At 54.1% G+C, this 110851-nt stretch carries 122 protein-coding genes (2 of these 122 cut by a window edge); 35 read left to right on the top strand and 87 right to left on the bottom strand.

Going from position 1 to position 110851, the window contains the following annotated elements:
• Nucleotides 1-925, bottom strand: the 5' portion of a protein-coding gene (gene dprA, locus ACIP6T_RS22340) for a DNA-protecting protein DprA (RefSeq protein ID WP_400458998.1). It extends 200 nt beyond the left edge of the window; only the first 925 of its 1125 coding nucleotides appear in the window; it begins with the start codon at nt 923-925; its stop codon lies beyond the left edge, outside the window.
• 115 nt (nt 926-1040) lie between these two features.
• Between dprA and def the strand changes: the two genes are divergently transcribed.
• From def to mscL, 5 genes are all read left to right on the top strand, one after another.
• Nucleotides 1041-1553 carry a peptide deformylase gene (gene def, locus ACIP6T_RS22335; protein ID WP_008104717.1) on the top strand — a complete coding sequence of 171 codons (513 nt, stop codon included), beginning with the start codon at nt 1041-1043 and terminating at the stop codon, nt 1551-1553.
• A 21-nt stretch (nt 1554-1574) separates the two neighbouring features.
• Complete coding sequence (fmt, locus tag ACIP6T_RS22330) at nt 1575-2519, top strand: methionyl-tRNA formyltransferase (RefSeq protein WP_400458995.1); 945 nt, start codon at nt 1575-1577, stop codon at nt 2517-2519.
• Nucleotides 2520-2564: 45 nt separating this feature from the next.
• Complete coding sequence (rsmB, locus tag ACIP6T_RS22325; RefSeq protein ID WP_400458992.1) at nt 2565-3851, top strand: 16S rRNA (cytosine(967)-C(5))-methyltransferase RsmB; 1287 nt, start codon at nt 2565-2567, stop codon at nt 3849-3851.
• A 31-nt stretch (nt 3852-3882) separates the two neighbouring features.
• Nucleotides 3883-5259: a Trk system potassium transporter TrkA gene (trkA, locus tag ACIP6T_RS22320; RefSeq protein WP_097095839.1), complete on the top strand. Its 1377-nt coding sequence runs from the start codon at nt 3883-3885 to the stop codon at nt 5257-5259.
• Between the two features lie 111 nt (nt 5260-5370).
• Complete coding sequence (gene mscL, locus ACIP6T_RS22315; protein WP_097095838.1) at nt 5371-5784, top strand: large-conductance mechanosensitive channel protein MscL; 414 nt, start codon at nt 5371-5373, stop codon at nt 5782-5784.
• Between the two features lie 36 nt (nt 5785-5820).
• Here the strand turns inward: mscL and ACIP6T_RS22310 are convergent, their stop codons facing one another.
• The 42 genes from ACIP6T_RS22310 to fkpA form a co-directional block, all read right to left on the bottom strand.
• Nucleotides 5821-6018: an alternative ribosome-rescue factor A gene (locus ACIP6T_RS22310; protein WP_097095837.1), complete on the bottom strand. Its 198-nt coding sequence runs from the start codon at nt 6016-6018 to the stop codon at nt 5821-5823.
• Nucleotides 6019-6068: 50 nt separating this feature from the next.
• Nucleotides 6069-6506 (bottom strand): Zn(2+)-responsive transcriptional regulator, encoded by a 438-nt coding sequence (zntR, locus tag ACIP6T_RS22305; protein ID WP_097095836.1) that lies wholly within the window; start codon nt 6504-6506, stop codon nt 6069-6071.
• Nucleotide 6507: 1 nt separating this feature from the next.
• Nucleotides 6508-6897 (bottom strand): DUF1992 domain-containing protein, encoded by a 390-nt coding sequence (locus ACIP6T_RS22300; protein WP_400458987.1) that lies wholly within the window; start codon nt 6895-6897, stop codon nt 6508-6510.
• 113 nt (nt 6898-7010) lie between these two features.
• Entirely contained in the window at nt 7011-7397 is a 387-nt protein-coding gene (gene rplQ, locus ACIP6T_RS22295; protein ID WP_008104728.1) for a 50S ribosomal protein L17, read from the bottom strand.
• A gap of 40 nt (nt 7398-7437) precedes the next feature.
• Nucleotides 7438-8427 (bottom strand): DNA-directed RNA polymerase subunit alpha, encoded by a 990-nt coding sequence (locus ACIP6T_RS22290; RefSeq protein ID WP_007891688.1) that lies wholly within the window; start codon nt 8425-8427, stop codon nt 7438-7440.
• Nucleotides 8428-8452: 25 nt separating this feature from the next.
• Nucleotides 8453-9073 carry a 30S ribosomal protein S4 gene (gene rpsD / locus ACIP6T_RS22285; RefSeq protein WP_007891687.1) on the bottom strand — a complete coding sequence of 207 codons (621 nt, stop codon included), beginning with the start codon at nt 9071-9073 and terminating at the stop codon, nt 8453-8455.
• 31 nt (nt 9074-9104) lie between these two features.
• Complete coding sequence (rpsK, locus tag ACIP6T_RS22280; RefSeq protein WP_004160563.1) at nt 9105-9494, bottom strand: 30S ribosomal protein S11; 390 nt, start codon at nt 9492-9494, stop codon at nt 9105-9107.
• A gap of 16 nt (nt 9495-9510) precedes the next feature.
• Nucleotides 9511-9867 (bottom strand): 30S ribosomal protein S13, encoded by a 357-nt coding sequence (rpsM, locus tag ACIP6T_RS22275; protein ID WP_034830736.1) that lies wholly within the window; start codon nt 9865-9867, stop codon nt 9511-9513.
• Between the two features lie 146 nt (nt 9868-10013).
• Nucleotides 10014-10130: a 50S ribosomal protein L36 gene (rpmJ, locus tag ACIP6T_RS22270; protein ID WP_004160566.1), complete on the bottom strand. Its 117-nt coding sequence runs from the start codon at nt 10128-10130 to the stop codon at nt 10014-10016.
• Nucleotides 10131-10162: 32 nt separating this feature from the next.
• Nucleotides 10163-11494 carry a preprotein translocase subunit SecY gene (gene secY / locus ACIP6T_RS22265; protein ID WP_007891686.1) on the bottom strand — a complete coding sequence of 444 codons (1332 nt, stop codon included), beginning with the start codon at nt 11492-11494 and terminating at the stop codon, nt 10163-10165.
• A gap of 7 nt (nt 11495-11501) precedes the next feature.
• Nucleotides 11502-11936, bottom strand: coding sequence for a 50S ribosomal protein L15 (gene rplO, locus ACIP6T_RS22260; protein ID WP_097095834.1), 435 nt, complete (start codon nt 11934-11936; stop codon nt 11502-11504).
• A 3-nt stretch (nt 11937-11939) separates the two neighbouring features.
• Complete coding sequence (gene rpmD / locus ACIP6T_RS22255) at nt 11940-12119, bottom strand: 50S ribosomal protein L30 (protein ID WP_021186404.1); 180 nt, start codon at nt 12117-12119, stop codon at nt 11940-11942.
• Nucleotides 12120-12124: 5 nt separating this feature from the next.
• Nucleotides 12125-12625 (bottom strand): 30S ribosomal protein S5, encoded by a 501-nt coding sequence (gene rpsE / locus ACIP6T_RS22250; RefSeq protein WP_007891679.1) that lies wholly within the window; start codon nt 12623-12625, stop codon nt 12125-12127.
• 14 nt (nt 12626-12639) lie between these two features.
• Nucleotides 12640-12993: a 50S ribosomal protein L18 gene (gene rplR, locus ACIP6T_RS22245; RefSeq protein ID WP_007891678.1), complete on the bottom strand. Its 354-nt coding sequence runs from the start codon at nt 12991-12993 to the stop codon at nt 12640-12642.
• A gap of 9 nt (nt 12994-13002) precedes the next feature.
• Nucleotides 13003-13536 carry a 50S ribosomal protein L6 gene (gene rplF, locus ACIP6T_RS22240; RefSeq protein WP_008104735.1) on the bottom strand — a complete coding sequence of 178 codons (534 nt, stop codon included), beginning with the start codon at nt 13534-13536 and terminating at the stop codon, nt 13003-13005.
• Between the two features lie 12 nt (nt 13537-13548).
• Nucleotides 13549-13941, bottom strand: coding sequence for a 30S ribosomal protein S8 (rpsH, locus tag ACIP6T_RS22235; protein WP_007891668.1), 393 nt, complete (start codon nt 13939-13941; stop codon nt 13549-13551).
• 32 nt (nt 13942-13973) lie between these two features.
• Nucleotides 13974-14279 (bottom strand): 30S ribosomal protein S14, encoded by a 306-nt coding sequence (gene rpsN, locus ACIP6T_RS22230; protein WP_007891666.1) that lies wholly within the window; start codon nt 14277-14279, stop codon nt 13974-13976.
• A gap of 14 nt (nt 14280-14293) precedes the next feature.
• Nucleotides 14294-14833 carry a 50S ribosomal protein L5 gene (gene rplE / locus ACIP6T_RS22225; protein ID WP_097095833.1) on the bottom strand — a complete coding sequence of 180 codons (540 nt, stop codon included), beginning with the start codon at nt 14831-14833 and terminating at the stop codon, nt 14294-14296.
• 14 nt (nt 14834-14847) lie between these two features.
• Entirely contained in the window at nt 14848-15162 is a 315-nt protein-coding gene (gene rplX / locus ACIP6T_RS22220) for a 50S ribosomal protein L24 (protein WP_097095832.1), read from the bottom strand.
• A 10-nt stretch (nt 15163-15172) separates the two neighbouring features.
• Nucleotides 15173-15544 carry a 50S ribosomal protein L14 gene (rplN, locus tag ACIP6T_RS22215; RefSeq protein ID WP_006120590.1) on the bottom strand — a complete coding sequence of 124 codons (372 nt, stop codon included), beginning with the start codon at nt 15542-15544 and terminating at the stop codon, nt 15173-15175.
• Between the two features lie 169 nt (nt 15545-15713).
• Nucleotides 15714-15968, bottom strand: a complete 255-nt coding sequence (gene rpsQ, locus ACIP6T_RS22210; protein WP_007891663.1) for a 30S ribosomal protein S17 — start codon at nt 15966-15968, stop codon at nt 15714-15716.
• Nucleotides 15968-16156 carry a 50S ribosomal protein L29 gene (rpmC, locus tag ACIP6T_RS22205; RefSeq protein ID WP_084938330.1) on the bottom strand — a complete coding sequence of 63 codons (189 nt, stop codon included), beginning with the start codon at nt 16154-16156 and terminating at the stop codon, nt 15968-15970. Before rpmC ends, rpsQ begins: the two co-directional genes overlap by 1 nt.
• Entirely contained in the window at nt 16156-16566 is a 411-nt protein-coding gene (gene rplP / locus ACIP6T_RS22200) for a 50S ribosomal protein L16 (protein WP_002438716.1), read from the bottom strand. Before rplP ends, rpmC begins: the two co-directional genes overlap by 1 nt.
• Before the next feature lie 12 nt (nt 16567-16578).
• Complete coding sequence (gene rpsC, locus ACIP6T_RS22195) at nt 16579-17277, bottom strand: 30S ribosomal protein S3 (RefSeq protein WP_007891660.1); 699 nt, start codon at nt 17275-17277, stop codon at nt 16579-16581.
• Between the two features lie 17 nt (nt 17278-17294).
• A complete protein-coding gene (gene rplV / locus ACIP6T_RS22190) occupies nt 17295-17627 on the bottom strand; it encodes a 50S ribosomal protein L22 (RefSeq protein ID WP_007891659.1) in 333 nt (110 codons plus the stop codon).
• 13 nt (nt 17628-17640) lie between these two features.
• Nucleotides 17641-17919, bottom strand: coding sequence for a 30S ribosomal protein S19 (gene rpsS, locus ACIP6T_RS22185; RefSeq protein ID WP_001138115.1), 279 nt, complete (start codon nt 17917-17919; stop codon nt 17641-17643).
• Nucleotides 17920-17935: 16 nt separating this feature from the next.
• Complete coding sequence (gene rplB, locus ACIP6T_RS22180; protein ID WP_007891654.1) at nt 17936-18757, bottom strand: 50S ribosomal protein L2; 822 nt, start codon at nt 18755-18757, stop codon at nt 17936-17938.
• Nucleotides 18758-18774: 17 nt separating this feature from the next.
• Nucleotides 18775-19077 (bottom strand): 50S ribosomal protein L23, encoded by a 303-nt coding sequence (gene rplW / locus ACIP6T_RS22175; protein WP_007891652.1) that lies wholly within the window; start codon nt 19075-19077, stop codon nt 18775-18777.
• Nucleotides 19074-19679, bottom strand: coding sequence for a 50S ribosomal protein L4 (rplD, locus tag ACIP6T_RS22170; RefSeq protein ID WP_007891650.1), 606 nt, complete (start codon nt 19677-19679; stop codon nt 19074-19076). Before rplD ends, rplW begins: the two co-directional genes overlap by 4 nt.
• Nucleotides 19680-19689: 10 nt before the next feature.
• Nucleotides 19690-20316 (bottom strand): 50S ribosomal protein L3, encoded by a 627-nt coding sequence (rplC, locus tag ACIP6T_RS22165; RefSeq protein ID WP_097095831.1) that lies wholly within the window; start codon nt 20314-20316, stop codon nt 19690-19692.
• Nucleotides 20317-20348: 32 nt separating this feature from the next.
• Complete coding sequence (gene rpsJ, locus ACIP6T_RS22160) at nt 20349-20660, bottom strand: 30S ribosomal protein S10 (protein WP_006120582.1); 312 nt, start codon at nt 20658-20660, stop codon at nt 20349-20351.
• Nucleotides 20661-20981: 321 nt separating this feature from the next.
• Nucleotides 20982-21464, bottom strand: coding sequence for a bacterioferritin (bfr, locus tag ACIP6T_RS22155; protein WP_097095830.1), 483 nt, complete (start codon nt 21462-21464; stop codon nt 20982-20984).
• Between the two features lie 93 nt (nt 21465-21557).
• Nucleotides 21558-21752 carry a bacterioferritin-associated ferredoxin gene (bfd, locus tag ACIP6T_RS22150; RefSeq protein WP_097095829.1) on the bottom strand — a complete coding sequence of 65 codons (195 nt, stop codon included), beginning with the start codon at nt 21750-21752 and terminating at the stop codon, nt 21558-21560.
• Between the two features lie 177 nt (nt 21753-21929).
• The gene (tuf, locus tag ACIP6T_RS22145; RefSeq protein ID WP_097095828.1) at nt 21930-23114 is read right to left on the bottom strand and encodes an elongation factor Tu; all 1185 of its coding nucleotides are present in this window, start codon (nt 23112-23114) and stop codon (nt 21930-21932) included.
• Nucleotides 23115-23182: 68 nt separating this feature from the next.
• Complete coding sequence (fusA, locus tag ACIP6T_RS22140; RefSeq protein WP_097095827.1) at nt 23183-25297, bottom strand: elongation factor G; 2115 nt, start codon at nt 25295-25297, stop codon at nt 23183-23185.
• Nucleotides 25298-25390: 93 nt separating this feature from the next.
• Nucleotides 25391-25861, bottom strand: a complete 471-nt coding sequence (gene rpsG, locus ACIP6T_RS22135) for a 30S ribosomal protein S7 (RefSeq protein WP_007886246.1) — start codon at nt 25859-25861, stop codon at nt 25391-25393.
• Between the two features lie 96 nt (nt 25862-25957).
• Nucleotides 25958-26332, bottom strand: coding sequence for a 30S ribosomal protein S12 (rpsL, locus tag ACIP6T_RS22130; protein WP_006120575.1), 375 nt, complete (start codon nt 26330-26332; stop codon nt 25958-25960).
• Between the two features lie 126 nt (nt 26333-26458).
• The gene (gene tusB / locus ACIP6T_RS22125) at nt 26459-26746 is read right to left on the bottom strand and encodes a sulfurtransferase complex subunit TusB (RefSeq protein WP_097095826.1); all 288 of its coding nucleotides are present in this window, start codon (nt 26744-26746) and stop codon (nt 26459-26461) included.
• A gap of 9 nt (nt 26747-26755) precedes the next feature.
• Nucleotides 26756-27115: a sulfurtransferase complex subunit TusC gene (gene tusC, locus ACIP6T_RS22120; protein ID WP_400458957.1), complete on the bottom strand. Its 360-nt coding sequence runs from the start codon at nt 27113-27115 to the stop codon at nt 26756-26758.
• On the bottom strand, nt 27115-27501 hold the full coding sequence (gene tusD, locus ACIP6T_RS22115; protein WP_345827962.1) for a sulfurtransferase complex subunit TusD: 387 nt from the start codon (nt 27499-27501) through the stop codon (nt 27115-27117). The genes tusC and tusD overlap by 1 nt, the downstream gene beginning before the upstream one ends.
• A complete protein-coding gene (locus tag ACIP6T_RS22110) occupies nt 27501-28223 on the bottom strand; it encodes a transcriptional regulator (RefSeq protein WP_097095823.1) in 723 nt (240 codons plus the stop codon). Before ACIP6T_RS22110 ends, tusD begins: the two co-directional genes overlap by 1 nt.
• Before the next feature lie 176 nt (nt 28224-28399).
• Nucleotides 28400-29233, bottom strand: coding sequence for an FKBP-type peptidyl-prolyl cis-trans isomerase (fkpA, locus tag ACIP6T_RS22105; RefSeq protein WP_097095822.1), 834 nt, complete (start codon nt 29231-29233; stop codon nt 28400-28402).
• A 280-nt stretch (nt 29234-29513) separates the two neighbouring features.
• Between fkpA and ACIP6T_RS22100 the strand changes: the two genes are divergently transcribed.
• A complete protein-coding gene (locus ACIP6T_RS22100; protein ID WP_097095821.1) occupies nt 29514-29732 on the top strand; it encodes a protein SlyX in 219 nt (72 codons plus the stop codon).
• A gap of 45 nt (nt 29733-29777) precedes the next feature.
• Here ACIP6T_RS22100 and slyD read toward each other — a convergent pair whose 3' ends face one another.
• The 4 genes from slyD to kefG all read right to left on the bottom strand — a co-directional run bounded on the left by slyD (nt 29778) and on the right by kefG (nt 33116).
• The gene (slyD, locus tag ACIP6T_RS22095; RefSeq protein ID WP_049851962.1) at nt 29778-30332 is read right to left on the bottom strand and encodes a peptidylprolyl isomerase; all 555 of its coding nucleotides are present in this window, start codon (nt 30330-30332) and stop codon (nt 29778-29780) included.
• Nucleotides 30333-30522: 190 nt separating this feature from the next.
• Entirely contained in the window at nt 30523-30717 is a 195-nt protein-coding gene (locus ACIP6T_RS22090; protein ID WP_007892203.1) for a YheV family putative zinc ribbon protein, read from the bottom strand.
• A gap of 45 nt (nt 30718-30762) precedes the next feature.
• Nucleotides 30763-32565 (bottom strand): glutathione-regulated potassium-efflux system protein KefB, encoded by a 1803-nt coding sequence (gene kefB / locus ACIP6T_RS22085; protein ID WP_097095820.1) that lies wholly within the window; start codon nt 32563-32565, stop codon nt 30763-30765.
• Nucleotides 32565-33116 (bottom strand): glutathione-regulated potassium-efflux system ancillary protein KefG, encoded by a 552-nt coding sequence (gene kefG, locus ACIP6T_RS22080; protein WP_097095819.1) that lies wholly within the window; start codon nt 33114-33116, stop codon nt 32565-32567. Before kefG ends, kefB begins: the two co-directional genes overlap by 1 nt.
• A 114-nt stretch (nt 33117-33230) precedes the next feature.
• On the opposite strand from kefG, the gene ACIP6T_RS22075 reads away from it, so the two are divergent.
• Nucleotides 33231-35135 (top strand): ABC transporter ATP-binding protein, encoded by a 1905-nt coding sequence (locus tag ACIP6T_RS22075; RefSeq protein ID WP_400458949.1) that lies wholly within the window; start codon nt 33231-33233, stop codon nt 35133-35135.
• Nucleotides 35136-35266: 131 nt separating this feature from the next.
• Here ACIP6T_RS22075 and tauD read toward each other — a convergent pair whose 3' ends face one another.
• Genes tauD through tauA form a run of 4 tightly spaced genes read right to left on the bottom strand, consistent with a single transcriptional unit; the run spans nt 35267 to nt 38685 of the window.
• Nucleotides 35267-36106, bottom strand: coding sequence for a taurine dioxygenase (gene tauD / locus ACIP6T_RS22070; RefSeq protein WP_400458946.1), 840 nt, complete (start codon nt 36104-36106; stop codon nt 35267-35269).
• On the bottom strand, nt 36103-36930 hold the full coding sequence (tauC, locus tag ACIP6T_RS22065) for a taurine ABC transporter permease TauC (RefSeq protein ID WP_097095816.1): 828 nt from the start codon (nt 36928-36930) through the stop codon (nt 36103-36105). Before tauC ends, tauD begins: the two co-directional genes overlap by 4 nt.
• A complete protein-coding gene (gene tauB / locus ACIP6T_RS22060) occupies nt 36927-37694 on the bottom strand; it encodes a taurine ABC transporter ATP-binding subunit (RefSeq protein ID WP_097095815.1) in 768 nt (255 codons plus the stop codon). Before tauB ends, tauC begins: the two co-directional genes overlap by 4 nt.
• A 10-nt stretch (nt 37695-37704) precedes the next feature.
• Complete coding sequence (tauA, locus tag ACIP6T_RS22055) at nt 37705-38685, bottom strand: taurine ABC transporter substrate-binding protein (RefSeq protein WP_097095814.1); 981 nt, start codon at nt 38683-38685, stop codon at nt 37705-37707.
• Between the two features lie 235 nt (nt 38686-38920).
• Here tauA and ACIP6T_RS22050 point away from each other — a divergent pair, with 235 nt between their 5' ends.
• Nucleotides 38921-39901: a LacI family DNA-binding transcriptional regulator gene (locus ACIP6T_RS22050; protein WP_345827949.1), complete on the top strand. Its 981-nt coding sequence runs from the start codon at nt 38921-38923 to the stop codon at nt 39899-39901.
• A gap of 1 nt (nt 39902) precedes the next feature.
• Here ACIP6T_RS22050 and ACIP6T_RS22045 read toward each other — a convergent pair whose 3' ends face one another.
• Entirely contained in the window at nt 39903-40505 is a 603-nt protein-coding gene (locus ACIP6T_RS22045) for a LysE family translocator (RefSeq protein ID WP_345827947.1), read from the bottom strand.
• A gap of 60 nt (nt 40506-40565) precedes the next feature.
• On the opposite strand from ACIP6T_RS22045, the gene ACIP6T_RS22040 reads away from it, so the two are divergent.
• The 3 genes from ACIP6T_RS22040 to ACIP6T_RS22030 all read left to right on the top strand — a co-directional run bounded on the left by ACIP6T_RS22040 (nt 40566) and on the right by ACIP6T_RS22030 (nt 42734).
• A complete protein-coding gene (locus tag ACIP6T_RS22040) occupies nt 40566-41588 on the top strand; it encodes a hydrolase (protein ID WP_345827946.1) in 1023 nt (340 codons plus the stop codon).
• Nucleotides 41585-41803: a YheU family protein gene (locus tag ACIP6T_RS22035; RefSeq protein ID WP_097095810.1), complete on the top strand. Its 219-nt coding sequence runs from the start codon at nt 41585-41587 to the stop codon at nt 41801-41803. The genes ACIP6T_RS22040 and ACIP6T_RS22035 overlap by 4 nt, the downstream gene beginning before the upstream one ends.
• A 61-nt stretch (nt 41804-41864) precedes the next feature.
• Nucleotides 41865-42734: a phosphoribulokinase gene (locus tag ACIP6T_RS22030; protein WP_097095809.1), complete on the top strand. Its 870-nt coding sequence runs from the start codon at nt 41865-41867 to the stop codon at nt 42732-42734.
• Nucleotides 42735-42814: 80 nt separating this feature from the next.
• Here ACIP6T_RS22030 and ACIP6T_RS22025 read toward each other — a convergent pair whose 3' ends face one another.
• Nucleotides 42815-43219, bottom strand: coding sequence for an OsmC family protein (locus tag ACIP6T_RS22025; protein ID WP_097095808.1), 405 nt, complete (start codon nt 43217-43219; stop codon nt 42815-42817).
• Between the two features lie 304 nt (nt 43220-43523).
• Between ACIP6T_RS22025 and crp the strand changes: the two genes are divergently transcribed.
• Both crp and ACIP6T_RS22015 read left to right on the top strand, forming a co-directional pair.
• Nucleotides 43524-44156 (top strand): cAMP-activated global transcriptional regulator CRP, encoded by a 633-nt coding sequence (crp, locus tag ACIP6T_RS22020; protein ID WP_003852956.1) that lies wholly within the window; start codon nt 43524-43526, stop codon nt 44154-44156.
• A gap of 58 nt (nt 44157-44214) precedes the next feature.
• Nucleotides 44215-46293, top strand: coding sequence for a YccS/YhfK family putative transporter (locus ACIP6T_RS22015; RefSeq protein WP_400458938.1), 2079 nt, complete (start codon nt 44215-44217; stop codon nt 46291-46293).
• Here the strand turns inward: ACIP6T_RS22015 and ACIP6T_RS22010 are convergent.
• The 5 genes from ACIP6T_RS22010 to ppiA all read right to left on the bottom strand — a co-directional run bounded on the left by ACIP6T_RS22010 (nt 46290) and on the right by ppiA (nt 49639).
• Entirely contained in the window at nt 46290-47510 is a 1221-nt protein-coding gene (locus tag ACIP6T_RS22010) for an aspartate aminotransferase family protein (RefSeq protein ID WP_097095806.1), read from the bottom strand. The two genes, ACIP6T_RS22015 and ACIP6T_RS22010, sit on opposite strands and share 4 nt — an antisense overlap.
• Nucleotides 47511-47597: 87 nt before the next feature.
• A complete protein-coding gene (locus ACIP6T_RS22005) occupies nt 47598-48173 on the bottom strand; it encodes an aminodeoxychorismate synthase component II (RefSeq protein ID WP_097095805.1) in 576 nt (191 codons plus the stop codon).
• 41 nt (nt 48174-48214) lie between these two features.
• Nucleotides 48215-48808: a putative adenosine monophosphate-protein transferase Fic gene (locus ACIP6T_RS22000; protein WP_400458934.1), complete on the bottom strand. Its 594-nt coding sequence runs from the start codon at nt 48806-48808 to the stop codon at nt 48215-48217.
• Nucleotides 48798-48968, bottom strand: coding sequence for a YhfG family protein (locus ACIP6T_RS21995; RefSeq protein WP_400458931.1), 171 nt, complete (start codon nt 48966-48968; stop codon nt 48798-48800). The genes ACIP6T_RS22000 and ACIP6T_RS21995 overlap by 11 nt, the downstream gene beginning before the upstream one ends.
• 98 nt (nt 48969-49066) lie before the next feature.
• Nucleotides 49067-49639, bottom strand: coding sequence for a peptidylprolyl isomerase A (gene ppiA / locus ACIP6T_RS21990; protein WP_097095802.1), 573 nt, complete (start codon nt 49637-49639; stop codon nt 49067-49069).
• Nucleotides 49640-49901: 262 nt separating this feature from the next.
• Between ppiA and tsgA the strand changes: the two genes are divergently transcribed.
• The gene (gene tsgA, locus ACIP6T_RS21985) at nt 49902-51080 is read left to right on the top strand and encodes an MFS transporter TsgA (protein ID WP_097095801.1); all 1179 of its coding nucleotides are present in this window, start codon (nt 49902-49904) and stop codon (nt 51078-51080) included.
• Between the two features lie 33 nt (nt 51081-51113).
• On the opposite strand, the gene ACIP6T_RS21980 is transcribed toward tsgA, so the two are convergent.
• The gene (locus tag ACIP6T_RS21980; RefSeq protein WP_400458927.1) at nt 51114-52397 is read right to left on the bottom strand and encodes a cytosine deaminase; all 1284 of its coding nucleotides are present in this window, start codon (nt 52395-52397) and stop codon (nt 51114-51116) included.
• A 287-nt stretch (nt 52398-52684) separates the two neighbouring features.
• Between ACIP6T_RS21980 and nirB the strand changes: the two genes are divergently transcribed.
• From nirB to cysG, 4 genes are read left to right on the top strand one after another with little or no spacing between them, the layout of a single operon-like run.
• Entirely contained in the window at nt 52685-55225 is a 2541-nt protein-coding gene (nirB, locus tag ACIP6T_RS21975) for a nitrite reductase large subunit NirB (protein WP_400458924.1), read from the top strand.
• Complete coding sequence (gene nirD / locus ACIP6T_RS21970) at nt 55222-55548, top strand: nitrite reductase small subunit NirD (protein ID WP_400458921.1); 327 nt, start codon at nt 55222-55224, stop codon at nt 55546-55548. The genes nirB and nirD overlap by 4 nt, the downstream gene beginning before the upstream one ends.
• 30 nt (nt 55549-55578) lie before the next feature.
• Nucleotides 55579-56382 (top strand): nitrite transporter NirC, encoded by an 804-nt coding sequence (gene nirC / locus ACIP6T_RS21965; RefSeq protein WP_345827933.1) that lies wholly within the window; start codon nt 55579-55581, stop codon nt 56380-56382.
• A gap of 43 nt (nt 56383-56425) precedes the next feature.
• Nucleotides 56426-57790 carry a siroheme synthase CysG gene (gene cysG, locus ACIP6T_RS21960; protein ID WP_400458918.1) on the top strand — a complete coding sequence of 455 codons (1365 nt, stop codon included), beginning with the start codon at nt 56426-56428 and terminating at the stop codon, nt 57788-57790.
• Between the two features lie 73 nt (nt 57791-57863).
• On the opposite strand, the gene trpS is transcribed toward cysG, so the two are convergent.
• The 12 genes from trpS to pilM form a co-directional block, all read right to left on the bottom strand.
• Nucleotides 57864-58868 (bottom strand): tryptophan--tRNA ligase, encoded by a 1005-nt coding sequence (trpS, locus tag ACIP6T_RS21955; protein WP_097095796.1) that lies wholly within the window; start codon nt 58866-58868, stop codon nt 57864-57866.
• Nucleotides 58869-58883: 15 nt separating this feature from the next.
• Nucleotides 58884-59561, bottom strand: coding sequence for a phosphoglycolate phosphatase (locus ACIP6T_RS21950; protein ID WP_097095795.1), 678 nt, complete (start codon nt 59559-59561; stop codon nt 58884-58886).
• Nucleotides 59545-60228 carry a ribulose-phosphate 3-epimerase gene (gene rpe / locus ACIP6T_RS21945; protein WP_097095794.1) on the bottom strand — a complete coding sequence of 228 codons (684 nt, stop codon included), beginning with the start codon at nt 60226-60228 and terminating at the stop codon, nt 59545-59547. Before rpe ends, ACIP6T_RS21950 begins: the two co-directional genes overlap by 17 nt.
• Before the next feature lie 65 nt (nt 60229-60293).
• Complete coding sequence (gene dam / locus ACIP6T_RS21940) at nt 60294-61106, bottom strand: adenine-specific DNA-methyltransferase (protein ID WP_097095793.1); 813 nt, start codon at nt 61104-61106, stop codon at nt 60294-60296.
• A 96-nt stretch (nt 61107-61202) separates the two neighbouring features.
• Nucleotides 61203-62240, bottom strand: a complete 1038-nt coding sequence (locus ACIP6T_RS21935) for an SPOR domain-containing protein (protein ID WP_097095792.1) — start codon at nt 62238-62240, stop codon at nt 61203-61205.
• Nucleotides 62241-62304: 64 nt separating this feature from the next.
• The gene (aroB, locus tag ACIP6T_RS21930; protein ID WP_400458915.1) at nt 62305-63393 is read right to left on the bottom strand and encodes a 3-dehydroquinate synthase; all 1089 of its coding nucleotides are present in this window, start codon (nt 63391-63393) and stop codon (nt 62305-62307) included.
• A gap of 39 nt (nt 63394-63432) precedes the next feature.
• Nucleotides 63433-63954: a shikimate kinase AroK gene (aroK, locus tag ACIP6T_RS21925; RefSeq protein WP_008107887.1), complete on the bottom strand. Its 522-nt coding sequence runs from the start codon at nt 63952-63954 to the stop codon at nt 63433-63435.
• A gap of 481 nt (nt 63955-64435) precedes the next feature.
• Complete coding sequence (hofQ, locus tag ACIP6T_RS21920; RefSeq protein WP_097095790.1) at nt 64436-65695, bottom strand: DNA uptake porin HofQ; 1260 nt, start codon at nt 65693-65695, stop codon at nt 64436-64438.
• On the bottom strand, nt 65637-66002 hold the full coding sequence (locus ACIP6T_RS21915; RefSeq protein ID WP_400458912.1) for a HofP DNA utilization family protein: 366 nt from the start codon (nt 66000-66002) through the stop codon (nt 65637-65639). The genes hofQ and ACIP6T_RS21915 overlap by 59 nt, the downstream gene beginning before the upstream one ends.
• Before the next feature lie 4 nt (nt 66003-66006).
• Nucleotides 66007-66501, bottom strand: a complete 495-nt coding sequence (locus tag ACIP6T_RS21910) for a hypothetical protein (protein ID WP_097095788.1) — start codon at nt 66499-66501, stop codon at nt 66007-66009.
• Nucleotides 66494-67039: a PilN domain-containing protein gene (locus ACIP6T_RS21905; RefSeq protein ID WP_400458910.1), complete on the bottom strand. Its 546-nt coding sequence runs from the start codon at nt 67037-67039 to the stop codon at nt 66494-66496. The genes ACIP6T_RS21910 and ACIP6T_RS21905 overlap by 8 nt, the downstream gene beginning before the upstream one ends.
• Nucleotides 67036-67845: a type IV pilus biogenesis protein PilM gene (gene pilM / locus ACIP6T_RS21900; protein ID WP_400458908.1), complete on the bottom strand. Its 810-nt coding sequence runs from the start codon at nt 67843-67845 to the stop codon at nt 67036-67038. Before pilM ends, ACIP6T_RS21905 begins: the two co-directional genes overlap by 4 nt.
• Nucleotides 67846-67994: 149 nt before the next feature.
• On the opposite strand from pilM, the gene mrcA reads away from it, so the two are divergent.
• The gene (gene mrcA / locus ACIP6T_RS21895) at nt 67995-70541 is read left to right on the top strand and encodes a peptidoglycan glycosyltransferase/peptidoglycan DD-transpeptidase MrcA (RefSeq protein ID WP_097095786.1); all 2547 of its coding nucleotides are present in this window, start codon (nt 67995-67997) and stop codon (nt 70539-70541) included.
• 51 nt (nt 70542-70592) lie between these two features.
• On the opposite strand, the gene nudE is transcribed toward mrcA, so the two are convergent.
• Nucleotides 70593-71159: an ADP compounds hydrolase NudE gene (gene nudE, locus ACIP6T_RS21890; RefSeq protein WP_345827925.1), complete on the bottom strand. Its 567-nt coding sequence runs from the start codon at nt 71157-71159 to the stop codon at nt 70593-70595.
• 397 nt (nt 71160-71556) lie between these two features.
• Here nudE and ACIP6T_RS21885 point away from each other — a divergent pair, with 397 nt between their 5' ends.
• The 5 genes from ACIP6T_RS21885 to pckA all read left to right on the top strand — a co-directional run bounded on the left by ACIP6T_RS21885 (nt 71557) and on the right by pckA (nt 77626).
• Complete coding sequence (locus ACIP6T_RS21885; protein ID WP_097095784.1) at nt 71557-73698, top strand: intracellular growth attenuator family protein; 2142 nt, start codon at nt 71557-71559, stop codon at nt 73696-73698.
• A gap of 53 nt (nt 73699-73751) precedes the next feature.
• Nucleotides 73752-74420 carry a GMP/IMP nucleotidase gene (yrfG, locus tag ACIP6T_RS21880; RefSeq protein WP_345827924.1) on the top strand — a complete coding sequence of 223 codons (669 nt, stop codon included), beginning with the start codon at nt 73752-73754 and terminating at the stop codon, nt 74418-74420.
• Nucleotides 74421-74433: 13 nt separating this feature from the next.
• Nucleotides 74434-74835, top strand: coding sequence for a ribosome-associated heat shock protein Hsp15 (hslR, locus tag ACIP6T_RS21875; protein ID WP_097095782.1), 402 nt, complete (start codon nt 74434-74436; stop codon nt 74833-74835).
• A gap of 24 nt (nt 74836-74859) precedes the next feature.
• Nucleotides 74860-75732, top strand: a complete 873-nt coding sequence (gene hslO, locus ACIP6T_RS21870) for an Hsp33 family molecular chaperone HslO (protein ID WP_097095781.1) — start codon at nt 74860-74862, stop codon at nt 75730-75732.
• A 274-nt stretch (nt 75733-76006) separates the two neighbouring features.
• Nucleotides 76007-77626: a phosphoenolpyruvate carboxykinase (ATP) gene (gene pckA / locus ACIP6T_RS21865; RefSeq protein WP_097095780.1), complete on the top strand. Its 1620-nt coding sequence runs from the start codon at nt 76007-76009 to the stop codon at nt 77624-77626.
• Between the two features lie 71 nt (nt 77627-77697).
• Here pckA and envZ read toward each other — a convergent pair whose 3' ends face one another.
• Together envZ and ompR are read right to left on the bottom strand one after the other, a co-directional pair.
• Nucleotides 77698-79062 carry a two-component system sensor histidine kinase EnvZ gene (envZ, locus tag ACIP6T_RS21860; RefSeq protein WP_097095779.1) on the bottom strand — a complete coding sequence of 455 codons (1365 nt, stop codon included), beginning with the start codon at nt 79060-79062 and terminating at the stop codon, nt 77698-77700.
• Nucleotides 79059-79778 carry a two-component system response regulator OmpR gene (gene ompR / locus ACIP6T_RS21855; protein ID WP_001157751.1) on the bottom strand — a complete coding sequence of 240 codons (720 nt, stop codon included), beginning with the start codon at nt 79776-79778 and terminating at the stop codon, nt 79059-79061. Before ompR ends, envZ begins: the two co-directional genes overlap by 4 nt.
• Nucleotides 79779-80290: 512 nt before the next feature.
• On the opposite strand from ompR, the gene yjbE reads away from it, so the two are divergent.
• Nucleotides 80291-80533 (top strand): exopolysaccharide production protein YjbE, encoded by a 243-nt coding sequence (gene yjbE / locus ACIP6T_RS21850; protein WP_400458888.1) that lies wholly within the window; start codon nt 80291-80293, stop codon nt 80531-80533.
• A 56-nt stretch (nt 80534-80589) separates the two neighbouring features.
• On the opposite strand, the gene greB is transcribed toward yjbE, so the two are convergent.
• Nucleotides 80590-81078, bottom strand: a complete 489-nt coding sequence (gene greB / locus ACIP6T_RS21845; RefSeq protein ID WP_097097636.1) for a transcription elongation factor GreB — start codon at nt 81076-81078, stop codon at nt 80590-80592.
• 193 nt (nt 81079-81271) lie between these two features.
• On the opposite strand from greB, the gene ACIP6T_RS21840 reads away from it, so the two are divergent.
• Nucleotides 81272-83596, top strand: coding sequence for a Tex family protein (locus ACIP6T_RS21840; RefSeq protein ID WP_400459015.1), 2325 nt, complete (start codon nt 81272-81274; stop codon nt 83594-83596).
• A gap of 127 nt (nt 83597-83723) precedes the next feature.
• Nucleotides 83724-85451 carry an alpha-amylase family glycosyl hydrolase gene (locus ACIP6T_RS21835; protein ID WP_400458886.1) on the top strand — a complete coding sequence of 576 codons (1728 nt, stop codon included), beginning with the start codon at nt 83724-83726 and terminating at the stop codon, nt 85449-85451.
• On the opposite strand, the gene bioH is transcribed toward ACIP6T_RS21835, so the two are convergent.
• The gene (gene bioH, locus ACIP6T_RS21830; RefSeq protein WP_400458884.1) at nt 85390-86163 is read right to left on the bottom strand and encodes a pimeloyl-ACP methyl ester esterase BioH; all 774 of its coding nucleotides are present in this window, start codon (nt 86161-86163) and stop codon (nt 85390-85392) included. The genes ACIP6T_RS21835 and bioH overlap by 62 nt on opposite strands.
• A gap of 35 nt (nt 86164-86198) precedes the next feature.
• Here bioH and gntX point away from each other — a divergent pair, with 35 nt between their 5' ends.
• Together gntX and nfuA are read left to right on the top strand one after the other, a co-directional pair.
• Nucleotides 86199-86876, top strand: coding sequence for a DNA utilization protein GntX (gntX, locus tag ACIP6T_RS21825; protein WP_400458882.1), 678 nt, complete (start codon nt 86199-86201; stop codon nt 86874-86876).
• 58 nt (nt 86877-86934) lie between these two features.
• Nucleotides 86935-87510: a Fe-S biogenesis protein NfuA gene (gene nfuA, locus ACIP6T_RS21820; protein ID WP_007892316.1), complete on the top strand. Its 576-nt coding sequence runs from the start codon at nt 86935-86937 to the stop codon at nt 87508-87510.
• A gap of 38 nt (nt 87511-87548) precedes the next feature.
• Here nfuA and malQ read toward each other — a convergent pair whose 3' ends face one another.
• The 5 genes from malQ to glpE all read right to left on the bottom strand — a co-directional run bounded on the left by malQ (nt 87549) and on the right by glpE (nt 94268).
• A complete protein-coding gene (gene malQ / locus ACIP6T_RS21815; RefSeq protein ID WP_400458880.1) occupies nt 87549-89606 on the bottom strand; it encodes a 4-alpha-glucanotransferase in 2058 nt (685 codons plus the stop codon).
• An 82-nt stretch (nt 89607-89688) separates the two neighbouring features.
• Nucleotides 89689-92094 (bottom strand): maltodextrin phosphorylase, encoded by a 2406-nt coding sequence (malP, locus tag ACIP6T_RS21810; protein ID WP_400458878.1) that lies wholly within the window; start codon nt 92092-92094, stop codon nt 89689-89691.
• Nucleotides 92095-92277: 183 nt separating this feature from the next.
• Nucleotides 92278-93036, bottom strand: coding sequence for a DeoR/GlpR family transcriptional regulator (locus ACIP6T_RS21805; protein ID WP_008107931.1), 759 nt, complete (start codon nt 93034-93036; stop codon nt 92278-92280).
• Between the two features lie 42 nt (nt 93037-93078).
• Entirely contained in the window at nt 93079-93903 is an 825-nt protein-coding gene (gene glpG, locus ACIP6T_RS21800; protein ID WP_345829944.1) for a rhomboid family intramembrane serine protease GlpG, read from the bottom strand.
• A 38-nt stretch (nt 93904-93941) separates the two neighbouring features.
• A complete protein-coding gene (gene glpE, locus ACIP6T_RS21795) occupies nt 93942-94268 on the bottom strand; it encodes a thiosulfate sulfurtransferase GlpE (protein ID WP_097095771.1) in 327 nt (108 codons plus the stop codon).
• Between the two features lie 360 nt (nt 94269-94628).
• Here glpE and glpD point away from each other — a divergent pair, with 360 nt between their 5' ends.
• Nucleotides 94629-96137: a glycerol-3-phosphate dehydrogenase gene (gene glpD / locus ACIP6T_RS21790; protein WP_097095770.1), complete on the top strand. Its 1509-nt coding sequence runs from the start codon at nt 94629-94631 to the stop codon at nt 96135-96137.
• Nucleotides 96138-96270: 133 nt separating this feature from the next.
• On the opposite strand, the gene iolE is transcribed toward glpD, so the two are convergent.
• The 3 genes from iolE to iolD all read right to left on the bottom strand — a co-directional run bounded on the left by iolE (nt 96271) and on the right by iolD (nt 100253).
• Nucleotides 96271-97167 carry a myo-inosose-2 dehydratase gene (gene iolE, locus ACIP6T_RS21785; protein WP_097095768.1) on the bottom strand — a complete coding sequence of 299 codons (897 nt, stop codon included), beginning with the start codon at nt 97165-97167 and terminating at the stop codon, nt 96271-96273.
• A gap of 65 nt (nt 97168-97232) precedes the next feature.
• On the bottom strand, nt 97233-98246 hold the full coding sequence (locus ACIP6T_RS21780) for a Gfo/Idh/MocA family protein (RefSeq protein ID WP_097095767.1): 1014 nt from the start codon (nt 98244-98246) through the stop codon (nt 97233-97235).
• 72 nt (nt 98247-98318) lie between these two features.
• Complete coding sequence (iolD, locus tag ACIP6T_RS21775; RefSeq protein WP_097095766.1) at nt 98319-100253, bottom strand: 3D-(3,5/4)-trihydroxycyclohexane-1,2-dione acylhydrolase (decyclizing); 1935 nt, start codon at nt 100251-100253, stop codon at nt 98319-98321.
• Between the two features lie 548 nt (nt 100254-100801).
• On the opposite strand from iolD, the gene iolC reads away from it, so the two are divergent.
• Complete coding sequence (gene iolC / locus ACIP6T_RS21770) at nt 100802-102715, top strand: 5-dehydro-2-deoxygluconokinase (protein WP_400458874.1); 1914 nt, start codon at nt 100802-100804, stop codon at nt 102713-102715.
• Nucleotides 102716-103049: 334 nt separating this feature from the next.
• A complete protein-coding gene (locus ACIP6T_RS21765) occupies nt 103050-103895 on the top strand; it encodes a MurR/RpiR family transcriptional regulator (protein ID WP_097095764.1) in 846 nt (281 codons plus the stop codon).
• Between the two features lie 93 nt (nt 103896-103988).
• On the opposite strand, the gene iolB is transcribed toward ACIP6T_RS21765, so the two are convergent.
• Together iolB and ACIP6T_RS21755 are read right to left on the bottom strand one after the other, a co-directional pair.
• A complete protein-coding gene (gene iolB, locus ACIP6T_RS21760) occupies nt 103989-104804 on the bottom strand; it encodes a 5-deoxy-glucuronate isomerase (RefSeq protein WP_400458872.1) in 816 nt (271 codons plus the stop codon).
• Nucleotides 104805-104828: 24 nt separating this feature from the next.
• Nucleotides 104829-106334 carry a CoA-acylating methylmalonate-semialdehyde dehydrogenase gene (locus tag ACIP6T_RS21755; protein ID WP_097095762.1) on the bottom strand — a complete coding sequence of 502 codons (1506 nt, stop codon included), beginning with the start codon at nt 106332-106334 and terminating at the stop codon, nt 104829-104831.
• A gap of 424 nt (nt 106335-106758) precedes the next feature.
• Here ACIP6T_RS21755 and ACIP6T_RS21750 point away from each other — a divergent pair, with 424 nt between their 5' ends.
• On the top strand, nt 106759-107574 hold the full coding sequence (locus ACIP6T_RS21750; RefSeq protein ID WP_400458870.1) for a TIM barrel protein: 816 nt from the start codon (nt 106759-106761) through the stop codon (nt 107572-107574).
• 151 nt (nt 107575-107725) lie between these two features.
• On the opposite strand, the gene ACIP6T_RS21745 is transcribed toward ACIP6T_RS21750, so the two are convergent.
• Complete coding sequence (locus tag ACIP6T_RS21745; protein WP_400458868.1) at nt 107726-108949, bottom strand: MFS transporter; 1224 nt, start codon at nt 108947-108949, stop codon at nt 107726-107728.
• Between the two features lie 228 nt (nt 108950-109177).
• Between ACIP6T_RS21745 and ACIP6T_RS21740 the strand changes: the two genes are divergently transcribed.
• Both ACIP6T_RS21740 and ACIP6T_RS21735 read left to right on the top strand, forming a co-directional pair.
• Nucleotides 109178-109891: an ABC transporter ATP-binding protein gene (locus ACIP6T_RS21740; RefSeq protein ID WP_400458866.1), complete on the top strand. Its 714-nt coding sequence runs from the start codon at nt 109178-109180 to the stop codon at nt 109889-109891.
• Nucleotides 109869-110851, top strand: the 5' portion of a protein-coding gene (locus tag ACIP6T_RS21735) for an extracellular solute-binding protein (RefSeq protein WP_176519146.1). The gene runs 4 nt beyond the window's last position; only the first 983 of its 987 coding nucleotides appear in the window; the start codon lies at nt 109869-109871; its stop codon lies off the right edge, out of view. Before ACIP6T_RS21740 ends, ACIP6T_RS21735 begins: the two co-directional genes overlap by 23 nt.

Raw genomic sequence — 110851 nt, 5'->3', positions numbered from 1 at the left:
GCAATGGAACATCGTCACTGTCTTGTGAATATATTGTTTCTGAAGTGCTATCGGGCAACCATTGCAGCGTTGAATGTAAGTCCTCAAGAATATTGTTGGGGTGCGCCACCAGGAGCGCCCCTTGCTGGATAAGCCAGTGTGTTCCTTCGCTACCCGGATTGCCAAGCGAACCGGGTAACGCATAAACGTTACGATTTTGTTCCAAAGCATAGCGTGCTGTAACTAACGAACCGCTTTTCAGCGAGGCCTCTATCACCAACACCCCCAAGCTCAAACCACTGATGATACGATTACGTCGAGGAAAGTTGACCGCATGCGGGGCCATATCAAGTGGGAATTCAGAAATCAATGCGCCGCCACTGCTAATGATTTCTCGCGCCAGCGATTGATGGCTTTTAGGGTAGATATGTTGCAGACCACTCCCCAGCACCGCCACGGTTTTGCCCTGTGCTTCTAACGCAGCTCGATGCGCCACGCCATCAATGCCGCGAGCTAAACCACTGGTAATAGTTAATCCACTTAGCGCCAATTGCTGAGTAAACCAGCTTCCCCATTGTTTGCCATAATGGGTGCAATGACGGCTCCCTACCACGCCCAGTTGCGGTGTTTGCAGAGCATTCACACTTCCGGCGACATACAGTAATGATGGACGTCGGCTGATTTCCGTTAACGCCGAAGGATAATCTTCATCTATGCAGGCAACTAAATGATGCTCTTCATGCTCTAGCCATAAATACGTTCTTTCTAATTGGCGCGGACATATCTCCCTAAACTGTTGCCGCTGTATTTCGCTCAATCCATGATCTGACAAGAGACCATCATCAACAGGGGCACTATCCTGCAGCGCCAAGGCTAAATGTCTGACAAGCTGGCTGCTTAATCCTTTGACATTCGCCAACCTGAGCATCCATTCAATTTTCTCCATGCCAAACTCCCTGTCAGCCGCGCTATCATGCGGTGCAATGCTGTCAATCGGGCATCAAAAAGTCTACAATATGAGGCAGTAATCTTTTCTTTAACGCATACAGATCTGGATATTTATGTCAGTTTTGCAGGTATTACATTTCCCTGATGATCGCCTTCGCAAAATCGCTGCGCCGGTGGCTACCGTAAACGCAGACGTTCAGCGTATTGTCGACGACATGTTCGAAACCATGTACGCCGAAGAAGGTATTGGCTTAGCGGCTACTCAGGTTGATATTCATCAGCGCATCATTGTGATTGATGTTTCTGAAAATCGTGACGAGCGTTTGGTACTCATCAACCCGGAATTGCTAGAGAAAAGCGGTGAAACCGGGATTGAAGAAGGCTGCCTTTCTATCCCTGAGCAACGAGCGTTTGTACCGCGGGCTGAATGGGTCAAAGTGCGTGCGCAGGATCGCGATGGTAAAAGCTTTGAGCTTGAAACCGATGGCCTGCTGGCGATTTGTATCCAGCATGAAATCGATCATCTTGATGGCAAACTCTTCATTGATTATCTGTCGCCACTTAAACGTCAGCGTATTAAACAGAAACTGGAAAAGTTGGCCCGCCTTAACGCACGCGAAGATTAAGCGCGAATAGAAGGTTAAACTGTGTCTGCACCGCTCAAAATTATCTTTGCCGGTACACCTGACTTCGCAGCGCGTCATCTTGACGCGCTGCTTGCTTCTGAGCATCAGGTTATTGGTGTCTTTACCCAGCCCGATCGTCCTGCCGGACGCGGAAATAAACTCACACCGAGTCCAGTAAAAGTGCTGGCACAGGCGCATGATGTGCCAGTGTATCAACCGAAATCCTTGAAGCCTGAAGAGAATCAGCAGCTGGTTGCCGCTCTGCAGGCCGACATTATGGTGGTTGTCGCATATGGTTTGATCCTGCCGAAAGCAGTGCTGACAATGCCGCGCCTGGGTTGTATTAATGTGCACGGTTCGCTTTTGCCGCGCTGGCGCGGTGCCGCCCCGATTCAACGTTCACTTTGGGCTGGGGACAACGAAACCGGTGTGACCATCATGCAAATGGATGTTGGCCTCGATACCGGTGACATGCTGCATAAGCTTTCTTGTCCAATTACCGCGGAAGACACGAGCGCTTCACTCTATGAAAAGCTGGCACAGCTCGGTCCACAGGGCATGCTGTTAACGCTGGATTTGCTGGCAAGTGGTCAGGCTCAGCCTGAAGTGCAAGATGAAGCGCTAGTCTCTTACGCGGAAAAGCTGAGCAAAGAGGAGGCGCGCCTCGATTGGTCGCTTTCTGCTGTGCAGTTGGAACGTTGTATCCGTGCCTTCAATCCATGGCCAATGAGCTACTTCATGGTGGATGAACAGCCGGTAAAGGTGTGGCAGGCGAGCGTTTTGCCGCATCAAAATAAACAACCGGGTGAGATATTGTATGCCGATAAACAGGGTATTCAGATTGCGACAGCCGATGGCGTGCTCAATCTACTGTCACTCCAACCTGCCGGTAAAAAAGCCATGTCCGCACAGGACCTGCTAAATTCGCGCCGTGAATGGTTCACTCCTGGAACTGTTTTGGCCTGATCCTCCAAGCCCGGTTAAACCGGGCTTTTTGTTTGATAAATGAAAATGAAAAAGACAATCAACCTGCGTAGCCTAGCCGCGCAACTCATCGAACGCGTTGTGGATAAAGGCGAATCGCTTAGCGCTGTTTTGCCTGGTGCGCAAAAAACGTTATCCGATAAAGATGGCGCACTGCTGCAAGAGCTGTGCTTCGGCGTGATGCGCACATTGCCACAGCTGGAAGCCTTGATTGGTAAATTGATGGAGCGCACCTTAACCGGTAAACAGCGTGTGTTGCATTATTTGCTGATGGTGGGGCTTTATCAGTTGCTCTACACCCGCGTACCTGCGCATGCGGCTCTGGCAGAAACCGTTGCGGGTGCTGAAGCTCTTAAGCGCGCAAATTTGAAAGGTCTACTCAATGGCGTACTACGCCAGTTCCAGCGCCAGCAGGAAACACTGCTAGCCGAAGTCGATCAAGGCACACAACGTTACTGGCATCCCGGCTGGTTATTGAAACGTCTGCAGGCGGCATGGCCAGAACAGTGGCAGCACATTGTTGAAGCAAACAATCAGAGGCCGCCGATGTGGCTACGCGTCAATCGCCAGCATCACGATCGCAATGCCTGGCTGGCGTTACTGCAGGCAGAAGAGAAAGTGGCTTTCGCGGGCGACGCATCCGATGCCTTGCGTCTTGAGTTTCCCGCTCCAGTTAGCCATCTGCCAGGTTTCGAACAAGGCTGGGTGACGGTGCAGGATCTCTCGGCACAACGTTGCGCGCTGCTGCTTGAGCCTAAGGATGGTGAATCCATTCTCGATCTCTGCGCCGCGCCAGGGGGCAAAACCACACATATTCTTGAAATTGCCCCGCAGGCAAAAGTATTAGCCGTCGATATTGATCAGCAACGTTTGCTCCGCGTGCATGAAAATCTGCAACGCTTGGGTATGCAGGCCGAGGTGCGCCAGGGGGACGGGCGTACACCAGCAGAGTGGTGTGGCGACAGGCAGTTTGATCGCATCTTGCTGGATGCACCTTGCTCAGCCACTGGCGTTATTCGCCGCCATCCAGACATCAAGTGGTTGCGACGCGATCGAGATATTTCTGAGCTGGCGAATTTGCAGCGTGAAATTCTCGAGGCCGTTTGGCCACGCCTGAAGTCCGGCGGCACAATGATTTACGCCACTTGTTCAATCCTGCCTGAAGAGAACCATCAGCAAATCAGTGCCTTTTTAGCGGCACACGGTGATGCCGTAGCAGAGGCAATCCCACAAGGACAAATCAATGGCTGGCAGGTATTCCCAACCGTCGATGGCGGTGACGGCTTCTTCTACGCTAAGCTGATGAAAAAATAGTGCGGCACACTCTGACAAGAGCATCTAAGCCATGAAAATCATTATCCTCGGCGCCGGTCAGGTCGGCGGAACTCTCGCAGAAAATCTGGTGGGGGAAAACAACGATATTACGGTAGTTGATAGCGATGCGGCCCGACTGCGACTGCTGCAAGACAAATTTGACCTGCGCGTTGTACATGGCCATGGTTCACACCCACGAATCCTGCGCGAAGCGGGTGCCGAAGATGCCGACATGTTGGTGGCGGTAACCAACTCCGACGAAACCAATATGGTGGCTTGCCAGATTGCCTATTCACTTTTTAATACGCCAAACCGCATCGCGCGGATCCGTGCGGCAGAATATTTACGCGATGCTGAGAAATTGTTTGTGCCTGAAGCAGTACCCATTGATCATCTGATTTCTCCGGAACAGTTGGTTATTGATAATATCTATCGTCTTATCCAGTATCCAGGCGCGCTTCAGGTAGTCAATTTTGCCGAAGGCAAAGTGAGTCTTGCGGTAGTAAAAGCTTATTACGGTGGCCCGCTGGTAGGAAACCCTTTATCTATCATGCGTGAGCATATGCCACATATTGATACTCGTGTTGCCGCCATTTTCCGCCAGGATCGTCCGATTCGCCCGCAAGGTTCCACTATCGTAGAGGCCGGCGATGAGGTGTTCTTTATTGCAGCGAGTCAGCATATTCGCGCGGTAATGAGCGAGATGCAGCGCCTGGAAAAACCTTATAAACGCATCATGCTGGTTGGTGGCGGCAATATCGGCTTTGGCCTGGCGCAGCGTCTGGAAAAACAATATAGCGTGAAGTTAATTGAGCGCAATCAACAACGCGCGGCAGAACTGGCTGAACGTCTACACGATACCATTGTTTTTTATGGCGATGCTTCGGATCAGGAACTGCTGGCCGAAGAGCATGTTGATCAGGTCGATCTCTTCATTGCCGTTACCAATGATGATGAAGCCAACATTATGTCAGCAATGCTGGCTAAGAAAATGGGGGCTAAAAAAGTAATGGTGCTGATCCAGCGCCGCGCCTATGTAGATCTGGTGCAAGGAAGCGTGATCGACATTGCGATCTCTCCACAACAAGCCACTATCTCCGCTTTATTGAGCCATGTTCGTAAAGCCGATATTGTCGGCGTCTCATCACTACGTCGCGGCATTGCTGAAGCTATCGAAGCCATCGCACACGGCGATGAAACCACTTCGCGCGTGGTTGGACGGTTAATAGAAGATATTAAGCTACCACCCGGAACGATAATTGGTGCCGTTGTCCGCGGTGATGAAGTCATCATTGCAAATGATAATGTGCGTGTAGAACAAGGCGACCATGTAATTATGTTCCTGACAGATAAGAAATTTGTCCCGGATGTTGAGCGTCTTTTCCAGCCGAGTCCTTTCTTCCTCTAAATACTGCGGGTTCTGGCCCGCAGCCAAAAATTACGCTTAATCCGTTGTTATAATGGCAATTGCGCGAAGGTTTGTTAGACTTTAGCAATTGGCCAAGGCAAGGAGATAACAATGAGTTTATTCAAAGAGTTTCGTGATTTTGCAATGCGCGGGAACGTAGTAGATCTGGCTGTCGGTGTGATCATTGGTGCCGCTTTCGGCAAGATTGTATCCTCATTAGTCGCTAACATCATTATGCCACCCCTTGGCTTGCTGATTGGCGGCGTCGATTTCAAACAGTTTAAATGGGTATTAAAACCTGCAGAAGGTGATATCCCGGCAGTGGTTATGGAGTACGGTAATTTTATTCAGACCGTTTTTGATTTTGTGATTGTTGCCTTTGCCATCTTCCTGGCAATTAAAGTAATGAATAAGCTGTATCAGAAAAAAGAAGTTGAAAAGGCTGCACCAAAGCCAACGAATGAAGAGTTACTGCTTACTGAAATTCGCGATCTGTTAAAGCAAAATAATCAAGAAAAATTATGATAAAAAGCCGCCTGAATTAGGCGGCTTTTTTGATTGTTAGCAGAAGGCCAGTGATAAACTTTTCTGCTTATCACTGGCCTCCCAGTTACGCCCTTTTGCGTGTTTGTCTTTTCGTTGATAGCTGCCCTTTCCTTTCTCATTCTTTTCAATACGCTGACGAAACAGCGGATCATGTAGCAGTGCTTCAAGTGCATTATCCTTGATTTTACCTTTTTGATGCTGATAGCGGCTCATCTTGTCCTCCGATTAGTAACGGCGCAACTATATTCCTTTCATTACAAAACTCAATCCTTGCTGCAACAAATTTCAGGATGAGGCTCTTCACCCTTTTCCAGGGCTTCCAGAATTGAACAGCAAGCGCTGCTATGCAAATCACCGCAGCAAGTTTCGGCTAAACGGTGCAACGATCGTTGGATCGTCTGCAATTCTGCGATCATGCCATTCACTTCGTCCAAACGCTTCGCAACAATGGCTTTTGATTCCTGGCAGGTATGATGTTCCGGATCGATACGGATCGACAAAAGACCGCGGATTGAATCCAGACTAAATCCGAGTTGACGTCCATAGCGAATAAAACGCAGGCGTTGTAAATCGTCCTCGTTGTAAAGACGAAAGCCACCTTCGGTACGTACCTCGTGATTCATCATCTGCTGTTTTTCATAAAAGCGGATGGTATCGGGCGTAACATCCGCCATTTTTGCCAGCTGGCCGATCCGATACATGCTATTCCTCCTGCTGCAAACGTTGATGAATAACGTCGCTATATTCACCGTGCAGGAAGTCGGTACTGATTCCAGCCTGGTGAAGTTTTATTTTAAGCAGCGTTAAACGTTTCGATAATTCCCGCGCTTTTTCATTATCTGGATTTAATTCTCGATCTGGATTTAATTCTCGCAACAAATCATGAAGTGCTAATGCTTCGCGACGCATCTCCAGTTCCGGTGGCAAATAGCCGGAGTTTTTCAACAGGCGATGAGCAGTGCGTAGTTCTACCGGCACTCCGCTATCATCCTCTAAATGTAAAGGTGCACCCTCTCCGGGCAGATTGCTCAGCTCACCTTTTTCCTGAGCCTCGCGGATGTGCTGCTCAACAAGTTGATCGATTAGCCACATAAGTGAGCTCCAGACGGTGATATCTGCCAACAGCATAACGAAAGAGGAGGAAATGGAAAGGAATTACGGACAATAAAAAACCCGCCGAAGCGGGTCTTTTACGTTACTGCAAATTACTCTGCAGTAGCTTCTGCTTGAGCTTCTGGACGATCAACCAGCTCGATGTAAGCCATCGGAGCGTTGTCACCAGCACGGAAGCCACACTTCAAAATGCGAGTGTAACCACCGGCACGGCTCGCGAAACGCGGGCCCAGCTCGTTAAACAGTTTTGCCACGATCTCGTTATCACGAGTGCGGGCGAATGCCAGACGACGATTAGCTACGCTGTCGGTCTTGGCAAGAGTAATCAGCGGCTCAACTACGCGGCGCAGCTCTTTGGCTTTCGGCAGAGTCGTCTTAATGATCTCATGACGAACCAGAGAACCAGCCATGTTGCGGAACATAGCCTGACGATGGCTGCTGTTGCGGTTCAGTTGACGACCACTCTTACGATGGCGCATGACCTTATCCTTCTCAGTGAAACCTTAACCTGTGATCCGGTTATTCATCAGCAATGCTTGCCGGTGGCCAGTTTTCCAGGCGCATGCCCAGAGACAAACCACGTGAAGCAAGCACATCTTTAATCTCGGTAAGAGATTTTTTACCCAGGTTAGGCGTTTTAAGCAGCTCAACCTCGGTACGCTGTACCAGATCACCGATGTAGTGGATAGCTTCTGCCTTAAGGCAGTTAGCAGAGCGGACAGTCAATTCCAGATCGTCAACAGGGCGCAGCAGGATCGGATCGAATTCTGGTTTCTCTTCTTTCACTTCCGGCTGACGTACATCACGTAAGTCAACGAAAGCTTCAAGTTGTTCTGCCAGGATGGTCGCCGCACGACGAATCGCCTCTTCAGGATCGATTGTGCCATTGGTTTCCATTTCGATGACCAGCTTGTCCAGGTCGGTACGCTGTTCTACACGCGCTGCTTCAACATTGTAGGCAATACGGTCTACAGGGCTGTAGCAAGCGTCAACCAACAGACGGCCGATTGGGCGCTCATCTTCTTCCGAATGAATTCGGGCAGAAGCCGGCACATAACCACGACCACGCTGAACTTTGATACGCATGCTAATAGATGCGTTTTCATCGGTCAGATGGCAGATCACATGCTGCGGCTTGACGATTTCAACATCACCGTCGTGGGTGATGTCGGCTGCAGTCACAGGGCCAATGCCAGATTTATTCAGAGTAAGGATAACTTCATCTTTGCCCTGAACTCTTACCGCCAACCCTTTCAGGTTAAGCAGGATTTCCAGGATATCTTCCTGTACGCCCTCTTTGGTGGAGTACTCATGAAGCACACCATCAATCTCAACCTCGGTCACCGCGCAACCCGGCATGGAAGAAAGCAGAATACGGCGCAGTGCGTTACCAAGAGTATGGCCAAAGCCACGCTCTAACGGCTCAAGGGTCACCTTGGCGTGCGTCGAACTCACTTGCTCGATATCTACCAGGCGCGGTTTTAGAAACTCTGTCACAGAACCCTGCATTGTGTCCTCTCTTTGGTACTAAGCTTTACTTAGAGTAAAGCTCGACGATCAGGTGTTCGTTAATGTCCGCAGACAGATCGGTACGTTCAGGAATACGCTTGAACACACCTTCCATCTTAGTAGCATCAACTTCCAGCCAGGTTGGCTTTTCACGCTGCTCAGCCAGCTCCAGAGCGGCCTTCACGCGAGATTGCTGTTTGGCTTTCTCACGGATGCTTACGACATCATTCGGAGATACCTGATAAGAAGCGATGTTAACAACGCGGCCGTTCACCAGGATAGATTTATGGCTAACCAGCTGGCGTGCTTCTGCACGAGTGGCGCCAAAGCCCATACGGTAAACTACGTTATCCAGACGGCCTTCCAGCAGAGCCAGCAGGTTTTCACCTGTGTTGCCTTTCAGACGTGCTGCTTCTTTATAGTAGTTGCGGAACTGACGCTCCAGCACGCCGTACATACGACGAACTTTTTGCTTTTCACGCAACTGGCCGCCGTAGTCAGACAGACGCGGTTTACGCGCACCATGCTGACCAGGTGGTTGTTCAATTTTGCACTTGGTATCGATCGCGCGAACGCCAGACTTAAGGAATAAGTCGGTACCCTCACGACGGCTCAGCTTGAGCTTAGGACCCAAATATCTTGCCATTTTCTTTCTCCAACTAACCTAAAAACGGGCGTTAAACGCGACGTTTTTTCGGCGGACGACAACCGTTGTGAGGGATTGGAGTCACATCAGTAATATTAGTGATGCGGAAACCAGCAGCGTTCAGAGCACGAATTGTTGATTCGCGGCCTGGACCTGGACCCTTAACCATAACTTCCAGATTCTTAATACCGTAATCTTTCACTGCTTCTGCACAGCGCTCTGCAGCTACCTGGGCAGCAAACGGAGTAGATTTACGTGAACCGCGGAAACCGGAACCACCGGCGGTTGCCCAACCCAGTGCGTTACCCTGACGATCAGTAATGGTAACGATGGTGTTGTTAAAAGATGCATGGACATGAGCCACGCCATCTGAGACTTGTTTTCTTACACGCTTACGTGCACGAACTGGTGCCTTTGCCATTATTTACTCACCCCGATTATTTCTTGATCGGTTTACGCGGACCCTTACGGGTACGTGCATTGGTCTTAGTACGCTGACCGCGAACTGGCAGACCACGACGATGGCGTAAACCACGATAGCAACCAAGGTCCATCAGACGCTTGATGCTCAGGGTGATTTCACGGCGCAGATCACCTTCAACAACGAATTTACCAACTGCTTCACGCAGCTGTTCAATTTGTTCTTCAGACAGCTCTCTGATCTTAACATTTTCAGCGATACCCGTTGAAGCGCAGATGGCTTTAGAACGGGTCTTACCGATACCGAAGATCGAAGTTAATGCGATCACGGTATGTTTTTGATCAGGAATGTTAATGCCTGCTATACGGGCCACTATGCACTCCTATAATTAAACAAATGCGTCCCATGCTGAAAAGCCCGTTTTCAGGATACTCAAATGGTAACGCATCGACATACAAAAGATTGGCTGGCTAATCTAGCCAGCTCAACCCGACTTTGCAAGAAAAATATGTGACAATATCAGCCTTGGCGCTGTTTATGCTTTGGCTCGGCGCTGCAAATCACACGTACGACACCGTCGCGGCGAATGATTTTGCAGTTACGACATAATTTCTTGACGGAAGCACGAACTTTCATTTTTACTCTCCGTAACTTCTCAAGCACCCGAATTAACGGCCGTAGCCCTTCAGGTTAGCTTTCTTCAATGCAGACTCGTACTGACTCGACATCATCAGAGTTTGCACTTGAGCCATAAAGTCCATGATGACGACCACTACAATGAGCAGTGATGTACCGCCAAAGTAGAATGGAACTTTCATAGCATCACGCATGAACTCCGGGATCAGGCAGATAAACGTAATATACAGTGCGCCGATTAAGGTCAGACGTGTCATTACTTTATCGATATACTTCGCCGTTTGCTCTCCCGGACGAATTCCCGGTACGAATGCACCAGACTTCTTCAGGTTATCTGCTGTTTCACGTGGGTTGAATACCAACGCCGTATAGAAGAAACAGAAGAAGATGATTGCAGTCGCATAGAGTAGCACATAAAGCGGCTGTCCTGGTTGCAAATACAGCGAAATTGTTGTCAGCCAGTTCCAACCGGTTCCGCCCCCAAACCATGATGCTATGGTCGCTGGGAACAGAATAATGCTGGAAGCAAAAATAGCTGGGATTACGCCCGCCATGTTCACTTTCAACGGTAAATGTGTGCTCTGTGCAGCATATACACGACGACCTTGCTGACGTTTAGCGTAGTTGACCACAATGCGGCGCTGGCCACGCTCTACGAAAATAACAAAGAACGTCACTGCAAATACTAGAACTGCAACCAACAGCAACAGAAGGAAGTGCAGGTCACCTTGCCGCGCTTGCTCGATGGTATGGCCAATGGCCGGCGGGAGACCCGCAACGATACCAGCGAAGATAATGATCGAGATACCGTTGCCGATACCTCGTTCAGTAATCTGTTCACCCAGCCACATCAGGAACATCGTCCCGGTAACCAGACTTACAACAGCGGTAAAATAGAATGCAAAACCTGGATTCATTACCAGCCCTTGCATTCCAGGCATATTCGGTAGACCGGTAGCAATACCGATCGACTGGAATACAGCCAGAACCAGTGTGCCATAGCGAGTGTACTGGCTAATCTTACGACGACCAGCTTCACCCTCTTTCTTAATCTCAGCTAACGCCGGATGAACCACCGTTAACAGCTGGATAATAATAGAGGCCGAAATGTACGGCATAATACCCAGCGCGAAGATTGAGGCTCGACTGAGAGCACCACCAGAGAACATGTTAAACATTTCAATGATGGTGCCACGCTGTTGCTCAAGCAGTTTGGCAAGTACAGTGGCATCGATACCGGGGATTGGAATAAAAGAGCCAATGCGGAAGACAATGAGTGCACCGATTACAAACAACAGTCTGCGCTTCAGTTCACCAAAGCCACCTTTGGCACTTTGAAAATCTAATCCCGGTTGCTTTGCCATCTGCTACTTATTCCTCGATTTTACCGCCAGCAGCTTCGATTGCAGCACGAGCACCTTTGGTGACACGCAGACCGCGAACCGTTACCGGTGCAGAAACTTCACCAGAGAGAATCACTTTCGCGAATTCAATCTGAACACCGATAATATTGGCCGCTTTCAGCGTATTCAGGTCAACAATACCGCCTTCAACTTTCGCCAGATCAGACAGACGAACTTCTGTGGTGATCATTGCTTTGCGAGAGGTGAAACCGAATTTCGGCAGACGACGATACAGAGGCATCTGACCACCCTCGAAACCGCGACGTACGCCACCGCCAGAACGAGAGTTCTGACCTTTGTGACCACGACCACCAGTTTTACCGAGGCCAGAACCGATACCACGACCCAGACGCTTAGTAGCGTGTTTAGACCCTTCGGCCGGAGACAGAGTGTTTAAACGCATCTCTTACTCCTCCACTTTCAGCATGTAGGAAATCGCGTTAACCATACCGCGTACTGCAGGCGTGTCTTCACGCTCTACGGTGTGGCCAATGCGACGCAGACCCAAGCCAACCAGAGTCGCTTTGTGCTTAGGCAGGCGGCCGATTGAACTGCGGGTTTGTGTAATTTTAATTGTCTTAGCCATCGTGATTACCCCAGAATTTCTTCAACGGATTTACCACGCTTGGCAGCGACCATTTCCGGAGAATTCATATTGCCCAGGCCATCGATAGTTGCACGAACCACGTTAATCGGGTTAGTAGAACCATACGCTTTAGCCAGAACGTTATGTACTCCAGCGACTTCTAAAACGGCGCGCATTGCACCGCCGGCGATGATACCGGTACCTTCAGAAGCCGGCTGCATGAACACACGAGAACCCGTGTGAGCACCTTTAACAGGGTGCTGCAGGGTGCCGTGAGTCAGCGCGACGTTAATCATATTGCGACGGGCTTTCTCCATCGCTTTCTGGATCGCTGCTGGAACTTCACGCGCTTTACCGTAACCAAAACCAACGCGGCCGTTACCATCACCCACTACAGTCAGTGCGGTGAAGGAGAAAATACGACCACCTTTTACAGTTTTAGATACACGGTTTACCGCGATCAGTTTTTCCTGCAGTTCGCCAGCTTGTTTCTCGATGTTTGACATCTTAGACCTCTACCTTAGAACTGAAGGCCAGCTTCACGGGCAGCATCTGCCAGTGCCTGGACACGACCATGATATTGGAACCCGGAACGGTCGAAAGAGACATTTTTGATGCCTTTCTCAACAGCGCGCTCAGCCAGAGCTTTACCTACAGCTGCAGCGGCGTCTTTGTTACCGGTATACTTCAGTTGTTCGGCAATAGCTTTTTCTACAGTAGAAGCAGCAACCAGAACTTCGGAACCGTTCGGGGCGATCACCTGTGCGTAGATATGACGCGGGGTACGATGTACCACCAGGCGAGTAGCACCCAGCTCTTTGAGCTTGCGACGTGCACGGGTCGCACGACGGATACGAGCAGATTTCTTATCCATAGTGTTACCTTACTTCTTCTTAGCCTCTTTGGTACGCACGACTTCGTCGGCGTAACGAACACCCTTGCCTTTGTAAGGCTCAGGACGACGGTAGGCGCGCAGATCAGCTGCAACCTGACCAATCAGCTGTTTATCAGCGCCTTTCAGCACGATCTCAGTCTGAGTTGGACATTCAGCAGTGATGCCGGCCGGCAGTGCATGGTCAACAGGGTGAGAGAAGCCCAGGGCCAAGCTCACAGAGTTGCCTTTAACAGCTGCACGATAACCAACACCAACCAGTTGCAGCTTCTTGGTGAAGCCTTCGGTAACACCGATAACCATGCCGTTCAGCAGCGCACGAGCAGTACCTGCTTGTGCCCAACCATCCGCATAACCTTCGCGTGGAGCGAAAGTCAGGGCGTTGTCTGCATGCTTAACTTCTACAGCACTGTTGATAGTACGAGTCAGCTCGCCGTTTTTGCCTTTGATCGAAACTTCCTGACCGCTGAGTTTTACCTCTACGCCCGCAGGAACAACGACAGGTGCTTTTGCAACACGAGACATTTTATCCTCCGATTACGCTACGTAGCAGATAATTTCGCCACCAAGACCAGCTTGGCGCGCTGCACGATCAGTCATGACACCTTTAGAGGTAGAGATTACAGCGATGCCCAGACCAGCCATTACTTTTGGCAGCTCATCTTTTTTCTTATAGATGCGCAGACCTGGACGGCTAACACGCTGAATGCTCTCAACCACAGCCTTGCCCTGGAAATATTTAAGTGTTACTTCCAGCTCAGACTTGATGTCGCCTTCGATTTTAAAATCTTCAATATAGCCTTCTTCCTTCAGCACGTTGGCAATTGCCACTTTCAGCTTGGAGGAAGGCATAGAGACCGCAACTTTGTTCGCGGCCTGACCGTTACGGATACGGGTCAGCATATCCGCGATCGGATCTTGCATGCTCATCTGTGTTACTCCCGTGATTCAAATGGTGACAATTACCAGCTAGCCTTTTTAAGACCCGGGATTTCACCGCGCATTGCGGCTTCACGGACCTTGATACGGCTCAACCCAAACTTCCGCAGGAAACCGTGCGGACGACCTGTCTGACGGCAGCGGTTACGCTGACGTGAAGGGCTGGAATCACGCGGCAGACTCTGCAGCTTGAGAACGGCATCCCAACGGTCTTCGTCGGACGCGTTCACATCAGAAATGATCGCTTTCAGTTCAACACGCTTAGCGAAGAACTTGTCTGCTAATTTCACACGCTTAACTTCGCGTGCTTTCATAGATTGCTTAGCCATTAAGTAACCCTACCTTACTTGCGGAACGGGAAGTCAAAGGCAGCCAGCAGAGCACGGCCTTCATCATCAGATTTCGCAGTAGTGGTAATGGTAATATCCAAACCACGAACGCGATCGACTTTGTCATAATCGATTTCTGGGAAGATGATCTGCTCACGAACGCCCATGCTGTAGTTACCACGACCGTCGAAAGACTTCGCAGATAAACCACGGAAGTCACGGATACGAGGTACAGCAACAGTGATCAGACGCTCAAAGAACTCCCACATGCGCTCGCCGCGCAGAGTTACTTTACAGCCGATCGGATAGCCCTGACGGATTTTGAAGCCTGCAACTGATTTGCGTGCTTTGGTGATCAGCGGTTTTTGACCGGAGATTGCTGCCAGGTCTGCTGCTGCGTTATCCAGCAGTTTCTTGTCAGCGATCGCTTCACCAACACCCATGTTCAGGGTGATCTTCTCGACCCGAGGGACTTGCATGACAGAATTGTAGCCGAACTCTGTCATGAGTTTCTGGACTACTTCGTCTTTGTAGTAATCATGCAGTTTCGCCATCGTACTACTCCAAATTACTTGATAGTTTCGCTATTAGACTTGAAGAAACGGACTTTTTTGCCGTCTTCGAATCTAAAGCCTACACGGTCAGCCTTGCCGGTTGCCGCATTGAAGAGTGCAACGTTAGAAACCTGAATAGCAGCTTCTTTTTCAACGATGCCGCCTGGTTGGTTCAGGGCCGGGACCGGCTTCTGATGTTTCTTAACCAGGTTGATACCTTCAACGATGACCTTACCAGAAGTCAGGACATTCTTTACTTTACCGCGTTTACCTTTGTCTTTGCCGGTAAGCACGATAACTTCGTCGTTACGACGGATTTTCGCTGCCATTGCTCGCTCCTTAGAGTACTTCTGGTGCCAGAGAGATAATTTTCATGAACTTTTCAGTACGAAGTTCACGAGTTACCGGCCCAAAAATACGCGTACCGATAGGTTGCTCGCTGTTATTGTTTAAAATAACGCATGCATTACCATCGAAGCGAATGACAGAACCGTCCGGGCGACGAACACCCTTCCTGGTGCGCACCACTACCGCTTTCAGGACATCACCTTTTTTCACCTTGCCACGAGGAATTGCTTCCTTGATGGTCACTTTGATGATATCGCCGACGCCTGCGTAGCGACGGTGCGAGCCACCCAGAACCTTGATACACATTACGCGACGTGCACCGGAGTTGTCGGCGACGTTCAGCATAGTCTGTTCTTGGATCATTTTAGTGCTCCGCTAATGTCAACTACTACTTCGGGACCCAAACCTCAGGTCGTTAAAAAGCCCCATAATTGAGGGCGCGGCATTATAACACCGGTTCTCGCACATGGGTAGAAAAAATGAACGGCTCAGACGAGCCGTTCATTTTATTTTTTAGAGGAAGCGGATTCTATTACAGAACCGCTTTCTCTACAACGCGAACCAGCGTCCAAGACTTAGTCTTAGACAGCGGACGAGTTTCGCGGATTTCTACCACGTCACCAATACCGCATTCGTTGTTCTCGTCATGGATGTGCAGCTTAGTCGTACGCTTGATGAATTTACCGTAGATCGGGTGTTTCACGACACGTTCGATAGCAACAACTGCAGATTTCTGCATTTTGTCACTAATAACACGACCCTGCAGAGTACGGATTTTATCGGTCATTACGCCGCCTTCTCAGTCAGTAAAGTCTTAACACGTGCAACATTACGGCGCACTTGCTTCAACAGATGGGTCTGCTGAAGTTGGCCGGATGCTGCTTGCATGCGCAGGTTAAACTGCTCACGCAGCAGGTTAAGTAGCTCAGTGTTCAGCTCTTCAACGCTTTTTTCACGCAGCTCATTTGCTTTCATTACATCACCGTCTTAGTAACAAAGGTGGTTTTGATAGGCAGTTTTGCTGCTGCCAGCTTGAAGGCTTCACGGGCCAGCTCTTCCGGAACGCCGTCCATTTCATACAGGACTTTACCCGGTTGAATGAGGGCAACCCAATACTCCACGTTACCCTTACCTTTACCCATACGCACTTCCAGCGGCTTCTCGGTAATTGGTTTGTCCGGGAATACACGGATCCAAATTTTACCTTGACGCTTAACTGCACGGGTCATAGCACGACGTGCTGCTTCGATCTGACGAGCAGTCAGACGACCACGGCCAACAGCTTTCAGACCGAAAGTACCGAAGCTGACATCCGTACCTTGCGCCAGACCACGGTTGCGGCCTTTGTGCACTTTACGGAATTTCGTACGCTTTGGTTGTAACATCAGCGACTCTCCTTACTTACGGCCTTTACGCTGCTGCTTTTTAGGTTGAGCAGCCGGTTCCGGTTGTTCAACAGCAGCCATACCACCCAGGATCTCGCCTTTGAAGATCCATACCTTAACGCCGATTACACCATAAGTGGTGTGCGCTTCAGAGGTGTTGTAGTCAATGTCTGCACGCAGTGTGTGCAACGGTACGCGACCTTCACGGTACCATTCGGTACGTGCGATCTCGGCACCGCCCAAACGGCCGCTGACTTCAACTTTAATACCCTTCGCGCCCAGACGCATTGCGTTCTGTACAGCACGCTTCATAGCACGACGGAACATCACACGACGCTCCAGCTGTGAAGTGATGCTATCAGCAACCAATTTAGCGTCCAGTTCCGGCTTACGGACTTCGGCGATATTGATCTGTGCAGGAACGCCAGCGATTTTCGCGACGACCGTACGCAGTTTTTCTACGTCTTCACCTTTCTTACCGATAACGATACCCGGGCGAGCAGTGTGAATAGTCACACGGATGCTCTTAGCCGGACGCTCGATAACGATACGAGATACAGACGCTTTAGACAGTTCCTTAGTCAGGAACTGACGGACTTTAAAATCGCTGTCCAGGTTGTCAGCGAATTCTTTGGTGTTCGCAAACCAGGTAGAGTTCCATGGTTTTACAATACCCAGGCGAATACCATTAGGATGTACTTTCTGACCCATTGCTAGTCTCCAGAGTCTCAGCGATCGGACACAACCACAGTAATGTGGCTGGTGCGCTTCAGGATGCGATCTGCACGACCTTTCGCACGCGGCATAATGCGCTTCATGCTTGGGCCTTCGTCTACGAAGATTTTCGCGACTTTCAGATCGTCGATATCAGCGCCATCGTTGTGTTCGGCGTTCGCAATGGCAGATTCCAGGACTTTCTTAACCAACACAGCAGCTTTCTTGTTGGTGTAGGTCAGAATATCCAGAGCCTGCGACACTTTCTTACCGCGAATCAGGTCTGCCACCAGGCGAACCTTCTGAGCAGAAGAACGAGCATGGCGATGTTGAGCAATAGTTTCCATCTCTTCCTCCTACTTATTTCTTCTTGGCTTTCTTATCTGCAGCATGGCCGCGATAAGTACGTGTCGGTGCAAATTCACCCAGTTTGTGGCCGACCATTTCGTCGGAAACAAAGACAGGAACGTGCTGACGACCATTATGGACAGCGATGGTCAAACCGATCATGTTAGGGAAGATCGTTGAACGACGGGACCAAGTGCGCAGGGGCTTCTTGTCACCGCTTTCCACCGCTTTCTCTACCTTCTTCAGCAAGTGCAGGTCAATAAAAGGACCTTTCTTGAGAGAACGTGGCATGGCTTATCCTCTAAAATTATTTGCTACGGCGACGTACGATAAATTTATCAGTACGCTTGTTGCTACGGGTCTTCTTACCTTTGGTCTGAACGCCCCACGGAGTTACCGGGTGCTTACCAAAGTTACGACCTTCACCACCACCGTGCGGGTGATCGACTGGGTTCATCGCAGTACCGCGAACGGTAGGACGAACACCACGCCAACGGGTTGCACCAGCTTTACCCAGTACGCGCAGCATGTGCTCAGAGTTGCCGACTTCGCCGAGAGTTGCACGACATTCGGATTCAACTTTGCGCATTTCGCCTGAACGCAGACGCAGGGTAACGTAGGAACCTTCACGCGCAACGATCTGCACGTAAGTACCGGCTGAGCGAGCAATCTGACCGCCTTTGCCTGGTTTCATTTCTACGTTATGAACGGTAGAACCCACCGGGATGTTACGCATCGGCAGGGTATTACCTGCTTTAATCGCAGCATCAACGCCAGATTGAATCTGATCGCCGGCTTTCAGGCCTTTAGGGGCCAGGATGTAACGGCGCTCGCCATCTTTGTACAGAACCAGTGCGATGTTCGCAGAACGGTTCGGATCGTACTCAAGACGCTCAACAACTGCTGGGATACCATCTTTGTTGCGTTTGAAGTCAACAATACGGTAAGCCTGCTTGTGACCACCACCGATATGACGGGTAGTGATACGACCATTGTTGTTACGACCACCGGATTTGCTGTTTTTTTCTACCAGCGGGGCAAATGGTTTGCCCTTGTGCAGCTCTGGGTTCACCACTTTAACTACGTGACGACGACCCGGAGATGTCGGTTTACATTTAACAACTGCCATTGTCTTTCTCCTCCGACTTACTCAGCGCCGCCGACGAAGTCCAGATTCTGGCCTTCCTTCAGGGTGACGTAAGCTTTTTTCCAGTCGCTACGACGACCGATACGCTGTCCGTGACGCTTAACTTTCCCTTTAACGACCAGGGTGTTTACGTCTTTAACTTCTACTTCGAACAGTTTCTCAACAGCAGCAACGATCTCTGCTTTGGTCGCGTCTTTAGCAACTTTGAGAACGATGGTATTGGTTTTTTCCATCGCAGTAGATGCTTTTTCTGATACGTGCGGTGCACGCACTACTTTCAGCAGACGTTCTTCACGGATCATGCCAGCATCTCCTCAACTTGCTTAACTGCTTCCGCAGTCATAACGACTTTGTCGAAGGCGATCAGGCTAACTGGGTCGATGCCCGCTGCATCACGCACGTCAACCTTGTACAGGTTACGCGCAGCCAGGAACAGATTCTCATCCAGTTCACCGGTGATGATCAGCACATCTTGCAGCGCCATGTCTTTCAGTTTCTGTACCAGCAGCTTAGTTTTAGGCGCTTCTACAGAGAACGTCTCGACAACGATCAGACGGTCCTGACGTACCAGCTCGGACAGAATGCTTTTCAGCGCGCCGCGGTACATCTTTTTATTAACTTTTTGACTGTGGTCCTGCGGACGCGCAGCGAAGGTCACGCCACCTGAACGCCAGATCGGGCTCTTAACAGAACCTGAACGCGCACGGCCGGTACCCTTCTGGCGCCAAGGCTTTTTGCCTGAACCAGTTACTTCAGCACGAGTTTTCTGCGCACGAGTACCCTGACGAGCACCTGCGGCATAAGCAACAACAACCTGGTGAACCAGCGCTTCGTTGAAATCACGACCGAAGGTAGTTTCGGAAACAGTCAGCGCGCTCTGCGCGTCTTTCAGTACTAATTCCATTGCTATCCCCTTACGCCTTCACAGCTGGTTTAACAATCAGATCGCACCCAGTTGCACCCGGGACGCCACCTTTGACCAGCAGCAGGTTGCGCTCAGCGTCAACACGTACTACTTCCAGGCTCTGAACGGTTACGCGCTCATTACCCAGCTGACCAGCCATTTTCTTGCCTTTGAACACTTTGCCCGGAGTCTGGTTCTGACCGATAGAACCCGGAACGCGGTGTGACAAGGAGTTACCGTGTGTAGCGTCCTGGGTACGGAAGTTCCAGCGCTTAACGGTACCTGCGAAACCTTTACCTTTAGAGGTACCGGTAACGTCTACTTTTTTAACGTCAGCGAAAATTTCAACACTGATGCTCTGGCCAACAGAGAACTCTTCACCTTCGGTGCGGAATTCCCACAGACCACGGCCAGCGTCAACGCCAGCTTTAGCAAAATGACCTGCTTCAGGCTTGCTCACACGGCTTGCTTTTTTAGCACCGGTGGTAACCTGGATAGCTTGGTAACCATCGTTGTCCAGGCCTTTGACCTGAGTAACGCGGTTTGCTTCAACTTCGATAACGGTTACTGGGATTGAAACGCCATCTTCAGTGAAGATGCGGGTCATACCCACTTTTTTACCGACTAAACCAATCATTGTATCAACCTCTCAATCGCTCGATGACCTGATTAACCCAGGCTGATCTGCACGTCAACACCGGCAGCCAGATCCAGACGCATCAGAGCATCAACGGTTTTTTCAGTTGGCTCAACGATGTCTACCAGACGCTTGTGAGTGCGGATTTCGTACTGATCACGCGCGTCTTTGTTAACGTGCGGAGAGATCAGAACGGTAAAACGCTCTTTGCGGGTTGGCAGCGGGATCGGACCACGTACCTGCGCACCAGTGCGCTTGGCAGTCTCAACGATTTCCGCGGTTGATTGATCGATCAGGCGATGATCAAACGCTTTAAGACGGATACGGATTCTTTGGTTCGACATGAGACCAAGGCTCCAAACATTTTATAAACGAAAAGAATTACTACCCGCATCCATTACGATTGATGGAGGAGTGTAATCGTTCAGCATATAACTCCACAATTGGGAGTATTGTCAGGCGATACATAGACAGCTATCCCCTGCGATTCTGCTCGAATCGCGCCGCACCAATATCGGCAGGCCCGCGCATTATACGTAAATCAGCTTAGGAAGCAACCCGTGTTGTGTTTTTAACCACATCATTCTCGTTTTGAAGGCGAAAAAACCCGCGACAATCGTTTTAATTGCCGCGGGCTGGCGAGACATAGCTTGTTCAACATAAGTCTAATGTTCGTTTTGTTCTTTTAGTTGAGACTGAAGATAGTTTTGCAAACCGATTTTTTGCACTAGCTCGAGTTCCGTTTCCAGCCAATCGATGTGCCCTTCCTCCTCCGTGAGAATCTCAATCATCATGTCCCGGCTGACATAATCATGAACTTTGTCCGCATATGCTATTGCTTCGCGCAAATCCTTTGCGCCTTCAAGTTCTAATGCTAAGTCAGACTGCAGCATTTCCGGGACATCTTCACCAATGCGTAATCGCCCGAGATCTTGCAAGTTAGGAATGCCTTCCAGAAATAAGATGCGTTCGATGTACTTGTCGGCATGCTTCATTTCATCGATTGACTCGTGATACTCAACATCGTTGAGGCGTGTTAAACCCCAGTTCTTAAACATACGCGCATGAAGGAAGTACTGATTAATTGCAACCAGCTCATTCCCCAGCAATTTATTGAGATAACTTATGATTCTACCGTCGCCCTTCATTTTGCTTCCTCCGCTTCCAACTACATAAATCGTAGATGCGGATAGAGGGAAGTCAAAAAAACTCGACAGTTATTGTGGTTATTGCCAGGTGTGTCAGGCTATCTCTTTATACGGTGGTACGTTTTGCAGTTCATCTTCCATAATTTCCCGAGCAAAGCGCACACATTTTCCACACTGCTTACCAATCGGCACTAATTGGCGGAGCTGCTGCATGGATTTAGGTTGATAGCGGCGAACCACTTCGCGGAGGGTTTTATCACTCACGGCATTACACAAGCAGACGTACATTTACTGCGGACTCCCGTACAATTTATGATCAAATTGTAAATGAGAATTGTTTTTATTTCAAACCTGCCTTTTATGTGGATTTAGTCATAACTCAAATTTCAGGTAAAAAAAAAGAGCACCTAAGTGCTCTCTTTTGTGCCGCGGAGGCTACCTTAGCAGCCTCCGACATTAACGCAATTAAGCGATAATTGTAGCAACAACACCCGCACCAACAGTACGGCCGCCTTCACGGATAGCGAAGCGCAAGCCTTCATCCATCGCGATTGGGTGGATCAGCTCAACGGTCATCTGAACGTTGTCGCCTGGCATTACCATCTCAACGCCTTCTGGCAGCTCAACGTTGCCGGTCACGTCAGTGGTACGGAAGTAGAACTGTGGACGATAGCCTTTGAAGAACGGAGTATGACGGCCGCCTTCATCTTTAGACAGAACGTACACTTCTGAAGTGAACTTGGTATGCGGCTTGATGGTAGCCGGCTTAGCCAGAACCTGGCCACGCTGGATGTCTTCACGCTTGATACCACGCAGCAGAACGCCGCAGTTCTCGCCTGCCTGACCCTGGTCCAGCAGTTTACGGAACATTTCAACGCCGGTACAAGTAGACTTAACAGTCGCCTTGATACCAACGATTTCAACTTCGTCGCCTACTTTAACGATACCGCGCTCAACACGACCGGTAACAACGGTACCACGGCCAGAGATTGAGAATACGTCTTCGATTGGCAGCAGGAACGGCAGGTCGATTGCACGTACTGGCTCTGGGATGTAAGTATCCAGATGCTCAGCCAGCTCAATGATCTTAGCTTCCCACTCAGCGTCGCCTTCCAGCGCTTTCAGAGCAGAACCACGAACGATTGGAGTGTCGTCGCCTGGGAAGTCATATGCTGACAGCAGGTCACGTACTTCCATTTCAACCAGTTCCAGCAGCTCTTCGTCATCAACCATGTCGCACTTGTTCAGGAACACGATGATGTAAGGAACGCCAACCTGACGACCCAGCAGGATGTGCTCACGGGTCTGAGGCATAGGGCCGTCAGTCGCAGCAACAACCAGGATTGCGCCATCCATCTGCGCAGCGCCAGTGATCATGTTTTTCACATAGTCGGCGTGGCCTGGGCAGTCAACGTGCGCATAGTGGCGAGTCGGGGTTTCATATTCAACGTGAGAAGTGTTGATGGTGATACCACGAGCTTTCTCTTCTGGCGCCTTATCGATTTCATCGAATTTGCTTGCCTTACCACCGTAGGTTTTAGCCAGAACGGTAGTGATTGCTGCAGTCAGGGTGGTTTTACCGTGGTCGACGTGACCGATGGTGCCCACGTTTACGTGCAGTTTGTTACGCTGAAATTGCTCTTTCGCCATGGCGATAATTCCTTACGTTGTGCCTTCATGATTCATGAAGGCATCAGTTAACATTTTTAAACCGTAGCTTATTTGCTACGAGCTTCAATAACGGCCTGAGCGACGTTGTTCGGCGCATCATCGTACTTCAGGAACTCCATGGAGTAAGAAGCACGGCCTTTGGTCAGAGAACGCAGCTGGGTTGCATATCCGAACATTTCAGACAGCGGAACTTCAGCATGGATCTGAACGCCAGTAGCGTTAGATTCCTGTCCTTTGAGCATACCACGACGACGGCTAAGGTCACCGATAACGTCACCGGTGTTCTCTTCCGGAGTCTCTACTTCAACCTTCATGATTGGCTCAAGCAGAACAGGCTGCGCTTTCTTAAAGCCATCTTTAAAGGCCAAAGAAGCGGCCAGTTTAAACGCCAGCTCAGAGGAGTCGACATCATGGTATGAACCGAAGTGCAGACGAACACCCAGATCAACTACCGGATAACCAGCCAGTGGACCTGATTTCAGCTGCTCCTGGATACCTTTATCAACCGCAGGGATGTATTCAGTTGGAATCACACCGCCCTTGATATCGTTGACAAATTCGTAACCTTTCGGGTTCACACCTGGTTCCAGCGGGTACATGTCGATAACAACATGACCGTACTGACCACGACCACCAGACTGCTTGGCGTGTTTACCTTCGATATCGGTAACTTTAGTACGAATCGCTTCGCGATAAGCTACCTGAGGTTTACCGACGTTCGCTTCAACGTTGAATTCACGCTTCATGCGGTCAACGATGATGTCGAGGTGCAGCTCACCCATACCGGCGATGATGGTCTGGTTAGATTCTTCATCAGTCCATACGCGGAATGATGGATCTTCTTTAGCCAGACGGCCCAGAGCAAGACCCATTTTTTCCTGGTCAGCTTTGGTTTTTGGCTCAACAGCGATAGAGATTACTGGCTCAGGGAATTCCATGCGCTCAAGAATGATGACGTTGTCTGGATCACACAGGGTGTCACCAGTGGTCACGTCTTTCAAGCCGATCGCTGCGGCGATATCGCCCGCACGAACTTCTTTGATCTCTTCACGTTTGTTGGCGTGCATCTGTACGATACGGCCCAGACGTTCGCGGTTTGACTTAACCGGGTTGAACACGGTGTCACCAGTGTTAACCACACCAGAGTAAACGCGGAAGAAGGTCAGGTTACCTACAAACGGGTCGGTAGCGATTTTAAACGCCAGTGCAGCAAACGGCTCATTGTCATCAGAGTGACGTTCAGCCGGAGTGTCTTTACCGTCGTCCAGCATACCGTTAATCGCGGTAACGTCAGTCGGTGCTGGCAGGTATTCAACAACCGCATCCAGCATCGCCTGAACACCTTTGTTCTTAAATGCAGAACCACAGGTTACCAGGATGATTTCGTTGTTCAGCACGCGCTTACGCAGAGAAGTTTTGATCTCTTCTTCAGTCAGCTCTTCGCCACCAAAGAATTTATCCATCAACTCATCAGAGCCTTCAGCTGCAGCTTCAACCAGTTTTGCACGCCATTCTTCGGCCAGTTCCTGCATATCCGCTGGGATATCTTCGTAAACGAAGGTGACGCCCTGATCGGCATCGTTCCAGTTGATCGCTTTCATTTTCACCAGGTCAACAACACCGGTGAATTTCTCTTCTGCGCCGATAGCCAGCTGAAGTGGAACTGGGTTTGCACCCAAGCGATCCTTCATCTGACCAACAACTTTCAGGAAGTTAGCACCCATGCGGTCCATTTTGTTAACGAACGCAATGCGTGGAACTTTATATTTGTTAGCCTGGCGCCATACGGTCTCAGACTGTGGCTGAACGCCACCAACTGCACAGTAAACCATTACTGCGCCATCAAGCACACGCATAGAACGCTCAACTTCGATGGTGAAGTCAACGTGTCCCGGGGTGTCGATGATGTTTACGTGGTGTGGTTCAAACTGCTTAGCCATACCAGACCAGTAACAGGTAGTCGCAGCAGAGGTAATGGTAATACCACGTTCCTGCTCCTGCTCCATCCAGTCCATGGTTGCTGCGCCGTCATGAACTTCACCGATTTTGTGGTTTACACCGGTGTAGAACAGAACGCGTTCGGTAGTTGTAGTCTTACCGGCGTCGATGTGCGCACTGATACCGATGTTACGGTAGCGCTCAATGGGTGTTTTACGAGCCATTTGATTCCTCTGTTTCTTAGACGTTCTAAGTTAAAAAAGCCCAGCAGGTGAGTCACTGGGACGCCCGCTGGGTTAATAACAACTACGTTGCTGTTACCAGCGGTAGTGTGCGAACGCCTTGTTGGCTTCTGCCATGCGGTGAACGTCTTCACGTTTCTTAACTGCAGTACCTTTGTTTTCTGCAGCATCAGAAAGTTCGTTCGCCAGGCGGAGAGCCATAGATTTATCACCGCGTTTACGAGCAGCTTCTACGATCCAACGCATTGCCAGGGCATTACGACGAACCGGACGGACTTCAACTGGAACCTGGTAGGTAGAACCACCAACGCGACGTGACTTAACTTCGACAGTCGGACGCACGTTTTCGAGAGCAACCTCGAACGCTTCCAGGCCATCTTTACCAGCGCGTTGAGCCAGGGTATCAAGCGCGGTATAGACGATAGATTCAGCAGTAGATTTTTTACCATCTACCATCAGGATATTTACAAATTTAGCCAGCAGCTCTGATCCGAACTTAGGATCCGGCAGAATTTTACGCTGACCAATGACGCGACGACGTGGCATGGAAATACTCCGTTGTTAATTCAGGATTGTCCAAAACTCTACGAGTTTAGTTTGACATTTAAGTTAAAACGTTTGGCCTTACTTAACGGAGAACCATTAAGCCTTTGGCTTCTTCACGCCGTATTTGGAGCGTGACTGCTTACGGTCTTTAACACCTGAGCAGTCCAGCGCGCCACGAACGGTGTGGTAACGCACACCTGGCAAGTCTTTAACACGACCGCCACGGATCAGGATCACGGAGTGCTCCTGCAGGTTATGACCTTCACCGCCGATATAGGAGGTAACTTCAAAACCGTTAGTCAAACGCACACGGCAAACTTTACGCAGTGCTGAGTTTGGTTTTTTAGGGGTGGTGGTGTACACACGAGTACAAACACCACGTTTCTGCGGGCAAGCTTCCAGCGCAGGCACGTTGCTCTTTGCAACTTTGCGTACGCGTGGTTTGCGAACCAGCTGGTTAACTGTTGCCATTAAATAGCTCCTGGGATTTAGCTTTTTGCTTCGTAAACACGTAATAAATCGCCTCGTATTACTACGAGGAGGCAGAATTTTAGGGCTGTGTCAAAAGGGTGTCAAGAAATAACCAGGTTTTCGCTCTTACCAGGCCACTTGTTGTTGATGCTTCGCTGTCAAGGCAACGAAACCAGTATAGTCCAAACGTGCTACTTTGGTCGAAATTTGCTCAACCAGGCCGCGCGCCACCACATCTTCTTCTAACACCCACAGCATGGCCGGCGTGGCATTGAGCTTGACTAACATCTGGCTGCCTGCAAGAGCCGCAGTCACGCCATCCTGTAATAAAAGCAGATCGTCACCTTCCTGTAATAGCAGCAGCAGGCTATCAATGTCGCATTGCCAGGGAGATTGCAGCAGCGTGAAGAGCATAATTGGTTCTCAGAATCGAATAATACGATGATAAGTAGCAAGCTTCGCGCGAAGCGCTGCGGCGTCCAGCACGTCAGCGGCCAGCACGCGCTCCGCAGTCAGACTTTGTCCACGCGCCTGCAGCGAATCAGCACAAACATAACACTGGTCAATATCGTACAGCGCCAGTACGCCAAAAGTGGCGATATAGTTGCGCGCCAGTATCTGCTCGGGCTGCTGACCAGGATTCAGTTGCATTACCCCATCACCGATAAAGAATAGGCCGATGTCTTCACTTAACGCACCTGTGGCCAAAACAGCATCAAGCCCTTCCCTGCCGGCGCTACTGCCGTGCGGAGCCTGAGTAAAGAGAAAAGCGACACGGTTCATCAGAATTGCACCAGCCGATCGCAGCGAAGCGCGGCTTCCGCCAGGGCACCCAAACCGCTCAGTTCAAATCCCGGCTGCAAATTACTGCCCGGCAGTTGCAGGCGCGTCGCCTCCTGCGCATCGGTTACACCACGGCGCAGCGCGGCCGCTACGCAGATATTCAGTGCGGTACCCCTTTCACTACTCAGCTGCTGCCATTCACGCACCATATCGACCTCATCGCTGGCTGGTGCACTCAACTGGTTGGCGTTCAACACGCCTTCGCGATAGAAGAACACGCTCTCAAGCTGATGCCCAGCCTGCACCAGCGCACGTGCAAACAGCAACGCACTGCTGGCATGCTGGGTGCCGTAGGCAGGTCCGGTAACCAGCAAGGTGTAGCGCATTAGCGATCCTGCCCCTGAAAATCACCGCTTTTGAACTGGCGGATATAGAGGTAAACCGTATGCTTTGAGATATTGAGGCGATCGGCAACTTGGTTAATCGCATCTTTAATATCGAAGATGCCCTTTTCATACATATTGAGCACGATCTGGCGATTCTTCGCATTGTTAGAGACGTTACGGTCAGCGCTCACTTCTTCAATCGCGAACTCTAGCGTTTGCATGACCAGGTCTTCTACCGAGCTGGCAAAATTAACGTTGGAATCAACCTGCTGCATTTCCGGTGGCATAAAGGTCGACATAATCTGCGAGAACGGCACGTCAAGGTTCATGTTGATACACAGCAGGCCAATCACGCGCTGTTGACGATTACGAATTGCAATGGTGACCGATTTCATCAGCACGCCGCTTTTCGCGCGTGTGAAGTAGGCTCTGGAAACATTGCTGTCTGCGCCATGCATATCGTGCAGCATACGCAGTGCCAAATCGGTAATCGGCGAGCCCACCTTGCGACCGGTGTGTTCACCGTTAGCGATGCGCACGGCTGAACATTTCAAATCTTCCAGAGAATGCAGCACGATTTCACAGTGCGAGCCAATCAGCATCGCAAGGCCATCAACAACGGCTTCGTAAGATTTGAGGATATCGAAATCGGCTTGCTCGAACGGACGCTGCTCCAGTAAATCGAAGTCAGTCAGTTCACCGGGATTGAATGGATTAGACATCGAAGACATTACCCTAAATGGCTGGAGCCTGTCTCGACAGCTTTGGGGCAGACTCATATGGTGATAGTTATGCAGGCGCTAGTCTGGCAAATGTCGCCCGCTTATGCCACACCTTTACTGTGCCTCTTCCAAATAAAAGACGCCGCCCGGAGGCGGCGTCATACAGCAAGTGCAAATTACTGCGCTTTCTGATCGGCTGCGACCGGAGCCTGCGCTTTCTCGTCGGCTTTCGGCGCCGGTTTGATGTCGAGCAGCTCAACATCGAACACCAGCGTGGAGTTTGCCGGAATACCCGGAACGCCATTTTTGCCATAAGCCAGATTCGGTGGGATCACCAGCTTGATCTTGCCGCCTTTCTTCACGTGCTTCAGACCTTCGGTCCAGCCGGGAATCACACCATCCAGACGGAACGACAGCGGTTCGCCACGGGTATAAGAGTTATCGAACTCAGTACCGTCAATCAGCGTACCCTTGTAGTTTACTACGACAGTGTCGCTGTCTTTTGGCGCGTTACCGGTACCTTCTTTCTCTACCTGATACAGCAGGCCAGATTCGGTTTTCTTCACGCCTTTTTCTTTGGCAAATTTATCTGCGTAAGCTGAACCCTTATCTGCGTTCTCTTTCGCATCTTTTTCCATCTTCTCTTGAGCGGCGCCTTTTACGCGACCCTCAAAGGCCTGCAGGGTTTGCTCGATCTCTTGATCAGAGAGTTTGCTTTTGCCACCAAATGCGTCCTGAACACCTGCGATCAACTGATCTTTATCCAGCTTGATGCCCAGTTTCTCTTGTTCCTTCAGAGAGTTGTCCATGTAGCGACCAAGGGAAGCGCCCAGCGCGTAAGCTGACTGCTGGTCTTCATTTTTGAAAGCAGCATTTTTTGGTGCTTGCGGCGCGGCCTGTGCAGCATCTGCTGCTGGAGCTGCGGCAGTTTCTGCTGCCATAGCCAGCGGTGCATTCAGCGCGACAGCCATGGTGGTAGCTAACAATGTGACTTTAAACAGTGATTTCATCCTTTCTCCAAAACCGAAGCCTCTCACCTCGGGAATCATTGCGGACTGAGGCCCACACTATAACTTTACGTGGCAGCGGCGAACACTCCCACAATGTAATTACCCGGTCAACCTCCGACCTTTTTTGCTTCAGGAAGTTTCATCAGAGATATAGGCGCTATGCGGCTTTTCAATGCAGTATGCCACTTAAAGGTAAAATATCAGGTGATTCTGAAGCCAAAGGCCGTAGAATCACGCCCGAAACAGCTTAACGCGTCGTACCGGCAGATGAGGAAAGATCATGCAATCAATAGAATGGGAACAACGCCTCGAGGCGCTGGAAAGCAAACTGGCTTTTCAGGAATACACCATCGATCAGCTCAATCAGACCGTGGTTCAGCATGAGCTGGAGATGATAAGACTGCGCGAGCAGGTTCGTCTGTTAGTGGACAAGGTGAAGGATAGCGCACCGTCGATGATTGCGTCGCAATCAGAAGAAACACCCCCGCCGCATTATTAAAAAAGAAAGGCCACCTAAAGGTGGCCTCGCAAAGCGTTACACTGATTAGTGGCTGCAGCCGCAACCGCCAGTGCCACAGCCGCCCTGGCCGTGATCGTGACCATGATCGTGGTCGTGATCATGATGATGACCATCCGCACCATGCACGTGGCCGTGCGCCAGCTCTTCTTCGGTTGCTGCGCGAATCGCGACAACTTCCACATTGAAGTTCAGATTTTGACCAGCCAGCATGTGGTTACCATCAACCACAACGTGCTCATCTTCAACTTCGGTGATTTCAACCGGTACTGGGCCCTGATCGGTTTCTGCCAGGAAGCGCATGCCCACCTGCAGTTCGTCAACGCCCATAAACACGTCTTTTGGTACGCGCTGTACGAGGTTGTCATCGTACTGACCGTAAGCGTCATTTGCCGGGATATGCACGTCAAACTTATCGCCTACATCATGATTTTCCAGCGCTTTTTCCAGACCAGAAATCAGGGAACCATGACCGTGCAGATAGTCCAACGGTGCACTCACCGGTGACTCGTCAACCAACACACCGTCTTCGGTACGAACCTGATACGCCAGGCTCACCACCAGGTCTTTTGCTACTTTCATGATATCTCCTAACCGTTGAGAACTAAGATCCCGTCCCATTGGTCAATTTTGCGTGCAATAACCAACCAGAAAGGTTCAAGACTGAGGATGCCAATTGTGTCGTGACATACTGCTCAGCGTTAATGGCGCCGATTGTAGCGGAATTCAATCCCGCTGTAAGTTCAAGCTTAAAAAAAGCTGAGCCAATGCGCTACTCAGGATGAAAAATGCCGATCACTTGCTCATTGCTGCGAACCTGATCGCGCACTTGCTTATCGGCTTCACGCATCTGATGGCCGCACTCGACGCACTCCACCACATCAACATTGTTTTCACGCCACAATGCTAACGTGTCTTTCTCCTGGCAGTGCGGGCAAACCGCACCGGCAATAAATTGTTTACGCATACTGTTTCCTGCCGTCGTTAAGGAACGGATAAATTAAGTATAGATCTACTCGTCATCCCAGCCGTCAAACTGGCGTTTTTCGTGCTGCATTTCGCGCTGGAAAATATCCTCTAACTCACGTCGGGCTTCACGCACACGCGAAACCTGCGCGCTGTCATCGTGGCTCGGCACCAGTTCGCGCAGCATACGCATATCCAGACGGCGGAAATGTTGCTGCGCGCGCTGCGCCTGATGCGGATGCATCCCTAGCGAAATCAACGTCTTGCGCCCCAGCTCAAGCGCACTGGAGAAAGTCTCACGCGAGAACAGCGTAACCCCTGCCTGCAGCAGTTCGTGTGCTTCAACACGACCACGCGCGCGCGCCAGAATTTCCAGCTGCGGAAAATGCTGCTGGCACAGGTGTACGATGGACATCGAATCTTCCGGATCGTTACAAGTAATGACGATGGATTGTGCATTCTCCGCGCCAGCTGCACGCAGCATCTCCAGCTCGGTGGCATCACCATAGTAAACCTTATAGCCATATTTACGCATCAGGCTCACCGCAGAGATATCGCGCTCCAGCACCGTAATGCGTTTGTTGTTAGCCATCAACAAACGACCCACTACCTGACCAAAACGCCCAAAGCCAACCACAATCACCTGTGGCTGATCGTCCTCAACAAAATGCTTCTCGGCATTCTCATCGGGCTCGTTAAAGCGGTGCGCGAGTAAACGATCTATGGCGTTCATCAGCAGCGGTGTGGTCATCATGGAGAGCGTTACCGTCACCAGCAGCAGCGGCATTTGGTCGCCGCTAAACATCTTCGCTGAAGATGCCGCAGAGAACAGCACAAAGGCAAACTCGCCGCCCTGGCTTAACACGCCGGCAAACTGTTGACGCTCTGAGCTGCGCAAGCCATAAATGCGCGCGAGCACATACAGCACCAGCGTTTTCACCGCGACCAGAATCACCACGCCCAGCAGAATTTCAACGATGTGGGTATAAAGCACGCCAAGGTTGAGCGCCATGCCTACTGAGATAAAGAACAGCCCCAGCAGCAGCCCTTTGAACGGTTCGATGGCGACTTCCAACTCGTGACGATATTCACTTTCCGCTAACAGAATACCCGCGATGAAGGTACCCAGCGCCATCGACAGGCCGAGCGCGTCCATAAACAGCGCCGATCCCAGTACCAGCAACAGCGACGCTGCGGTAAACACTTCACGCACGCCGGATGCCGCAATAAAACGCAGGATGGGACGCAACAGATAGCGACCACCAATCAGCATTCCGGCAAACGCCAGCACCTTCATGCCCACTTTCAGCCAGTCAACGTGACCGCTGTCGCCGCCTGCGAGCAGCGGCACCAACGCTAAAGCCGGAATCACCGCTAAATCCTGGAACAGCAGCACCGAGAAGCCGAGCTGACCAGATTCACTGCGGTTCATGCCTTTGTCACGCATCAGCTGTAGCGCCATGGCTGTCGATGACATGGCCAGACCAATCCCGCCAATCACTGCCGCCTGCCAGCTAAAGTCGGTGAGCCACAATAATCCCCCCAGAATCGCCGCCGAGATCAGCACCTGTGCTGCACCCACGCCAAATATTGAACGGCGCAGCGACCAGAGTTTCGAGGGATTCAGCTCAAGGCCGATAATGAACATCAGGAACACCACGCCGAGTTCGGAGAAGTGCAAAATCTCCTCAACGTCGCTGATGAAACCCAGGCCCCACGGACCGATGGCAATCCCCGCCAGCAGATAGCCCAACACCGCACCAATGCCGAGACGCGCCGCAATCGGCACGATCAGCACGGCCGCAACCAGATAGATCACGCCGGCCGTGAGTAACGTTTCGCCTTCCATCACACCCCTCCTTGCGGCAGCGGTGAAGCCAGCCAGTCGCCATATGCCCGCGCGAAATTACGCATCACTTCTGGCGTTTGGCGTCGCGCCCAGTAAATCACCATCGGCGTCATCCAGTGCATACGGCACATCTGCGCCGTCAGCTCAAAGGGACGCATAATGTCACTCATCGGATAACGATTCAGACCGCTATGATGATAAGCCGCTTCCGGTTCGCCAGTGGTCACCACGCTGCGCCAGTATTTGCCCTCCAGCGCATTGCCATCCGGGCCGCTGGCAAAACCGCGCGACAGCACGCGATCCAGCCACTCCTTCAGCAGCGCCGGGCAGCTGTAGGTATAAAGTGGATGTTGGAAGACGATGATTTGATGCTCGCGCAGCAGCTGCTGCTCATAGTGAATATCAATAAAAAAATCCGGATAGTGGGCGTATAAATCGTGCACCGTGACGTGGTCCAGTTCCATAGCCGACTGCAGCAAAACCCGATTAGCAATCGAATCCTGTGATTCCGGATGGGCGTAAAGCAGCAAAATTTTGGGTGGCTGCGACATCGTTCCCCTCCAAAGCGTCGTCACGGCACAGGAATTCCGCTACCATGCTCGACGCAACAAACATTATCGAATTATGTTGCCGACAAATTAACATATTCTGACGATACGGCGCTTATGATTGTCTTTTCAGCACTACAAATTCGCCGCGGCACCAACGTGCTGCTGGATAACGCAACGGCCACCATCAACCCTGGGCAGAAAGTCGGCCTGGTGGGCAAAAACGGCTGCGGCAAATCGACGCTGCTGTCGTTGCTTAAGGGCGAAATCAGCAGCGATGCCGGCAACGCCACGTTCCCCAGCAACTGGGCGCTGGCGTGGGTCAACCAGGAAACCCCGGCGCTGAGCAAACCCGCGCTGGATTATGTTATCGATGGCGACCGCGAATATCGTCAGCTTGAATCTGAATTGGCCGATGCCAATGCGCGCAACGATGGCAACGCTATCGCGCTGCTGCACGGCAGGCTCGATGCCATTCAGGCGTGGAGCATACCTGCTCGCGCCTCCAGCTTGTTGCACGGTTTGGGCTTTAGCCAGGAACAATTAATGCGGCCGGTGAGCGATTTTTCCGGTGGCTGGCGTATGCGCCTCAACCTTGCCCAGGCGCTGGTGTGCCGTTCCGATCTGCTGCTGCTGGATGAACCGACTAACCACCTCGATCTCGATGCCGTAATCTGGCTGGAACGCTGGCTGAAAAGCTATGAAGGCACGTTAGTGCTGATTTCGCACGACCGCGACTTCCTCGATCCGGTGGTGGATAAGATCATTCACATCGAACAGCAGACGATGTTCGAATACACCGGTAACTACAGCTCGTTCGAGCGTCAGCGCGGCGCCAAACTGGCGCAACAGCAGGCGCTGTTCCAGAGCCAGCAGGAAAAAGTGGCGCACCTGCAGAAGTATATCGACCGCTTCCGCGCTCAGGCGACCAAAGCTAAGCAGGCGCAGAGCCGTATTAAAATGCTCGAGCGCATGGAGCTGATTGCGCCCGCGCACGTCGACAACCCGTTTAGCTTCAGCTTCCGCGCGCCGGAAAGTTTGCCGAATCCGTTGCTGAAAATGGAAAGAGTCACCGCCGGTTATGGCGAGCGTATCATTCTTGACGCCATCAAACTCAACCTGGTGCCAGGTTCACGCATTGGCCTGCTGGGCCGTAACGGCGCGGGTAAATCGACGCTAATTAAACTGTTAGCGGGCCAATTAGAAGCGCTGGATGGCAAAGTTGGCCTGGCGAAAGGTATCAAGCTTGGCTACTTCGCTCAGCATCAGCTGGAGTATCTGCGTGCCGATGAATCACCGCTGCAACATTTGTCCCGCATTGCGCCGAAAGTGCTCGAACAACAGCTGCGCGACTATCTGGGCGGCTTCGGCTTCCAGGGCGATAAAGTCAGCGAATTCACTGAACGTTTTTCCGGCGGTGAGAAAGCGCGTCTGGTGCTGGCCCTGATTGTCTGGCAGCGTCCGAACCTGCTGCTGCTCGATGAACCGACCAACCACCTCGATCTCGATATGCGTCAGGCACTGACCGAAGCGCTGATTGATTTTGAAGGCGCGCTGGTGGTGGTATCGCACGATCGTCATCTGCTGCGCGCCACCACCGACGATCTTTATCTGGTGCATGACGGCAAGGTCGATGTGTTTGAGGGCGATCTGGAAGATTATCAGCAGTGGCTGAGCGATGTGCAGAAGCAGCAGGCACAACAGGATGCCGCGCCGAAGCAGGATAACGGCAATAGCGCGCAATCCCGTAAAGATCAGAAGCGCCGCGACGCTGAACTGCGCGCACAAACCCAGCCGCTGCGTAAAGAGATCGAAAAGCTTGAGAAGCAGATGGCGAAGTGGCAGAGCCAGTTGAGCGATGCTGAAGCGCAATTGGCCGACAGCGCGATTTACGATCAGAGCCGCAAAGCCGATTTGAATGTGGCATTGCAGCGTCAGGCAGAAAGTAAGGCCGCGCTGGAAGAGGTCGAAATGGCATGGCTCGATGCGCAGGAACAGCTGGAGCAGATGCTGGCACAGTGATGTACGACGCCCTCACCCCAGCCCTCTCCCGCAAGCGGTAGAGGGAGCCGATCGAGCATAAATTCAATACAGAGCACCACCTAAACATTCCCTCTCCCGCCTGCGGGAGAGGGTTAGGGTGAGGGCCAGCCTTAAACCGGCTTATCCCCCAACACCGTCGCGCGATGCATCACCCGCCGCGCTGGATAATAATCCGCGTTCGCATAATGTTGCGTTACGCGGTTATCCCAGATCGCCACATCATTCTCCTGCCAGCGCCAGCGCACCTGAAACTCAGGCTTAGCGGTGTGCCAGAACAGGAAGTTGAGAATCGCCTCGCTCTCTTTTTCGCTCAGTCCCAGCAAACGCGTAGTAAAACCTTCGTTCACAAACAGCGCTTTGCGTCCGCTGACCGGATGCGTGCGAATCACCGGATGCTGCACCGGCGGATTTTTCGCCACCGCCTGCTGCCAGCGCTGGTGCTCCTCTTCCGTTTTGCGGTATTTGTACTCCTGGAACGACTTTTTAAAATCGTGTTCCGCCTGTAATCCACTTAACAGCTGCTTAAACGGCTCAGACAGCGCTTCATACGCCGCAATCCCGCTAGACCACAAGGTGTCACCGCCGCTTGCTGGCAGCAGCTTCGAAGCCAGAATGGCAATTGCCGGCGGCGTTTCAATAAAGGTGACATCGGTGTGCCAGTTGTCGTTATCCGGCGGGTTGTCCTGATGCGTATCCAGCACAATGATCTCTTCCACACCCTCGGCATGTGGATAAACCGGATGGATATGCAGATCGCCAAAGCGAATCGCCAACGCACGTTGCTGCTCAGGGGTAATCACCTGATTACGCAAGAAAAGCACCTGATGGCGCAGCAGGCCGTGATAAAGCTGCTCAAACTGGGCATCACTCAGCGGACGACTGAGATCGACATCGCTGACCTGCGCCCCGATATACGGGCCCAGAGCGGTAAAAGTAAGACGTTCGTTCATTGCTGTTCTCCATTCCAGGGCGTCAGGCGGCGCTGCAACGCGCGCAGACCCAGTTCTAAGCCAAAGGCAATCAGGGCAATTACGGCGATACCGGCCAGCACCACATCGGTGGCGAGAAACTCACCGGCCGACTGCACCATAAAGCCGAGCCCGCGCGTAGCGGCAATCAGTTCGGCCGCGACCAGCGTTGACCAACCTACGCCGAGACCAATCCGCAAGCCGGTGAGGATTTCCGGCAGCGCGCCGGGCAGAATCACAAAACGCAGCAGCTGCCAGCGCGAGGCACCCAGCGCCTGCGCAGCGCGAATTCGCACCTGCTGCGCATTCTTCACTCCCGCCAACGTCGATAACGTCACCGGGGCGAAAATCGCCAGATAAATCAGTAAAATTTTTGAGGTTTCGCCGATGCCGAACCAAATCACCATCAGCGGTAAATAGGCCAGCGGTGGCACCGGACGATAAAGCTCAATGAGCGGATCCAGCAGGCCGCGAATCGAGGGGCTCAAACCCATCGCAATACCAACCGGAATGCCAATCAGCGCGGCAAAGAATAGCGCCACCAGCATACGCGCCAGGCTGGCACCTAAGTGCTGCCAAAGCGTAGCGTCCATAAAGCCTTGCGGGCTGGCAATCAATATCAGTTTTTGCAGCACCACCTGCGGCGGCGGTAAAAACAGCGGCGCAATTAAACCGAGCGCCGTGATGCCCCACCACAGCAACAGCAGCACGCCTACGCTCAACAAACTGAGAGAGAACTGGCGGGAAAATGGCCAGCGCAGTCCGCGACGACGCGTTTGGGTTTTCTCATCAATCACCGCACTCATAGGAACGCCTCGCGCTGGGAAAAGACCTGGTTCAACACATATTCCCGACGTTCGATAAACGCCGGGTCGGATTTAATAGCGCGGCACGGTTCCCCGGCGGCGAAGCGCTGGCCAAAATCGAGCTTCAGGCGTTCCACTACGCGGCCCGGGCCGGGTGACAGCAGAACTAATTCACTGGCAAGGAACACCGCTTCTTCGATGTCATGGGTGATCAACAGAATCTGCTTGCCGGTATCACGCCACAGCGTCAGCAGCAGGGTTTGCATCTGTTCACGGGTAAACGCATCCAGCGCGCCAAACGGCTCATCTAACAGCAGCAGCTGAGGATCAGCCGCCAGCGCACGCGCAATGCCCACGCGCTGACGTTGACCCCCAGAGAGCTGCCAGATAAAACGCTTCTCTGCACCTTCAAGTCCTACTTTGCGGATTAAACGGCGTGCAATGTTATGGCGCTCCGCCTTCGCCATCCCCGCCAGTTGCAAGCCGAACGCAACGTTATCAATCACGTTACGCCACGGCAGCAAACCTTCATTTTGAAACACCACGCCGCGCTCGGCGCCCGGCCCTTGCACCGCTTTGCCATCCAGCGTAATGCTGCCGGATTCAAGCGGCAGAAAGCCGGCGATGAGATTCAGCAGCGTGGTTTTGCCACAGCCGGAGGGGCCCAGCACCACCAGCAGATCGCGGCTGCCCAGCTGCAGATTAATATCCTGCAGCGCGGGTTGACCGGCGTAACGCGCATTGAGATGGGTGATGTTGAGCATACGGCCTCCGTTATTTCGCTAAGGGTGCAACGAATCGCGTGGTGACGAAGCTGCTGTAATCGCTGTCGGCCTCAGGTACTTTGCCCTGCTCTTTCAGGAAGTTTGCGGTATCAACAATCGCTTTGTTTACCGGCTTACCGAGCTGCTCGACCTGCTGTTGCGCAGTCAGGTACGTGTTGCCTTTTACCAGCACCGGCACATCCCCTTCAGGAACGCCGCTCAGGCGCGCCAGCTTGCTCAAATTGTCTGGCTGCTTCAGCCATTGGTCCGGATTCGCGATGTAAGCCTGCTGCGCTTCAACGGCGCTGCGCGCAAAGGCGGTGACGATTTCCGGATGCTGCTGCGCGAAATCTTTACGCACTACCCAGACGTCCAGCGTTGGTGCGCCCCATTTGCCCACCTGCGAAGAGTCGGTCAGAACATTGCCATCTTTCTCCAGCTCATTTACCGCCGGAGACCACACGTAGGCGCCATCAATGTCACCGCGTTTCCAGGCGGCAATAATCGCCGGTGGCTGCAGATTCACTAACGTCACCTGCGAAGGCTTGATGCCCCAATGTTTCAGCGCGGCGAGGAAACTGTAATGGGTGGTAGAGATGAAGGGTACGGCGATGCGCTTGCCGATCAGATCTTTGGGATCCTTGATGGTTTTCTTCACCACCAGCGCTTCGGAGTTACCGAGCTGGGAGGCCAGCAGGAAAGCTTCAATCGGCAGTTTTTGCGTGGCGGCGACAGCCAGCGGGCTGGAGCCGATATTACCGATTTGAACGTCGCCCGACGCCAGCGCACGCAGCACGCTGGCACCGCTATCGAATTTACGCCAGTCAACCGTCGCGCCGCTCTCTTTGGCGAAGGTGTTATCTGCCTGTGCCACTTTGGCCGGTTCAGCCGACGTTTGATACGCCACGGTGACGTTGACCGCCTGCGCCTGGAACGCCATCAGGGCCAAAGCCGCAGCCACCGCCGTTATTGTTTTTTTCGTTGCCATCATCACTCACCCCAATGTGTTTTTGTGAGGGCAGTTTCTCCAGCGACAGTAGTTTCATAAAGGAATTAAAAATTATCCCTAATGACGATCCGTTCTTAGATCAACATCGGGCAAGCCTATGCAAAAAGCGCAAATACAAAGAACAGGCGAAATGATAAATATGTCACGCGCTCACATTAGGACTGTGATATTGATAGACTTCTCATTTTTCCTCATCTCCTACAAACGGTCCTAATCCATGTCGATTGAGAAAGTCGCGCACTTAGCGGGTGTGTCAAAAGCCACGGTTTCACGGGTTTTGAACCACAATCCCGGCGTGCGTCCGGATACGCGCGCCAAAGTGCTCGCGGCCATCGACATTTGTGATTACCAGCCAAATTTACTGGCGCGACAGTTACGCACTGCTCAAAGCCATATGCTGCTGGTACTGATTCCCGACATTACCAATCCGTTCTGCTCCCGCGTGGTTCAGGGCATTGAGGCCGAAGCCGAAGCGCAGGGCTATCACATCCTGCTGTGCAACTCCGGATCGCAGCTGCGGCGCGAAGCGGCCTACATTGCGCTGCTGACCGGTAAAGTGGTGGATGGCGTGATCACCATGGATGCGGCGGCGTGCCTGCAAGAGCTGAAAGAGCTGATTGGCGATGCTCCCTGGGTGCAGTGTGCCGAATACGATCCCTCAATCGCGGCATCCAGCGTGGCGATTGATAATAAAGAAGCCGCATTCGAAACCGTGTGTTACCTGGCGAGCAAAGGCCGCGGGCGTATTGCGCTGGTGAACTGCGATATGCGCTACCTCTATTCACATCAGCGTGAAGAGGGCTATCGCAATGCACTGGAAAAACTGGACCTTAATTGGGGCAGCGTGGCCTATGCGGAAAACGTTTCGTGCGACGCGGGCAGCGCGGCGTTGCGCGAACTGCTAACGCTGCCTGAGCGCCCTGATGCGGTGTTTGCGGTTTCGGATGTGCTGGCGGTTGGCGTGATTCATGCGGCTTTGGAAGCGGGTTTGCGCGTGCCAGAAGACTTAGCGGTGGTGGGATTTGATGGCATCAACTTTACCAGCAGTCTGAATCCGCCGCTGACGACCATCGAGCAGCCGATGAATCGCATGGGCGCGCGTAGCGTACAACTGTTATTGAATCGGATTCGCCAGCCAAACTCGCCGGTGGTGCATGAGGTGTTACCCTGGAAGCGCGTCGAGCGCGCTTCCAGTTAACTCAGCGCCAGATCAGCAACACGCAGGCGGCGGTAAGCAAGCCCATTGCCAGATTGAAGATTTTCCATGCGCGCGGGCTGCGCAGCAGACGTCCAATCAGCGAACCAAAGCCCATCCAAATCACGCCAGAGACCACGTTTACCATCGCCATGCCGATGCTAATCGCCACCACTGAATGAAGATATTGGCTACCAGCAAGGCTAAAGCTGGCAACCGCACCCAGCGCCATCAGCCAGGCTTTCGGATTGATCAACTGCAACAAGCCGCCTTGCCAGAACGGCATCTGCTTCACATTGACGTCATCGGTTTCCAGCTTTTCATATTCAGCGGTGGCGATTTTCCACGCCAGCCACAGCAGATAGAGGCTACCGGCAATCTTCAGGATCAGATGTAGTGAGGGATAAAGCAGGATAAGACTGCCGATGCCAAATGCCACCATCAGCAACATGACTTGCATGCCAATCATGATACCAATGAGCAGCGGTATGGTGCGCAGGAAGCCAAAATTAGCACCAGAGGCGGTAAGTAACATATTATTGGGCCCGGGCGTGATGGCTGCGACCCAAAGAAAACCTAACATTGATAAAAAAAGACTCAGTTCCATGTATATTCGGGTGCTCCTCACCCAGTAAAGCGAACAACCCATCGAAGCTATCAGCGACTTATGCATCAGACAAGCCTTTACCCAAGCTATTTTGATCGCCCCAGCGGCGAGCGCTTTAAACCACTGCGCGGATTCACTAACGCGCATCTGCAAACGCTGCTGCCGCGCATTTTACGCCGCCGCGTTACCCTACGCCCGCACTGGCAGCGTCTTGACCTGCCCGACGGTGATTTTGTTGATTTAGCGTGGAGCGAAGATCCGGCGCAGGCACGTCACAAGCCGCGCATGGTGATGTTTCACGGTTTGGAAGGCAGTTTCCGCAGCCCTTATGCGCATGGCTTGATGCAGGCGTGCCAGGCGCGTGGTTGGCTGGCGGTGGTCATGCACTTTCGCGGCTGTAGCGGCGAGCCGAATCGCCTGGAGCGCATCTATCACTCCGGTGAAACCGAGGACGCCACCTATTTCCTGCACTGGCTGCGGCGTGAATGGGGAACCGTACCGACCGCTGCGGTTGGCGTTTCGCTGGGCGGTAACATGCTGGCTTGCCTGCTGGGCATGCAAGGTAATGATGTGCCCATCGATGCTGCCATCGCCATTTCGGCACCGCTGGCGTTGGAGCCATGCAGCACCAAGCTGGATGTCGGCTTTTCACGTTTCTATCAACACTATTTACTGACGCAGCTGAAAAAGAACGCCACGCGCAAATTACATGCCTGGCCCGGCACGCTGCCGGTCGATCTCAGTCAGCTGCGCGCTTTTCGCCGTCTGCGTGAATTTGATGATGCAATAACCGCTCGCGCGCACGGTTTTGTTGATGCCAACGACTATTATCAACGTGCCAGCGCCATGCCGCTGCTGACCGGCGTACGCAAACCGCTGCTGATCATCCATGCACAAGACGATCCTTTTATGACCGATGCTGTGATCCCGCGCCCTGAGCAGCTGTCAGCCTCCATTCAATATCAACTGACGCAGCAAGGCGGCCACGTAGGTTTTGTGGGTGGCACCTTACTCAAACCGAAAATGTGGCTAGAACAGCGCGTGCCCGACTGGCTCTCAACTTATCTGGATGTGCAATTGTGATTATTCCGTGGCAAGAACTAGAAGCAGAAACGCTGGAAAACCTGATTGAAACTTTCGTGCTGCGCGAAGGCACCGATTACGGCGAGCAGGAACGAAGCCTGATGCAAAAAGTGGCCGACGTGCGCCGACAGCTGGAGCGCGGAGACGTGGTGCTGGTATGGTCGGAGCTGCATGAATCCATCAACATCATGCCGAAGGGTGAATTTCGCGGCTGATGCACCCAGCGGCAATTCGTGGTAACAATGCTCATCGCCGGACTTCACAGGGAGCTCTGTTATGTCAGCCAGGCATCCAATTATTGCCGTCACCGGTTCCAGCGGCGCCGGAACCACTACCACCAGCCTCGCCTTCCGCAAGATTTTCCAGCAGCTGAATCTGCATGCGGCGGAAGTCGAAGGCGACAGTTTCCATCGCTACACGCGTCCAGAAATGGACATGGCGATCCGTAAGGCGCGCGACCTTGGTCGCCATATTAGCTATTTCGGCCCGGAAGCGAATGACTTCGGCCTGTTAGAGCAGACATTCAAACACTACGGTAAAACCGGGCTGGGCGAATCGCGTAAATATCTGCATACCTATGATGAAGCGGTACCGTGGAATCAGGTTCCGGGCACCTTCACGCCGTGGCAACCGCTGCCGGAAAACACCGATGTGTTGTTCTATGAAGGCCTGCACGGCGGCGTTGTCACGCAGCAGCAGAATGTGGCAGAACATGTTGATCTGTTGGTTGGCGTGGTGCCGATTGTTAATCTCGAGTGGATTCAGAAGCTGGTGCGCGACACCGGCGAGCGCGGCCATTCACGCGAAGCGGTAATGGATTCAGTGGTGCGTTCGATGGAGGATTACATTAACTTCATCACGCCACAGTTCTCGCGCACGCACATTAACTTCCAGCGCGTGCCGACCGTCGATACCTCAAATCCGTTTGCCGCACGGGAAATCCCGTCATTGGATGAGAGCTTCGTGGTGATCCATTTCCGTGGCTTAGAAGGGATTGCGTTCCCCTATCTGCTGGCGATGATTCAGGGATCGTTTATCTCCCACATTAATACGCTGGTGGTACCCGGCGGGAAAATGGGATTAGCAATGGAGCTGATTATGCTGCCGCTGGTGCAACGACTGATTGAAGGGAAGCGGATTGAATAAGAGTGATAGGTCGCCATTAATGGCGACACTACGAAATGAGCGCGTTTTGTAGGGTGCGCATTAATGCGCACCTGGAAGCATTAACGTTCGATCACTTCATAGCTATGGGTGATTTCCACGCCTTTGCCCAGCATGATCGCCACCGAGCAATATTTTTCCGCTGACAAATCAACCGCGCGGGAAACCGCCTTATCACTCAACGCTTTGCCGCTGACAATAAAATGCAGGTTGATGTGGGTAAAAATACGCGGTGCTTCTTCGCGGCGTTCAGAGGTGAGTTTCACTTCGCAATCGGCCACATCGCTGCGCCCTTTTTGCAGAATCGAGACCACATCAATGGCGCTGCAACCCCCTGCTGCCATTAACACCATCTCCATTGGACTTGGCGCTTTATCACCGGAATTCCCGTCCATTAACACCTGATGTCCGGATGAGGATTCTCCGAGAAAGGTAAGACCTTCCACCCATTTCACTCGTGCCTGCATGATTCTTTCTCCTGAAGCGGCGGTTTTGCCGCCAGAGTACGCTTTCACCTGATAAACAGCAATCCAGACTATTCCCCCGTTTGCTGAAGCGAGACAACACAAGACAGCTCGCAAAAGCTGTGCTACAAACAGTGCTGAAAATATTTTCGTCGTTACAGACGAAGGCGGGAAGAATCAAAAGCGTAGCTTAAGAATGACCCGGAATAATTTTTCCATTACTGGAAACGCTCGACGATTAAACCGCCTGACAGGGAAAAAATGCCCCCTGTATTTTGGGCACGATTACAACAGAGGATAATAGCGAATGGTTCTCGGCAAACCGCAAACAGACCCTACACTCGAATGGTTCCTGTCCCATTGCCATATTCACAAATATCCGTCCAAAAGCACGCTCATCCATCAGGGTGAGAAAGCGGAAACGCTGTACTACATCGTGAAAGGTTCCGTAGCGGTACTGATTAAAGATGAAGAAGGCAAAGAGATGATTCTCTCCTACCTCAATCAGGGAGATTTCATTGGCGAACTCGGTCTTTTCGAAGAAGGCCAGGAACGTAGTGCCTGGGTGCGTGCGAAGTCTGCCTGTGAAGTGGCTGAAATTTCCTACAAAAAATTCCGTCAGCTGATTCAGGTAAACCCGGATATTTTAATGCGACTTTCGTCGCAAATGGCGCGTCGTCTGCAAGTGACATCAGAGAAAGTGGGCAACCTTGCTTTCCTTGACGTAACAGGACGTATCGCGCAAACGCTGCTTAATCTGGCTAAACAGCCAGATGCGATGACTCACCCAGACGGCATGCAAATTAAAATCACCCGTCAGGAAATTGGTCAGATCGTGGGCTGCTCACGCGAAACCGTGGGTCGTATCCTGAAAATGCTGGAAGATCAGAATCTGATCTCTGCACACGGTAAAACCATCGTCGTCTACGGCACCCGCTAATTTCTTCTCACCCACGGCGTGATGGCAACATCGCGCCGTTTCTATTTGCGATGAGCTGATGTGGCGCCGAATCATCTATCATCCTGAAGTTAACTATGCACTGCGGCAAACGCTGGTGCTGTGCCTGCCTGTGGCTCTCGGCTGGCTGTTTGGCGATCTGCAAAAAGGTCTGCTGTTCTCGTTAGTGCCTGCCTGCTGCAATATGGCGGGTCTGGATACGCCGCACAAACGCTTTTTCAAACGCTTGATTGTGGGTGGTTCGCTGTTTGCCACCGGCAGCTTCCTGATGCAAATTTTGACCGCTTACCAGATTCCGCTGCCGTTGATCCTGCTGGCGCTGCCGCTGCTGATCGGCGTGACCGGCGAAATCGGCCCGCTGCATGCACGCCTGCTGCCCGCCACCTTAATCGCTGCTATCTTTACGCTCAGCCTGGTTGGGCGCATGCCGATATGGGTGCCGCCGCTGCTCTATATTGGCGGTACGCTGTGGTACGGCTTGTTCAACTGGTTCTGGTTCTGGCTGTGGAAAGAGCAGCCGATGCGTGAATCGCTCAGCCTGCTGTTTCGCGAGCTGGCGGATTATTGCGATGCCAAATACACCTTACTGACACAGCTGACCGATCCGGAAAAAGCGTTACCGCCGCTGCTGGCGCGCCAGCAAAAAGCGGTCGATCTCATCACTACCTGTTACCAGCAAATGCATATGCTGTCGGCCAGCCGCGATAACAGTCACAAGCGCCTGACGCGCGCCTTCCAGGTGGCGCTGGATTTGCAAGAACACATCTCGGTCAGCCTGCATCAGCCCGAAGAGGTACAGAAACTGGTGGAGGAGAGCCACGCTGAAGCGGTGATCCGCTGGAACGCCAAAATCATCTCCGCACGTTTGCGCGTGCTGGCTGATGCAATTCTCTATCATCAGCTGCCGGATCGTTTTCACATGGAGAAACAGCTGGGTGCGCTGGAGAAAATTGCCCGTCAGCATCCGGATAACCCGGTTGGCAACTTCTGCCTCTATCACTTCAGCCGCATCGCCCGCGTATTGCGCACGCAGAAGCCGCTTTACACGCGCGATCTCATGGCCGATCGTCAGCGTCGCTTACCGCTATTGCCAGCGTTGCGCAGCTATTTATCATTCAAATCTACCGCGTTACGCACCGCGGCCCGCTTCGCCGTAATGCTGATGTTTGGTAGCGCGCTGGCGTTGTTCTTCAACATTCCTAAACCTTACTGGATTCTGATGACCATCATGTTCGTCAGCCAGAACGGCTACAGCGCCACGCGCGTGCGTATTCAGCACCGTGCGCTGGGCACCTTTGCCGGTTTGCTGATTGCCGCCGCCTCGCTGCGGCTGGCGGTGCCGGAGTCGATCACTCTGCTATTTATGCTGGGCATCACGCTGGCGAGCTATCTGATCACGCGGAAATATTACGGCTGGTCGATGATTGGCTTCACCGTCACCGCGGTGTATTCACTGCAGCTGCTATCGCTCAACGGCGCGCAATTCTTGTTGCCGCGCATGATGGACACGCTAATGGGCTGTTTGATTGCTTTCGCCGGTATGATTTGGCTATGGCCACAGTGGCAAAGCGGGCTGCTGCGTAAAAATGCGCACGATGCGCTGGAAGCTTATCAGGACGCACTGCGCTTGCTGCTCGGACCGGAACAGGCGCCGGAGAAGCTGGCTTATCAGCGCATAAAGGTCAATCAGGCGCACAATGCGCTGTTCAACTCCCTGAACCAGGCATCGAGCGAGCCCGGCTTCAACCTGCAATATTTGCAAGATATGCGCATGTGGGTGACGCACAGCCAGTTTATCGTTGAGCACATCAACGCCATGACGATTCTCGCGCGCGAGCACACCATGTTGACGTCGAAGCTGGCGGAACGGTATCTGCAATCCTGTGAAATCGCGCTGCAGCGCTGTCAGCAGCGGCTGGCGTATGACGGGCCGGGCAACGACAGCAATATTCTGGAAGCGCCGGAGAATCTTAACGAAGGGCCGGTAACGATTGTCGAACAGCACGTGAAGCGGATTTTGCAGCACCTTAACGTCATGCACACTATCTCTTCACTGGCGTGGAGCCAGCGACCGCATCATGGCCGCTGGCTCAAGGTGTTACGCCCGAAAGCGGATTAAGCAGCCAGCACCTTTTCAATCGCCGTAGCGAAACGCGTCATGCCTTCGGCGATGTCGGTTGGCTCAATCACCAGCGACGGCACAAATCGAATCACATCGCTGCCGGCGGTGAGAATCATCAGCCCTTCCGCTGCGGAAGCATTGAGGATGTCGCGCGCCTTGCTGGCGAACTGCGGCTGCAGCGCGGCACCTATCAGCAGACCTTTGCCACGAATCTCGCTGAAGATAGCGAATTTACTGTTGATGGCCTGCAGCGCTTCCACAAACTGCTGGCGGCGCGCTTCCACACCTTCCAGCACTTCCGGAGTATTGATGATATCCAGCGCGGTTTCCGCAATCGCACAGGCCAGCGGATTGCCGCCATATGTGGTGCCGTGCACGCCCGGCGCCATCACTGCCGCAATGTCATTGGTGGTCAACATCGCGCTTACCGGGAATCCGCCGCCCAGCGCTTTCGCGGTGGTCAGGATATCGGGCTTGATGCCGTAATGCTCGTAGCTGAACAGCTTACCGCTGCGGCCCATGCCGCTCTGTACTTCATCTAATACCAGCAGCGCATTATGTTCGTCGCACAACGCACGCAGGCCCTGCATAAATTCCTGCGTAGCCGGAACTACGCCGCCTTCGCCCTGAATCGGTTCTACCACAATGGCGCAGGTGTGATCGTCAATCACCGCTTTTACCGCGTCGAGATCGTTGAACGGCACATGCACGATGTCAGCCGGTTTTGGCCCGAAGCCATCGGAATATTTCGGCTGCCCGCCAACCGACACGGTAAATAGCGTGCGGCCATGGAACGCATTGTGGAAAGCGATAATTTTGCTTTTGAATGGGCTGTGTTTTTTGCAGGCATAATAGCGCGCCAGCTTGAAGGCCGCTTCGTTGGCTTCTGCGCCGGAGTTACCGAAAAACACGCGGTCGGCAAAGGTAGCAGCGATCAGTTTACTCGCCAGACGCAGCGCCGGTTCGTTAGTGAACACGTTGCTGGTGTGCCACAGCGTTTCGCCCTGGGTTTTCAGCGTCTCCACCAGCGCCGGATGACAATGGCCCAATGCCGTCACCGCAATACCGCCTGAGAAATCGATATACTCTTTGCCCTGCTGATCCCACACTCGGCTGCCCTTGCCTTTAACCGGCACAAACTGCGCAGGTGCATAAACAGGCAAAATTACGTTATCGAACGTTTCCCGGGTTACCGCTAGTTTTTCCGCTGCCATTGACGACCTCATCGGGTTATTTGTTGAGCTGATGTGAAATTATAATCACAAAATATGCATAAAAAATCACACCATGGCAAATATAAGTTACGCGCTGAGGAAATTAGCCAGCAGCTGGTGACCTTGTTCACTGAGGATGCTTTCCGGGTGAAACTGCACGCCTTCCAGCGGCAAAGTGCGATGGCGGAAGCCCATGATCTCATCCGGTTCGCCGTCGCGCAGGCTCCACGCGGTAATTTCAAAGTCTGCAGGCAGCGTATCGCGCGCCACAATCAGCGAATGATAGCGCGTCACGGTCAGCGGATTATTCAGGTTGCGAAACACGCCTTGATTGCTGTGCTGAATGCGCGAGGTTTTACCGTGCATCACCTGCCGCGCGCGTACCACCTGCGCGCCATATGCCTGAGCGATCGCCTGATGCCCAAGGCAAACCCCCAGAATCGGCACACGTCCGGCGAAGTGACGAATAGCGGCAAGCGAGATGCCAGATTGATCCGGCGTACACGGACCCGGCGAAATCACCAGATGCGTCAGCGGCAACGCTTCAATCTCTTGCAGCGTAATGGCATCGTTGCGCACCACGCGCACATCAGCGCCCAATTCGCAGAAGTATTGGTAGAGATTCCAGGTGAAGGAGTCGTAGTTATCGATTAGCAGTAGCATAGCGCCCTCAGGCCAGTAAAAGCGGCGCTATTCTACCCATTTTAGCTAATCGGGCTCACCACTTTCGCAAACTGCGCGGTAAGCGGAGCCAGATCGCCGGCGACGCCCGCCGAGATCGCCGCGCGCCATTCATCGCGCTCGAGCGTGTCCCACGCCAGCTGATAACCGGCGTGCAGCGCCAGCTGTTCGAAGAAGATACGCTGCGCGCGTCCATTGCCAGCGCGGAACGGATGCAGGACGAAAATCTCACAGTAGTAGTGCGCAATCCGTGCCGCAAAGGTTTCCACTGCCAGGTCGGCCAAACCGCGCTCCTCTTCCAACGCCTGCATCAGCGTATTGCCCTCTTTCTCGATATATTCGCAGTGGCAATAGGGCGTTTCATCACGCCAGATATCGATAGTGCGCAGCTCTCCCGCCCAGCTATAAAGATCCTGAAATAGCGTGCGATGAATATGGCACAACCGCGGCAAGCCGATGCTGCGCGGACCCAGTTCTAACGTCGCCAGGCGCGCGCTGCTGAAGGCCAGTTCGGCTTTACGCAGCTGCGCTTCATCGTGAATGTCGAGGCGATTCTTGAGAACGTTGTCGTTTTGCCACAGATAGGGATCGCGCACCGCCAGGCTGTTATCCGCCATATTGCCTCCTCAGCGACGCAAGTCGTTCTTCGGCATGTTCCGCAACGATCAAGGATTCAGTAGATGTGTATCCGGCCAGACGACAACTGGCTTGATAGCTCGCAGCGCGCTGCTGCTGCCACAAGGTGGCTTTTTGTTTCTCGGTGAGTTTGCTGGTCATAGCGCCTCCGGCTGGCAATGAGCCCTAAGTATAAGCAGCAATTTTTTGCTTTGCCGGAGGGGCAATAACGCGCCCAACAAAAATGGCGCGTTTCGCGATTAAGGCAGGACTTTGGCGGAAAGGATAACAATCGGTTTTGATGGCACATTTTGGTACGGCCCCACATCTTTGGTCGGTACCTGAGCAATCTTATCAATCACATCCTGGCCTTTCACAACTTTACCAAACACTGCATAACCGAAATCACGCTGACCGTGATCGAGGAAGGCGTTATCTGCCACGTTGAGGAAGAACTGGCTGGTGGCGCTATCTTTATCTGCGGTACGCGCCATCGAAATGGTGCCACGCAGATTACGCAAGCCGTTGTCGGCCTCGTTTTTGATTGGCGCAACAGTTTGCTTTTGCTGCATATCCGCCGTAAATCCGCCGCCCTGAATCATAAAGCCAGGAATAACGCGGTGGAAAATGGTGTTGTTGTAGAAACCGTTGTTGACGTAATCAACGAAGTTTTTCACCGAAACCGGGGCTTTCTGGTTGTTCAGTTCGAGTTCGATATTGCCCGCAGAGGTGGTGAGCAGCACATGTGTATCCCCTTTTGCTGCCAGCGCGGCAGAAGATACGGAAGAGAGCGCTAACAGGGCAACTGCCGCTGTCAAAGTACGTTTAAGCATGAAAGATTCCTTACCATGGAGAGCTAGCTCAAAAACGAGATTGATTGTAAAGAGCAAGTAATCCAAGAGCCAGCGTTTTACCGATATTTACGTGGATGTTGCGATTGTCATACTTTTGCCGCCACGCAATCATTTTCGTGATTAAAATCACACTATTAGTGAAATATCCCCAGCTTGTTTCACTCGTTGTTTATTAAGATCACAGTTGCACTTACAATTCATGACACTTTTTGCCAATCTCGGCGCTTCACAGGTTCAGAACATGACAAACCGTAATCGGCTCGGCCTTACCTGGATTAGCTATTTCTCCTATGCGCTTACTGGCGCACTGGTGATTGTTACCGGTATGGTGCTGGACAATATCGCACAGTATTTCCAGCGTCCTATCTCAGAAATGAGTAACACCTTTACCTTCCTTAATGCGGGCATTTTGGTGTCAGTGTTCCTGAATGCCTGGCTGATGGTCATTGTGCCGCTGAAGCGCCAGCTGATCTTTGGCTTTGTATTGATGATTCTTGCCGTCGCCGGCCTGATGACCAGCCACGATCTCACCGTGTTCTCACTGTGCATGTTCGTGCTCGGCGTGGTCAGCGGCATCACTATGTCGATCGGGACCTTCCTGATCACCCATCTTTATGATGGTCGTCAACGCGGCGCACGTCTGCTGTTTACCGATTCGTTCTTCAGCATGGCGGGCACCATTTTCCCGATCATCGCGGGTATCCTGCTGGCGCGCGCGCTGCCATGGTATTGGGTTTATGCCTGCATCGGCGTGATTTATCTCGCGATTTTTGTACTGACGCTGTGCATTGAGTTCCCGGTATTGAAGAGCGAAGCCGCTAAGCCCGGCGTGGAGAAAGAGAAGTGGGGCGTCGGCGTGCTGTTCCTGTCGATTGCAGCACTGTGCTACATCCTCGGCCAGCTCGGCTTCATCTCGTGGGTGCCAGAATACGCCACCAAATCGATGGGCATGGACATTGCCGCTGCTGGTCAACTGGTGGGTAATTTCTGGACCGCCTATATGGTTGGCATGTGGGTCTTCAGCTTCGTGCTGCGCTTCTTCGATCTGCAGCGCATCCTGATGGTGCTCGCGGCACTGGCAACCGGTTTGATGTACTGGTTCGTCACGTCCAACGATGCCAGCATGCTGCACTGGATCATCATGACGCTGGGCTTCAGCTCAAGCGCGATTTACACCACCATCATCACGCTGGGCTCGCTGCAAACCAAGGTCTCTTCACCGAAGCTGGTGAACTTCATCCTGACCTGCGGCACCGTCGGCACCATGCTGACATTTGTGGTAACCGGCCCCATCGTGGCAAAAGGTGGCGCGCATGCGGCACTCTCAACCGCCAACGGTTTGTACGCCGTGGTATTTGTGATGTGTGTTCTGCTGGGCTTTGTGACTAAACATCGCCAGCACGGCCATGTTACCCACTAAGTTCGACGGGCGGAGTTCGCTCCGCCCTGCTCTTCAGCGCTTAAACGTCACCGCCTCTTTCTCTGCTAAATAGATCTCACTGCTGGCTGGCTGCGTCGCTGCCACCACCATCCCTTTGCGCAGCGAATAACGCACCGGCACCTGTCGCCGGACCGCATCAAATCCACTCTCTGCCGGCAGAATAATCAAACTGGCATCGTTGCCCGGTTGAATACCGTAATTTGCCAGCTGCAGGGTTTTGGCGCTGTTCGCGGTAATCAGCTGCAATCCGTTATCGATCTGCTCGTAACCCATAAGCTGACAGACGTGCAGTCCCATATGCAGCACCTGTAGCATGCTGGCGGTACCAAGCGGATACCAGGGATCGAACACGTCATCGTGCCCAAAACAGACGTTGATATGGGCCTCCAGCAGCTCTTTCACCCGCGTGATGCCGCGACGCTTGGGATAGCTATCAAAGCGCCCTTGCAGATGGATATTTACCAGCGGATTGGCGATGAAGTTGATGTTGGAAAGCTTAAGCAGGCGAAACAGGCGCGATGTATAGGCATTGTTGTAAGAGTGCATCGCCGTGGTGTGGCTGGCGGTGACGCGTTCGCCGTTGCCATCGCGATGCGCCAGCGCCGCCACGGTTTCGACAAAGCGCGACTGCTCATCGTCGATCTCATCGCAGTGCACATCCACCAGCCGATCGTAACGATTGGCCAAAGCAAAAGCTTTATGCAGCGACTCAACGCCGTATTCGCGGGTGAATTCGAAGTGCGGAATGGCACCTACCACATCTGCCCCCATGCGTAGCGCCTCTTCTAACAGCGCTTCACCATTGGGATAAGAGAGAATGCCTTCCTGCGGAAACGCCACAATCTGGATATCGATCCACGGTGCCATCTCTGCTTTCACTTCCAGCATCGCTTTTAACGCGGTTAGCGTGGGATCGGAAACATCAACGTGGGTGCGCACGTGCTGAATACCGTTGGCGATTTGCCACTTCAGCGTTTGCTGCGCGCGCTGTTTCACATCTTCATGGCTGAGCAGTGCTTTACGCTCAGCCCAGCGTTCAATGCCCTCAAACAGCGTGCCGGATTGATTCCAGGCTGGTTCGCCAGCGGTTTGCGTGGTATCGAGGTGAATGTGCGGTTCGATAAACGGCGCGCTGGCTAGCCCGCCTTCCGCATCCAGCGCATCAGCCTGCTCAACCGTGTGTGGCGGCTGCGATCGAAGGTGCGCAATCTTGCCGTTGTCGATTTCGATCTGCCACAAGCCTTGCTGCCCTGCTACGCGCAGGTTGTTGATCCACTTCAGTGATGGATTTGCCATGCCGTTCTCCGCTAAAACACAAAATCTAAAGCTAGCATGAAAACCAATGTCACCGCGGGCACATTCCGTAGCGGCGCCATTTATTGCGCGATGAATCGCGCCGTGAGGAAATGTGCGGCGAAGAAAATGATTGGGTAATTATCAACCAAATAAGCCACTTAACTAATTCGTTCAAAATCAGTTACATACCTCAAAATAGGTATATAAGGGCGCGCTTGATGCATATCAATAAGCGCCAAAAGCGCCGCGCTAAGGTAGGCGCAGATACCGCAATTTTTGAGGCAAGCATGAGCAAGCACAGTGTCGTTATCATTGGCAACGGCATGGTCGGCCACCGCTTTATAGAAGAACTTATCGACAAAGATGAATCGAATCAGTTTGCGATAACCGTTTTCTGTGAAGAGCCCCGGGTCGCCTATGATCGCGTCCACCTTTCCGCCTATTTCTCCCATCACACCGCTGAAGAACTCTCGCTGGTGCGCGAAGGTTACTATCAGAAGCATCAGGTAAATGTATTACTCGGCGAACGCGCCATTACCATTAACCGCGACGAAAAACTGATTCACTCGAATACCGGGCGCGCAGTGCATTACGACACGCTGATTTTCGCCACCGGTTCCTATCCATGGATTCCGCCCATCAAAGGCGCGGAAGGCAGCGACTGTTTCGTCTATCGCACCATTGAAGATCTTAACGCCATTGAAGCCTGTTCACGCCGCAGCAAACGCGGCGCGGTGATTGGTGGCGGACTGCTGGGGCTCGAAGCGGCGGGCGCGCTGAAAAATCTTGGCATTGAAACCCACGTGATTGAGTTTGCACCGGTGCTGATGGCGGAACAGCTCGATCCCCAGGGCGGCGAACAGCTGCGACGCAAAATCGAGCAGATGGGCGTAGGCGTCCACACCGACAAAAACACGCAGCAGATTGTCCATCATGCCACAGGTGGCAAAACGCTGGAGTTTGCCGACGGCAGCGCGCTGGATGTCGATTTCATCGTCTTCTCCACCGGTATTCGCCCGCAGGATAAGCTGGCCAAACAGTGCGGCTTAACACTGGGCGAGCGCGGCGGCATCGCCATTGACGATCGCTGTCAGACCAGCGATCCGGCGATTTATGCGATCGGTGAATGTGCCGCGTGGCAGAACCGTATTTACGGCTTAGTCGCGCCGGGCTACAAGATGGCGCAGGTTGCCAGCGATGCCGTGGTTGGCCGCGACAACCTGTTTGCCGGTGCAGACATGAGCGCCAAGCTGAAACTGCTGGGCGTGGATGTCGGTGGCATTGGTGACGCGCATGGCCGCACGCCGGGTGCGCGCAGCTACCTGTGGCTCGACGAGCAGAAAAACATCTATAAGCGCCTGATTGTCAGCGAGGATAACCGCACATTACTGGGCGCGGTATTGGTGGGAGATACCAGCGATTACGGCAATCTGTTGCAGCTGGCGCTGAATAACATCCCGCTACCGGAAAATCCGGAAGGGCTGATCCTACCGGCAGGCAGCGGCGATAAACCGGTAATGGGCGTTGATTCGCTGCCGGATAGCGCGCAAATCTGCTCCTGCTTTGACGTGAGTAAAGGCGATATCGTCAAAGCCGTGCAGGGTGGTTGCCATACCGTAGCGGCGCTGAAAGCCGAAACGCGCGCGGGTACCGGCTGCGGCGGCTGTATTCCACTGATTACGCAGGTGCTGAACGGTGAATTGAGCCGTCAGGGCATTGACGTTAACAATCATCTGTGTGAGCACTTCCCCTACTCGCGTCAGGAGCTGTATCACCTGATTCGCGTGGAAGAAATCACATCGTTTGACGCGCTGCTGGCCAAATATGGTCAGGGCTACGGCTGCGAAGTGTGTAAGCCCACCGTGGGTTCGCTGCTGGCCTCCTGCTGGAACGAGTACGTGCTGAAGCCGCAGCTGGCACCGCTGCAGGACAGCAACGATCTGTTCCTCGGCAATATCCAGAAAGATGGGACTTACTCGGTGATCCCACGCTCGGCCGGAGGCGAAATTACCCCGGAAGGGTTGATGGCGATTGGCACCGTGGCGCGTCAGTACAATCTCTACACCAAAATCACCGGCTCGCAGCGTATTGGCCTGTTTGGCGCGCAGCGTGACGATCTGCCTGCTATCTGGACGCAGCTGATCGCGGCCGGTTTTGAAACCGGACAGGCGTATGCCAAAGCGCTGCGCATGGCGAAAACCTGTGTGGGCAGCGTCTGGTGCCGCTTTGGCGTTGGCGACAGCCTTGGCTTCGGTATTGAGCTGGAAAACCGCTACAAAGGCATTCGTACCCCGCACAAGATGAAATTTGGCGTCTCCGGCTGCACGCGCGAGTGCGCGGAAGCACAGGGTAAAGATGTCGGCATCATCGCCACCGAGAAAGGCTGGAACCTGTATGTGTGCGGTAATGGCGGCATGAAACCTCGTCATGCCGATCTGCTGGCTGCCGATCTCGATCGCGACACGCTGCTGAGCTATCTCGATCGTTTCATGATGTTCTACATCCGCACCGGCGACCGCCTGCAACGCACTTCGCTGTGGCTGGAAAGCATGGATGGCGGCATCGATTACCTGCGCAGCGTCATTGTTGGCGACAAGCTCGGCCTGAATGCGCAGCTGGAGAGCGAACTGGCACGTCTGCGTGGCGAAGTGATCTGCGAATGGACAGCAACGGTGCAAGATCCTCAGCAGCAGGCTCACTTCAACACCTTTATCAACAGCGACCAGCGCGATCCGCTGGTGCAGCATATTAACCAACGCGAGCAGCATCGTCCGGCACGTCCCGACGAGCGCATTGCGGTCACTCTGATTGAGGAGATTGACGCATGAGCCAGTGGCATTCCGTGTGTGAATTCAAGCAAATCCTGCCTGCGACCGGTGTGTGTGCGCTGGTCAACGGCCAGCAGATTGCTATCTTCCGTCCACGTGACGATGAACAGCTCTACGCATTGAGCAATATCGATCCTTTCGCCCAGGCCAGCGTGTTATCACGCGGCCTGATTGCTGAGCACCAGCAAGCGCTGTGGGTGGCTAGCCCGCTGAAAAAGCAGCGCTTCCGCCTAAGTGATGGCTTCTGCCTGGAAGACGAAGCACGTTCGGTGGCGAGCTATCCGGTGCGAGTCAGCAAAGGCCGGGTTGAGATTTGTGCCTGACCGCATTCCTTTACTTAATGAGACGTCACTATGTTTACTGACACCCTGAATAAATGTGCCGCCAATGCGGCACGCATTGTGCGTACCGCGCAGCACAGCCCGCTGGCCTTCTGGATCGGCTCGGCGATGGCTGGTGCTTACGTTGGTTTGGCCATCATCCTGATTTTCACCTTGGGCAATCTGGTCGATCCGGCTTACCGTCCGCTGCTGATGGGCGCCACCTTCGGGATCGCGTTGACGCTGGTGATCATCGCCGGTTCCGAGCTGTTCACCGGTCATACCCTGTTCCTGACCATTGGCGTGAAAGCCGGCACCATCAAGCAAGGCCAGATGTGGTGTGTACTGCCGCAAACCTGGCTGGGGAATTTAATCGGCTCCGTGCTGGTCGCACTGATCTATTACTATGCGGCAGGCCCATTGCTCCCCAATGCTGGCTCGCTAATTCATAGCGCCGCGCTGGCGAAAACCACGCAGCCAGCCATGGCGCTGTTCTTCAAGGGCGCACTGTGTAACTGGCTGGTATGTCTGGCAATCTGGATGGCACTACGCACCGAAGGCACGGCGAAGTTCATCGCGATCTGGTGGTGTTTGCTGGCGTTTATCGCTTCCGGCTATGAGCACTCCGTAGCCAATATGACGGTCTTTGCACTGTCATGGTTTGGTCAGCATAATGCGGACCTCACTTTGAGCGGCATCGGCCACAATTTGCTGTGGGTAACGCTGGGCAACATGTTCTCCGGCATGGTGCTGATGGGTCTCGGTTATTGGTATGCCACCCCGCTGGCGCAGCGTCCACAGGCCGAAGCGCAAGCCACGCCGCTCAAAGCGGTATAACCATTTTCAGCCCGCCCCGTGCGGGCTTTTTTTAGGATGAGCTATGGACTACTTTCCGCTGTTTTGCCGCCTGCAGGGCAAACGCTGTTTGCTGGTAGGAGCGGGAGATGTAGCAGAACGCAAAGCGCGTTTGCTGCTGGATGCCGGTGCCGATCTGCACGTTGGCGCGCTGGATTTCTCCCCCGCGTTTCAGCAGTGGGCACAGCAGGGAAAGGTGACCTTATTAACCGGCGCGTTTGATGATAGCTGGCTGGACTCGTGCTGGCTGGTGATTGCCGCCACCAATGATGATGCGGTCAATCAGCAGGTGACTTTCGCAGCCGAGCAGCGTCGCATCTTCTGCAATCTGGTGGATGCGCCGCAGGAAGCCAGCGCGATCATGCCATCGATTGTCGATCGCTCACCGCTGATGATTGCCGTTTCGTCCGGCGGCCGCGCGCCGGTGCTGGCACGTTTGCTTCGGGAGAAGCTCGAAGCGATGCTGCCACAGCATCTCGGAGAGCTGGCGTCCCTGGCCGGTTCGTTGCGTGGCCGTGTGAAGCGCACCTTTGCCAGCATGGCGCAGCGCCGCGCGTTCTGGGAACGCTTCTTCGTGAGCGATCGTCTGGCACAAACCCTGGCGAATGGCGATCGCCCACGTGCTGATGCCATCGTCGATAACTTGTTCGATGCCCCGCTGTCGCAGCAGGGTGAAGTGGTGCTGGTTGGCGCCGGGCCGGGTGATGCCGGATTGCTCACGTTGAAAGGTTTGCAGCATATTCAGCAGGCCGATGTCGTGGTGTATGACCGCTTGGTTTCAGAACCGATTCTCAATCTGATACGTCGCGATGCTGAGCGCATCTTTGTCGGCAAACAGGCCGGTCATCACTGCGTACCCCAAGCGCAAATCAACCAGGTTTTACTCGAACAGGCGCAAAGCGGCAAACGCGTAGTACGCCTTAAAGGCGGCGATCCCTTTATCTTTGGGCGCGGTGGTGAAGAGCTGCAGTTGCTGGCACAACACCATATTCCGTTTAGCGTGGTGCCGGGCATCACGGCCGCATCGGGCTGTGCTGCCTACAGCGGCATTCCGCTTACGCATCGCGACCATGCGCAGAGCGTACGATTCGTGACGGGCCATTTACAGCAGCATGGCGAGATTGAATGGCGCAAACTGGCGGCGGAGCAGCAAACGCTGGTGTTCTATATGGGGCTGGCGCAAGCGCCGGAAATCCAACAGCAGCTGTTGCAGCACGGCATGGATGCCGCTATGCCGGTGGCGATCGTACAGAACGGCACCACGCCGCAGCAACGCGTGGAAACCGCAACGCTGGCAGAGCTGGCGACGTTGGCGCAGCAGTTTGAAAGTCCAGCGCTGATTATTGTCGGTCGCGTAGTGGCGCTGCGGCCTCAATTACGCTGGTTCTGAACCACCAGGCCATCGCACAAATAAAAACGGCGGATCATGATGATCCGCCGTCGCGTTCTCGCCGGCAAACCGCTTAGGGTTGTGCGACAAAACCTACCGCTTCGTACACTTTCTTCAGCGTTTCCTGCGCATGCGCGCGGGCTTTCGCTGCGCCATCGCGCATCACCTGATTCAGCAGCGCTTCGTCGTTACGGAAACGATGATAGCGCTCCTGCAAGTCGGTCAGCATGCCTGAAACGGCATCCGCGACCGCGCCTTTCAGATGGCCATACATTTTGCCTTCAAACTCCTGTTCCAGCTCGGCAATGGTTTTGCCGGTTACGCCCGCCAGAATATCCAGCAGGTTAGAAACACCGGCCTTCTCTTTGACGTCGTAGCGCACCACTGGCGGCTCAGCAGAGTCTGTTACCGCGCGCTTGATCTTCTTCACCACCGCGGTGGTGTCTTCCAGCAGACCAATCACGTTATTACGGTTGTCGTCTGACTTAGACATTTTCTTGGTCGGTTCAAGCAGCGACATGACGCGCGCGCCTGATTTCGGAATGAACGGCTCCGGCACTTTGAACACATCGCCGTACAGCGCATTGAAACGCTGCGCGATATCGCGGCTCAGTTCCAGATGCTGCTTCTGATCTTCGCCCACCGGCACCTGATTGGTTTGATACAGCAGAATGTCAGCTGCCATCAGCACCGGATAATCAAACAGGCCCGCGGTGATGTTTTCCGAGTAACGCGCTGATTTATCTTTGAACTGCGTCATGCGGCTCAGCTCGCCGAAGTAGGTGTAACAGTTCAGTACCCAACTCAGCTGCGCATGTTCAGGCACGTGCGACTGAACGAAGATGGTGCTTTTCGCCGGATCGATGCCGCAGGCAAGGTACAACGCCAGCGTATCCAGCGTGGCTTTACGCAGCGCAACCGGATCCTGGCGGACGGTGATGGCGTGCAGATCGACGATGCAGTAAATGCAGTGGAAATCATCCTGCATCTGCACCCACTGACGCAGCGCACCCATATAGTTGCCAATGGTCAGTTCACCGGAAGGCTGGGCGCCGCTGAAAACGATGGGTTTGCTCATGTTATGTCCTGATAATCACAGCCCGATAGCGGGCAAAAGTTCGTCAAAAGAGTCGAGAGTTAAATCGGGATGGCTGGTCGCAATTGGCTCACCGTAGTTGTAGCCAAAAGTCATACCGATGTTCGGTACGCCTGCCGCCTGGGCTGCGAGAATATCATTGCGCGAATCGCCGACAAACAGCAATTGTCCGGGAAGCACGCCAAAATGGCCGAGCACAAGGAAAATGGCCGCTGGATGCGGCTTTTTCACAATCACATCATCGCCGCCAATAATCTGGGTAAAGTAGTCAGCAATGCCGAGCGACTTCAACAATGGCGCGACAAACGGCGTAGGTTTGTTGGTGACTATGGCCAGCGGCAGGCCTTTTGCCTGCAGCGCCGCCAGCGTCTCTTTCACCCGCGGGAACAGGGTGCTGCCCGCTTCCACCGTTTCGGCATAGTACTTATCGAACAGCGCACGCGCATCGCGCTGCTCTTCAGCATGCGGTTCGCGACCCAACGCCCAGGTCAGCGCGCGGGTCATCATCACATCCGCGCCGTTGCCAATCCAGGTTGATGCTAACGCCACACCCGGCGGCGGCAGTTGCAGATCGCCCAGCGCGTGATCGATCGCCTGCGCCAAACCCGGTGCGCTATCCACCAGCGTTCCGTCGAGATCGAACGCCAGCGCGCGGATATCAGTGAAATGAGCCATTAACTTTCTCCAGTTCGCCACGCATTTCATCGATCACTTTTTTGTAATCCGGGTGACCAAAGATCGCGGAACCGGCAACAAACATATCGGCACCGGCGGCAGCAATCTGGCCGATGTTGTCGATCTTCACGCCGCCATCCACTTCCAGGCGAATGTTGTAGCCGCTTTGATCGATCAGGCGACGCGCTTCGCGCAGTTTGTCGAGCGTGCCGGGAATAAAGGATTGCCCACCAAAGCCCGGATTCACCGACATCAGCAGAATGATATCCAGCTTATCCATAACATAGTCGAGGTAGTCGAGCGGTGTAGCAGGATTAAATACCAAGCCGGCTTTGCAACCGTGCTCTTTGATCAGCTGCAGCGTGCGGTCAACATGCTCGCTGGCTTCCGGATGGAAAGTAATGAAGGTGGCGCCAGCTTTCGCGAATTCCGGGATCAATGCATCCACCGGCTTTACCATCAGATGCACATCAATAGGTGCAGTGATACCGTAATCGCGCAGCGCTTTCAGCACCATCGGCCCCATCGTCAGATTGGGAACGTAGTGGTTATCCATCACATCGAAATGGACGACATCGCCACCTGCCGCCAGCGCTTTGGCTGTGTCTTCACCTAAACGCGCGAAGTCAGCAGACAGAATTGAAGGGGCCAGTAAAAATTGTTTCATCCGATTCTCCCAATTTTGTGCGCCAGCCGGAGCTGGCGTAATGCCTTGGTCGCGGACGAAACAGGCTAGCGGAAAAGCGCTAGCAGTTCGTCGACCTGTGTGCGACCACTTATGCTTCGGCTGATGGAACGCCGGGCTTTAACTACGTGTAAATCCGCATTCTGGTACCACTCACGCGTGAGCACCGTATCGTGATTAGAAATCAGCACCGGTATGCGGTTTTGTTGCGCCAGCTTATTGGCCAGTTCCGCCAGATGTTGCTGCTCACGCAGGCTAAAACTGTTGGTGTGGTAAGCGGTAAAATTCGCTGTCGCCGACAGCGGCGCGTACGGCGGGTCACAATAAACCACCGAGCCCGCTGGGGCGTTAGTCAGAGTAACATCGTACGATTCACAGACAAAGGTCGCTTTTTGCGCCCGTTCGGCAAACCACAGCAGTTCAGCTTCCGGGAAATACGGCTTACGGTAGCGGCCAAAAGGCACATTAAACTCACCGCGCAGATTGTAACGGCAAAGACCATTGTATCCGTGGCGATTGAGATAGAGGAACAGCACGGCGCGCTGATATTCATCTTTGCTGGCATTGAATGCGATGCGCTGCGCGTAGTAAGTTTCCGCCGTATTACCTTCGGCATTGAAAAGCTGGCGCGCGTCTTCAATGAACGCCGCAGTACGCGTTTTGACGATGTTATAGAGATTGATGAGATCGCCGTTGATGTCCGCCAGGTGATAGCGGTCATAATCGGTGTTGAGGAATACTGAACCAGCGCCGACAAAGGGTTCGATTAAACAATCACCTTGTGGCAAATGACGACGGATGTCATCAAGGAGCGGGTATTTCCCTCCGGCCCATTTCAGAAAAGCGCGATTTTTTTTCATGCTGTCGTGGTTATTACATCTTAATGATTGGCTGTGGTGAAACCGACAGCAGCTCTGCGCTTTAAACGGGGCCGCACCTGCGCGGCCCCACATCAATTACTGACTTTCTTTTTTCACCTGGCTAAGCGGTTTGACCCACGGATTCGCGGCACGCACTTCTGCTGGCAGCGATGCCACCGCGCGTTTCGCATCGGCTGGCGTAGCGTAAGCTCCGCTCACCAGCACATACCAGGGTTCACCGTTGCGCGTAGTTTTATACACGTGATAACCGCTCAGGTTTTGTTTTCTCGCCCAGGCATTCAGGCTCTCTTCTTTCGACGCACCGCTCAGCTGCAGCGTGTAATTGCCGCCCGACGGCAGCGATTTGCTGGCGCTGCTGCTTGCAGGCGCAGCATTGCGCGCCGGCGTAGTGTGCGTCTTGCTCTCTTTTACCGGTGCGGGTTTGGTCGCGGCCGGTGCTTTGTGCGTATTGCTGGCAGCGTGCGTCTCACGTGCGCCATTGCTGGTGTTACGCGACGGCGTTTCCGCATGCATCACCGGCGGCGTCATCGCTTTACCATTGCCGCTTACCGTTGCCGGTGCCGTTGGCAGCGAGCTATTGCCCTGTGCACCTTGGGCTGCGGCATCAACAGAACCTTGCTGATTATTCAGCGCCGTATTCAGATCGCCCGGGAGGGTGACACGCTGTTGATTTGCTGGAGTATCCACGGGTGCAGCCTGAGTCGGCGTTGAAGAGACCGATGGCATAGAGATGGACTGGGAATCATTGCCCGCTGGTGCAGCCGTTCCCGCCGTGTTTTGCGGTGCGCTGCCTTCAGCAGAAGGTGTGGCGTTTTGCTGACCGCTCATGGACGTCGAACCTGAGAGATCGATGTTCTTTTCGCTGCCACTGGCAGAAGGTGCTGCGCCGCTATTGGCGTTATTCGTCGCGGGTTTCTTCTCATCCGGACCGGTCAATGCCGAACCGATACCCAGCACCACCAACAGCAGAACCAGAATACCAATGCCCATCATCATATGCTGACGAGAAACCGGCACTTTAACTTTCGGCGCAGAAGACGATTTACGTGGCCGCGTTGGACGGCGGTCACTGGCGTCAGGTTTTAACTCGTCTTCCGGTTTGAACTCATCCATTTAGCCTCCTCCGTAAAACGACGCGCTTCCCACACGCCGCATCACCACTCATCACTTCTAATAATCAGGGTTTCTGGCAATCATTAATTGCTGCCAGCACCATATCATGTGCAACACCGGCACGCACTTCAGAGCGGCCAATAGCGAGAGGCAGCACCAAACGCAACTCGCCAGCCAACACTTTTTTATCGCGCATCATGTGTGGCAGATAATCTTCCGCTGCCATGCTTGCCGGACCGTGCACCGGCAAACCGGCACGCAGCAACAGCGCGATGATGCGATCGGTATCGGCAGAGGTGAACTGCCCTAAACGTTCAGCGGTGCGCGCAGCCATCACCATGCCAGCCGACACGGCTTCGCCGTGTAGCCAGTTGCCGTAGCCCATGTGCGCTTCAATCGCATGACCAAAAGTATGGCCCAGATTAAGCAGTGCGCGTACGCCGGTTTCACGCTCATCCGCCGCAACCACTTCAGCTTTTAACTCGCAGCAGCGGCGGATGCAGTACGCCATGGCTTTTTCATCCAGCGCCAGCAGAGCATCAAGATTATGCTCCAGCCATTGGAAGAATTCGCCATCAAGAATAATGCCGTATTTGATCACTTCTGCCAGACCGGACGCTAATTCGCGCGGCGGCAGCGTGGCCAGACAATGCGTATCCACCACGACAGAGGCGGGCTGATAGAACGCCCCAATCATGTTTTTGCCGAGTGGATGGTTGACCGCGGTTTTGCCACCGACGGAGGAATCAACCTGAGACAGCAACGTGGTCGGCACCTGAATAAAGCGCACGCCACGCTGATAGCTGGCTGCAGCAAATCCGGTTAAGTCACCAATCACTCCACCACCGAGTGCAATCAACGTGGTATCTCGTCCATGCGGCTTTTTAAGCAGCGCGGTGAATACCTCGTCCATGACCGCCAGCGTTTTGTACTGCTCACCATCAGGCAAAATGACCTGATCTACCTTTACGCCGGCATTGCTAAGGAGCGCTGACAGAGGTTCGAGATAGATCGGCGCCAGTGTCTGGTTTGTCACCAGCATGGCATTGTCGCCTGCTTTGAGCGGCCAAAAAGAAGCCGGATCGTTAAACAGTCCGGCAGCGATGGTGATGGGGTAACTGCGATCCCCGAGTGAGACAATGATCTTCTCCATGATGACCGATACCTATTGCTGAGCCCTCAGGGCGCTGGATTAGTTCTTTTCCAGCATGTTGATGATCTGATTGGCCACCACTTTTGCACTCTGATCGTCAGTGCGAATAGTGACATCAGCGATCTCTTCATAAAGCGGATTACGTTCACCTGCCAGCGCTTCCAGTACTTCGCGCGGCGGTGATTCAACCTGCAACAGCGGACGCTTTTTATCACGCTGGGTACGAGCAAGCTGCTTTTCGATGGTGGTTTCAAGGTACACGACCACACCGCGGGCGGAGAGACGATTACGGGTCTCGCGGGATTTGACTGAGCCGCCACCTGTCGCCAGGACAATGCCCTGCTTCTCGGTCAGCTCATTAATGATCTTTTCTTCACGATCGCGGAAGCCTTCTTCGCCTTCCACATCAAATACCCAGCCTACATCCGCTCCGGTGCGTCGCTCAATTTCCTGATCGGAATCGAAAAATTCCATATTGAGTTGCTGAGCCAACTGACGACCAATAGTGCTTTTGCCGGCACCCATCGGCCCAACCAGAAAGATATTGCGTTTCTCTGCCATTTTATCGGTATTACTAAGAATTCGTTGATGATACCCCGCGTTCAGCATAGCTGGCGGGACAGGAACTGAGACCTCATGAGCGTTAACAAGAGTCAGACGGAAAATTATCTCAACACTCATGGCCGTTTGGCAACCGAATAAATTGCCCCCGGCGACCTCTTAACAGGACCGGTCTGTGGTTCGCGAGACGGTAACGCACCTCCGCTAATCCATCCTATTTCACGCTACAGGTCCGCTGGCTGGGGTCATTCACCCTAATCACTTACCTGGGTAAGCACTGTGAATTCACTCATTTAACGACTTCCTGCAACGCGAATTATTTTGGAGATATTTCTTTTGACGCCAGTATCGCTTGTGACCGACGTCATTCGGAAGGTTATTCTGCCGCGTTCCGTTACACCGTTTTGAAAATCGCTAAACCTTGTAAGCTAATTCCTGCCCTGCGTCAACGCAGTTGGCCTCACAGAACGAATTTTCCGCTTTATCCGGCGGAAAGCGCTGCTTCCCTGACCAGTCTGGGGGTAATAAAGATAACCAGCTCCTTTTTTTTCTGTTCGTCGGTCTGATGGCTGAACAAATTTCCCAGTAGCGGTAGCTCGCCCAGCCAGGGGACGCGTTTTGCACTCTGCGTACGCTGCTGCTGGAAAATACCGCCGAGCGCTAAGGTTTCGCCATCACGCAGCGTTACCTGGGTTTCAATCTCCTGCTTATCGATGCTGAGCACCTGATTATCGCCAATATTCACGCTGCGCCCGGGTAAATTCTGGCTCAGTTTTAATTTGAGCTGTATTCGACCGTTACCCAGCACCACGGGCGTCACCTCCATGCCCAGCACCGCCTCTTTAAATTCGATCGCCGTTGCCCCGCTGTTGCCAGACTTCACCTCATAAGGGATTTCCGTACCTTGTTTGATCGTGGCGGTTTGTTGATGGGCGGTAAATAGCCGCGGGCTGGCGATAATTTCGATTTGGTTCTCCTGCTCTAGCGCGCTTAACTCCAGGTTTAACAGTTCACCACTAACCTGACCAAGCGTGACGCCGGCACGAAGCGCCGGATTACCCACCGCCAATGGAATATCCAACAGCGGATTTCTTAGCGCCTGAGTGACAACATCTGCCGGAGAAGTGCCCCAGTTAACGCCGAGTTCACGCAGATGTTCTTCGTTGATGGTGACGATATGCGCGGCAAGTTCCACCTGCTCCAGCGGTAAATCCAACGCTTTTATCCACCGCTCGGTCTCACGTAGCGCTTGTGCAGTATCGCGCAGCAGCAAACTATTGGTGCGACTGTCCACGGTGACGCTGCCGCGCGCTGTCATCAGCGAGGGCTCAGCCTGCAGGCTGCGGTAAATATCGCTGGCGCTGGCGTAATGCAGCGTCACGCTTTGCTGCTCCAACGGGGTTTGTTGCTGTTTCTCTTCACGCTCGGCCTGTGCCTGCTGTATCTGCAGCTGTTGCCAGCTTTCCGGGTAGACCAGCAGCACGCCTTCTTCCTGCACGACGGTGAGTTTTGCCATCTGCGTCACTAATGCCAGCGCGCGTTGCCAATCAACGTTATCTAACCGCAGCGATAACCGGCCCTCAACGCCCGGCGCAATGAGCAAGTTAATCTCCTGATAATCCGCTAGCGCCTGCAAAATGCGCTCAACCGGCGCATCGTCAAATACCAGACTTAAGCGATCGTCACTGGCGCGCAGCGGCGCGCTTAGGCACAGCAACATCAGTACCATCATCCATTTCATAAAAACCTCCTTTTATTACCCATGTTATTTGCTGAGGTGGACAGCGTTGGACGGCACTTAACACCAGCGTGTGTGCCGTTAGCTGCAGCACTCGCCAGGGCGGCAGCGGAAAAGGCTGGTTCTCAATGAGCCGATGGCTTTTACCTTGCGGTGAAATCAGCCATGCCACGTAGTGCGGCGGCACGCCAACAATGCCTTGCAGGCGCCAGCCTTCCGGTGCACTGGCCGGCGCCTGGCATAGGTTCTCGGTCAGCGGCTGAAAGGGATCGCGTGCCAGCGCCAGAGAGGTACATAGCAGTAACAGCAAGCCGCTACTCCGCATCGTCACTCTCCAGCCAAAACTGCGTGTTCAATACGCCTTGCTCTGCTTGCAGCTGAAAACGTTGCGGCACGGGTAAAGAGGTGCTGGCTAACTCGCTAAACAGCGGCAAAAATTGCGGCCAGATCAGTCGCAGCTGAAGCTGCTGTGGCTGGCTGTCCGGCTGCCAGGCTTCCAGCTGCTTACCGCGTGCAGCCACGATTTTTTCCAGAGTTTGCGGTGCTTCGCTGCCCGTTACGGGTTGTTGCAGCGCAACTATCTCCGCCTCTAAGGCAGCAATGCTGGGGAGAGAAGTCAGTTTTTGCTGTCGCTGTTGCTGCTGTTGTTCCATCTGCTCAATCTTTCGCTCTTGTGCCTCACGCATTAGCTGCTGCGGACGAAGCAGCACGAGCCACGCCAGCGCGAAGAGCAGCAGTGACGGCAACATCGCCCCGGCAATGCGCCACGGTAGCGTCAGCGTCAGCCAACGCTGCAGGAGATCATTCATCTGCCAACTCCTGCAAGCGTGCATGCAGAGCAAAACGGTAGTCGCCGCTGACCTGCCGTTGCACACCGCCCTGCCTCACACTGGAAAAAAGCGGCTGCGTCATTAGCTGGTGGCGAAAGTCACTCACGGCCGCCATGCTCTGCGCCTGACCTTCCAGCATGAGTTGCCCTTGTCGACGTTCGAGTCGGTTCAGCCACAAGGTTTCAGGCATCAATTCCGGCAGCTGCTGCCAGAAACCTTGCCAGCGCCGATGCTGGGCCTGTCGTTGCTGCTCGGCGCGCTGCGTCTGCAGCAATGATTCACGCTGTTGAAGCAGGGATTGCTGCTTTTCCAGCTGTTGTTGCAGCGCGTTAAGGATAAAAGTGATATCCATCAGCTGCTCCAACTGCTGCTGTCGCGTAGCGAACCCGCGCCACCACAGCATTAGCAGCATGAACAAGGTCAACATTAAGGTGAGCGTCAGCAGCGTTATGCTCTGTTTTCGCTGGCGCTGCTGCTGATGCAGGCGCCAGGGCAGTAAATTGACCGCCAGCATCATGAATCCTCCGGTCGCAGAGCCAAACCCAGCGCGACGGTAAAATCACCTTCCTGCGCAGGTAAAGGTGGTTGGAGATAGTGCAGCAGCGTCAACGGCTGACAGCGCTGAACCTGCGCTTCCGGCAAGACGGCTGTTGATGTGCAAAATACGGTTTCCATCTGCGGGAACGTTTCATGCAATAGCGCAAACGTGAGGGGTTCAGTGGCTGCGCCAGACGAGGTGCTTTCACCGGCGAGCGTCCATAACCAGTGATCGCTGAGCGGATGAATCAGCAGCTGGTTATGTCGCAAAGGCATGCGCATGGCGATTTGCGTGAGCGCCAAACTGCTCAACTCGAATACGTCTGGTTTCAGGCCCGCCTGCTGCAAGGGAGCCAGCCATTGCGCGATCACTTCGCGCCGTGCGGCGGTGACACACAGCTGCGAGGCTTTACCCGGCAAACGGTAATCCAGCGACAGCGAAGCGGGCTCGACAGGAAACAGACGTTGCGCGGAAGCCGCTACATAGCGACTCAGCGCAGGCTCACGTAGCGAGGTTTCAGGCAGCGGCAAGGTGCGTTGCAATACCAGCTGCGGCGGCAGGCCAACGCGCAGTGAGTAACGCTTCGGCAGATGGCGCTGCCAGCGCCCTAACATATCCAGTAACGCAGGCGTGGTTTGCAGCACGCCGTTTCTTAACGTATCTTGCGGCAGCGTTTGTTGCCACCAATGTCGCAACTGCCAACCGTGACGTCGGCGTTCAATGCCAAGGGCACAGATTTGCCCGTTTTGGATGTCCAGTCCGATTTGCCAGCGCTGAAAAGCCATGTGCGCGATCTCCTTATCGTTGAAGGTAATGAGCTCCAATACCCGGGCAACTTCAAGTCTGACGGGTATATCAAAGCGTCAGGCTTGTCTTTATACTACCGCGCGGTTGCTTATAAACTGCTCAAACGACAACAGATGGGAATTCTCAGGTGAAGTTCGTAAAGTATTTATTGATCCTTGCAGTGTGTTGCATTTTGCTGGGAGCCGGCACGGTTTATGGTTTGTACAAATACATAGAGCCGCAGCTGCCCGATGTGAACACATTGAAAGATGTGCGCCTGCAAACCCCTATGCAGGTTTACAGCGCAGATGGCGAACTGATCGCCCAGTATGGTGAGAAGCGTCGTGTCCCGCTGACGCTGCAGCAGATGCCGCCTGAACTCATCAAAGCGTTTATTGCCACCGAAGATAGCCGTTTTTACGAGCATCATGGTGTTGATCCGGTGGGCATCTTTCGTGCAGCCAGTATCGCGCTGATGTCCGGCCATGCTTCGCAGGGTGCAAGTACCATTACCCAGCAGTTGGCGCGTAACTTCTTCCTCAGTCCGGAACGCACTTTGATGCGTAAGATTAAGGAAGCGTTCCTGGCCATTCGCATCGAACAGCTGCTAAGCAAAGATGAAATTCTTGAGTTGTACCTCAACAAGATCTATCTCGGCTATCGCGCTTATGGCGTTGGCGCTGCAGCGCAGGTCTATTTTGGCAAATCGATTGATCAGCTGTCGCTGAGCGAAATGGCGGTGATTGCCGGATTGCCAAAGGCACCGTCGACTTTCAACCCGCTTTATTCTCACGCGCGTGCGCTTTCACGTCGTAATGTGGTGCTGGCGCGTATGCTGGATCAAAACTACATCACCCAGCAACAGTATGACGAAGCCCGCAACACGCCGTTGACGGCCAGCTATCACGGCCCGGAAATCGCGTTCTCAGCACCTTACTTGAGTGAAATGGTGCGCCAGGAGATGGTGAAGCGCTACGGTGATGGCGCGTATGAAGATGGCTATAAGGTTTATACCACCGTCACCCGTCGTCTGCAGGAAGCCGCGCAGCAGGCCGTGCGTAACAATGTGCTGGCATATGACATGCGCCACGGCTATCGCGGTCCGACCAATGTGCTGTGGAAACCAGGCGAAGCCAGTTGGGATAGAACCCGAATTCTTAAGGCCCTGAAAGATCTTCCTACTTACGGTCCACTCAACGCAGCCGTGATTACCAGTGCTAATGCCGAAGAAGCCACTGCAACGTTGAAAGATGGCAGCAGTGTTTCCATAGGAATGGCGGGCGTGCGATGGGCGCGTGCTTACAAATCGGATACGCTTCAGGGACCCACACCGCGCAGCCTGACGCAGGTGCTGCAAGCGGGCCAGCAGATTTGGGTACGCAAGGTAGACAATGCCTGGTGGCTGGCTCAGGTGCCGGTGGTGAACTCCGCTCTGGTTTCGCTCAATCCAGAAGATGGTGCTGTTCGCGCGTTAGTCGGTGGCTTCGACTTCAACCAGAGCATGTTCAACCGTGCCACACAAGCGCTGCGTCAGGTCGGTTCCAATATTAAACCGTTCCTGTATACCGCAGCGATGGATCGCGGTTTAACGCTGGCTTCCATTTTGAATGACGTGCCGATTTCCCGCTGGGATGCCGGTGCAGGTGCCGACTGGCGTCCGAAAAACTCACCGCCGACTTACGCTGGTCCGATTCGTTTGCGTCAGGGCCTGGGCGAGTCGAAAAACGTGGTGATGGTGCGTGCGATGCGTGCGATGGGCGTTGATTACGCGGCAGAGTATCTGCAGCGTTTCGGCTTCCCGGCGCAGAACATCGTGCATACCGAATCGTTAGCGTTAGGCGCGGCGTCGTTCACACCAATGCAGGTAGTGCGCGGCTACGCCGTAATGGCTAACGGCGGCTTCCTGGTCGATCCGTACTTCATCACTAAGATTGAGAATGAACAAGGCGGCGTGATCTTCGAAGAGAAACCCAAAATTGCCTGCCCGCAGTGCAATTTGCCGGTGATCTATGGCGACACGAAAAAGTCTGTCGCACTGAATGAAGAGAGCATAGAGAATGTTGCCACCTCCGATCAGTCGCAGAACCAGACCGTGCCGCAGCCAGAACTTGAGCAGGTGCCTGCGCAACCGCAATCGGGTGGCGATCAGCAATATGCACCGCACGTCATTAATACGCCACTGTCGTTCCTGATCAAGAGCGCGCTGAACAGTAATATCTTTGGTGAACCCGGCTGGATGGGAACGGGCTGGCGCGCGGGCCGCGACCTGAAACGTAATGATATCGGAGGTAAAACCGGTACCACTAATAGCTCGAAAGATGCGTGGTTCTCCGGTTACGGCCCGGGTGTTGTCACGTCGGTGTGGATTGGCTTTGATGATTCGCGCGCACTGGGTCGTTCAACCATGTCAGGTGCGATTCCGGATCAAATCTCCGGCTACGAAGGTGGCGCGAAGAGTGCGCAACCCGCGTGGGACGATTATATGAAATCAGCGCTGGAAGGCGTACCGGTGCAACCGCTGACTCCGCCAGATGGCGTGGTCACTGTTAATATTGATCGCAGTACCGGCAAACTGGCCAATGGCGGTAACTCGCGCCAGGAGTATTTCATCAACGGTACGCAGCCAACGGAATATTCGGTTCATGATGTCGGCACTACCATCATGGACAATGGCCAAAGCCACGAACTGTTCTGATCAAAAAAGCCGGCAAATCTGCCGGCTTTTTTTTTAGACGAGACTGCAATGTTAATAGCTTAAGCGGCCCTGCTTCACCAGCCACTCACGCACCATAAACAGAGCGCTGACATTACGTGCTTCGCGGAAGTCGGGTTCTTCCAACAGTGCCAGCAGATTCTTCAACGGCCAGCGATAGACAATCAACGGTTCCGGCTCATCGCCCTCCAGCTTCTCTTCGTACAAGCCTTCCGCCACCACAATATTCATTTTGCTGGAGAAGTAAGACGGCGCCATGGTCAGCTTGCCCAGCGCTTCCAGCTTAGTGGCACCGAATCCCGCCTCTTCTTTCAATTCACGATCGGCAGCCTCAAATGCGCTCTCGCCGGGATCGATCAGCCCTTTTGGAAAACCCAGTTCGTAGCTTTCCAGGCCTACCGCGTATTCCTGAATCAGGATCACGTCATCACCGATAATTGGCACAATCATCACTGCTTCACGATCGGAAGGCTTCATACGCTCATAGACACGGCGCTCGCCATTGCTGAAAGCGAGGTCGACCGCTTCAATAGTGAATAAGCGGGAGCGGGCAACCGCTTCCACATTGAGGATGTCAGGTTTTTTCATGGGGGTTTTCATATCAGCCTCAAACTTAGCACAACCCTGTGAAACGTGATGACGCCAGCATACCTAAGCCCGAACCATTGTGCGACTCACCGTGTAGGTAAACTATGGTGACACATATCCACTTACTGCTACTAACAACTTCTTGTTATCTATGAAGTTAAAAATTCACAATAAGTCAACGGTGTTTTGTTAAATTCAGAAAATACCGATTTTTAATTGAGTCGCAGCTCGTTAACATCCCGTTAAGGAATAATCTAACAAACTATAATTAAATGATTTTGCGCGTTATTTTATCTGACTTTTCCCTTGTCAGAATGACATCTGCTCGCCAAAATTGACTTGTATTGATGGATTCATCGGGAGTACATCGTAAACGTGAAGGCAGTTTTTTGGCTGGATTGAGCAAAGCATGAGCACTTACATTGTCATTCTGGCTGTCATGCTCGCCTGTTCGTTACTTGCAGGTATCGGCTACTGGTACGCTATGCGGCATCGTCCGCCGTTGGCGAAACCGCTGCCGTTTATCAGTCCTCCAAATCGCAAACTCACCGATGAAGAACGCAGCGCGGTAGAAAAGTACATCGCGCTACTGGCAAAACAGCATGACCAGCAGAGTTCACGATCCGCAAAGAAGCCGCGTGAATCCGAAGCGTTGACGCTCACCGCGCAGAGCAATAATGTTTATCCCGTCACCCGCGCGATTACACGCTATGGCCTCTCCACCGACGATCCGCAGAAATGGCGCTACTATCTCGATGAAGTAGAAGTGCATTTGCCGCCGCTGTGGGAGCAGTACATCGCGGATGAAAACTACGTTGAACTGATTCGCACGCAAACCCTGCCGCTGGTGATTTCGCTTAATGGCCATTCGCTGGTGAATTACGCGATTGAACAACCGGCGCTGCCCCCGCTGGTGCGCCCTATATCAACCAACGCTTCAATTCGTAAAGAAGAGAGCGAAAACGTTGAACTGCTGCAGGTGCGCAAAGAGACCGCCGAAGAGTATCAGCTATCTCGCGCAGACGGCACGCGCGAAGCGGTAGCGATCTGTTTCGCTTTCCTGCTGTTCTTCCTTAGCCTGGTGCTGCCCGGCAGCTTAATGGTGTGGATTGCGGTGCTCGGCTGCCTGATGATCGCCGTCAGCCTGTGGTTTCTCTACCGCTTCCCGGGTGCGAAAGGCCTGCGCGACGTGCACTGTCTGCGCGGTGCGCCAAAGCGCTGGGGCTTGTTCGGGGAATCAAACCAGGAGCAGAGCAATATCTCCCTCGGCATTATCGATCTCATCTACCCCGCGCACTGGCAGCCTTATGTGGCGCATGATTTAGGCCAGACCACCGATGTGGAGATGTACCTTAATCGTCAGGTGGTGCGTCAGGGGCGTTTCCTGTCACTGCAGGACGAAGTGCGTAACTTCCCGGTACAGCGCTGGCGTAAAAATCTGGTGCTGGCGTGCGGTTCGCTGCTGGTGCTGGTAATGCTCTTCACCTGGATTCCCCTCAGCATGCCGCTCAAACTCAGCTTTGCATGGGTGAAAGGCACTGAAAGCATTGAGGTCAACAGCGTAGACAAACTCAATGCCCTGCCCTTACACATTGGTGACAGCCTGAAAGTCGGCGGTACCGGCATGTGTTCGGTGCCAGGTAACTATCAAAGCAACCGCAGCTACGCTTACATGCCGTTCGACTGCTCAGCCATTTACTGGAACAACGCGCCTGCGCTGCCCCTGCCGCAGTCCGATATTATCGATAAAGCAGCGGCGCTGCTTGATACCACCACGCGACAGCTGCATCCGGAAACCAATACCGATCCAAAACTTAATCCGCAGCTAGCCTCGGCGATTCAAAAATCCGGCATGATTCTGCTGGATGATTTCTCCGATCTCGTACTGAAAACGCAAGAGCTGTGCAGCCAGCAACAGGATTGCGTACGCCTGAAAAATGCGCTGGTGAACCTCGGTAATGCCAAAGATTGGGATTCGCTGATTCACCGCGCAGATTCCGGCAAACTTAATGGCATGAACGTGCTGCTGCGCCCGGTAAGTGCGGAAGCGCTGGAAAACCTGGTCAACACCGCGACGTCAACCTTCTTCTCGCGTGAAACGCGTCGCGCTGCGGAAAATCTCAATAGCCCGCCGCCGGGTGGCTTCCTGATTATCAGTGATGAAGGCCGCCAGATGGTGACGCAGCCGCAGCCATCAGTATCGCTGTTTGATCTTGACGCCCCCTCGCAGTGGCGCGAGCTACAGCGCATGTCGGAAATGCTGCTGCATACGCCTTTCGCCGCCAGCGGCATCATCACCAGCATTACCACCGATGCTAACGGCACGCGCCATATCGCACTGCATAATGAGCCGGATGCCATGGCGCAATGGCGCTATTTAGGCACCGCGTTGCTGATGCTGGTGCTGATTGCCAGCGCGGTCATCAACGGCTTGCTGGCGCTGCGTCGCATTCATCGTAATCGTCTGCGTATGGCCGAAATCCAGCAGTATTACGACAAGTGCTTCAACCACAATCTGAACACGATGCAGAGCGTGCGCTCGCTGTTCTGAGCCCTCCCCTTCTGTGCTACCCTGTCGCCCACTTTTTTGCGGCGAGAACGAAAATGCAGGTTACGCTTAACTGGTCAGAGATTGATACCGTGCTGCTGGATATGGACGGCACGCTACTCGATCTCGCTTTCGATCGTCACTTCTGGCTGGAACACGTTCCTGAAACGCTGAGCCGTGAGCGCGCTATCACGCTGAGCGAAGCGCATCAGCTTATTCAGCAGAAGTATCAGGCCGTGGTGCATACGCTAAACTGGTATTGTCTCGATTACTGGTCGCAGGAGCTGGCGCTGGATATTCGTGCCATGACGTTGGAAAAGCGCCAGCGCGCGGCGATGCGTGAAGATACCCTGCCGCTGCTGCAGGCGCTGCGCGCCGCCGGCAAACGCACCATTTTGTTAACCAATGCGCATCCTTATAATCTTGATGTGAAGCTGGAGCAGACCGGATTAGCTGCCCACCTTGATTTATTACTTTCTACCCATACCTTTGGATATCCGAAAGAGGATCCGCGTCTCTGGCAGGCCGTCCAGCAGCACACCGCGTTTGATAGTTCGCGCACGCTATTCATTGATGACAGCGAAGCGATTCTGGATGCGGCGACAAGCTGGGGCATTCGCTGGTGCTTAGGCGTCAGCAATCCGGATTCCGGTCGGCCCGATCAATCTTTCCAGCGTCATCCGGCGGTACGAGATTATCGTCAACTGTGTGAGACGCTGCGTTAAAGCAGGAGCCGCAATGAAAGAAAAAATCAGCGAAGGCGTCCGCCTCGACAAATGGCTGTGGGCCGCACGCTTCTACAAAACGCGTGCGCTGGCGCGCGAAATGGTGGAAGGCGGCAAAGTGCATTACAACGGTCAGCGCAGCAAGCCCAGCAAATTAGTGGAGCTAAACGCCGAGTTGACGCTGCGCCAGGGCAATGACGAACGCACCGTGGTGATCACCGCGGTCACCGATCAACGTCGTCCTGCAACTGAAGCGCAAACGCTGTATGCCGAAACCGACGCCAGTATCGAAAAGCGTGAGAAAACCGCACTAGCGCGCAAGATGAATGCGTTAACCATGCCGCACCCCGATCGCCGCCCGGATAAGAAAGAGCGCCGCGATCTGATGAAGTTTAAATTGTCGGGCGATAAATAACGCGCCCCCAACGTGAGAAACACTATGTCTGCAAACGATCAACTGCACCGTTACCTGTTCGAAAATGTCGCCGTGCGCGGCGAGCTGGTTAACGTGACGGAAACCTGGCGTGAAATGATCAAAAATCACGACTACGTCGAGCCGGTAAAAACCTTGCTGGGCGAACTGCTGGTGGCCACCAGCTTGCTAACCGCTACGCTGAAGTTTGATGGCGATATCACCGTGCAGTTGCAGGGCGATGGCCCGCTGACGCTGGCAGTGATCAACGGTAACAACCGCCAGGAGCTGCGTGGCGTGGCGCAGGTGAAAGAAGATGCCGAGATCGCACCTCATAGCAGCCTAAAAGAGATGGTGGGTAACGGCTATCTGGTGATCACGATTTCACCAGAGAAAGGTGAACGTTATCAAGGCGTGGTGGGTCTGGAAGCGGATACCCTGGCAGGCTGCCTGGAAGATTACTTCATGCGTTCAGAACAGCTGCCAACCCGCCTGTTTATCCGCACCAGCGAAAAAGGCGCAGCGGGCATTTTGCTGCAGGTACTGCCTGCGCAAGAACCAAGCCTGGATGATTTCAATCACCTCGCCACGTTGACCGAAACCGTAAAAAGCGAAGAACTGATTGAGTTGCCTGCCACCGACGTACTGTGGCGCCTGTATCATCAGGAAGAAGCCACGGTGTTTGATCCATCACCAGTAAGCTTCAAATGCACTTGCTCACGCGAGCGCTGCGGCGAGGTGCTGAATACGCTGCCGGTTGAAGAAGTGGACGAAATCCTCGCAGAAGATGGCAAAATCGACATGCACTGCGACTACTGTGGTTCGCACTATGTTTACGATGCGGTAGATATTGCTGCCATTCGTAACGCGCCAACCAACAATAGCGATCAAGTGCATTAATTACCTGCCGGGCGGTTTATCCGCCCGCATTTCCTTCTGAACGTATCCCTATCATTTATCACGGTTATTAGCTAAATAACGCTGACTTTAATTACATAAGTGGCAGATTTCTCTACTTGTCACGTTCCAGCTCGCATTTCTGACTATCTTCTCTTTTCCGCTGTGCTCATAAGAGTACACTGCGCGCGATCTGCCCTGCGCGGCTATGCGCGGCAGGAGGCAGAATCCCCCATAAAAATACGCAGTAACAGATACCGATTAAAGGAGCAGTCACATGCGCGTTAACGGCCTGACATCGCAAGACCTCGCCTCTATGGGCATCAGCGGCACCACCGAAGTGGTGTACAACCCTGATTTCGACACCCTGTTTCAGGAAGAAACTCGCCCAGAGCTGGAAGGTTATGCGCGAGGCATTCTGACGCAGAGCGGCGCGATTGCCGTGGATACCGGCATCTTCACCGGTCGCTCGCCCAAAGATAAATACATCGTACGGGACGACACCACGCGCGACACGCTGTGGTGGAACGATGTCGGCAACGGCAAAAATGATAACCAGCCGCTGTCACAGGAAACCTGGCAGGCGCTGAAAGATCGCTGCACGCAGCAGCTTTCCGGCAAACGTCTGTTTGTGGTTGATGCGTTCTGCGGTGCCAACCCCGACACGCGTCTCAGCGTGCGCTTCGTAATGGAAGTCGCATGGCAGGCGCACTTCGTCAAAAACATGTTTATTCGTCCGAGCGAAGCAGAACTGGCAGACTTCAAGCCGGATTTCGTGGTGATGAACGCCGCGCAGTGCACCAATCCGGACTGGCAGGCGCAGGGTCTGCACTCCGAAAACTTCGTTGCCTTCAACCTGACCGAGCGCATGCAGCTGATTGGTGGCACCTGGTACGGCGGCGAGATGAAGAAAGGTCTGTTCGCTATCATGAACTACCTGCTGCCGCTGAAGGGCATCGCGTCGATGCACTGTTCGGCGAACGTCGGCAAAGCGGGCGACGTGGCGGTATTCTTTGGCCTGTCCGGCACCGGCAAAACCACGTTGTCGACCGATCCGGATCGCCAGCTGATTGGCGATGACGAACACGGTTGGGATGACGATGGCGTGTTCAACTTTGAAGGTGGCTGCTACGCCAAAACCATCAATCTTTCTGAGCAGGCGGAGCCGGAAATCTATCGCGCCATCCGTCGTGATGCTCTGCTGGAAAACGTGGTGGTACGCGCCGATGGCAGCGTTGATTATGCCGACGGCAGCAAGACCGAAAATACCCGCGTCTCCTACCCAATTGAGCATATCGAGAATATCGTGCAGCCGGTTTCAAAAGCGGGCCATGCGAAGCGGGTGATTTTCCTCACCGCCGATGCTTTTGGCGTGCTGCCGCCGGTTTCACGCTTAACGCCGGAGCAGACGCAATATCACTTCCTTTCGGGCTTTACCGCCAAACTGGCCGGCACCGAGCGCGGCGTAACGCAGCCGACGCCCACCTTCTCCGCCTGCTTCGGCGCGGCCTTCCTGACGCTGCATCCCACACAATATTCCGATGTGCTGGTAAAGCGTATGGAAGCGGCCGGTGCGCAGGCCTATCTGGTAAATACCGGCTGGAACGGCAGCGGCAAGCGTATCTCGCTGAAAGACACGCGCGCCATCATCAACGCGATTCTGGCCGGTGAGCTGGATGATGTTGAGACCGAAACGCTGCCGGTGTTCAACCTGCAGATGCCGAAAAGTTTACCGCAGGTGGAGAGTGCCATTCTCGATCCGCGCCGCAGCTGGCCGACAGAAGCCGCCTGGCAACAAGCCGCGCAGGATCTGGCGCAGCGCTTTATCACTAACTTTGAGAAGTACACGGATAACGAGGCGGGGAAAGCGCTGGTGCAGGCGGGTCCGCAGCTGTGATGTGAAACCCAGGTGGGCATAAATGCCCACCTACAAACCCACCGTAGGGGCGCATTCATGCGCACCTGGCATCAGACACTATGATTAATACTCACCACCGCAGTACTGCCGCTGCCTTCGGGGATCGGCAACCACGCGCGAATACGTAATCCACCGCGATCGCTTTCACCAATCTCCAGCGAACCGTCGTGCGCATCAATAATACGCTGCACAATTGCCAGACCGAGGCCGGTGCCGCTGGTGCTGCGTGCGCTATCGCCGCGCACAAACGGCTGGAACAGATGCTGTAGCTGATCCGGCTTAATGCCCGGACCATCATCTTCCACCTGGAACCACGCGCGGTTCAGCTCTTTGCCGCTGCTAACCTTAATCCAACCGTTACCGTAACGCGCCGCATTGACCACCAGATTCGCCAGCGCGCGCTTAATCGACAGCGGGTTAATATCCAGCATTAAATCTTCGGACATCACCGCGTTCTCAATTTCACGCTCGTAGCCGCTCTCTGCCGCAACCACTTCACCCAGCACGCTGTTCAGGTCGGCACGTTCGGTCTGCATCTCTTGCCCGGTGCGCAGATAATCGATGAACTGCTCGATGATAGCGTTGCACTCTTCGATATCTTTGTTGATCGACTCCGCCAGATAACCATCCTGCTCACCCATCATTTCGGTGGCAAGGCGGATACGCGTCAGCGGCGTACGCAAGTCATGACTGACACCAGCCATCAGCAAGGTACGGTCGTCGGCCAACTGCTTCACGCCGGCCGCCATTTGGTTAAACGCACGCGTCACCGAACGCACTTCAGATGCGCCATACTCGCGCAGCGGTGGTGGAATAATGCCTTTCCCCACCTGCAACGCCGCATGTTCTAAATCGACCAGGGGTCGGTTTTGGATGCGGATAAACAGCCAGGCTCCGCCTATCGCCAGCAGCATAATCGCCAGCGTGTAGCGAAACAGCGGTGAGAAGTCGCCCTGATGGATTTCAGTGAGCGGTACGCGCACCCAGATATCCGGCGACAGCCAGGTTTTCAGCCACACCACCGGCGAGTTCTTATTCACTTCAACGCGCACATCGGTGGGGCCACCCAGCTGTTGGCCCATCTGTTCACTGAGGAATTCGTAATGCTGCGCCCAGCGCAAACCGCTCTCTTCCGCCGCCGCGTTGGTATACAACGAGATGCCCAGCTCACGATAAATTTCGCGTCGGAAAGCCGGGGGCACTTCCAACTGAGTTCCATCTTCCAGCTGCAGCCGATCGGTCATCAACATACGCACTTCGTACGCGAGAACCTTATTGAACTGCTGCAAACTGGGAAGAATGGCGAAATTGAGCACCACCAGATAGGTCGTTACCAGGCTGACGAACAGCAAGGTAACGATCAATAACAAGGTGCGGGCAAACGAACTGCGGGGTGAGAAGCGCAATCGCCTCATGCTTTGCTGCCGTCCGGAACGAATACGTAGCCAAGACCCCAAACGGTCTGGATATAGCGTGGATGCGCCGGATCTTCTTCCACCATACGACGCAGACGAGAAATCTGCACATCGATGGAGCGTTCCATCGCACTGTATTCGCGACCGCGCGCCAGATTCATCAGCTTATCGCGTGATAACGGCTCACGTGGATGGCTCACCAGCGCTTTCAGCACGGCAAACTCACCGCTGGTTAGCGGCATCGGCTCATCTTCGCGGAACATTTCGCGGGTACCGAGATTCAGCTTGAACTTACCGAAAGCGATAACCGCTTCTTCCTGCGAAGGCGCGCCTGGCAGTTCATTGGCCTGACGACGCAGCACGGCACGAATACGCGCCAGCAGCTCACGTGGGTTAAACGGTTTAGGAATGTAGTCATCCGCACCGATTTCCAGACCCACAATACGATCCACTTCTTCACCTTTTGCGGTGACCATAATGATCGGCATGGGGTTACTTTGACTGCGCAGACGACGGCAGATAGACAAACCATCTTCGCCCGGCAGCATTAAGTCGAGCACCATCAGATGGAAGGATTCACGGGTTAACAGTCGATCCATTTGCTCGGCGTTGGCAACGCTACGCACCTGAAAGCCCTGCTCGGTGAGATAGCGTTCCAGCAACGCACGCAGACGCATATCGTCATCGACGACCAGAATTTTGTAGTTCTCTTGCATGTTCAACTCCCAAAGGCGCCATTGCCTGAGCCAATATTGTTAAAAAAAGAGGCCCCAGTGTGACAGTCATTAATGGTTTATATTCTAGCCGAAATTGTTACAAAGCATATTAAACAGCAGCTTATATTTATTTTTAGCCCTGAAATGCGCTTCGCTTCGCGTTTTTTATCTGTGCTTTCAAGCCGCTTAGCGCTTATCTGAAAATTCGGCGCTTTTTCTTTCTGTTACTGGAATATTACACATTAAATCGCGGCCAGAACGGCATTCAGCGTGATTTGACTTAAGGTTGCGGTGCAGAATATCTCTGTACTGCGTCAAAGGCAGCATAAAATCTCGCGTCTGTCCTTTGTACCGCACATCTGCTCTCGGAATAATTCCACAGTGGAAAAAAACAAGACCAGCGTTAAATAAAGCTAGATAAATCAGGCAATAAACCCCTCTTTCTTATCACAACACGATCTCCGACACTGCAGTCGTACCTGCTGTTATTGAGTTCATGTGGAGAAAGAAAGATGAAAAAAACCGTTATTCTGCTGGGCGCACTGATGCTGACCAGCATCACTCAGGTTCAGGCTGCTACCAGCGCGGGCGAAGCGGCTGGCGCGCAGGCATCCACCACCGCGAAAGGTAATTCTGACGCTATTGGTATCGGCGCCGTTGGTGCATTGCTCGGTGTGGCCCTGGCCACCATGGGCGGCGGCGATAAAGGTAGCAGTGGTACCTCAACCACCACCGCGACCGCGCCAGGCAAATAACACGTACGCGCACATCCGTCGTAGGGTCGCCATTCATGGCGACCAGCGCCCTATCTTTAAGGCGCATCCTTCACATAATCAATGCTGTTCACAAACCACAGCTTCTGCCCTTCCGGCGTATTCACCAGCACTTCATCATCCACTTCTTTCTTGATGAGCGCGCGCGCCATGGGCGAATCGATCGAGATGTACTCTTTCATCGTCTCGCCGTAAATCTCATCCGGCCCGACAATGCGGAAACGTTTCACATCGCCCTGCTCGTTCTCCACCTGCACCCAGGCACCAAAAAACACTTTGCCTTCCTGCTGCGGCGCGTAATCGACGATTTTCAGATCGGCGAGACATTTACGCAGGTAGCGTACCCGGCGATCGATCTGGCGCAGCAGACGCTTGTTGTAGGTGTAATCGGCGTTTTCTGAGCGATCGCCCAGGCTAGCCGCCCAGGAGACAATTTTGGTAATTTCGGGACGCTTTTCGTTCCACAAATGGTCGTGTTCTGCGCGCAGCTTGTTATAGCCTTCGCGGGTAATCAGTTGGGTTTTCATAACGTCAACGCGTTTCTTCACAGCAAAGAGGCTAACAATAAGCGACAGCGTCGCCACCATCAAGACGCAGGCCAGGATGTGCGCGCTGCATTCAGAAAAAGACGGATTCACCGGCCTGCGGCTGGCAATTTTCGCCCTCAGCCCGTATAACTGTCCCCTATTTTCTAACCCTGTTTAAGCATTGTTAATGATGATGAAAGATTCACTGAGCCAGATTATCGCAAGTGAGCTGAAGGCACGCGCCGACCAGGTTGATGCCGCCGTACGCTTACTTGATGAAGGGAACACCGTGCCGTTTATCGCACGTTATCGTAAGGAAGTAACCGGCGGGCTGGACGACACCCAGCTGCGTCAGCTGGAGAGCCGCCTTGGTTACCTGCGCGAATTAGACGATCGCCGCCAGTCGATTCTGAAATCTATCGACGAACAGGGCAAACTCACGCCTGAACTTGCCACCGCCATCAACGGCACGCTCAATAAAACCGAGCTGGAAGATCTTTACCTGCCGTACAAGCAGAAGCGTCGCACGCGTGGACAGATCGCCATTGAAGCCGGGCTTGAGCCGCTGGCGGAAACGCTGTGGCAGGATGCGTCGCAGGATCCCGAGCAGCTGGCCGCTGGCTACGTTGACGCCGACAAAGGCGTCGCCGACGTGCGCGCCGCGCTCGATGGCGCACGCTACATCCTGATGGAACGCTTTGCGGAAGACGCCACGCTGCTGGCGAAAGTGCGTGACTACCTGTGGAAAAATGCGCATGTAGTATCACGCGTGGTGGAAGGCAAAGAGGAGGAAGGCGCGAAATTCCGCGACTACTTCGATCACCACGAAGCGCTGAGCGGCGTGCCGTCGCACCGCGCGCTGGCCATGTTCCGCGGACGCAATGAAGGCGTGCTGCAACTGTCGCTGAACGCCGATCCACAATTCGAAGAAGCCCCGCGTGAAAGCTATGGCGAAACGCTGATTGCCGAACACCTCAACCTGCGCCTGAATAACGCCCCGGCAGACAGCTGGCGCAAAGCGGTGGTGAGCTGGACGTGGCGCATCAAGGTGCTGTTGCACCTCGAAACCGAATTGATGGGCACCCTTCGTGAGCGCGCTGAAGATGAAGCCATCAACGTATTTGCGCGTAACCTGCACGATTTGCTGATGGCCGCACCGGCGGGCATGCGCGCCACCATGGGCCTTGATCCGGGCTTGCGTACCGGCGTCAAAGTCGCGGTGGTGGATGCTACCGGCAAGCTGGTCGCCACCGATACCATTTATCCGCACACCGGCCAGGCTGCCAAAGCCGCCACCGCTGTTGCCGCGCTCTGCACCAAACACCAGGTTGAACTGGTGGCAATTGGTAACGGCACCGCTTCACGCGAAACCGAACGCTTCTTCCTTGACGTGCAAAAACAGTTCCCGCAGATCAAAGCGCAAAAAGTGATCGTCAGCGAAGCTGGCGCATCGGTTTACTCCGCGTCGGAATTGGCCGCGCTGGAGTTCCCGGATCTCGACGTCTCGATTCGTGGCGCGGTTTCCATTGCACGCCGCCTGCAGGATCCGCTTGCTGAACTGGTGAAAATCGATCCGAAATCCATCGGTGTGGGCCAATATCAGCATGACGTCAGCCAAAGCCAGCTGGCGAAGAAGCTGGACGCGGTGGTGGAAGACTGCGTAAACGCCGTGGGCGTCGATCTCAACACCGCCTCTGTGGCGCTGCTGACGCGCGTAGCAGGCTTAACTCGCATGATGGCGCAGAATATTGTCAGCTGGCGCGATGAGAACGGTCGCTTCCAGAATCGTCAGCAGCTGTTGAAAGTGAGCCGTTTGGGTCCAAAAGCCTTTGAGCAGTGCGCCGGCTTCCTGCGCATCAACCACGGCGATAACCCGCTGGATGCTTCAACGGTGCACCCGGAAGCTTATCCGCTGGTCGAGCGCATTCTGGCCGCCACCGAGCAGGCGCTGAATGAGTTAATGGGCAATCCAGGCAGCCTGCGCGATCTTAACGCACGCGAATTCACCGATGAGCGCTTCGGCTTGCCGACCGTGACGGACATCATCAAAGAGCTGGAAAAACCGGGTCGCGATCCGCGCCCTGAATTTAAAACCGCGCAGTTTGCGGAAGGCGTGGAAACGCTCAACGATCTGTTGCCTGGCATGGTACTGGAAGGCGCGGTGACCAACGTTACCAACTTTGGCGCATTCGTCGATATCGGCGTGCATCAGGATGGTTTGGTGCACATCTCTTCCCTCTCCGACAAGTTCGTCGAGGATCCGCACCAGGTGGTGAAAGCCGGTGACATCGTCAAAGTGAAAGTGATGGAAGTGGATATGCAGCGTAAACGTATTGCGCTGACCATGCGTCTGGATGAGCAACCCGGTGAAAGCAATGCGCGTGGCAACCGCAGCGCAGGCAAAGAAACCGCGCGTCCAGCGGCTACCAACAAAGGCCGTGGCAAACCAGCCAGCTCGTCCGCTGGCAATAGCGCGATGGGCGATGCGCTGGCCGCAGCCTTCGGTAAAAAACGTTAAGTTCCTGCCCTAAAAACGCGCGGAGATAACGCGATCTCCGCGCGCATAAGCCTTGATAAATCTCCTCGCCCAACTACGCTAAAAATTCTGTGAGAAAAAATGACCTCCCGCGTGGCCCAGCGATTCAATGGACATTATCAACGCCTTACTCGATGACATTTACCAGGGCAGCTTTCCTGTCGCAGCGCGCGAGCGTCTGCTTTCGCATATTCGTGCCGCGCGCGATACGGTAAAACTGCCGCGCAAGCCGCACTGGGATGAGAAAGATGTGGTGCTGATCAGCTACGCCGATCAGTTCCGCGAACCGGAGCAACCGACGCTCGCCAGCTTCTCACGCTTTTATCAGCAGCATTTGCAATCCACCTTTAGTTTGGTGCATCTGCTGCCGTTCTTCCCCTATTCATCAGATGATGGCTTCTCAGTTATCGACTATCACCAGGTCAATTCGATCTGCGGCGACTGGCAACACATCAGCGCGCTGCACAGCGAAACTCGCCTGATGTTCGATTTTGTCTGCAATCACATGTCGGCGCACAGCCTGTGGTTTCGCCACTTCCTCGCGCAGGATCCCGGCTGGGATGATTTCTTTATCAGCATGCCGCCCGCTACCGATCTTAGCGCCGTCACGCGCCCGCGCACTTCACCCTTGTTAACGCCGTTTGAGATGGCCAACGGCGAGACGCGCTACATCTGGACCACCTTCAGCGCCGATCAAATCGACCTGAACTTCGCCAACCCGGAAGTGTTAATTCGCATGGTCGACGTGCTGCTCGATTACCTGATCAAAGGCGCGGATTATGTGCGGCTCGACGCCGTTGGCTACATGTGGAAAACGCCTGGCACTACCTGCATTCACCTGCCGAAAACGCATCAGCTGGTGAAGCTATTTCGCGCTATCGCTAATGAAGTGGCGCCCGGCACGGTGATCGTCACCGAAACCAACGTGCCGCACAAAGACAACATCAGCTATTTCGGTAACGGCAAAGATGAAGCGCAAATGGTGTATCAGTTTTCGCTGCCGCCGCTGGTGCTGCATGCCATTCACTCGGGATCGGCGCGTGCGCTGCGTCAGTGGGCCAGCACGCTGGAATTAGGCGGCGGCACCACCACTTTCTTTAACTTTCTCGCCTCGCACGACGGCATTGGGCTGAATCCCGCACGCGGCATTTTGTCGGAAGTGGAGATTGTGGCGCTGGTACGCGATTTGGCGTTAGAGGGCGCGCTGGTTTCTTATAAAAATAACGCCGACGGCACCACCAGTCCTTACGAAATTAACGTCACCTATTTCGATGCTCTCAATCAACAGAACGACGACGACGATACGCGCCTGCGCCGTTTCCTGCTGGCACATGCCATTCTGCTGTCATTTCCCGGCGTACCGGCGATATACATTCAAAGCATTCTTGGCTCACGTAACGATAACGAAGGCGTGCGTGCCGCCGGTCACAACCGCGCCATCAACCGTGAGAAGTACAGCCTGCGCGACATGGAAGCGTGGATTAGCGGTGGCAATCCGCTGCGCCAGCAGGTATTTGAACGCCTCAGCGCGCTGATTCAGCTGCGCACGCGGCAGCCGGCGTTTCATCCCGATAATCCGATGACGCTGCTGGAGAGCGAGAATACCTTGCTGGTGTTGCGTCGCCATAAACCCGATAGCGACGGCTTACTGTGCGTGTTTAACCTCAGCAACCATGACGTAACCACACAGCTGCCGCTGGCACGACAGGTGCAGGATCTCATTAGCGGGGAGAAGCTGGATGGCAGCCAGCCAATAACGCTGGCTGCGTGGCAGTTTATGTGGCTGCGCGGACAAAATTCAGCATCTGCTGACAGAAAGCATCCGGATGGGAGATAAAAGGCGCATGCGCCGCTTTTTCCATTACCACCGATGAAGAAGATGGCCAGCGTGTATCCAGTTGCTGTGCGATACCACGCGGCACCAGCCCATCGAGATAACCGTAAATACGCAGGAATGGCAGGTTAAGATCGTCGAGCGCAGCACGTAGATCGTCCTGACGCAGAATCTCCAGTCCGCCCGCTAACACTTCTACCGATGGCATGGGTTGCGAAAGCACCACCTCTTTCAGCTGACGCGCATCCTGCCGCGCATGTTCGGTGCCCATGGTTTGCAGTGCCAGAAAGCGCTCCACGGTGCGTTGGAAATCTGTGCTCAGCTGCTGCTGGAAACTCTGTAGCGTCTCGGGCTTGATGCCCGGCCACGCATCACGTGCGGTAAAGCACGGCGACGATGCCACGCTAATCAGTGCTGTAACACGATCGGGGTGGGTTAAGGCCAGCTGACTGGCGACTAATCCGCCCAGCGACCAGCCCATCAGCACCGCACGCTGCGGTAATTGTGGCAGTAGCTGTTGCGCCATTTCCGCTAAGGTCAGCGGTCCAAATCCCTGGCTGCGGCCAAAGCCCGGCAGATCCACCAGATGCAGGCGAAATTGCGAGCTGAGTCGTGGAACTATGTTTTGCCACACTTCAGCGTTCAAACCCCAGCCGTGCAGCAGCACAAGATCGCAATCGCCCGTGCCTGTGGTGTGCCAGTAAAGCGAACTCATCGGTTACACTCCGGAAAAGTGAAAAGGAGGTCGCTATGCTACCAATGCCGGTACTCTGTTGGCTATGCCGCTTGCCGCTGCGCATCGCCAGCCACGGATTATGCAGCCGCTGTGTGCAACAGATTCCGCGTCTGCCTGCACTCTGCCCACGCTGTGGATTACCGGCCACTGGCATGCAAGCATGCGGCCGCTGCCTTCGTCATCCACCGCCATGGCAAAGCCTGAGCTGCGTGAGCGATTACCTGCCGCCGCTAAGCGATTGGGTACACCAGCTGAAGTTTTCTCGCATAACCGCACTCAGGGTGATGCTGGCGCGGCTGATTTTGTTAAAATTGTTAACAATGCGTCGTGATAATCGGCTTCCGCAGGTAGATTTGGTGTTGAGCGTACCGCTGCATCGTCGTCGTGCCTGGCAACGCGGTTATAATCAGGCCGCGCTGCTGGCAAAACCGCTGGCGCGCTGGTTGAACTGTGAATATCGCGAAGGCATACGACGTCTACGCCACGGTGCGGTGCAGCACTCATTGAGCGCCAGCGCACGTAAAAAGAACCTGCGCGGCGCCTTTTGTCTTGAAATGCCGGTGCGCGGGCGCCATATCCTGCTTATCGACGATGTTGTGACGACCGGAAGTACCGTAGCGGAAATTAGCCGTATCCTGCTGGCGCACGGCGCGGCCAGCGTACACATTGGTTGCCTGTGCCGTACCTTGTAGAGCGTCGGTGTTGGGCGTATTATAACCAAGTAATTTAGTCAACTATTGAGCAATCGCCATGATCGTTATTACTGATGCTGCGCAAGAGCACTTCTCAAAATTGCTGTCTAAACAAGAAGATGGCACTCAGATTCGCGTATTCGTCATTAATCCGGGTACGCCAACCGCAGAATGCGGTGTTTCTTACTGCCCACCCGATGCAGTAGAAGCTTCCGATACGGAATTTAAGTTCGAAAAACTGTCCGCCTTTGTGGATGAACTGAGCGCGCCATACCTTGATGACGCTGAAATCGACTTTGTCACCGATAATCTCGGCTCTCAGCTAACGCTGAAAGCACCGAACGCCAAAATGCGTAAAGTCTCTGACGATGCGCCAATGGTGGAGCGCGTGGAATATCTGCTGCAAGCGCAGATTAACCCGCAGCTGGCAGGCCACGGCGGTCGCGTATCGCTGATGGAAATCACCGATGACGGCATCGCCATTCTGCAATTTGGCGGCGGCTGCAACGGTTGTTCGATGATCGACGTCACTCTGAAAGATGGCATCGAGAAAGAGCTGCTGGCAGCCTTCCCTGAGCTGAAAGGCGTGCGCGATTTAACCGAGCACCAGCGCGGTGAGCACTCGTACTACTGATTTAGCACGCGGCAGCAACCCGATGCTGCCGCGCGTTTTTACTCCGCTTTCCGCCTTTCATTTACGGCTTTTAATACCTTCTGCACCTCAAGCGTAAACATCGTTTCCAGCGTGGCATTCAACTTGCGACGCCAATTAGGATATTCATTAACTGTGCCCGGTACATTGACCGGCGAAGACATGCCGAGCCAATCTTCCGGCTGCAACCCAAGTAGTGCGCTATGGGTGCGCGCCAAATAACGGTGAAACGCCAACGTCAGCGCAGGAGATAAAGCCAAACCATCAGCTCGCTTGCCGCTGCGTGCAGGCAGCGCCCCGGCCTGATGCAGTGCATCCAGCAGCGCTTGCTTTTGCTTCACCCGCTGTTGCTGGAGAGATTGCAGCACGCCGTCGCCAGCATAGATACCCAGCTTGTCACCCAGCGTTAAATCATCTGCATGCCAGAACCCGCCTAACGTTGGTAAATCATGCGTACTGGCGCTGGCAATCGACTGACGTGGATACTCCTGCGGCTGGCGATAGCTGCCATCACCGTGCTGCTCGAAGAACAACACTTTCCAGGAAAAAATGCCGCTGTTGCGCAGCAGGCTGACGATCTCTTGCGGTACTGTGCCAAGATCTTCGCCGATCACCATGCAGCGATGGCGCTGACTCTCCAGCGCGAGGATCGCCAGCAGATCGTGCACCGGATACGCCACATAAGCCCCCTTATCGGCACTTTCGCCGTAGGGAATCCACCACAATCGCAGCAGCGCCATGACGTGATCGATACGCAATGCGCCGCAGTCGCGCATATTGGCGCGCAGCAGGTCGATAAATGGCTGATAACCGCGCGCGCGCATCACATGCGGATCGAGCGGCGGTAAACACCAGTTTTGCCCCTGCGGTCCGAGGCGATCCGGCGGTGCGCCCACCGATGCGCCAAGCTTGTAGAGTTCCGGATCTTGCCAGGTTTCTGCGCTGCCCTGCGCCACGCCGACCGCTAAATCACGGTACAAACCTACCGCCATGCCGAGCTGCTGGCTGCGCTGCCAGCAGGCAGCGAACTGCTGCTGCGCCAGCCATTGTAGCCAGCTCCAGAACTGGATCTCCGCTTCATGCTCAGCACACCACTGCTGAACCTCAGGCAACAACGCATTGCGCCAGCCTTCCGGCCAGTTTGCCCATCCCCATTCATCGGGGTGCTGCTGGCTGCGCTCGGCGAGAATGCCATCAAAGGCGGCCTGATAGCGTAAATGCCCGGCACCCTCAAGGATAAACTGCTGGAAATCGGCGTCGTCTGCTGCGCGTGGCTGATAGTTTTGCCAGGCAAAACGCAGCGCGGCTAATTTCAGCTCGGCGACCGCGCTGTAATCAACAAACTCGCTGGCGCGCGCGCGCTCGAGTGCTTTGCGCGTTTTGGCACTTTTCCACCAGCGCTGGCCCTCTTTGCTGTGTTGGAAATCCTCCAGCTGATTGATGTCGATATACAACACGTTAAGCCAGCGCCGCGAGGTTGGACTGTACGGGCTGGCATGTTCCGGCAGTGACGGATAGAGCGCGTGCAGCGGATTGAGGCCAACAAAATCGCCACCGTGTGCAGCAATCTGTTCCAGCATCAACTTCAAATCACCGAAATCGCCAATGCCCCAATTATTTTCTGAACGCAGCGTATAGAGCTGCACCAGCGCGCCCCAGCGTTTTTCGCCCTGCTCGAGCGGTTCGGGCAGATAGCAGCGCCGCGGCGCAATGATGATGCGCGTTTGCCACTGCTGGCGGCCTTTATGCAGAGTCAGCTGATGATAGCCCTGCGGCAGGCGCGGCGGCAGCGTGAGCACTTCGCCGCCCTGCACATCCCCGCTGAACTGTTTGCCCTGCTCGGTTTCAAGCTGCCAGGAAAACGCCCCGCGGCCCTGCGGCGTGAGTTGACGTTTGGCGCGGGCGGCAAACACCTGCACCGGCGGCAGCGGTGGCGCTTTGCCGCTGGGCGTTTCCATTACCGCCAGCAGCGCGCGTTTGGTGGCATCGCTGATGGTTTCAGGCTCGCCATGCGCGTTGATAAAGCGCAGCGCAATGCCTGCATCCTGTGCCGCCTGATCCAACTTATTGAGCGTCATCCTTTCTCCTTCAACAAGGTGCGCATAAATGCGCACCCTACGGAATTGGTAGGGTCGCCATTCATGGCGACCGGAATATCGATTATCTTGCCGCCTGCCAAATCAACTGCTGGTAATCACGTATTGAGCGGTCAGAACTAAAGCGGCCGGTGTGCGCGGTATTCATGATCGCCGCGCGCGTCCAGGCATCCTGATTTTTCCACAACGCTTCTACCTGCTGCTGCGCGGCAATATAGGCATCGAAATCAGCCAGCACCAGCCAGGGATCGCCGTCCTTCGTCAGGCTCTGCAACATCAGGTCAAATGCGTGCTTATCACCCTCGCTGAACTTGCCCTTCTCCAGCTCTTTCAGCAAACCATCCAGATAAGGATTCTGTTTACGCAGCTTTTTCGGGCTGTAGCCTCCCGCCTTTAGCGCCTTCACTTCCTCCACGCTATTGCCGAAGATGAAGATATTCTTCTCGCCCACCGCTTGCGCAATCTCCACATTGGCACCGTCCAGCGTGCCAATGGTCAGCGCACCGTTGAGCGCCAGCTTCATATTGCCGGTGCCGGAAGCCTCGTAACCGGCAGTAGAAATTTGCTCAGAGAGATCGGCAGCTGGAATGATCAACTCCGCCGCGGTAATGCGGTAATCCGGAATAAACACCACTTTCAGACGATCGCCAACGCACGGATCGTTGTTGATCACCTGCGCCACGTGGTTAATGGCATAAATGATATTTTTGGCGAGGTAATAGCCGGGCGCCGCTTTGGCACTAAAGATAAACACGCGCGGCACGAAATCGGGGTTATCGGGATGATCTCGCAGCTGGCGATAGCAGTGCAGCATATGCAGCAAACTGAGGTGCTGGCGTTTGTACTCATGGAGCCGCTTGATCTGCACATCGAACAGCGCATCCGGATTGATATCAATGCCCGTAACACGTTTGATATACACCGTTAGGCGCAGCTTGTTCTGCTGCTTGATGGTGCGGAACTGCTGGCGAAACGCTTTCTTTTTGGCAAACGGTGCGAGCCATGCCAGCGCATCAAGATCGTTCGCCCACTCCACCTGCAAGTTGTCATCAATCAGCGTCGACAATAGCGGATTACACTGCTTTAACCAGCGACGCGGCGTAATGCCATTGGTAACGTTATGGAATTTGTTTGGCCACAGCTGGTGATATTCCGGAAACAGATCTTTTACCACCAGCTCGGAGTGCAGCGCCGCGACGCCGTTCACCGCGAAGCAGCTCACCACGCACAAATTCGCCATGCGCACCTGACCTTCCGCCACCACCGCCAGCTTGTGCCACATCGCTCTATCATCCGGCCACTGCTTCTTCACCCTTTTCTTCAGGCGGCGATTAATCTCTTTGATAATTAACATATGGCGCGGCAGCACGTCGCGCACCAATCGCTCATCCCAGCGCTCCAGCGCTTCGGGCATCAATGTGTGATTGGTATAGGCAAAAGTACGGCTGGTGATATGCCAGGCATCATCCCAGCTCAGTTGATGTTCATCCAGCAATACGCGCAGCATCTCTGGAATAGCGATAGTCGGATGCGTGTCGTTCAGCTGAATCACTTCAAAATCGGGCAAGCTGCGGATGGCATGCCCGGCGAGATGGTGGCGGCGCAGGATATCGCCCACCGCACAGGCGCACTGAAAATATTGCTGCATTAAACGCAGGCGTTTACCTTCCGCATGATTATCATTGGGATAGAGCACCTTGGTCAGCTTATCGGCCTCAATACCTTGCTGCTCGGCCTGCAGGAATTGGCCGTTATTGAATAGCGTGAGATCGAACGGCTGCGCACTACTGGCTTTCCACAATCGCAGCGGCAGCGTAATGCCGTTACGATAGCCCACCACCGGCAGATCCCAGGCTTCTCCTTTCAGCAGGATGTTAGGTCGCCAAATAATGCTGCCGTCGTGGTTTTCTTTCACCTTCCCGCCGATACCGACCTGCACATCCAGCGCGGCGTTATAACGGAACCACGGATAGCGATCACGCTGCCAGTCGTCCGGTGCCTCTCGTTGCTGGCCATCTTCGAAGGTTTGGCGAAACAAACCATATTGATAATTGAGGCCGTGGCCCATCGCAGCCTGGCCGACGGTGGCCATCGAATCCATATAGCAGGCGGCTAAGCGCCCCAATCCGCCGTTGCCGAGCGCGGGGTCGATCTCCTCTTCCAGCAGCTCGCTCAGTTCAATGTGATGTTCCGCCAGCGCGGCCTGCACGTCGTTGTACCAGCCAAGATTGAGCAAGTTGTTTCCCGTCAGGCGACCAATCAAAAACTCCATCGACAAATAATTGACGTGGCGTTGTCCTTGCTTTGGCGGCGCGGGCGGCTGCGTGGCCAGCATTTCCGCCAGCACGCTGCTCAGCGCCTGCCACCATTGGTGCGGCGTCATTTGCTGGGCGGAAGCGAGTCCAAGGTGTTGCCAATGACGAGTCAGTGCGGCGTCGAAACGTGTTTTATTGAATTTTTGCTGCGACATATCAATCCCTTCGTGTCCGTTAACGGTAAAGCCGGGGCGAGCGCAAGAGGTGAATGGATAAGTAAAGCTGCGGGGGCGGAAAAAAGCGACAGGGAAATGCGCGTGTTAAGAAAAAAAACGGTGCGCATAAATGCGCACGCTACATCGTAGGGCCGCCACTCATGGCGACCGGGTTATGCAACATCAACAAAGTTCCAGATGAACTTCGTGCTGTTCAATCACTTTCAGCACGCTAGCGGGCGGGCTTTGATCGGTATACATGTAATCAATCAGGCTCATATTACCCAGATTAACCATCGCGTTGCGGCCAAATTTGGAGTGATCCACCACCAGCATTACGCAGCGCGAATTCTCGATAATGGCACGTTTGGTGCGGACCTCGTGATAATCGAACTCCAGCAATGAACCGTCCATATCAATGCCGCTAATGCCGAGAATGCCGTAATCGAGGCGAAATTGTGAGATGAAGTCCAGCGTCGCTTCGCCCATGATGCCGCCGTCGCGCGTGCGCACTTCACCACCGGCGATGATCACGCGGAAATCCGGTTTCGCCATCAGCAGAATCGCCACGTTGAGGTTGTTGGTCACAACGCGCAGATTGTTGTGATTAAGCAGCGCATGCGCCACCGCTTCCGGCGTGGTGCCGATATCGATAAATAGCGTGGCGCCATCGGGAATTTGGCTCGCTACCCGCTCGGCGATGCGCGCTTTCTCCGCTGACCACATCATCTTACGATCCTGCCAGGCGGTGTTCTCGGAGCTGGACGGTAGCGCCGCTCCACCGTGATGACGCATGATTTTGTTTTGATCGGCCAGATCGTTCAGATCACGCCGAATGGTTTGCGGGCTGACCTCAAAGTGATCCACCAGCTCTTCCGTGCTGACATATCCCTGACGCCGGACCAGATCGATAATGGCGTCATGACGTTGCGTCTGCTTCACATCTCTCTCCTCGGCTCGTAGCCGCTTTTTTTATTGCTACTGCTAACGACGCGCGATCTTGCGCGTATCAACAAAGGCCATCGCTAGACCCACCAGCAAACCGGTAACGTGCGCCGCATTGGCAATCGCCAGACCAAATGCGCCGTAAAAACCAATGACCAACCACACCACCGCGAAGCCCATCAGGCCGCGTTCCAGGTAAATGCCACTGTCGGGATCGCGCTCACCGCGCAGCCAGCAGTATCCCATCAGCGCATACACCACGCCAGATAAGCCACCAAACAGCACGCCGCTAAACTTGGCCTGCATCCAGCCGGTTAACAGCGCGGATATCAGCATAATCACAAACAGCTTGCCGCTGCCGAGGCGCTTTTCAACCGCACCGCCGAGATACCACCACCACATCAGGTTGAAGAGGATATGCAGCAGCGAGAAATGCAGCAGCGCATGGCTGAACCAGCGCCACACCTGGAAATATTGCGACGAATCCGCCGGCCACGCCAGCCAGTCCAACGCCACATCATCGCCGACGATCTGCATCAGAATAAACACCACGATGCAGGCAATCATGATGGTCATGGTGAGCGGACCTGCGCGTTCCCGAATGTTGCCCCAAAGGTTGGTGCGCTCGTAGCGCAAACCACTTTCGGTATTGCCGCTGTGCCAGCTGGCAGCCAGATAGCGTGGATGGTTGGGATCGCGCACAAATTGCGCGAGTTCGTTTTCGACCATCTCAAGCTTACTTTCATCATCCAACATAATGACAAAGTGGCTTTCGCGTTCAATACGTAGCGTTACGCCGCGCGTCGCCATGTAGTCGACAAACGCCTGCGCCATGCGCGGATTATTAAACTGGGTGATGCGCATCATGCGGTGCTCTCCTTCCTTATGCTTATGCGATGGGCTTACGCGTCGCCGATAGCAACCTGCGCCGGGAATGCCGCCCGCCAGGCGTCAAATCCGCCGTCAATGCTGTATGCAGCGTTAAATCCCTGGCCCAGCAGGAACTGCGCCGCGCCTTTGCTGCTGTTACCGTGATAGCACATTACCAGTACCGGTAAATCCTGATTAGCTTTGGCGATAAAGTCCGCCAGGTTGTCGTTGGTGAGATGCTGCGCACCGGCGGCATGGCCCATCATAAAGCTTTGCGGATCGCGGATATCCACCAGCTGCGCACCTTGTGCCAGATGCTCTTGCGCCTGCAGGACATTAATACACTCGAAGGTTTCCATGGTGTCTCTCATTACTTCGTCACAATTAGCGGTTGATAAAATCGCCGGTGTTGGTGCCAGGTTGCCATAAATGGCGCCCCTACGACTGCTCGATGCGGAGGTTGTAGGGGCGCCATTTATGACGACCTAACCGTCTTAACTACCAAGCATTACACAATTAGCGCCTAGTTTAACCTGAGAATCGGTCGCGATAACCTGACAAGTCCTGTCGTTATGTGATTTTTTTCCTGTCGGAATGTTAGCTATATCACGCAAAAATGTTTTTATTCAGTTAACCGCTGGCATCGATGTTGGTTTCCGATTATTATTACGCTCGAAAACGAACATTTTAGAACTATTCCGAACATCGGAGGAGATGACGTGGAAACCAAAGACCTGATCGTGATCGGCGGCGGCATTAACGGAGCCGGCATTGCAGTGGACGCTGCAGGACGCGGACTGTCGGTGCTGATGCTGGAGGCGCGGGATTTGGCCTGTGCAACCTCCTCCAACAGCTCAAAGCTGATTCACGGTGGCCTGCGCTACCTTGAACACTATGAATTCCGCCTGGTAGGCGAAGCCTTAGCCGAGCGTGAAGTGCTGCTGAAGATGGCACCGCATATCGCTTTCCCAATGCGCTTCCGTCTGCCGCATCGTCCGCACCTGCGCCCGGCGTGGATGATCCGCATGGGCCTGTTCATGTATGACCGCCTGGGCAAACGTACTACGCTGCCGGGCAGTAAAAGCCTGCGTTTTGGCGCGGATTCGGCCCTCAAGCCGGAAATCACGCGCGGTTTCGAATATTCTGACTGCTGGGTTGATGATGCACGCATGGTGGTGCTCAACGCGCAGGAAGTGGAGAAACAGGGCGGCGAAGTGCGCACGCGTACCCGCGTGACCCGCGCCTGGCGCGAAGGCGGTTTGTGGATGGTGGAGGCCGAAGATATTGATAGCGGCAAAACGTACACCTGGCGCGCGAAAGGTTTAGTCAATGCCGCCGGTCCGTGGGTGAAAGAATTCTTCGACGACGGCCTGAAGCTGAAATCGCCGTACGGCATTCGCCTCATCAAGGGCAGTCACATTGTAGTGCCGCGCGTCCATCGCGAAAAGCAGGCCTATATCCTGCAAAACGAAGACAACCGTATCGTGTTTGTGATTCCGTGGATGGATGAGTTCTCCATCATCGGTACTACTGACGTGGAGTACAAAGGCGATCCGAAAAATGTGAAGATCGATGACAATGAAATCAGCTACCTGCTGAAAGTGTTTAACGGACACTTCAAGCAGCAGCTGAGCAAAGATGACATCGTCTGGACTTACTCGGGCGTGCGCCCGCTGTGCGATGATGAATCGGATTCTCCGCAGGCCATCACCCGCGACTACACGCTGGATGTACATGACGACAATGGTCAGGCGCCGCTGCTGTCGGTGTTCGGCGGCAAGCTGACGACCTATCGCAAACTGGCGGAGCACGCGCTGGAGAAACTGACCAAGTATTACCCGAATATTGGCCCGGCCTGGACCAAAAGCGCGGTATTGCCGGGTGGTGATTTCTCCGGTACGCGTGAAGATTACGCCGCGGGCCTGCGTCGTCGCTATCCGTTTATCAGCGAAGGCATGGCGCGTCACTTTGCCCGCACTTACGGCAGCCGTACCGAAGTGCTGCTGGAAGGCGCGAAGAGCATTGATGATTTGGGTGAGAACTTTGGGCATGAGTTCTACGAAGCCGAGCTGCGATATCTGGTGAAAAACGAGTGGGTGCGCGAGCTGGATGATGCAATTTGGCGTCGTACCAAACAAGGTATGTGGCTGAGCGAAGCGGAACAGGCGCGTATTCGCGAATGGCTGGCGGTCAACGCGCAGAAACCGGCGCTGTCGTTGGCGTCATAATCCGAGCCAAATAAAAGGCCGTTATCCTGCAGAGGATCACGGCTTTTTTTTATGCCATTCAGCGCGATAAATCGCGCCGCTACAAATGCATGCACATTGCTGTAGCGGCGCAATTTATTGCGCGTCGTTAAACTTAAAGCCCCGCATTCTCACGAATATATTTACGCGCTTTCACCGCATATTCGAACGGGTTAGCCAGCGCCGGATCCTGTTCAGCTTCCACCACCATCCAGCCTTTATAGCCGTAATCATCGAGGATTTTGAACACCGGCTTGAAATCAATCACACCGTCGCCCGGCACGGTAAAGGTACCCTTCTTCACGCCATCGAGGAACGACAACGATTTTTCGCGCACTTCCGCAACCACGCTGTCGCGCACGTCTTTAAGATGCACGTGGAAAATACGCGGCAGATATTTGGTCAGCACGTCCAGCATCGCCTGCTGTGAACCTTCGGAATAGTAGATGTGGCCGGTGTCATACAGCAGGCCGACATTCTCATTCGTCGATTCCATAAAGCGATCGATTTCGGCGGGGGTCTGGATACCGGTGCCCATGTGATGGTGCAGCGTTAAGCGCATACCTTTCTGCGCGGCGATCTCGGCCAACTCGTTGTAGCCTTCCGCCGTCAATCGCCACTCTTCATCGGTGAAAATCGGCTTCTGCTCCAGCACGGCGAGCGTGGTGCCCTGAATACTTTTGCTCTGCTCAGAGCAGCCAATCACGCGCGCGCCCATCTCATACAGAAAATTCATGTGATTGGTGAATTCGTCGATGGTTTTTGCTTTGTCGCCGTTGGCAAAGAAAGTGCTGAACCACGCGTTACAAATCTGAATACCACGGATATCCAGCATTGGCTTAAGGATCGCCGGATCGCGCGGGTATTTGCTGCCCACTTCGCTACCGGTAAAGCCTGCCAGCGCCATTTCACTGACGGTTTGCTGGAAGGTGTTTTCACTGCCCAGCTCCGGCATATCGTCGTTGGTCCAACCGATTGGCGCAATCGCCAGTTTTACGTTGTCTTGGTTCATCTTCAGTTCCCTGATCCACTCAGAGGCGGCCCTTAGCCGCCGGAGATTATGCGCAAACGGCTCAGTTATTTAGCGTAGAAATCCGGACGTGGCGGCATGGTAACCGGCTCAATCGCACCGCTGTTCTGCGCTTTCTGGCAGGCATCGGCGGCCACGGAGGCAGCAAAGCCATCCCAGGCCGAAGGACCGGTCAGCTCGCCACTCTTCACGTCATTAATGAACGCCTGCAGCTCAACGTCGTAGGCATCGATGAAGCGATCTTTCCAATCCGTCAGCAAGGGTGTACCGAGGCGCGCGTTTTTGCGCGTTTGAATCGCCGAAGGCTCAGGCAGCTTAGCGATGCCCTCTTCACCCACCACTTCACATTGGATGTCGTAGCCGTATGCACAGTTGACGAAAATCTCGACATCAATGCGGATGCCTTTCTGCGTTTCGAACAGCACGATTTGCGGATCTTTCAGTTTGGCGTGGGATTTCGACGTGGTACGCGGGAACACCACCTGCACGGTTTTGTAATCGTCTTCCGTCAGCCAGCGCAGCACATCCAGCTCGTGAATCAGCGTGTTAGTAATCGCCATGTCGGTGGTGTAATTCTCGCCAACGCTCTGGTTGCGGTGCGCGCAGTGCAACATTAACGGTTCACCGATTTCACCGTCGGTAATCACTTTTTTCAGCGCGCGATAGCCGGAATCGTACGGGCGCATAAAGCCCACCTGCACCAGACGTTTACCGTGTTTGATCTCCGCATCGACAATGCGACGGCAGCCTTCCGCGCTCAGCGCCAGCGGCTTCTCACAGAACACCGGTTTGCCCGCAGCAATGGCGGCCAGCGTGAACTCTTCGTGGGTCGGATCCCAGGAAGTCACCAGCACGGCATCAACTTCGGGCGAGTTGATCACCTGATGGCCATCCTGATACACCTCGGCTTCGATATTCAGACGTTGCAGCGCCGCACGCGCACCTTCCACGTTGATATCAGAAACCGCCACCACTTTCGCACCCTGCAAGACGTTATTGCAGCGACGAATGTGTTCCTGACCAATTGCACCGGTACCAATTACACCGAGTTTTAGCGTCATAATTACACCTGTAGAGTTCGTTCGGATACATTAAGAGAAACAAGGCCGGAGAACCCCGGCCTTAAAGAGGATTTAGTACTTACGCGCCTGTTCGATATGCACGTTAAGGTTGTCGGCCACTTCCTGCGTGCGGGTCGAGGTTGAGGTTTGCGCCACGCCCACATGCCACCAGCTGAAGTACTTGTGCACCATGGTTTTTGGCAGCACTTTGATGTCGAACAGCGTTGAAACCGTCTGCTTCTGCGCATCAATCAGCGCCGCTTCCAGCTGCTCCAGCGTGGTGATGCGATAGGTTTTGCAGCCGTAACCGCCGGCAATCGCCGCAAAGTCCACCGGCACAAAGCCGCCATCCAGCTTGCCGCCTTCCGGATTACGGAAGCGGAACTCGGTGGTGAAGCTGTCCATGCCGTGCTCCATCTGCAGGTTGTTAATACAACCGTTGGTCATGTTATCCAGCAGCACGACGTTGATTTTGGCCCCTTCCTGAATCGAGGTGACCAGCTCGGAGTGCAGCATCATGAACGAACCGTCGCCGACCATGACGTAAACTTCACGCTGCGGCTGCGCCAGCTTCACGCCCAGCGCGGCGTTCACTTCATAGCCCATGCAGGAGTAGCCGTACTCAACGTGGTACGAGTTGTAATCTTTGGTGCGCCACACGCGTTGCAGATCGCCCGGCAGACTGCCCGCTGCAGCCACAATCACCGCATCCTTTGGGAGCTGCTCGTTTAAGGTGCCCAGCACGCTGCTCTGCGTCAGCACCGATTGCGTCAGGCGTTCGAACTCAGCAAACAACGCTTCACGATCGGCGTGATCGGCGATTTCAGGAATGAAATCGTCGCTGTTATAGGTCGCGGCATAAACGCGCTGCGTCTCTTTCAGCAGTTTACTTTGCGACAGTTCAATCTGGTCGCCCCAATGATTTTCAAACCCTTTCAGCCCGCTTTCCAGCGCCGTTAAACCTTCACGCGCATCCGCCAGCAGCTGTACCGCATCCAGCTTGTAGCTATCAAAGTTGCTGACATTAAGATTCAGATAGCTGACGTCCGGATTCTGGAAAATCCATTTTGAGGCGGTGGTGAAATCGGTGTAACGCGTACCGATGCCAATCACCAGATCGGCCTCTTTCGCCAGCAGATTCGCTGCCAGACAGCCGGTTTCACCCACGCCGCCCACATTCAACGGATGATCGGAAACGATGGTGCCTTTACCGGCCTGGGTTTCGGCAAAAGGAATGTTGAAGCGCTCGGCGAATTTCAGCAGCGCATCACCGGCGTCGGAGTATTTCAAACCGCCACCGACAACGATCAGCGGCTTGTGTTTACGCGCAATCAGCGCCAACGCATCGCCCAACTGTGCAGCCGTGGGCAAACGGCGATCCAGACGATGCACCCGCTTCTGGAAGAAGTATTCCGGGAAATCCCAGGCTTCAGCCTGTACGTCCTGCGGCAGCGCGAGGGTTACCGCGCCGGTTTCGGCTGGATCGGTCAGTACGCGCAGGGCATTAATGCACGCGGTCATCAGCTGCTCTGGGCGGCTTACGCGGTCCCAGTATTTGCTCACCGCGCGAAACGCGTCGTTGGTGCTGATGCTGAGATCGTGGCTCTGTTCGATCTGCTGCAATACCGGATCGGGTTGGCGCGTAGCAAACACATCGCCCGGCAGCAGCAGTAAAGGAATGCGGTTGGCCGTGGCCGTGGCGGCGGCGGTGATCATGTTGGCAGCACCTGGTCCAACGGAAGAAGTACAGGCAATAATCTGACGACGCAGCGACTGTTTGGCAAACCCAATCGCCGCGTGCGCCATGCCCTGCTCATTACGGCCCTGATGCACCACCAGATCGCCGCTATCCTGCTCCAGCGCCTGGCCCAATCCCAGCACGTTACCGTGACCGAAAATGGCAAAAATGCCTTTCACGAATTTGGTTTCCACGCCGTCAACGTTCAGGTACTGGTTATCCAGAAATTTTACCAGCGCCTGTGCCGTGGTGAGTCTGATTGTGCCCATATGCTTCTTCCTTTACATGCTGGTACCTGTGGTGAGGTACATCGCGGTTCGGGTAACAACTGCCGCTTACGGCGCCCGCGGATTAAGTGAAACGTGTGGCGATTATAAACAAATATTTTTTTCATTAAATACGATTACAGAAGAAACATTTCATTTTGCGATAGAGATCAAATTCAGCGATGAAACGAACGCTTTCAGGGCGAGCAAAGGGAGGAAAGTGGAACGGTAAAAGGTTATTTAACGGCCATAACGAAATTTCATTTCACTTCAGTAGCTTCCTTGATTTATCGCTCTTTTCCTGAGACCTGGCTCACAAGCCCGAGTATCGCTGGAATTCAGCGCTTAACACCTGCTGTATTACACCTTTGTCAGAGTTTTACCTGGCTCACAAAATCGCGACGGACGTTTCATTTCATATTGTGTTTGGAATTTTTATTCCTCATACTGCGTAAAAGCCAATCAGGCACCTTGAGAACCCGGAAGCAAAGCGCTCGATGATGGGCGGCAGCGCCCGCAGTGTCTGCTTATCACAGAAGGAAACAATAGGTATGAGTACACAACAGAAGCGGCTTGATGTGATTTGTATTGGACGCATCGCCGTCGACCTCTACGGTCAGCAAATTGGATCACGTCTGGAAGATATGACCAGCTTCAATAAATATCTGGGTGGATCTTCTGGCAACGTGGCCTACGGCACGGCTATTCAGGGCCTGAAGTCTGCCATGCTGGCGCGCGTAGGTGACGAGCATAATGGCCGCTTTTTACGTGAAGAGCTGCAGCGGGCAGGCTGCAACACCGACGGTTTGATCACGGACAAGCATCGCCTGACGGGTCTGGTGATTCTTGGGATTAAAGATGAAGAGACCTTCCCGCTAATTTTCTACCGTGATAACTGCGCCGATATGGGCCTGGTGCCGGAAGATATTAAAGAAGAGTTTATCACCTCCTCACGTGCGGTCGCCGTTACCGGCACGCACTTGTCACACCCGCAAACCCGTGCCGCAGTATTGAAGGCGCTGGATATCGCCCGACGTAACGGGCTGCGTACCGCACTGGATATCGATTATCGCCCGGTCCTGTGGGGCCTGACCTCACTCGGCGACGGTGAAACGCGTTTCATTGAATCGGGCGAAGTAACGCAACAGTTGCAGGAAGTCCTGCACTATTTCGATTTGGTGGTGGGAACGGAAGAAGAGTTTCATATTGCCGGTGGCAGCACCGATACCTTGACCGCGCTGAAAAACGTGCGTAAATCGAGCCAGGCAACGCTGGTGTGCAAACGTGGCCCGCTGGGCTGCGTGGTATTTGAGGGCGAGATCCCAGATAGCTGGGAACAGACCACATTACAGAGCGGCGTGCGCGTGGAAGTGCTGAATGTACTTGGCGCGGGCGATGCCTTTATGTCTGGCCTGCTGCGCGGCTGGCTAAACGACGAAAGCTGGGAGCAGGCGTGCCGTTACGCAAACGCCTGTGGGGCACTGGTGGTTTCCCGCCACGGCTGCGCGCCAGCGATGCCAACCAAAGAAGAGCTGGATGATTTCCTTCGCCGCGATAACGACGTGAAGCGCCCGGATCTCGATCCACGCCTGAATCATTTACACCGCGTGACGACACGTAAGCAGCAGTGGCCCGAGCTGAATGTGTTCGCCTTTGACCACCGCAAGCAGCTGGCCGATATGGCGCGCGAAGCGGGCGTCAGCGAAGAGCGCATTCCACAGCTGAAACTGCTGCTGCTGCACGCCGCTGAAGAAGCGGCAAATGAGGCAGGTTTGCATCAGAAAAGCGGCATCCTCGCGGATACCACCTATGGCCAGAAAGCGCTGAACGCGATTACCGGTAAAAACTGGTGGATTGGTCGCCCCATCGAGCTGCCAAGTTCCCGCCCGCTGCGCCTCGAGCACGGCAATATTGGTTCGCAGCTGGTCGACTGGCCGGCCGAACACGTAGTGAAATGCCTGGTGTTCTACCATCCGCATGACAGCGCGGAACTGCGTAAAGAGCAGGATGATCTGGTGCTGGATGTGTGGAAAGGCTGCAATAAAAGCGGTCACGAACTGCTGCTGGAAGTGATTCTGCCGGAAAGTAATCCGGACCGGAAAGAGTCTTACTATTACGATATGCTGAGCCACTTCTACAGCCTGGGTATTCAGCCGGACTGGTGGAAACTGCCGCCGCTGTCCGCGGAGAGCTGGCAGTCCATCAGCGGCTTGATCGAGCAAAACGATCCGCACTGCCGCGGCATTCTGCTACTGGGTCTGGATGCACCAGAAGAGACGCTGAAAGCCGGTTTTGCGGCGGCGGCGCAAGCGCCATGGGTGAAAGGTTTTGCGGTAGGTCGCACTATCTTCGGCCAGCCGTCACGCCAGTGGCTGCAGGGCGAACTGGACGACAAGGCGCTGATCGAAACCGTGAAAGGCAATTATCTGCGCCTGATCGGCTACTGGCGCGCGGTGCGCGGTTAAACTGTTGAATTAGCATCAGAGAAGCGGCCGATGGCCGCTTTTTTTACATTGTGCGCGTTGGCCCTCATCCTAACCTTCTCCCGCTGGCGGGAGAAGGAACTGTCCTCTGCGATTTTGCGGACCGAATGCATTCCTCAACTTTCACTCGATAGGTTCCCTCGCCCGCTTGCGGGAGAGGGTTAGGGTGAGGGGAAAACATGCACATTCTGTGAGGCATTTCATAAACCGATGAAATAAGCGTCACGTAGATGTCAAACGAATGAAATTTTCCATCCATCTGGTACTATAGCGCTCATTATCCAGCCATATTTTTCTTTTTTAGCGGGCCGAAGTAATGACCAATAATCCAACACAACTTACCCTGTTACAGGACGATATCCGTCGTCGCTATGAGACGCTGAGTAAACGCCTGAAGCAGGTGGCTCGTTATATCCTTGATAACAGCAACAGCATTGCGTTTGATACCGTTGCCTCCATTGCGCAGCATGCTGATGTGCCCCCCTCCACGCTGATCCGCTTTGCCAATGCTTTTGGCTTCAGCGGCTTCAACGAAATGAAACAGGTTTTCCGCCAGCATCTGATGGAAGAAACGGTTAACTATACCGAGCGTGCACGTCTGTTCCGCCAAACCGCCACCGACGACAGCGCCAGCTCACCCGAGAGCCCGGCTGAAATTCTCAACGTCTTTACCATGGTGAACAGTCAGGCGCTGCAACAGCTGGCGATGCAGGTGAATCCGGACCAGCTCAACCGCGCGGTGAAAATGCTCGATGAAGCGGAGAACATCTACATTATCGGCCTGCGCCGCTCGTTCAGCGTGGCTTCTTATCTGGTGTACGCGCTGCGCCATCTGGAGCGTCGTGCGTTCCTGATCGATGGCCTTGGCGGCATGTTTACCGAGCAGCTCAGTATGGTGAATCCCAAAGACGTGGTGATTGCCATCAGCTATTCGCCTTACGCGCGTGAAGCGGTGGAGTTGGTTGAGCTGGGTGCCAAGCGTGGCGCGCATCTGATCGCCATCACCGACAGCCAGGTCAGCCCGCTGGCCGCCTTCAGCGATGTGTGCTTTGTGGTGCGTGAGGCGCAGGTGGATGGCTTCCGTTCACAGGTGGCATCGCTGTGTCTGGCGCAGACGCTCGCCGTATCGTTAGCGCTGAATAACAACGTTATTAACGAATAATCTCTTCGTAGGGTCGCCATTGATGGCGACCAGCCAACAAAAAGGGCAGCCATGTGGCTGCCCTTTTAACGTTGGTGCGCATAAATGCGCTCCCTACGAACGCGGATACTTATCGCTATTCACCCAGGCATGATCTTTCTCCCAGGTAAATTTCCACAACCGTTTTGGCCCCGCCATCACGTTGAGATAGTAATTATCGTAACCGGCAATGGTCGCCACCGGATGATAGCCGCGCGGCACCGTCACCACATCACGGTTATACGGCGCCATGCACTCGTCGAGCGAACGGTCGTCGGTATAAACACGCTGCATGGCGAAACCTGGCTCAGGATCGAAACGGTGATAATAGGTTTCTTCCAGATAGGTTTCGTCAGGGCTATTTTTCTGGTCGTGCTTGTGGCTAGGGTACGAACTGGTCGCGCCTTCGTCGGTATACACTTCCACCACCAGCAGGCTGTCGGCTTCTTTGTTATCCGGCAAAATGTTGTGCACCAGACGCTGGTTGCGGCCTTTACCACGCTGCTCAACACCCACATCTTCCGGGGCAATCAGGCGCGCCGGCAGATTACCGCCGCCTGGTGCATTACACACCGCCAGCTCCAGATCGCTGTCCGCATACACTTCCACTTCATCGTTATGCGGCACATACACCGAGTACGGCGGAATGCGCTCAAACGGCGACAGACGCTTACCGAGATGTGGGAACTCCGCATGGCGGGTTTTTACCGATGCAAAGCCCGCCACCAGCACCAGACACAGCTCTTTATCACCGCTGCTCAGCGTCAGGCGCTGCCCTTTTTTCAGCAGGTAGGCATCAAAGCCTACGTATTCCCAGCCCGCGCTCTCAGGCGTGACATGCTGAATACGACCGTTGCTGTCGGGTTTTTGCGCTTTCGAAATCAGAGACATCCTGTTCCTCCTGGTTGAGCGAGATTAGCCCAGCGTCGGCATGCTGAACTCAGAGACGGTTTGCTGGCCGCTCGGCCAACGCACGGTGGCGGTTTTCATGCGCGTGTAGAAACGCACGCCGTCTGGACCATGCACGTTCAGCGCACCAAACACCGAACGCTTCCAGCCGCCGAAGCTGTGGAACGCCATCGGTACCGGAACCGGTACGTTAACGCCCACCATGCCCGCTTCCACGTTCTGTACGAATTCGCGCGCGGTGTGACCGTTGCTGGTAAAGATGGCGCTACCGTTGCCAAACTCATGGCTGTTAACCAGCTGCAGCGCGCTATCGAAATCTGTAGAACGCATGATGCTTAATACCGGCCCGAAGATCTCTTCGCGCCAGATGGTCATGTCTGAAGTCACGTTATCAAACAGGGTGCCGCCCACGTAGTAACCTTCAGCGTGACCTGCTACCTCAACACCGCGACCATCAACCACCAGCTTCGCGCCTTCCTGCTCGCCTTTATCGATATAGCCCAGCACTTTCTTCTGGTGCGCGGCAGAAACCACCGGCCCCATTTCATTCTCTTCGGCACCTTTCTGAATTCCCGGGCCGATGCGCAGCGCTTTAATCAGCGGCGTCAGGCGTGCAATCAGTTTGTCAGCCGTATCGTCGCCCACCGCCACCACCACCGGCAGCGCCATGCAGCGTTCACCAGCAGAGCCAAACGCGCCGCCCATAATGGCGTTCACGGTGGCATCAAGATCGGCATCTGGCATCACGATAGCGTGGTTTTTTGCCGCGCCGAATGCCTGAACACGTTTACCGTGGGCGCTGGCGGTTTTGTAGATATGCTCAGCCACGCCGGAAGAACCGACGAAGCTGACTGCCGCGATGCGCGGGTCTTTATACAACTGCTCGGCATCTTCGTTAGACGAGTGCACCACGTTGAACACACCATCAGGCAGGCCCGCTTCTTTCAGCAGTTCGGCCATACGCACCGAGGCCGAGGGATCCAGCGCCGGTGGCTTGAGGATGAAGGTGTTGCCGCACGCCAGCGCGATGGGGAACATCCACAGTGGCACCATCGCCGGGAAGTTGAATGGCGTGATACCCGCCACCACGCCCACGGGTTGCATCAGCGAGTAGCTATCAACGCCGGTGCCCACGCTGGGTGAGTTTTCACCTTTAATCAGATGCGGAATACCGCAGGCAAACTCGATCACTTCAATACCACGCGTCAACTCACCCAGCGCATCTGACCACACTTTACCGTGCTCAGAAACAATCAGTGCCGCCAGCTCATCGCGGTGTTTTTCCATCAGGGCTTTGAAGTTGAACATCACACGGGCACGACGCAGCGGCGCGGTTTTCGACCATTCCGGGAATGCAGCATGGGCGACTTCAATCGCTTTTTCCACTTCCGCAGCGGTGCTCTGCGTCAGTTCGCGCACCACTTTGCCGGTCGCCGGATCGTACACGGGAATGGTTTCATTGCTGGCGCTATGGGTAATTTTTCCGCCGATAAAGTTTCCTACGATAGTCATGTCGTTGCCTCTTAGATGTGAAGTTCCCTGCAGACAGCCGGTTCAAACCGCAACGCTGCGTGAGCAGGCAATACTTAAAGCGTGCTATGAAGCTATAGCAATGAAATAAATTTTTCAAATACTTCTTTTTGGAAAATTTCCTTTTAGCGGCATGGATCGCATTTTTTCGCTGGCGGTTTTCAAGCGGCTGTAAACCAGCCTGCAGCGCTGACGTACCGGCATTTTTCCGCGGCTGAAAACGCGGCACACTAAGCCGCTGAGTGGACAGAATTTGTGCCACAAATCCAGTCACAACATACAACGCGAAACGAAATATGAAATTTTTGCGAGACAGATCCAATATCTGATATTTCATAATTCAATAATAATGAAATAAATGTTTTCTTTGCTGCATATTATCTGCATCACCCTACAGGAGCCGCAAATGGCCATCGATCCAACCCGTTTCTGTATTAACCGTAAAATTGCCCCCACGCTTTCGCTGGAAGCCTTCTTTCAGCTGGTACAGCGTTTAGGATTGAATAAGGTTGAGCTACGTAATGACATGCCGAGCGGTAAGGTGACCGATGATCTTAGCGCGGCAGCGCTGCGGGCGCTGGCGGATAAGTATCAGATTGAGATCGTCACGATTAATGCGCTCTACCCGTTTAACCGTGCCGATGATGCGCTGCTGGCAAAAGCCGAAGCGCTACTTCAGGAAGCGCAAGCTATTGGCGCAAAAGCGCTGGTGATGTGTCCGCTGAATGAAGGGATTGAGATATCGCCGCAGCAGACGCTTGAAGCGCTGCAGGTGCTCGCACCGCGCTTTGAAAAATACGGCATTCAGGGATTAGTGGAACCGCTGGGCTTCCCGGTGAGTTCGCTGCGTTCAGCGGTGCAAGTACAGACGTTGATTCAGCAAGCCAAAGTCCCGTTTAAGGTGCTGCTCGATACCTTCCATCATCACCTGTATGAAAACGCGGAGAATGAGTTCCCGCAGGAGATCAATGTTAACCATATTGGCCTTGTGCACTTGTCTGGCGTGGAAGATACCCGACCGACCGCGCAGTTAACCGATGAAGAGCGCATTATGCTCAGCGACCGTGATGTGCTGAACAGCGTGGCGCAGGTAAAACGTCTGGAGATACTTGGCTACAAAGGACTCTACGCGTTTGAGCCGTTTTCATCGACGCTGGAGAAGTGGGACACCGCAGAGATTGAACGCCAGATACGCCACAGCATCGAATTGCTGCAAGCCTAAACGAACCCTTATCTGTGTCTCTTAGACACTTTTGCTAGTGTTGGCCTCGGTCGGAGGCCCTTTTTTTATCCCACATACATCTGAAAGTCCCGGTGCGCATGAATGCGCACCCTACGGGTTTTGTAGGGTCGTCATTTATGGCGACCGCCAACTACGCATTCTCTTTGATCTCTGCTGCGGCGGTTTCCGGCATTCTTTTGATCATGCGCAGCGTGCAAAACAGCGCTAAACACACCAGCAGCGCGGTAAGAAAATAGACCAACGACACGCCGGCATAGCTCATGATGAAACCGGCAATCGGGCCGGTGATGCCGAGGGACAAATCCATAAACGCGGTATAGGTGGCGAGCGCGCTGCCCTGATTCTGCTGCGGTACCACTTTCACCGCCACCACGCCAATTGCCGGGAACACCAGAGAAAAACCGGCGCCAGTAAGGAATGCCCCCGTCTTCGCCATCCACGGATCAAACGAACCGGCCACCAGAAACAGGCCAATCGCCTCCACCGCAAAGCAGATACTCGCCACGCGCAGCCCGCCCAGTTTATTGATGGCGTTGGGAAACAGCAGGCGCGTACCGACGAACGCGGCACTGAACATGGTCAGCGCGAAAGCCGCCCCGCCCCAGCCTTTATCCTGATAAAACAGCGTGATAAAAGTGGCGATAACGCCGAATCCGGCAGAGCCCATCGCCAGAATCAGACCAAAACCGTACACCTTGCTCAGCACATCACGAAACGGCAGCGGCTTGGCTTTGCTGCCTTTCACCGCTGCTCGCGGCAATGCCAGCGCAATGGCTAACAGACAAATAGCGATGATGATGCTGGAGAGCAGCAGTAAACCGCCGCTACGGAAGATCACGACGCCGAGCGGCGCACCAATCGCCATCGCCCCATAAGTGACGATACCGTTCCAGGAAATCACCCGGCCGATATGCAGCGAGCCGACGCGCGCCACGCCCCACAGCGAAGTTCCGGTACCAGAAAAACTTTGACCCACGCCTAAAATCACGCGGCCGAGGCACAGCAACACCAGACTCAGCACGCCCTGCCCATCGCTCAGCGCCGATAAAAGAATACAGATACCGCTCAGCAAGCAGCCCACCAGCCCAATCACCACCACCTTTTTCGGTCCCCACACATCGGCATAGCGCCCGGCGTGTGGGCGACTCAGCAGCGTGGCGATGTATTGCAGGCTAATCACTAATCCCGCCCAAAAGGCGTTATAACCCAACCCATCATGGACAAAACCCGGCAGCACCGCCAGCGGCAAACCGATGGTGAGATAGCTGGCAAAGTTGAACTTCACGATGGAGAGAATCAGTAAGTTAAGGCGAAAACGGCCGTGTTCAGGTGCGGCGGCGGGCAGGTCAGGCATGAGTAATTGCGCTCGTGGGTGACGGAATTTTTATAACAGAAGGATAACTATACGCCTTTTGCCGCGCTGCGCATCAGTGGAATGCCCAGGTTTATGGTCATCATTTCGTCATATCGCCCTCGTAGACTCGCCGTCATCAAATCCCAAAGAGGATGAAAATCTGATGACGCTCCTGATTTCTACGCAGGCGCGCGTGCCTGACGCCCACTCTCGCAAGGGAGGTGGCCGATGACGCATGCCGCGCTGCCTATTGAACTGAAAAATCTCAGATGGTCAGTGGGTAACCTGACTATTCTGCACGATCTCTCTCTGACCATTCCCGCCGGCGAAATCCTTGCGCTGCTCGGCCCAAGCGGCTGTGGCAAAAGCACGCTGCTAAAACTGCTGGCGGGCTTGCTGCAACCGACAGAAGGCGAGCTGTGGATTGGCGCACGCTGCGTCGCATCGGCACATCACTGCGATGCGCCAGAGAAGCGCAACCTCGGCATGGTGTTCCAGGATTACGCGCTGTGGCCGCATATGTCGGTGGCACAAAACGTTGCCTTCCCGCTGCGCATGCGCGGCATCAGCAAAGCTGCCGCTCGTGAACAGGCCGATGCCGCCCTGGCGCAGGTTGGTCTGGCTGATTTTGGCGATCGTAAACCGGCGCTGCTCTCCGGCGGCCAGCAGCAGCGCGTGGCGCTGGCGCGCGCGTTGGTGGCGAAACCGGCGATTTTGCTGTTCGACGAACCGCTGTCCAACCTTGACCGCGACCTGCGCGAAACCCTGGTTCATACCATGGCGGATTTGCTGCGCGCCGCGGGCATCACCGCTGTTTACGTTACGCACGACCGCGAGGAAGCCAACACGCTGGCAGATCGCATCATTCACCTGGCGCAGGGCCAGATTGTTTCCGTTACTCACCTCTCAGGGGACCGCAATGCCATCTCTCAAATCAGTTAAACGAGCCATCAGCCAGAAAGGAGCCATCAGCGCGATGATGTTGACTTCCGCTATGATGATCAACGATGCCCAGGCGCTGACGGTGTATACCGCCGGTCCGGGTTCGCTGTCGAAAAGTCTCGCCGCCGGATTTGAAAAACAGACCGGTATTAAAGTGAATATTTTCCAGGCCACGACCGGCAAAGTGATGGCACGTCTGGAGGCTGAACAGGCCAATCCGCAGGCCGACGTGCTGATCTCGGCTTCGTGGGATACCGCAGAAGATCTGCAGCAGCGTGGCTGGTTGCTGCCGTTTAACAGCGCCAACGCGGCGAAGGTGCCAGAGCAGTTCAAAACCGCTGATTACGTGGCGCAGGGTATTTCCGCGCTGGGCATCGTGTGGAATACGCAAAGCAATACGCCAGAGCCGAAGACCTGGCAGGATCTCACCGCCCCCGCCTTTAAAGATAAAGTCACCACGCCGGATCCGGCTCTCTCGGGCGCATCACTCGATCTGCTGATTGGCCTGCAAAACAGCGAAGGCGAAAAAGCCTGGCAGCTGTTTGACCAGCTGAAAGCCAACGGCATGATAATGAGCGGCCCGAACGCGCAGGCGGTCACGCCGGTGCTGCAAGGCGCCAGGGCGGCGGTGTTTGGCGCGGTCGATTACGTCACCTATAACAACATTGCGCAGGGCGAGAGCGTGAAAGTGATCTTCCCGGAAAATGGCACCGTGGTGGCGCCGCGTCCGATGATGATCCTGAAAAGCAGCCAGCACGCCAATGATGCCAAAGCCTTTATTGATTACGTCCTTTCAGATGCAGGTCAGGAGCAGGTAGCGAAAGCCTGGCTGATGCCGGCACGCACCGATATCAAAGCGCAGCGCCCGCTGTTTACCGAAATTAAGCTGTTACCCACCCAGCAGAACGGCAGCAGCGAGCGCGCGGCGGTACTGAAGCGCTTCGGCGCGCTGTTCGGGCA

The organism is Pantoea sp. NPDC088449 (assembly GCF_044753225.1).
GTDB lineage: Bacteria > Pseudomonadota > Gammaproteobacteria > Enterobacterales > Enterobacteriaceae > Pantoea > Pantoea floridensis.
This window is presented reverse-complemented; position numbering and strand designations above follow the sequence as displayed.

What these genes read in the sequence shown, in the direction of transcription:
- ACIP6T_RS21905 (WP_400458910.1), bottom strand. Translation starts at nt 67,039, where the DNA reads ATGATGCTGGCGGTCAATTTACTGCCCTGGCGCCTGCATCAGCAGCAG.
- hofQ (WP_097095790.1), bottom strand. Translation starts at nt 65,695, where the DNA reads ATGAAATGGATGATGGTACTGATGTTGCTGTGCCTAAGCGCGCCGCTG.
- malQ (WP_400458880.1), bottom strand. Translation starts at nt 89,606, where the DNA reads ATGACGCTCAATAAGTTGGATCAGGCGGCACAGGATGCAGGCATTGCG.
- ACIP6T_RS22310 (WP_097095837.1), bottom strand. Translation starts at nt 6,018, where the DNA reads ATGAGCCGCTATCAGCATCAAAAAGGTAAAATCAAGGATAATGCACTT.
- rsmB (WP_400458992.1), top strand. Translation starts at nt 2,565, where the DNA reads ATGAAAAAGACAATCAACCTGCGTAGCCTAGCCGCGCAACTCATCGAA.
- ACIP6T_RS22290 (WP_007891688.1), bottom strand. Translation starts at nt 8,427, where the DNA reads ATGCAGGGTTCTGTGACAGAGTTTCTAAAACCGCGCCTGGTAGATATC.
- ACIP6T_RS21835 (WP_400458886.1), top strand. Translation starts at nt 83,724, where the DNA reads ATGGACATTATCAACGCCTTACTCGATGACATTTACCAGGGCAGCTTT.
- trkA (WP_097095839.1), top strand. Translation starts at nt 3,883, where the DNA reads ATGAAAATCATTATCCTCGGCGCCGGTCAGGTCGGCGGAACTCTCGCA.
- rplE (WP_097095833.1), bottom strand. Translation starts at nt 14,833, where the DNA reads ATGGCGAAACTGCATGATTACTACAAAGACGAAGTAGTCCAGAAACTC.
- rpsK (WP_004160563.1), bottom strand. Translation starts at nt 9,494, where the DNA reads ATGGCAAAGGCACCAGTTCGTGCACGTAAGCGTGTAAGAAAACAAGTC.
- ACIP6T_RS22015 (WP_400458938.1), top strand. Translation starts at nt 44,215, where the DNA reads ATGTGGCGCCGAATCATCTATCATCCTGAAGTTAACTATGCACTGCGG.
- ACIP6T_RS22045 (WP_345827947.1), bottom strand. Translation starts at nt 40,505, where the DNA reads ATGGAACTGAGTCTTTTTTTATCAATGTTAGGTTTTCTTTGGGTCGCA.
- ACIP6T_RS21755 (WP_097095762.1), bottom strand. Translation starts at nt 106,334, where the DNA reads ATGACTATCGTAGGAAACTTTATCGGCGGAAAAATTACCCATAGCGCC.
- ACIP6T_RS21935 (WP_097095792.1), bottom strand. Translation starts at nt 62,240, where the DNA reads ATGGATGAGTTCAAACCGGAAGACGAGTTAAAACCTGACGCCAGTGAC.
- rplD (WP_007891650.1), bottom strand. Translation starts at nt 19,679, where the DNA reads ATGGAATTAGTACTGAAAGACGCGCAGAGCGCGCTGACTGTTTCCGAA.
- rplR (WP_007891678.1), bottom strand. Translation starts at nt 12,993, where the DNA reads ATGGATAAGAAATCTGCTCGTATCCGTCGTGCGACCCGTGCACGTCGC.
- rplC (WP_097095831.1), bottom strand. Translation starts at nt 20,316, where the DNA reads ATGATTGGTTTAGTCGGTAAAAAAGTGGGTATGACCCGCATCTTCACT.
- secY (WP_007891686.1), bottom strand. Translation starts at nt 11,494, where the DNA reads ATGGCAAAGCAACCGGGATTAGATTTTCAAAGTGCCAAAGGTGGCTTT.
- ACIP6T_RS21950 (WP_097095795.1), bottom strand. Translation starts at nt 59,561, where the DNA reads ATGGCTCATTTCACTGATATCCGCGCGCTGGCGTTCGATCTCGACGGA.
- slyD (WP_049851962.1), bottom strand. Translation starts at nt 30,332, where the DNA reads ATGAAAGTAGCAAAAGACCTGGTGGTGAGCCTGGCGTATCAGGTTCGT.
- rpmC (WP_084938330.1), bottom strand. Translation starts at nt 16,156, where the DNA reads ATGAAAGCAAATGAGCTGCGTGAAAAAAGCGTTGAAGAGCTGAACACT.
- tusD (WP_345827962.1), bottom strand. Translation starts at nt 27,501, where the DNA reads ATGCGCTACACCTTGCTGGTTACCGGACCTGCCTACGGCACCCAGCAT.
- ACIP6T_RS22110 (WP_097095823.1), bottom strand. Translation starts at nt 28,223, where the DNA reads ATGTCTAATCCATTCAATCCCGGTGAACTGACTGACTTCGATTTACTG.
- ACIP6T_RS22010 (WP_097095806.1), bottom strand. Translation starts at nt 47,510, where the DNA reads ATGGCAGCGGAAAAACTAGCGGTAACCCGGGAAACGTTCGATAACGTA.
- iolE (WP_097095768.1), bottom strand. Translation starts at nt 97,167, where the DNA reads ATGAACCAAGACAACGTAAAACTGGCGATTGCGCCAATCGGTTGGACC.
- rplF (WP_008104735.1), bottom strand. Translation starts at nt 13,536, where the DNA reads ATGTCTCGTGTTGCAAAAGCACCTGTCGTTGTTCCTGCGGGCGTAGAG.
- trpS (WP_097095796.1), bottom strand. Translation starts at nt 58,868, where the DNA reads ATGAGCAAACCCATCGTTTTCAGCGGCGCCCAGCCTTCCGGTGAACTG.
- rpsQ (WP_007891663.1), bottom strand. Translation starts at nt 15,968, where the DNA reads ATGACCGATAAAATCCGTACTCTGCAGGGTCGTGTTATTAGTGACAAA.
- rpsN (WP_007891666.1), bottom strand. Translation starts at nt 14,279, where the DNA reads ATGGCTAAGCAATCTATGAAAGCACGCGAAGTTAAGCGTGTGAAATTA.
- rpsE (WP_007891679.1), bottom strand. Translation starts at nt 12,625, where the DNA reads ATGTCAAACATCGAGAAACAAGCTGGCGAACTGCAGGAAAAACTGATC.
- nfuA (WP_007892316.1), top strand. Translation starts at nt 86,935, where the DNA reads ATGATCGTTATTACTGATGCTGCGCAAGAGCACTTCTCAAAATTGCTG.
- ppiA (WP_097095802.1), bottom strand. Translation starts at nt 49,639, where the DNA reads ATGCTTAAACGTACTTTGACAGCGGCAGTTGCCCTGTTAGCGCTCTCT.
- hslR (WP_097095782.1), top strand. Translation starts at nt 74,434, where the DNA reads ATGAAAGAAAAAATCAGCGAAGGCGTCCGCCTCGACAAATGGCTGTGG.
- malP (WP_400458878.1), bottom strand. Translation starts at nt 92,094, where the DNA reads ATGTCGCAGCAAAAATTCAATAAAACACGTTTCGACGCCGCACTGACT.
- ACIP6T_RS21750 (WP_400458870.1), top strand. Translation starts at nt 106,759, where the DNA reads ATGGCCATCGATCCAACCCGTTTCTGTATTAACCGTAAAATTGCCCCC.
- ACIP6T_RS22090 (WP_007892203.1), bottom strand. Translation starts at nt 30,717, where the DNA reads ATGCGTAAACAATTTATTGCCGGTGCGGTTTGCCCGCACTGCCAGGAG.
- dam (WP_097095793.1), bottom strand. Translation starts at nt 61,106, where the DNA reads ATGAAAAAAAATCGCGCTTTTCTGAAATGGGCCGGAGGGAAATACCCG.
- ACIP6T_RS22030 (WP_097095809.1), top strand. Translation starts at nt 41,865, where the DNA reads ATGTCAGCCAGGCATCCAATTATTGCCGTCACCGGTTCCAGCGGCGCC.
- greB (WP_097097636.1), bottom strand. Translation starts at nt 81,078, where the DNA reads ATGAAAACCCAACTGATTACCCGCGAAGGCTATAACAAGCTGCGCGCA.
- ACIP6T_RS22300 (WP_400458987.1), bottom strand. Translation starts at nt 6,897, where the DNA reads ATGTGGCTAATCGATCAACTTGTTGAGCAGCACATCCGCGAGGCTCAG.
- rpsD (WP_007891687.1), bottom strand. Translation starts at nt 9,073, where the DNA reads ATGGCAAGATATTTGGGTCCTAAGCTCAAGCTGAGCCGTCGTGAGGGT.
- ACIP6T_RS22025 (WP_097095808.1), bottom strand. Translation starts at nt 43,219, where the DNA reads ATGCAGGCACGAGTGAAATGGGTGGAAGGTCTTACCTTTCTCGGAGAA.
- rplN (WP_006120590.1), bottom strand. Translation starts at nt 15,544, where the DNA reads ATGATCCAAGAACAGACTATGCTGAACGTCGCCGACAACTCCGGTGCA.
- ACIP6T_RS21980 (WP_400458927.1), bottom strand. Translation starts at nt 52,397, where the DNA reads ATGGCAAATCCATCACTGAAGTGGATCAACAACCTGCGCGTAGCAGGG.
- bfr (WP_097095830.1), bottom strand. Translation starts at nt 21,464, where the DNA reads ATGAAGGGCGACGGTAGAATCATAAGTTATCTCAATAAATTGCTGGGG.
- zntR (WP_097095836.1), bottom strand. Translation starts at nt 6,506, where the DNA reads ATGTATCGGATCGGCCAGCTGGCAAAAATGGCGGATGTTACGCCCGAT.
- rpsH (WP_007891668.1), bottom strand. Translation starts at nt 13,941, where the DNA reads ATGAGCATGCAAGATCCGATCGCGGATATGCTGACCCGTATCCGTAAC.
- ACIP6T_RS22005 (WP_097095805.1), bottom strand. Translation starts at nt 48,173, where the DNA reads ATGCTACTGCTAATCGATAACTACGACTCCTTCACCTGGAATCTCTAC.
- ACIP6T_RS21840 (WP_400459015.1), top strand. Translation starts at nt 81,272, where the DNA reads ATGAAAGATTCACTGAGCCAGATTATCGCAAGTGAGCTGAAGGCACGC.
- tsgA (WP_097095801.1), top strand. Translation starts at nt 49,902, where the DNA reads ATGACAAACCGTAATCGGCTCGGCCTTACCTGGATTAGCTATTTCTCC.
- tusB (WP_097095826.1), bottom strand. Translation starts at nt 26,746, where the DNA reads ATGCTCTTCACGCTGCTGCAATCTCCCTGGCAATGCGACATTGATAGC.
- ACIP6T_RS21995 (WP_400458931.1), bottom strand. Translation starts at nt 48,968, where the DNA reads ATGACCAGCAAACTCACCGAGAAACAAAAAGCCACCTTGTGGCAGCAG.
- aroK (WP_008107887.1), bottom strand. Translation starts at nt 63,954, where the DNA reads ATGGCAGAGAAACGCAATATCTTTCTGGTTGGGCCGATGGGTGCCGGC.
- ACIP6T_RS21910 (WP_097095788.1), bottom strand. Translation starts at nt 66,501, where the DNA reads ATGAATGATCTCCTGCAGCGTTGGCTGACGCTGACGCTACCGTGGCGC.
- ACIP6T_RS22050 (WP_345827949.1), top strand. Translation starts at nt 38,921, where the DNA reads ATGTCGATTGAGAAAGTCGCGCACTTAGCGGGTGTGTCAAAAGCCACG.
- rpsG (WP_007886246.1), bottom strand. Translation starts at nt 25,861, where the DNA reads ATGCCACGTCGTCGCGTCATTGGTCAGCGTAAAATTCTGCCGGATCCT.
- ompR (WP_001157751.1), bottom strand. Translation starts at nt 79,778, where the DNA reads ATGCAAGAGAACTACAAAATTCTGGTCGTCGATGACGATATGCGTCTG.
- bioH (WP_400458884.1), bottom strand. Translation starts at nt 86,163, where the DNA reads ATGAGTTCGCTTTACTGGCACACCACAGGCACGGGCGATTGCGATCTT.
- envZ (WP_097095779.1), bottom strand. Translation starts at nt 79,062, where the DNA reads ATGAGGCGATTGCGCTTCTCACCCCGCAGTTCGTTTGCCCGCACCTTG.
- rpsJ (WP_006120582.1), bottom strand. Translation starts at nt 20,660, where the DNA reads ATGTCGAACCAAAGAATCCGTATCCGTCTTAAAGCGTTTGATCATCGC.
- ACIP6T_RS21740 (WP_400458866.1), top strand. Translation starts at nt 109,178, where the DNA reads ATGACGCATGCCGCGCTGCCTATTGAACTGAAAAATCTCAGATGGTCA.
- tauA (WP_097095814.1), bottom strand. Translation starts at nt 38,685, where the DNA reads ATGATGGCAACGAAAAAAACAATAACGGCGGTGGCTGCGGCTTTGGCC.
- nirD (WP_400458921.1), top strand. Translation starts at nt 55,222, where the DNA reads ATGAGCCAGTGGCATTCCGTGTGTGAATTCAAGCAAATCCTGCCTGCG.
- yjbE (WP_400458888.1), top strand. Translation starts at nt 80,291, where the DNA reads ATGAAAAAAACCGTTATTCTGCTGGGCGCACTGATGCTGACCAGCATC.
- tauB (WP_097095815.1), bottom strand. Translation starts at nt 37,694, where the DNA reads ATGCTCAACATCACCCATCTCAATGCGCGTTACGCCGGTCAACCCGCG.
- iolC (WP_400458874.1), top strand. Translation starts at nt 100,802, where the DNA reads ATGAGTACACAACAGAAGCGGCTTGATGTGATTTGTATTGGACGCATC.
- yrfG (WP_345827924.1), top strand. Translation starts at nt 73,752, where the DNA reads ATGCAGGTTACGCTTAACTGGTCAGAGATTGATACCGTGCTGCTGGAT.
- mscL (WP_097095838.1), top strand. Translation starts at nt 5,371, where the DNA reads ATGAGTTTATTCAAAGAGTTTCGTGATTTTGCAATGCGCGGGAACGTA.
- rplW (WP_007891652.1), bottom strand. Translation starts at nt 19,077, where the DNA reads ATGATCCGTGAAGAACGTCTGCTGAAAGTAGTGCGTGCACCGCACGTA.
- tusC (WP_400458957.1), bottom strand. Translation starts at nt 27,115, where the DNA reads ATGAACCGTGTCGCTTTTCTCTTTACTCAGGCTCCGCACGGCAGTAGC.
- rplQ (WP_008104728.1), bottom strand. Translation starts at nt 7,397, where the DNA reads ATGCGCCATCGTAAGAGTGGTCGTCAACTGAACCGCAACAGCAGCCAT.
- tauD (WP_400458946.1), bottom strand. Translation starts at nt 36,106, where the DNA reads ATGAACGAACGTCTTACTTTTACCGCTCTGGGCCCGTATATCGGGGCG.
- fusA (WP_097095827.1), bottom strand. Translation starts at nt 25,297, where the DNA reads ATGGCTCGTAAAACACCCATTGAGCGCTACCGTAACATCGGTATCAGT.
- ACIP6T_RS21885 (WP_097095784.1), top strand. Translation starts at nt 71,557, where the DNA reads ATGAGCACTTACATTGTCATTCTGGCTGTCATGCTCGCCTGTTCGTTA.
- aroB (WP_400458915.1), bottom strand. Translation starts at nt 63,393, where the DNA reads ATGGAGAAGATCATTGTCTCACTCGGGGATCGCAGTTACCCCATCACC.
- ACIP6T_RS21765 (WP_097095764.1), top strand. Translation starts at nt 103,050, where the DNA reads ATGACCAATAATCCAACACAACTTACCCTGTTACAGGACGATATCCGT.
- ACIP6T_RS22040 (WP_345827946.1), top strand. Translation starts at nt 40,566, where the DNA reads ATGCATCAGACAAGCCTTTACCCAAGCTATTTTGATCGCCCCAGCGGC.
- iolB (WP_400458872.1), bottom strand. Translation starts at nt 104,804, where the DNA reads ATGTCTCTGATTTCGAAAGCGCAAAAACCCGACAGCAACGGTCGTATT.
- pckA (WP_097095780.1), top strand. Translation starts at nt 76,007, where the DNA reads ATGCGCGTTAACGGCCTGACATCGCAAGACCTCGCCTCTATGGGCATC.
- def (WP_008104717.1), top strand. Translation starts at nt 1,041, where the DNA reads ATGTCAGTTTTGCAGGTATTACATTTCCCTGATGATCGCCTTCGCAAA.
- ACIP6T_RS21745 (WP_400458868.1), bottom strand. Translation starts at nt 108,949, where the DNA reads ATGCCTGACCTGCCCGCCGCCGCACCTGAACACGGCCGTTTTCGCCTT.
- ACIP6T_RS21780 (WP_097095767.1), bottom strand. Translation starts at nt 98,246, where the DNA reads ATGACGCTAAAACTCGGTGTAATTGGTACCGGTGCAATTGGTCAGGAA.
- gntX (WP_400458882.1), top strand. Translation starts at nt 86,199, where the DNA reads ATGCTACCAATGCCGGTACTCTGTTGGCTATGCCGCTTGCCGCTGCGC.
- rpsL (WP_006120575.1), bottom strand. Translation starts at nt 26,332, where the DNA reads ATGGCAACAGTTAACCAGCTGGTTCGCAAACCACGCGTACGCAAAGTT.
- bfd (WP_097095829.1), bottom strand. Translation starts at nt 21,752, where the DNA reads ATGTACGTCTGCTTGTGTAATGCCGTGAGTGATAAAACCCTCCGCGAA.
- rplP (WP_002438716.1), bottom strand. Translation starts at nt 16,566, where the DNA reads ATGTTACAACCAAAGCGTACGAAATTCCGTAAAGTGCACAAAGGCCGC.
- kefG (WP_097095819.1), bottom strand. Translation starts at nt 33,116, where the DNA reads ATGTCGCAGCCACCCAAAATTTTGCTGCTTTACGCCCATCCGGAATCA.
- ACIP6T_RS22000 (WP_400458934.1), bottom strand. Translation starts at nt 48,808, where the DNA reads ATGGCGGATAACAGCCTGGCGGTGCGCGATCCCTATCTGTGGCAAAAC.
- nirC (WP_345827933.1), top strand. Translation starts at nt 55,579, where the DNA reads ATGTTTACTGACACCCTGAATAAATGTGCCGCCAATGCGGCACGCATT.
- pilM (WP_400458908.1), bottom strand. Translation starts at nt 67,845, where the DNA reads ATGGCTTTTCAGCGCTGGCAAATCGGACTGGACATCCAAAACGGGCAA.
- crp (WP_003852956.1), top strand. Translation starts at nt 43,524, where the DNA reads ATGGTTCTCGGCAAACCGCAAACAGACCCTACACTCGAATGGTTCCTG.
- kefB (WP_097095820.1), bottom strand. Translation starts at nt 32,565, where the DNA reads ATGGAAGGCGAAACGTTACTCACGGCCGGCGTGATCTATCTGGTTGCG.
- rplV (WP_007891659.1), bottom strand. Translation starts at nt 17,627, where the DNA reads ATGGAAACTATTGCTCAACATCGCCATGCTCGTTCTTCTGCTCAGAAG.
- hslO (WP_097095781.1), top strand. Translation starts at nt 74,860, where the DNA reads ATGTCTGCAAACGATCAACTGCACCGTTACCTGTTCGAAAATGTCGCC.
- ACIP6T_RS22075 (WP_400458949.1), top strand. Translation starts at nt 33,231, where the DNA reads ATGATTGTCTTTTCAGCACTACAAATTCGCCGCGGCACCAACGTGCTG.
- rplB (WP_007891654.1), bottom strand. Translation starts at nt 18,757, where the DNA reads ATGGCAGTTGTTAAATGTAAACCGACATCTCCGGGTCGTCGTCACGTA.
- cysG (WP_400458918.1), top strand. Translation starts at nt 56,426, where the DNA reads ATGGACTACTTTCCGCTGTTTTGCCGCCTGCAGGGCAAACGCTGTTTG.
- nudE (WP_345827925.1), bottom strand. Translation starts at nt 71,159, where the DNA reads ATGAAAACCCCCATGAAAAAACCTGACATCCTCAATGTGGAAGCGGTT.
- rplX (WP_097095832.1), bottom strand. Translation starts at nt 15,162, where the DNA reads ATGGCAGCGAAAATCCGTCGTAACGACGAAGTTATCGTGCTTACCGGC.
- glpG (WP_345829944.1), bottom strand. Translation starts at nt 93,903, where the DNA reads ATGCGCATCACCCAGTTTAATAATCCGCGCATGGCGCAGGCGTTTGTC.
- rpmD (WP_021186404.1), bottom strand. Translation starts at nt 12,119, where the DNA reads ATGGCTAAGACAATTAAAATTACACAAACCCGCAGTTCAATCGGCCGC.
- tuf (WP_097095828.1), bottom strand. Translation starts at nt 23,114, where the DNA reads ATGGCGAAAGAGCAATTTCAGCGTAACAAACTGCACGTAAACGTGGGC.
- iolD (WP_097095766.1), bottom strand. Translation starts at nt 100,253, where the DNA reads ATGGGCACAATCAGACTCACCACGGCACAGGCGCTGGTAAAATTTCTG.
- rpe (WP_097095794.1), bottom strand. Translation starts at nt 60,228, where the DNA reads ATGAAACAATTTTTACTGGCCCCTTCAATTCTGTCTGCTGACTTCGCG.
- ACIP6T_RS22100 (WP_097095821.1), top strand. Translation starts at nt 29,514, where the DNA reads ATGCAATCAATAGAATGGGAACAACGCCTCGAGGCGCTGGAAAGCAAA.
- rpmJ (WP_004160566.1), bottom strand. Translation starts at nt 10,130, where the DNA reads ATGAAAGTTCGTGCTTCCGTCAAGAAATTATGTCGTAACTGCAAAATC.
- fkpA (WP_097095822.1), bottom strand. Translation starts at nt 29,233, where the DNA reads ATGAAATCACTGTTTAAAGTCACATTGTTAGCTACCACCATGGCTGTC.
- rplO (WP_097095834.1), bottom strand. Translation starts at nt 11,936, where the DNA reads ATGCGTTTAAACACTCTGTCTCCGGCCGAAGGGTCTAAACACGCTACT.
- rpsC (WP_007891660.1), bottom strand. Translation starts at nt 17,277, where the DNA reads ATGGGTCAGAAAGTACATCCTAATGGTATTCGCCTGGGTATTGTAAAA.
- nirB (WP_400458924.1), top strand. Translation starts at nt 52,685, where the DNA reads ATGAGCAAGCACAGTGTCGTTATCATTGGCAACGGCATGGTCGGCCAC.
- glpE (WP_097095771.1), bottom strand. Translation starts at nt 94,268, where the DNA reads ATGGAAACCTTCGAGTGTATTAATGTCCTGCAGGCGCAAGAGCATCTG.
- rpsS (WP_001138115.1), bottom strand. Translation starts at nt 17,919, where the DNA reads ATGCCACGTTCTCTCAAGAAAGGTCCTTTTATTGACCTGCACTTGCTG.
- tauC (WP_097095816.1), bottom strand. Translation starts at nt 36,930, where the DNA reads ATGAGTGCGGTGATTGATGAGAAAACCCAAACGCGTCGTCGCGGACTG.